This window comes from Amycolatopsis sp. FDAARGOS 1241 (assembly GCF_016889705.1).
GTDB lineage: Bacteria > Actinomycetota > Actinomycetes > Mycobacteriales > Pseudonocardiaceae > Amycolatopsis.
Genome location: NZ_CP069526.1, coordinates 5,993,450 through 6,107,678 on the forward strand (window position 1 = coordinate 5,993,450; position 114,229 = coordinate 6,107,678).

General features: G+C 71.5%; 107 protein-coding genes, 3 pseudogenes and 1 riboswitch (2 of these 111 cut by a window edge). Of the genes and pseudogenes, 48 read left to right on the forward strand and 62 right to left on the reverse strand.

The genetic code is table 11. The annotated features are described in order from the left end of the window. The 3 genes from I6J71_RS29470 to I6J71_RS29480 all read left to right on the forward strand — a co-directional run. Positions 1-979, forward strand: partial view of an MmgE/PrpD family protein gene (locus tag I6J71_RS29470; RefSeq protein WP_204089848.1) — the 3' portion only. Its footprint begins 380 nt before the window's first position; only the last 979 of its 1,359 coding nucleotides appear in the window; the start codon falls outside the window, past its left edge; the stop codon is at positions 977-979. Positions 980-1,363: 384 nt separating this feature from the next. Continuing rightward, positions 1,364-2,005, forward strand: coding sequence for an MmgE/PrpD family protein (locus I6J71_RS29475; protein ID WP_204089849.1), 642 nt, complete (start codon positions 1,364-1,366; stop codon positions 2,003-2,005). Between the two features lies 1 nt (position 2,006). Continuing rightward, a complete protein-coding gene (locus I6J71_RS29480; protein WP_204089850.1) occupies positions 2,007-3,338 on the forward strand; it encodes an MFS transporter in 1,332 nt (443 codons plus the stop codon). Between the two features lie 394 nt (positions 3,339-3,732). Here the strand turns inward: I6J71_RS29480 and I6J71_RS29485 are convergent, their stop codons facing one another. Together I6J71_RS29485 and I6J71_RS29490 are read right to left on the reverse strand one after the other, a co-directional pair. After that, on the reverse strand, positions 3,733-4,827 hold the full coding sequence (locus I6J71_RS29485) for a CaiB/BaiF CoA-transferase family protein (RefSeq protein WP_204089851.1): 1,095 nt from the start codon (positions 4,825-4,827) through the stop codon (positions 3,733-3,735). A 51-nt stretch (positions 4,828-4,878) separates the two neighbouring features. Next, complete coding sequence (locus tag I6J71_RS29490; protein ID WP_204089852.1) at positions 4,879-5,286, reverse strand: MarR family winged helix-turn-helix transcriptional regulator; 408 nt, start codon at positions 5,284-5,286, stop codon at positions 4,879-4,881. 60 nt (positions 5,287-5,346) lie between these two features. On the opposite strand from I6J71_RS29490, the gene I6J71_RS29495 reads away from it, so the two are divergent. The 6 genes from I6J71_RS29495 (at position 5,347) to I6J71_RS29520 (ending at position 8,538) form a co-directional block, all read left to right on the forward strand. Continuing rightward, positions 5,347-5,961: a non-oxidative hydroxyarylic acid decarboxylases subunit B gene (locus tag I6J71_RS29495; RefSeq protein ID WP_204089853.1), complete on the forward strand. Its 615-nt coding sequence runs from the start codon at positions 5,347-5,349 to the stop codon at positions 5,959-5,961. Beyond that, entirely contained in the window at positions 5,931-7,352 is a 1,422-nt protein-coding gene (locus I6J71_RS29500) for a non-oxidative hydroxyarylic acid decarboxylases subunit C (protein ID WP_204089854.1), read from the forward strand. The genes I6J71_RS29495 and I6J71_RS29500 overlap by 31 nt, the downstream gene beginning before the upstream one ends. A 23-nt stretch (positions 7,353-7,375) precedes the next feature. After that, positions 7,376-7,606, forward strand: coding sequence for a non-oxidative hydroxyarylic acid decarboxylases subunit D (locus tag I6J71_RS29505; protein WP_204089855.1), 231 nt, complete (start codon positions 7,376-7,378; stop codon positions 7,604-7,606). Further along, the gene (locus I6J71_RS29510) at positions 7,603-7,872 is read left to right on the forward strand and encodes a hypothetical protein (RefSeq protein ID WP_204089856.1); all 270 of its coding nucleotides are present in this window, start codon (positions 7,603-7,605) and stop codon (positions 7,870-7,872) included. Before I6J71_RS29505 ends, I6J71_RS29510 begins: the two co-directional genes overlap by 4 nt. Before the next feature lie 48 nt (positions 7,873-7,920). After that, positions 7,921-8,220: a putative quinol monooxygenase gene (locus I6J71_RS29515; protein ID WP_204089857.1), complete on the forward strand. Its 300-nt coding sequence runs from the start codon at positions 7,921-7,923 to the stop codon at positions 8,218-8,220. Between the two features lie 117 nt (positions 8,221-8,337). Then, positions 8,338-8,538 carry an antitoxin gene (locus tag I6J71_RS29520; protein ID WP_204089858.1) on the forward strand — a complete coding sequence of 67 codons (201 nt, stop codon included), beginning with the start codon at positions 8,338-8,340 and terminating at the stop codon, positions 8,536-8,538. A 108-nt stretch (positions 8,539-8,646) separates the two neighbouring features. On the opposite strand, the gene I6J71_RS29525 is transcribed toward I6J71_RS29520, so the two are convergent. From I6J71_RS29525 to I6J71_RS29540, 4 genes are read right to left on the reverse strand one after another with little or no spacing between them, the layout of a single operon-like run. Beyond that, complete coding sequence (locus I6J71_RS29525; protein ID WP_204089859.1) at positions 8,647-9,261, reverse strand: isochorismatase family protein; 615 nt, start codon at positions 9,259-9,261, stop codon at positions 8,647-8,649. Further along, positions 9,258-11,135, reverse strand: a complete 1,878-nt coding sequence (locus I6J71_RS29530; protein WP_204089860.1) for a hydantoinase B/oxoprolinase family protein — start codon at positions 11,133-11,135, stop codon at positions 9,258-9,260. Before I6J71_RS29530 ends, I6J71_RS29525 begins: the two co-directional genes overlap by 4 nt. 3 nt (positions 11,136-11,138) lie before the next feature. Beyond that, positions 11,139-13,313, reverse strand: a complete 2,175-nt coding sequence (locus I6J71_RS29535) for a hydantoinase/oxoprolinase family protein (protein WP_239153982.1) — start codon at positions 13,311-13,313, stop codon at positions 11,139-11,141. Beyond that, positions 13,310-13,975, reverse strand: coding sequence for a GntR family transcriptional regulator (locus I6J71_RS29540; protein ID WP_204089861.1), 666 nt, complete (start codon positions 13,973-13,975; stop codon positions 13,310-13,312). The genes I6J71_RS29535 and I6J71_RS29540 overlap by 4 nt, the downstream gene beginning before the upstream one ends. A 103-nt stretch (positions 13,976-14,078) precedes the next feature. Between I6J71_RS29540 and I6J71_RS29545 the strand changes: the two genes are divergently transcribed. Next, positions 14,079-14,975, forward strand: coding sequence for an oxaloacetate decarboxylase (locus I6J71_RS29545; protein WP_239153983.1), 897 nt, complete (start codon positions 14,079-14,081; stop codon positions 14,973-14,975). Here I6J71_RS29545 and I6J71_RS29550 read toward each other — a convergent pair whose 3' ends face one another. The 5 genes from I6J71_RS29550 to I6J71_RS29570 form a co-directional block, all read right to left on the reverse strand. Then, on the reverse strand, positions 14,976-15,602 hold the full coding sequence (locus I6J71_RS29550) for a class I SAM-dependent methyltransferase (protein WP_204089863.1): 627 nt from the start codon (positions 15,600-15,602) through the stop codon (positions 14,976-14,978). Positions 15,603-15,939: 337 nt separating this feature from the next. Then, positions 15,940-16,614: a GntR family transcriptional regulator gene (locus tag I6J71_RS29555; protein WP_239153984.1), complete on the reverse strand. Its 675-nt coding sequence runs from the start codon at positions 16,612-16,614 to the stop codon at positions 15,940-15,942. Further along, positions 16,611-17,504 carry an ornithine cyclodeaminase family protein gene (locus tag I6J71_RS29560; protein ID WP_239153985.1) on the reverse strand — a complete coding sequence of 298 codons (894 nt, stop codon included), beginning with the start codon at positions 17,502-17,504 and terminating at the stop codon, positions 16,611-16,613. The genes I6J71_RS29555 and I6J71_RS29560 overlap by 4 nt, the downstream gene beginning before the upstream one ends. Continuing rightward, positions 17,501-18,502, reverse strand: coding sequence for a proline racemase family protein (locus I6J71_RS29565; protein ID WP_204089864.1), 1,002 nt, complete (start codon positions 18,500-18,502; stop codon positions 17,501-17,503). The genes I6J71_RS29560 and I6J71_RS29565 overlap by 4 nt, the downstream gene beginning before the upstream one ends. 3 nt (positions 18,503-18,505) lie before the next feature. Beyond that, positions 18,506-19,414 carry a dihydrodipicolinate synthase family protein gene (locus tag I6J71_RS29570; RefSeq protein WP_204089865.1) on the reverse strand — a complete coding sequence of 303 codons (909 nt, stop codon included), beginning with the start codon at positions 19,412-19,414 and terminating at the stop codon, positions 18,506-18,508. A 109-nt stretch (positions 19,415-19,523) separates the two neighbouring features. Between I6J71_RS29570 and I6J71_RS29575 the strand changes: the two genes are divergently transcribed. After that, a complete protein-coding gene (locus tag I6J71_RS29575) occupies positions 19,524-20,933 on the forward strand; it encodes an MFS transporter (protein ID WP_239153986.1) in 1,410 nt (469 codons plus the stop codon). A 16-nt stretch (positions 20,934-20,949) separates the two neighbouring features. Further along, positions 20,950-22,176: an amidohydrolase family protein gene (locus I6J71_RS29580; RefSeq protein ID WP_204089866.1), complete on the forward strand. Its 1,227-nt coding sequence runs from the start codon at positions 20,950-20,952 to the stop codon at positions 22,174-22,176. A 4-nt stretch (positions 22,177-22,180) separates the two neighbouring features. Here the strand turns inward: I6J71_RS29580 and I6J71_RS29585 are convergent, their stop codons facing one another. The 7 genes from I6J71_RS29585 to I6J71_RS29615 form a co-directional block, all read right to left on the reverse strand. Continuing rightward, entirely contained in the window at positions 22,181-23,029 is an 849-nt protein-coding gene (locus I6J71_RS29585) for an MsnO8 family LLM class oxidoreductase (RefSeq protein WP_204089867.1), read from the reverse strand. A gap of 181 nt (positions 23,030-23,210) precedes the next feature. Further along, positions 23,211-23,636: an aconitase X swivel domain-containing protein gene (locus tag I6J71_RS29590; RefSeq protein ID WP_204089868.1), complete on the reverse strand. Its 426-nt coding sequence runs from the start codon at positions 23,634-23,636 to the stop codon at positions 23,211-23,213. Then, positions 23,624-24,883: an aconitase X catalytic domain-containing protein gene (locus I6J71_RS29595; protein WP_239153987.1), complete on the reverse strand. Its 1,260-nt coding sequence runs from the start codon at positions 24,881-24,883 to the stop codon at positions 23,624-23,626. Before I6J71_RS29595 ends, I6J71_RS29590 begins: the two co-directional genes overlap by 13 nt. Then, positions 24,876-26,255, reverse strand: a complete 1,380-nt coding sequence (locus I6J71_RS29600) for an NAD(P)/FAD-dependent oxidoreductase (RefSeq protein WP_239153988.1) — start codon at positions 26,253-26,255, stop codon at positions 24,876-24,878. Before I6J71_RS29600 ends, I6J71_RS29595 begins: the two co-directional genes overlap by 8 nt. Then, positions 26,236-26,514 carry a (2Fe-2S)-binding protein gene (locus I6J71_RS29605; RefSeq protein ID WP_370541987.1) on the reverse strand — a complete coding sequence of 93 codons (279 nt, stop codon included), beginning with the start codon at positions 26,512-26,514 and terminating at the stop codon, positions 26,236-26,238. The genes I6J71_RS29600 and I6J71_RS29605 overlap by 20 nt, the downstream gene beginning before the upstream one ends. After that, positions 26,511-27,674, reverse strand: a complete 1,164-nt coding sequence (locus I6J71_RS29610; protein WP_204089870.1) for an FAD-binding oxidoreductase — start codon at positions 27,672-27,674, stop codon at positions 26,511-26,513. The genes I6J71_RS29605 and I6J71_RS29610 overlap by 4 nt, the downstream gene beginning before the upstream one ends. A gap of 146 nt (positions 27,675-27,820) precedes the next feature. Continuing rightward, positions 27,821-28,306, reverse strand: coding sequence for a hypothetical protein (locus I6J71_RS29615; RefSeq protein WP_204089871.1), 486 nt, complete (start codon positions 28,304-28,306; stop codon positions 27,821-27,823). Positions 28,307-28,580: 274 nt separating this feature from the next. Here I6J71_RS29615 and I6J71_RS29620 point away from each other — a divergent pair, with 274 nt between their 5' ends. The 4 genes from I6J71_RS29620 (at position 28,581) to I6J71_RS29635 (ending at position 36,477) form a co-directional block, all read left to right on the forward strand. Next, on the forward strand, positions 28,581-30,911 hold the full coding sequence (locus I6J71_RS29620) for a glycoside hydrolase family 2 protein (RefSeq protein WP_204089872.1): 2,331 nt from the start codon (positions 28,581-28,583) through the stop codon (positions 30,909-30,911). Between the two features lie 55 nt (positions 30,912-30,966). Further along, positions 30,967-31,611 carry a GntR family transcriptional regulator gene (locus tag I6J71_RS29625; RefSeq protein ID WP_204089873.1) on the forward strand — a complete coding sequence of 215 codons (645 nt, stop codon included), beginning with the start codon at positions 30,967-30,969 and terminating at the stop codon, positions 31,609-31,611. Beyond that, the gene (locus I6J71_RS29630; protein ID WP_204089874.1) at positions 31,608-32,828 is read left to right on the forward strand and encodes an MFS transporter; all 1,221 of its coding nucleotides are present in this window, start codon (positions 31,608-31,610) and stop codon (positions 32,826-32,828) included. The genes I6J71_RS29625 and I6J71_RS29630 overlap by 4 nt, the downstream gene beginning before the upstream one ends. Before the next feature lie 217 nt (positions 32,829-33,045). Continuing rightward, positions 33,046-36,477 carry a S8 family serine peptidase gene (locus I6J71_RS29635; RefSeq protein ID WP_204089875.1) on the forward strand — a complete coding sequence of 1,144 codons (3,432 nt, stop codon included), beginning with the start codon at positions 33,046-33,048 and terminating at the stop codon, positions 36,475-36,477. A gap of 397 nt (positions 36,478-36,874) precedes the next feature. Here the strand turns inward: I6J71_RS29635 and I6J71_RS29640 are convergent, their stop codons facing one another. The 3 genes from I6J71_RS29640 to I6J71_RS29650 form a co-directional block, all read right to left on the reverse strand. After that, positions 36,875-37,417 (reverse strand): DUF6069 family protein, encoded by a 543-nt coding sequence (locus I6J71_RS29640; protein ID WP_204089876.1) that lies wholly within the window; start codon positions 37,415-37,417, stop codon positions 36,875-36,877. A 43-nt stretch (positions 37,418-37,460) separates the two neighbouring features. Then, on the reverse strand, positions 37,461-38,051 hold the full coding sequence (locus I6J71_RS29645) for an HdeD family acid-resistance protein (protein ID WP_204089877.1): 591 nt from the start codon (positions 38,049-38,051) through the stop codon (positions 37,461-37,463). Positions 38,052-38,160: 109 nt separating this feature from the next. Further along, a complete protein-coding gene (locus tag I6J71_RS29650) occupies positions 38,161-39,282 on the reverse strand; it encodes a cytochrome P450 (RefSeq protein ID WP_204089878.1) in 1,122 nt (373 codons plus the stop codon). A 90-nt stretch (positions 39,283-39,372) separates the two neighbouring features. Here I6J71_RS29650 and I6J71_RS29655 point away from each other — a divergent pair, with 90 nt between their 5' ends. Continuing rightward, positions 39,373-40,422, forward strand: coding sequence for a TetR/AcrR family transcriptional regulator (locus tag I6J71_RS29655; RefSeq protein ID WP_204089879.1), 1,050 nt, complete (start codon positions 39,373-39,375; stop codon positions 40,420-40,422). A gap of 472 nt (positions 40,423-40,894) precedes the next feature. Here I6J71_RS29655 and I6J71_RS29660 read toward each other — a convergent pair whose 3' ends face one another. From I6J71_RS29660 to I6J71_RS29675, 4 genes are all read right to left on the reverse strand, one after another. Then, positions 40,895-41,365, reverse strand: coding sequence for a YbaB/EbfC family nucleoid-associated protein (locus I6J71_RS29660; protein WP_204089880.1), 471 nt, complete (start codon positions 41,363-41,365; stop codon positions 40,895-40,897). A 1-nt stretch (position 41,366) separates the two neighbouring features. Continuing rightward, positions 41,367-42,398 carry a hypothetical protein gene (locus I6J71_RS29665; RefSeq protein ID WP_204089881.1) on the reverse strand — a complete coding sequence of 344 codons (1,032 nt, stop codon included), beginning with the start codon at positions 42,396-42,398 and terminating at the stop codon, positions 41,367-41,369. Continuing rightward, positions 42,398-42,775 carry a hypothetical protein gene (locus I6J71_RS29670; protein WP_204089882.1) on the reverse strand — a complete coding sequence of 126 codons (378 nt, stop codon included), beginning with the start codon at positions 42,773-42,775 and terminating at the stop codon, positions 42,398-42,400. Before I6J71_RS29670 ends, I6J71_RS29665 begins: the two co-directional genes overlap by 1 nt. A gap of 104 nt (positions 42,776-42,879) precedes the next feature. Beyond that, positions 42,880-43,689 carry a DUF1295 domain-containing protein gene (locus I6J71_RS29675; protein ID WP_204089883.1) on the reverse strand — a complete coding sequence of 270 codons (810 nt, stop codon included), beginning with the start codon at positions 43,687-43,689 and terminating at the stop codon, positions 42,880-42,882. A gap of 63 nt (positions 43,690-43,752) precedes the next feature. On the opposite strand from I6J71_RS29675, the gene I6J71_RS29680 reads away from it, so the two are divergent. Next, positions 43,753-44,256, forward strand: a complete 504-nt coding sequence (locus I6J71_RS29680) for an emopamil-binding family protein (RefSeq protein ID WP_204089884.1) — start codon at positions 43,753-43,755, stop codon at positions 44,254-44,256. A 183-nt stretch (positions 44,257-44,439) separates the two neighbouring features. Here the strand turns inward: I6J71_RS29680 and I6J71_RS49055 are convergent. After that, a pseudogene (locus tag I6J71_RS49055) lies at positions 44,440-44,808 on the reverse strand (hypothetical protein); the annotation flags it as partial. A gap of 386 nt (positions 44,809-45,194) precedes the next feature. Continuing rightward, positions 45,195-45,734 (reverse strand): D-alanyl-D-alanine carboxypeptidase family protein, encoded by a 540-nt coding sequence (locus I6J71_RS29690; RefSeq protein ID WP_204089885.1) that lies wholly within the window; start codon positions 45,732-45,734, stop codon positions 45,195-45,197. A gap of 222 nt (positions 45,735-45,956) precedes the next feature. Between I6J71_RS29690 and I6J71_RS29695 the strand changes: the two genes are divergently transcribed. The 3 genes from I6J71_RS29695 to I6J71_RS29705 are packed head-to-tail and all read left to right on the forward strand — an operon-like array spanning position 45,957 to position 48,548. After that, the gene (locus tag I6J71_RS29695; RefSeq protein WP_204089886.1) at positions 45,957-46,652 is read left to right on the forward strand and encodes a response regulator transcription factor; all 696 of its coding nucleotides are present in this window, start codon (positions 45,957-45,959) and stop codon (positions 46,650-46,652) included. A 16-nt stretch (positions 46,653-46,668) separates the two neighbouring features. Next, on the forward strand, positions 46,669-48,081 hold the full coding sequence (locus I6J71_RS29700; RefSeq protein WP_204097291.1) for a HAMP domain-containing sensor histidine kinase: 1,413 nt from the start codon (positions 46,669-46,671) through the stop codon (positions 48,079-48,081). Continuing rightward, on the forward strand, positions 48,078-48,548 hold the full coding sequence (locus I6J71_RS29705) for a GerMN domain-containing protein (protein ID WP_204089887.1): 471 nt from the start codon (positions 48,078-48,080) through the stop codon (positions 48,546-48,548). Before I6J71_RS29700 ends, I6J71_RS29705 begins: the two co-directional genes overlap by 4 nt. 7 nt (positions 48,549-48,555) lie before the next feature. On the opposite strand, the gene I6J71_RS29710 is transcribed toward I6J71_RS29705, so the two are convergent. Beyond that, the gene (locus I6J71_RS29710) at positions 48,556-49,743 is read right to left on the reverse strand and encodes an MFS transporter (RefSeq protein WP_204089888.1); all 1,188 of its coding nucleotides are present in this window, start codon (positions 49,741-49,743) and stop codon (positions 48,556-48,558) included. 149 nt (positions 49,744-49,892) lie between these two features. Here I6J71_RS29710 and I6J71_RS29715 point away from each other — a divergent pair, with 149 nt between their 5' ends. Continuing rightward, positions 49,893-50,483 (forward strand): TetR/AcrR family transcriptional regulator, encoded by a 591-nt coding sequence (locus I6J71_RS29715; protein ID WP_204089889.1) that lies wholly within the window; start codon positions 49,893-49,895, stop codon positions 50,481-50,483. Here the strand turns inward: I6J71_RS29715 and I6J71_RS29720 are convergent. Both I6J71_RS29720 and I6J71_RS29725 read right to left on the reverse strand, forming a co-directional pair. Beyond that, positions 50,480-51,583, reverse strand: coding sequence for a Gfo/Idh/MocA family protein (locus tag I6J71_RS29720; protein WP_204089890.1), 1,104 nt, complete (start codon positions 51,581-51,583; stop codon positions 50,480-50,482). The two genes, I6J71_RS29715 and I6J71_RS29720, sit on opposite strands and share 4 nt — an antisense overlap. Further along, positions 51,580-52,314 (reverse strand): sugar phosphate isomerase/epimerase, encoded by a 735-nt coding sequence (locus I6J71_RS29725; protein ID WP_204089891.1) that lies wholly within the window; start codon positions 52,312-52,314, stop codon positions 51,580-51,582. The genes I6J71_RS29720 and I6J71_RS29725 overlap by 4 nt, the downstream gene beginning before the upstream one ends. 164 nt (positions 52,315-52,478) lie before the next feature. Between I6J71_RS29725 and I6J71_RS29730 the strand changes: the two genes are divergently transcribed. Continuing rightward, positions 52,479-52,700 carry a three-helix bundle dimerization domain-containing protein gene (locus I6J71_RS29730; RefSeq protein ID WP_204089892.1) on the forward strand — a complete coding sequence of 74 codons (222 nt, stop codon included), beginning with the start codon at positions 52,479-52,481 and terminating at the stop codon, positions 52,698-52,700. A 3-nt stretch (positions 52,701-52,703) separates the two neighbouring features. Here I6J71_RS29730 and I6J71_RS29735 read toward each other — a convergent pair. The 4 genes and pseudogenes from I6J71_RS29735 to I6J71_RS29750 form a co-directional block, all read right to left on the reverse strand. Next, positions 52,704-53,473, reverse strand: a pseudogene (locus I6J71_RS29735) (SDR family NAD(P)-dependent oxidoreductase). Between the two features lie 85 nt (positions 53,474-53,558). Then, entirely contained in the window at positions 53,559-54,263 is a 705-nt protein-coding gene (locus I6J71_RS29740; protein WP_204089893.1) for a histidine phosphatase family protein, read from the reverse strand. Beyond that, positions 54,260-54,946, reverse strand: coding sequence for a GNAT family N-acetyltransferase (locus I6J71_RS29745; RefSeq protein ID WP_239153990.1), 687 nt, complete (start codon positions 54,944-54,946; stop codon positions 54,260-54,262). Before I6J71_RS29745 ends, I6J71_RS29740 begins: the two co-directional genes overlap by 4 nt. A gap of 2 nt (positions 54,947-54,948) precedes the next feature. Then, positions 54,949-55,671 (reverse strand): FadR/GntR family transcriptional regulator, encoded by a 723-nt coding sequence (locus I6J71_RS29750; protein ID WP_204089894.1) that lies wholly within the window; start codon positions 55,669-55,671, stop codon positions 54,949-54,951. A gap of 204 nt (positions 55,672-55,875) precedes the next feature. Between I6J71_RS29750 and I6J71_RS29755 the strand changes: the two genes are divergently transcribed. The 7 genes from I6J71_RS29755 to I6J71_RS29785 are packed head-to-tail and all read left to right on the forward strand — an operon-like array spanning position 55,876 to position 66,216. Continuing rightward, the gene (locus I6J71_RS29755) at positions 55,876-57,489 is read left to right on the forward strand and encodes an ABC transporter substrate-binding protein (RefSeq protein WP_204089895.1); all 1,614 of its coding nucleotides are present in this window, start codon (positions 55,876-55,878) and stop codon (positions 57,487-57,489) included. 19 nt (positions 57,490-57,508) lie between these two features. Beyond that, the gene (locus tag I6J71_RS29760) at positions 57,509-58,468 is read left to right on the forward strand and encodes an ABC transporter permease (RefSeq protein ID WP_204089896.1); all 960 of its coding nucleotides are present in this window, start codon (positions 57,509-57,511) and stop codon (positions 58,466-58,468) included. Beyond that, positions 58,468-60,441, forward strand: coding sequence for a dipeptide/oligopeptide/nickel ABC transporter permease/ATP-binding protein (locus I6J71_RS29765; protein ID WP_204089897.1), 1,974 nt, complete (start codon positions 58,468-58,470; stop codon positions 60,439-60,441). The genes I6J71_RS29760 and I6J71_RS29765 overlap by 1 nt, the downstream gene beginning before the upstream one ends. Continuing rightward, entirely contained in the window at positions 60,438-61,403 is a 966-nt protein-coding gene (locus tag I6J71_RS29770; protein WP_204089898.1) for an ABC transporter ATP-binding protein, read from the forward strand. The genes I6J71_RS29765 and I6J71_RS29770 overlap by 4 nt, the downstream gene beginning before the upstream one ends. Then, complete coding sequence (locus tag I6J71_RS29775) at positions 61,400-62,329, forward strand: dihydrodipicolinate synthase family protein (protein ID WP_204089899.1); 930 nt, start codon at positions 61,400-61,402, stop codon at positions 62,327-62,329. Before I6J71_RS29770 ends, I6J71_RS29775 begins: the two co-directional genes overlap by 4 nt. Next, entirely contained in the window at positions 62,330-64,336 is a 2,007-nt protein-coding gene (locus I6J71_RS29780) for a beta-galactosidase (RefSeq protein WP_204089900.1), read from the forward strand. 20 nt (positions 64,337-64,356) lie between these two features. Further along, positions 64,357-66,216 carry a sialidase family protein gene (locus I6J71_RS29785; protein WP_204089901.1) on the forward strand — a complete coding sequence of 620 codons (1,860 nt, stop codon included), beginning with the start codon at positions 64,357-64,359 and terminating at the stop codon, positions 66,214-66,216. 34 nt (positions 66,217-66,250) lie between these two features. On the opposite strand, the gene I6J71_RS29790 is transcribed toward I6J71_RS29785, so the two are convergent. Both I6J71_RS29790 and I6J71_RS29795 read right to left on the reverse strand, forming a co-directional pair. Continuing rightward, on the reverse strand, positions 66,251-66,988 hold the full coding sequence (locus tag I6J71_RS29790; RefSeq protein WP_239153991.1) for a sulfite exporter TauE/SafE family protein: 738 nt from the start codon (positions 66,986-66,988) through the stop codon (positions 66,251-66,253). A 346-nt stretch (positions 66,989-67,334) separates the two neighbouring features. Further along, positions 67,335-68,069: a GntR family transcriptional regulator gene (locus I6J71_RS29795; RefSeq protein WP_204089903.1), complete on the reverse strand. Its 735-nt coding sequence runs from the start codon at positions 68,067-68,069 to the stop codon at positions 67,335-67,337. 195 nt (positions 68,070-68,264) lie between these two features. On the opposite strand from I6J71_RS29795, the gene I6J71_RS29800 reads away from it, so the two are divergent. Further along, entirely contained in the window at positions 68,265-69,086 is an 822-nt protein-coding gene (locus I6J71_RS29800) for an SAM-dependent methyltransferase (protein ID WP_239153992.1), read from the forward strand. A gap of 3 nt (positions 69,087-69,089) precedes the next feature. Here the strand turns inward: I6J71_RS29800 and I6J71_RS29805 are convergent, their stop codons facing one another. After that, the gene (locus I6J71_RS29805) at positions 69,090-69,875 is read right to left on the reverse strand and encodes an SGNH/GDSL hydrolase family protein (protein WP_239153993.1); all 786 of its coding nucleotides are present in this window, start codon (positions 69,873-69,875) and stop codon (positions 69,090-69,092) included. Positions 69,876-70,139: 264 nt separating this feature from the next. Here I6J71_RS29805 and I6J71_RS29810 point away from each other — a divergent pair. Continuing rightward, positions 70,140-70,947: pseudogene (locus I6J71_RS29810) on the forward strand (YsnF/AvaK domain-containing protein). Between the two features lie 139 nt (positions 70,948-71,086). Here the strand turns inward: I6J71_RS29810 and glgC are convergent. The 4 genes from glgC to I6J71_RS29830 all read right to left on the reverse strand — a co-directional run bounded on the left by glgC (position 71,087) and on the right by I6J71_RS29830 (position 75,005). Then, a complete protein-coding gene (glgC, locus tag I6J71_RS29815; protein WP_204089904.1) occupies positions 71,087-72,304 on the reverse strand; it encodes a glucose-1-phosphate adenylyltransferase in 1,218 nt (405 codons plus the stop codon). Beyond that, positions 72,301-73,458, reverse strand: coding sequence for a glycogen synthase (gene glgA / locus I6J71_RS29820; RefSeq protein ID WP_204089905.1), 1,158 nt, complete (start codon positions 73,456-73,458; stop codon positions 72,301-72,303). The genes glgC and glgA overlap by 4 nt, the downstream gene beginning before the upstream one ends. A gap of 70 nt (positions 73,459-73,528) precedes the next feature. Beyond that, positions 73,529-74,164, reverse strand: coding sequence for a hypothetical protein (locus I6J71_RS29825; RefSeq protein ID WP_204089906.1), 636 nt, complete (start codon positions 74,162-74,164; stop codon positions 73,529-73,531). Between the two features lie 61 nt (positions 74,165-74,225). Further along, entirely contained in the window at positions 74,226-75,005 is a 780-nt protein-coding gene (locus I6J71_RS29830) for a putative protein N(5)-glutamine methyltransferase (RefSeq protein ID WP_204089907.1), read from the reverse strand. A 106-nt stretch (positions 75,006-75,111) separates the two neighbouring features. Between I6J71_RS29830 and I6J71_RS29835 the strand changes: the two genes are divergently transcribed. From I6J71_RS29835 to I6J71_RS29850, 4 genes are all read left to right on the forward strand, one after another. Further along, positions 75,112-75,954: a sigma-70 family RNA polymerase sigma factor gene (locus tag I6J71_RS29835; protein ID WP_204089908.1), complete on the forward strand. Its 843-nt coding sequence runs from the start codon at positions 75,112-75,114 to the stop codon at positions 75,952-75,954. Between the two features lie 206 nt (positions 75,955-76,160). Beyond that, on the forward strand, positions 76,161-76,973 hold the full coding sequence (locus I6J71_RS29840) for a PaaX family transcriptional regulator C-terminal domain-containing protein (RefSeq protein WP_255570914.1): 813 nt from the start codon (positions 76,161-76,163) through the stop codon (positions 76,971-76,973). A 637-nt stretch (positions 76,974-77,610) separates the two neighbouring features. Continuing rightward, entirely contained in the window at positions 77,611-78,999 is a 1,389-nt protein-coding gene (locus I6J71_RS29845) for a carboxypeptidase regulatory-like domain-containing protein (RefSeq protein WP_239153994.1), read from the forward strand. Between the two features lie 230 nt (positions 79,000-79,229). After that, the gene (locus I6J71_RS29850) at positions 79,230-79,895 is read left to right on the forward strand and encodes a DUF4097 family beta strand repeat-containing protein (RefSeq protein WP_204089909.1); all 666 of its coding nucleotides are present in this window, start codon (positions 79,230-79,232) and stop codon (positions 79,893-79,895) included. 43 nt (positions 79,896-79,938) lie between these two features. Here I6J71_RS29850 and I6J71_RS29855 read toward each other — a convergent pair whose 3' ends face one another. From I6J71_RS29855 to I6J71_RS29880, 6 genes are all read right to left on the reverse strand, one after another. Continuing rightward, positions 79,939-80,406: a helix-turn-helix domain-containing protein gene (locus I6J71_RS29855; protein ID WP_204089910.1), complete on the reverse strand. Its 468-nt coding sequence runs from the start codon at positions 80,404-80,406 to the stop codon at positions 79,939-79,941. Further along, the gene (locus I6J71_RS29860; RefSeq protein WP_204089911.1) at positions 80,406-81,359 is read right to left on the reverse strand and encodes an LLM class F420-dependent oxidoreductase; all 954 of its coding nucleotides are present in this window, start codon (positions 81,357-81,359) and stop codon (positions 80,406-80,408) included. The genes I6J71_RS29855 and I6J71_RS29860 overlap by 1 nt, the downstream gene beginning before the upstream one ends. Positions 81,360-81,584: 225 nt before the next feature. Then, entirely contained in the window at positions 81,585-82,709 is a 1,125-nt protein-coding gene (locus I6J71_RS29865) for an acyl-CoA dehydrogenase family protein (protein WP_204089912.1), read from the reverse strand. Between the two features lie 91 nt (positions 82,710-82,800). Next, the gene (locus I6J71_RS29870) at positions 82,801-83,286 is read right to left on the reverse strand and encodes a universal stress protein (protein WP_204089913.1); all 486 of its coding nucleotides are present in this window, start codon (positions 83,284-83,286) and stop codon (positions 82,801-82,803) included. Positions 83,287-83,307: 21 nt separating this feature from the next. Next, positions 83,308-84,693 (reverse strand): MFS transporter, encoded by a 1,386-nt coding sequence (locus tag I6J71_RS29875; protein WP_204089914.1) that lies wholly within the window; start codon positions 84,691-84,693, stop codon positions 83,308-83,310. A gap of 1,173 nt (positions 84,694-85,866) precedes the next feature. Further along, the gene (locus I6J71_RS29880) at positions 85,867-86,658 is read right to left on the reverse strand and encodes an IclR family transcriptional regulator (protein ID WP_204089915.1); all 792 of its coding nucleotides are present in this window, start codon (positions 86,656-86,658) and stop codon (positions 85,867-85,869) included. Positions 86,659-86,782: 124 nt separating this feature from the next. On the opposite strand from I6J71_RS29880, the gene I6J71_RS29885 reads away from it, so the two are divergent. The 3 genes from I6J71_RS29885 to I6J71_RS29895 all read left to right on the forward strand — a co-directional run bounded on the left by I6J71_RS29885 (position 86,783) and on the right by I6J71_RS29895 (position 91,140). Further along, positions 86,783-87,988, forward strand: a complete 1,206-nt coding sequence (locus tag I6J71_RS29885; protein WP_204089916.1) for a CaiB/BaiF CoA-transferase family protein — start codon at positions 86,783-86,785, stop codon at positions 87,986-87,988. Between the two features lie 14 nt (positions 87,989-88,002). Continuing rightward, positions 88,003-88,917: a hydroxymethylglutaryl-CoA lyase gene (locus tag I6J71_RS29890; RefSeq protein WP_204089917.1), complete on the forward strand. Its 915-nt coding sequence runs from the start codon at positions 88,003-88,005 to the stop codon at positions 88,915-88,917. Positions 88,918-89,067: 150 nt separating this feature from the next. Beyond that, positions 89,068-91,140, forward strand: coding sequence for an AMP-binding protein (locus I6J71_RS29895; RefSeq protein WP_204089918.1), 2,073 nt, complete (start codon positions 89,068-89,070; stop codon positions 91,138-91,140). Position 91,141: 1 nt separating this feature from the next. Here I6J71_RS29895 and I6J71_RS29900 read toward each other — a convergent pair whose 3' ends face one another. The 3 genes from I6J71_RS29900 to I6J71_RS29910 form a co-directional block, all read right to left on the reverse strand. Next, positions 91,142-91,753: a TMEM175 family protein gene (locus I6J71_RS29900; protein WP_204089919.1), complete on the reverse strand. Its 612-nt coding sequence runs from the start codon at positions 91,751-91,753 to the stop codon at positions 91,142-91,144. 192 nt (positions 91,754-91,945) lie between these two features. Next, the gene (locus I6J71_RS29905; RefSeq protein ID WP_204089920.1) at positions 91,946-92,479 is read right to left on the reverse strand and encodes a helix-turn-helix transcriptional regulator; all 534 of its coding nucleotides are present in this window, start codon (positions 92,477-92,479) and stop codon (positions 91,946-91,948) included. Continuing rightward, the gene (locus I6J71_RS29910) at positions 92,476-92,766 is read right to left on the reverse strand and encodes a hypothetical protein (protein ID WP_204089921.1); all 291 of its coding nucleotides are present in this window, start codon (positions 92,764-92,766) and stop codon (positions 92,476-92,478) included. The genes I6J71_RS29905 and I6J71_RS29910 overlap by 4 nt, the downstream gene beginning before the upstream one ends. A gap of 114 nt (positions 92,767-92,880) precedes the next feature. On the opposite strand from I6J71_RS29910, the gene I6J71_RS29915 reads away from it, so the two are divergent. Together I6J71_RS29915 and I6J71_RS29920 are read left to right on the forward strand one after the other, a co-directional pair. After that, on the forward strand, positions 92,881-93,723 hold the full coding sequence (locus I6J71_RS29915; protein ID WP_204089922.1) for a helix-turn-helix transcriptional regulator: 843 nt from the start codon (positions 92,881-92,883) through the stop codon (positions 93,721-93,723). Further along, complete coding sequence (locus I6J71_RS29920; protein WP_204089923.1) at positions 93,720-93,911, forward strand: DUF397 domain-containing protein; 192 nt, start codon at positions 93,720-93,722, stop codon at positions 93,909-93,911. Before I6J71_RS29915 ends, I6J71_RS29920 begins: the two co-directional genes overlap by 4 nt. Positions 93,912-93,990: 79 nt before the next feature. Here I6J71_RS29920 and I6J71_RS29925 read toward each other — a convergent pair whose 3' ends face one another. After that, complete coding sequence (locus I6J71_RS29925; protein ID WP_204089924.1) at positions 93,991-94,887, reverse strand: LysR family transcriptional regulator ArgP; 897 nt, start codon at positions 94,885-94,887, stop codon at positions 93,991-93,993. 70 nt (positions 94,888-94,957) lie between these two features. On the opposite strand from I6J71_RS29925, the gene I6J71_RS29930 reads away from it, so the two are divergent. The 5 genes from I6J71_RS29930 (at position 94,958) to I6J71_RS29950 (ending at position 99,868) form a co-directional block, all read left to right on the forward strand. Further along, positions 94,958-95,569: a LysE/ArgO family amino acid transporter gene (locus I6J71_RS29930; RefSeq protein WP_204089925.1), complete on the forward strand. Its 612-nt coding sequence runs from the start codon at positions 94,958-94,960 to the stop codon at positions 95,567-95,569. 75 nt (positions 95,570-95,644) lie between these two features. Beyond that, a complete protein-coding gene (locus tag I6J71_RS29935) occupies positions 95,645-96,094 on the forward strand; it encodes a MarR family winged helix-turn-helix transcriptional regulator (RefSeq protein ID WP_204089926.1) in 450 nt (149 codons plus the stop codon). After that, the gene (locus tag I6J71_RS29940; protein ID WP_204089927.1) at positions 96,091-96,912 is read left to right on the forward strand and encodes an ABC transporter ATP-binding protein; all 822 of its coding nucleotides are present in this window, start codon (positions 96,091-96,093) and stop codon (positions 96,910-96,912) included. Before I6J71_RS29935 ends, I6J71_RS29940 begins: the two co-directional genes overlap by 4 nt. Next, on the forward strand, positions 96,872-97,693 hold the full coding sequence (locus I6J71_RS29945; protein WP_204089928.1) for an ABC transporter permease: 822 nt from the start codon (positions 96,872-96,874) through the stop codon (positions 97,691-97,693). Before I6J71_RS29940 ends, I6J71_RS29945 begins: the two co-directional genes overlap by 41 nt. A gap of 57 nt (positions 97,694-97,750) precedes the next feature. Continuing rightward, positions 97,751-99,868 carry a transglycosylase domain-containing protein gene (locus tag I6J71_RS29950; RefSeq protein ID WP_370541988.1) on the forward strand — a complete coding sequence of 706 codons (2,118 nt, stop codon included), beginning with the start codon at positions 97,751-97,753 and terminating at the stop codon, positions 99,866-99,868. A gap of 51 nt (positions 99,869-99,919) precedes the next feature. On the opposite strand, the gene I6J71_RS29955 is transcribed toward I6J71_RS29950, so the two are convergent. Together I6J71_RS29955 and I6J71_RS29960 are read right to left on the reverse strand one after the other, a co-directional pair. Then, positions 99,920-101,389: an aldehyde dehydrogenase gene (locus tag I6J71_RS29955; RefSeq protein WP_204089930.1), complete on the reverse strand. Its 1,470-nt coding sequence runs from the start codon at positions 101,387-101,389 to the stop codon at positions 99,920-99,922. Between the two features lie 64 nt (positions 101,390-101,453). After that, positions 101,454-102,470, reverse strand: coding sequence for an AraC family transcriptional regulator (locus I6J71_RS29960; RefSeq protein WP_204089931.1), 1,017 nt, complete (start codon positions 102,468-102,470; stop codon positions 101,454-101,456). A gap of 99 nt (positions 102,471-102,569) precedes the next feature. Between I6J71_RS29960 and I6J71_RS29965 the strand changes: the two genes are divergently transcribed. Next, complete coding sequence (locus I6J71_RS29965; RefSeq protein ID WP_204089932.1) at positions 102,570-104,234, forward strand: AMP-binding protein; 1,665 nt, start codon at positions 102,570-102,572, stop codon at positions 104,232-104,234. Here the strand turns inward: I6J71_RS29965 and I6J71_RS29970 are convergent. The 7 genes from I6J71_RS29970 to I6J71_RS51185 form a co-directional block, all read right to left on the reverse strand. Further along, positions 104,194-104,631, reverse strand: a complete 438-nt coding sequence (locus I6J71_RS29970) for an ATP-binding protein (RefSeq protein ID WP_239153995.1) — start codon at positions 104,629-104,631, stop codon at positions 104,194-104,196. The genes I6J71_RS29965 and I6J71_RS29970 overlap by 41 nt on opposite strands. A 2-nt stretch (positions 104,632-104,633) precedes the next feature. Next, the gene (locus tag I6J71_RS29975; protein WP_204089933.1) at positions 104,634-105,023 is read right to left on the reverse strand and encodes an STAS domain-containing protein; all 390 of its coding nucleotides are present in this window, start codon (positions 105,021-105,023) and stop codon (positions 104,634-104,636) included. A gap of 47 nt (positions 105,024-105,070) precedes the next feature. Further along, entirely contained in the window at positions 105,071-105,508 is a 438-nt protein-coding gene (locus I6J71_RS29980; RefSeq protein WP_204089934.1) for a response regulator, read from the reverse strand. Then, a complete protein-coding gene (locus I6J71_RS29985) occupies positions 105,505-107,082 on the reverse strand; it encodes an ATP-binding protein (RefSeq protein WP_204089935.1) in 1,578 nt (525 codons plus the stop codon). The genes I6J71_RS29980 and I6J71_RS29985 overlap by 4 nt, the downstream gene beginning before the upstream one ends. Next, on the reverse strand, positions 107,079-108,284 hold the full coding sequence (locus tag I6J71_RS29990; protein WP_239153996.1) for a PP2C family protein-serine/threonine phosphatase: 1,206 nt from the start codon (positions 108,282-108,284) through the stop codon (positions 107,079-107,081). The genes I6J71_RS29985 and I6J71_RS29990 overlap by 4 nt, the downstream gene beginning before the upstream one ends. Before the next feature lie 159 nt (positions 108,285-108,443). Further along, positions 108,444-109,283, reverse strand: coding sequence for a glutamate synthase-related protein (locus tag I6J71_RS29995; RefSeq protein ID WP_370541989.1), 840 nt, complete (start codon positions 109,281-109,283; stop codon positions 108,444-108,446). 54 nt (positions 109,284-109,337) lie between these two features. After that, positions 109,338-109,547, reverse strand: a complete 210-nt coding sequence (locus tag I6J71_RS51185) for a glutamate synthase-related protein (RefSeq protein ID WP_370541990.1) — start codon at positions 109,545-109,547, stop codon at positions 109,338-109,340. 23 nt (positions 109,548-109,570) lie between these two features. Between I6J71_RS51185 and I6J71_RS49065 the strand changes: the two genes are divergently transcribed. Further along, a complete protein-coding gene (locus I6J71_RS49065; RefSeq protein ID WP_239153997.1) occupies positions 109,571-109,786 on the forward strand; it encodes a hypothetical protein in 216 nt (71 codons plus the stop codon). A gap of 481 nt (positions 109,787-110,267) precedes the next feature. Here I6J71_RS49065 and metH read toward each other — a convergent pair whose 3' ends face one another. Together metH and I6J71_RS30005 are read right to left on the reverse strand one after the other, a co-directional pair. After that, positions 110,268-113,897: a methionine synthase gene (gene metH, locus I6J71_RS30000; RefSeq protein WP_204089936.1), complete on the reverse strand. Its 3,630-nt coding sequence runs from the start codon at positions 113,895-113,897 to the stop codon at positions 110,268-110,270. Positions 113,898-113,912: 15 nt separating this feature from the next. After that, positions 113,913-113,992: riboswitch (S-adenosyl-L-homocysteine riboswitch) on the reverse strand. A 60-nt stretch (positions 113,993-114,052) separates the two neighbouring features. Beyond that, positions 114,053-114,229, reverse strand: the end of a protein-coding gene (locus tag I6J71_RS30005; RefSeq protein WP_204089937.1) for a maleylpyruvate isomerase N-terminal domain-containing protein. It continues 408 nt past the right edge of the window; 177 of the gene's 585 nt are visible here — the last part of the coding sequence; its start codon lies beyond the right edge, outside the window — the gene reads right to left on this strand; its stop codon occupies positions 114,053-114,055.

Below are 114,229 nucleotides of genomic sequence, written 5' to 3' on the forward strand. Positions count from 1 at the left end.
CCGCCTGCTCTCGGCGTTCGCGCTCGGCTGCGAGGTGCAGCTGCGGATCGGCGTGGCGATCTCCCCGAGCCACTACGACCGCGGCTGGCACATCACCGGCACCTGCGGCGTGTTCGGCGCGGCCGTGGCCGCGGGTGTGCTCATGGGGTTCTCCGCGCCTGAGCTGGCCCACGCGCTGGCGTGCGCGTCGACGATGGTGCTCGGTCACCGCGAGGGGTTCGGCAGCGCGACCAAGCCGTTCCACGCCGGCAAGGCCGCCGCCAACGGCGTGCTCGCGGCCCGGCTGGCGGCCGAGGGGGTGCCGGGGTTCGCCGACCCGCTCGGCGACCACGGCGTGCTGCCCGTGTTCGCCGACGCCGTGGACGGCGACGCGTTCGTGCGGGACGGCCGCTGGGAGCTCGAGGACAACACGTTCAAGCCGTACCCGTGCGGGATCGTCGCGCACCCGGCGATCGACGCGGCGGTGGCGCTGGCGCCCCGCCTCACGGACCCGGGCGCGATCACCGGTGTCGAGGTGCGCTGCCACCCGCTCGTGCCGGAACTGATGGGCCGCCACCAGCCGAACGACGGGCTGCAGGCGAAGTTCAGCGCCCCCCACGCGGTGGCCGTCGGCCTGCTCGGCGGCCGCGCCGGCATCCCGGAATTCGGTGACGCCCGCGCCGTGGACCCCGACGTGATCCGGCTGCGCGACCTGATCAGCTTGCGCCCCGTGCCCGGCTGTGCGCGCGACGAGGCGACCGTGACGATCTCCCTCGCCGATGGCGGGCGGCTGCGCGAGCACGTCGCCCACGCGCGCGGCAGCCTGGCCCGCCCGCTCACCGACGACGAACTGGGCGCGAAGGTGCGCGACCTCGTCGTCCCCGTTCTCGGTCCCGGGGCGCCGCGGCGGCTGTCCGCCGCCGTGCGGGACCTGGCCGCGGCACCCGATCCCCGGGCGCTCCTCGCGGCGACCCGGCCGGCCGAGGGGGCCGACCGGTGACCGCGAACCGCGCGAGCTCGTCCCGCCGCGGCCACCCCATCATCTCCCCCGCTCGTCCCCGCGAAGATCGATCGAGCTGAAGGAGCCCGTGCCGTGAAGTCCACTACCGTTGCCCACGCGTTCGGAGCCGACTGGTGAGCCCGGCCCCTGTCCACCCCGCCACTGTCGAAGACCGGGCCCTGGCCGCGTTCGCGTGCGCCATCGGGGCCGAAGTCACACCGCCCGCCGGTATCGTCACCGGAGCCGCCGGTCCGGCGGGCCCGTCCTCGCCGGAGCGGCCGCGTCCAGCCCGTCCGGAAGCCGATTGGTGACCGCACCGGCTACCAGCCCGACCCGGCACCGCCCCGCCACCCCCCTCGGCGAGGCGGTGCCCCACCTCCCCGGATGATGACCACCGAAGACCTCGTCACCGCCGTTCTCACGCCGCCGTCCGGCGTCGCGCTGGACCACGCCGCCGGCGAGCTCGCCCGCTTCCACCGCGCCGTCGCACTGGGCCGGGCCAGCACGGCCGCGCTCGCCGTGCGGCGGCTGCCCGGTCACGACGGCGACCCGGCGCGAACCGCCTGGTGCGAAGGCACTGCCGCGGCGTGCGCGGCTGGCCAGCCGATGTGGGTGGCCGTCTGCGCGGCCGCCGCCGCACTGGGCGAAGGGGACCCGCGCGGCGCAGTCCGGGCCGTCGCGATCGGCTACGGAGTGGCCGCCCGCGTGGCGGCCGCCCTCGGGCCCCGGCACGCGCTGTCGGGCTGGTGCCAGGAGACGACGGCGGGCGCGATCGGCGCCGTCGCGGCGGCCGGGTGTGCCGCCGGGCTGACCGCCGCCCCGCTGCGCCACGCCGTCGGCATCTGCGCCACTCAGGCCGCCGGGTTGTCCGCCGCGGCCGAAACCCCGCTGGGCCCGCTGCAGGTCGGCAAGGCGGCGGGCAACGCCGTGGAAGCCGTGCTGCTGAGCCGCAACGGGTTCACCTCGGCCGAGCAGCCGCTCGAAGGAAGGCGCGGGCTCTACGCCCTGCTGTCCGAAGGGGACTGACGTGACGCTGCAGGCCAGGCTGGACCGCCTCCCGTGGTCGCGCTACCAGTGGCAGGTGGCGGGGACGCTCGCGTTCTGCTTCGCGTTCGAGCTGGCCGACATCAATTCCTTCGCCTACGCCGCCCCCGCCGTGCACCATGCGCTGCGCGTCGGCTTCCGCGCCGTCTCGGTCGTCACCGCCGCCGGGTTCCTCGGCATGTTCACCGGGGCCGCGCTCGGCGGACGGCTCGCCGAACGGTTCGGGCGCCGCCGGGGCCTGCGCGCTTCGGTGGTGTGGTTTTCGGTGTGCTCCCTGGCCAACGCGGCCGCGTTCGACGCGACCACACTCACCGCGGCGCGGTTCCTGACCGGGTGCGGCCTCGGCGCGATGACCGTCGTCGCCGTCACCTACCTCGCGGAGCTGGTACCCGCGAACCAGCGCGGCCGGCTGCAGGCGAGCACGCTCGCGGCCGGGCTGCCGGGCATCCCGGCCATGGCGTTCTCCGCGCGCGCGGTGATCGGCCTCGGTCCGCAGGGCTGGCGGCTGATCTTCGTGTTCGGCGCACTGGGCCTGGTGCCGCTGGTGATCACGAGGTGGCTGCCGGAATCACCGGCGTGGCTGCTGGCGCACGGGCGCGCGGCCGAAGCCGCCGACGCCGTCGCCGCGATCGAGGGCCGGGTCGGGCGTCCGCTGCCGCCCGTGGTCGTCGCGGCGCCGGTGCCGGTGCCGCCGCGGCTTCGCGCCCGGCTGCTGTTCTTCGGGCCGCTCGGACGGCGCACGGTGCTGCTGATGACCGTGTGGGTCCTGCTCACGATCAGCTACTACGGCTTCGCGTCGTTCGCGCCGGCCCTGTTGCACGACCACGGGTTCACCCTCACCCACAGCGTCGGCTACACGGCGCTGACGACGCTGGGCGCGGTGCCCGGTGCGCTGCTCGCGTGGCCCGTCGCGGACCGCTTCGGCATGCGCGGCCCGATCACGGTGCTCAGCCTGCTGTTCGCCGGCTCGGGTGTCGCGTATGGACTGACGTTCGCGCCCACCGCCATCGTCGTGTTCGGTTTTCTCGTGGCCGCGCTGAACCAGGCGCTCGTGGCACTCATGTACTCCTATACGCCCCGGCTGTTCCCCGTGGAGATCCGCGCGACCGCCACCGGGATCTGCTACGGCGCGGGGCGGCTGCTCAACGCGTTCGGCCCGCTCGTGGTCGGGCAGATCTACCTGACGCTCGGCTACACGCCCGTGTTCGTGTTCGTCGGCGCCTGCGGCGCGCTGATCGCGGTTTCGGTGCTCGCGCTCGCCCCGCGGCGCGCGGCGCTGGCCCCGGTGGCCGAACCCGCGCCGAGCCCGGCCTGAGATGCGCCTCTGGATCCTCAAGCCGGGAGGGCGTGCCGGATTTCGCGGGCGACGTGGCGTTCGAGGCATCGGATGATGTCGCGTCCGGTCAGTCCTTGTTTGGTTCGTTGTGGGGCCTAAGCCCGGGTCTGTGGGGTCGTAGCGCAGCCGGCACAGGACCATGCGGTAGAGGGCTGCGTTCGCCCGTCGGTCGGTGGTGGTGCGGCACCCACCCCAGCGGGCGGACAAGGCAGTGCCGGGGCGCCTCCGGCCAGGCTCCACTCAGATCACGCCGCTCAGCGAGTGACGTGCAGGCGGGGCCACCCGCACCGAGCGAGAGAGCTCAGCAAAGACACCAAGGTCGGTCAGACAACGGTTCGACTCGGGCGGATGACCCCGTACCCCATGGTCACCCTCAGACGCCCCAGTCCGCGATGACCGCGGCGGTGTCCGCGCCCGGTTTCGGCGGCGGCGACGGCAGATCCGGCACGGTGCGCGAGAACCGCGGGGCCGGCGCGGGCTGCACCACGCCGTCGAGCTCGACCAGGCCGGCCCGCGCCGCGATGTGCGGGTGCGCGGCGACTTCGTCCGGTTCGAGCACGGGCGTGACGCAGGCGTCGACGTCGGCGAACACCGCGGCCCACTCGTCGCGGGTGCGCGTGAGGAACTCCTTGGTGAACACCGTCCGAAGCGTCGGCCACCCCGCTTTGTCCATCTGCGGCGGCAAATCCGCTGGATCGAGGCCCAGCCCGGCGAGCAGCGCCGCGTAGAACTGCGGTTCCAGTGCGCCGACGGCGACGAACTTGCCGTCCGCGCACACGTAGGTGTCGTAACACGGCGCGCCGCCGTCGAGCAGGTTCACGCCGCGGTCGTCGGACCACTGGCCGAGTCCACGCAGCGACCACAGCATCTGCGCGAGCACACTCGTGCCGTCGACCATCGCGGCGTCGACGACCTGGCCCTGGCCGGTGCGTTCCCGTTCCCACAGCGCCGAAAGGATGCCGGTGAGCAGGAACATCGAGCCGCCGCCGAAGTCGCCGACGAGGTTGAGCGGCGGCACCGGCCGCTCGCGCGTGCGCCCGATCGCGTTCAGCACACCGACGAGGCCGATGTAGTTGATGTCGTGCCCGGCCCGCTGCGCCAGCGGACCGTCCTGGCCCCAGCCGGTCATGCGGCCGTAGACCAGCCGCGGGTTGCGCGCGTGGCAGTCGGCCGGGCCGACGCCGAGCCGTTCGGTGACGCCCGGTCGAAGACCCTCCACCAGCACGTCGGCCTTCCCGGCCAGCCGCAGCACGAGGTCGCGCCCCTCGGGCGATTTCAGGTCGGCCGCGACGGACCGGCGGCCGCGCAGCAGCGGGTCCGGCTTGCCACCGGACAGGTCCAGCGACCCCGACGGCCGCTCGACGCGCACGACGTCCGCACCCAGGTCGGCGAGCACCATGCACGCGTGGGGCCCGGGACCGATCCCAGCCAGCTCCACGACCTTCAGCCCGCTCAGCGGTCCCGCCACGTGCCCTCCTCGGCGTCTTCCGGTGCCCGATCCCCCGGACCCTACCGGGACTCAGACGGCCAGTTTGGTGAGCAGCGCCACGAGCTGCTCGCGTTCGCGGGCGTCGAGCGGCGCCAGCATCGATTCGTTCACGCCCTCGACCACGGGGACCGCCGCCGCCAGCAGCTCTTCCCCGGCCGGGGTGAGCCGCAGCTCGCGGCGCCGCCGGTCGGTGCCCACGGTCCGCTCGATCAGGCCGCGCTCTTCCAAGCGCAGCAACAAGTTCGCGAGAGTGGCCTTGTCGGTCGCGGCTCGCTGCCCCGCCGACGCCTGGTCCAGCCCGGGCGTCTCCGAGATCGCGATCAGCACGGCGTACTGCGGCTTCGTGAGCCCGGGCAGCTTCGCCTGCCAGCGGGCACCGTGCTCCTGCATCGCCCGCCGCATGGCGTGGAACACGGACTGGTCCATCCGGCTCGTCATGGTCCCGATGTTATTATGGAGACGAACGGTTCGTATACGAACTAGTCGAAGGAGGACATCGTGCGGCTGATCGTCGGCATGACGGGTGCGACCGGGGCGCCGTTCGGCGTCCGGCTGCTCGAGGTGCTGCGCGCGATGCCGGACGTGGAGACGCACCTGGTGCTGAGCCGCTGGGCCCGCACCACGATCCGGCTGGAGACCTCGCTGTCCGCGCACGAGGTCGGCAAGCTCGCCGACGTCGTGTACTCCCCCGACGACCAGGCTGCCGCGATCTCGTCCGGCTCGTGCCGGACCGACGGGATGGTGGTGATCCCCTGCAGCATGAAAACGCTCGCCGGGATCCGCACCGGCTACTCCGAAGGCCTGCTGGGCCGCGCCGCCGACGTGGTGCTCAAGGAGCGCCGCAAGCTGGTGCTGGTGCCGCGCGAGACGCCGCTTTCGGAGATCCACCTGGAGAACATGCTCGCGCTCACCCGCATGGGCGCGGTTCTCGTGCCGCCGATGCCCGCCTTCTACAACCACCCGGAAACGCTCGACGACGTGCTCGACCACGTCGTCGCCCGCGTGCTCGACCAGTTCGGCCTGTCCGCGCCCGCGGCCCGCCGCTGGACCGGGCTGACCGGGCCGAACACCCCGGAGGACCCATGCCCCACGACGACCTCAGGTCGTTCCTGACCACGCTCGAGGAACAGGGCCAGCTGCTGCGGGTGACCGAGCAGGTCGCGCCCGAGCCCGACCTCGCCGCGGCCGCCAACGCCGTGACGAAGCTCGGCGGCGCCGCGCCCGCGCTGTACTTCGACGACGTGGCCGGGTTCACCGACGCCCGCATCGCGCTCAACGTGCACGGTTCGTGGGCCAACCACGCGCTCGCGCTGGGACTGCCCGCCGACACGGGCGTGAAGGACCAGGTCGCGGAGTTCATCCGGCGCTGGGAGTCGTTCCCGGTCCCGGTCGAGCGGCGCGCCGATCCGCCCTGGGCGGAAAACGTGATCGAGGGCGCGGACGTCGACCTGTTCTCCGTGCTGCCCCTGTTCCGCCTCAACGACGGCGACGGCGGCTTCTACCTGGACAAAGCCGCCGTCGTCTCGCGCGATCCGGAGGACCCGGAGAACTCGGGCAAGCAGAACGTCGGCATCTACCGCTTGCAGGTGAAGGGCCGGGCCGAGTTGGGCATCCAGCCCGTGCCGGTGCACGACATCGCGCTGCAGCTGGCGAAGGCCGAGCGCGTCGGCGAGGACCTGCCCGTGGCCATCGCGCTGGGCAACGACCCGGTGATCCCGATCGTGGCCGCCACACCGCTGGCCTACGACCAGAATGAGTACGAGCTGGCGGGCGCCCTGCGCGGCGCCCCGTGTCCCGTCACCGCCGCGCCCCTGACCGGCCTCGACGTGCCGTGGGGCGCGGAAGCGGTGCTGGAAGGCGTGATCGTCGGCCGGCGGCGCGAGCTGGAGGGCCCCTTCGGCGAGTTCACCGGGCACTACTCCGGCGGCCGCAGCATGCCTGTCATCCGCATCGATCGGATTTCCTACCGCACGCGTCCGGTGTTCGAATCGCTCTACCTCGGCATGCCGTGGACCGAAATCGACTACCTCATGGCCGCGAACACGTGCGTGCCGATCCACCAGCAGCTCAAGGCCGACTTCCCCGAGGTGCAGGCCGTCAACGCCATGTACACCCACGGCTTGCTCGCCATCATCTCGACCGAACGCCGCTACGGCGGGTTCGCCAAGGCCGTCGGCATGCGCGCGATGACCACACCCCACGGCCTCGGGTACGTGAAGACAGTGATCCTCGTCGACGAGGACGTCGACCCGTTCGACCTGCCGCAGGTCATGTGGGCGATGTCCACGAAGGTCAACGCCGCAGGCGACGTGCTGATCCTGCCGAACCTGCCCGTGGTCGCCCTCGACCCGTCGGCCCAGCCCGCCGGCATCACGCACAAGATGATCATCGACGCCACCACACCCGTCGCACCCGACGACCGGGGCCACTTCAGCCAGCCGGTGCGCGACTTGCCGGAGACCGCGGCGTGGGTGGACAAACTGCGCGCACTGGCCGCCCGATGACCCGCCCGGAAGGAGCCCGTCCCGTGTCCTGCCCCCGCTGCGACCACCCCGAAGTCGCGACACTCGCCGACTCGCCCGTGCCCGGCGTGTGGCAGGTGCTGCAGTGCGCGCGCTGCCGTTACACCTGGCGCACCACGGAACCGAAGCGCCGCACCGACCGCGCCGCCTATCCCGACGCGTTCCGGCTCACCCCCGCGGACATCACCTCGGCCGACGAGGTTCCCGCCGTGCCCCCGCTAGAGTCGCGCGCATGAGCGACACACTGATGTGGGAAGTCCGCGCCGCCCCCGGCCGCCAGCAGGATCTGCTCGACTGGGTGGAGGCCACCGCGGTCCCCGCCCTCAAAGCCACGCCGGACCTGGCCGCCGCCGACGTGTACCTCGGCGGACAGGACCGGGTCGTCGTGATCGCGCGCTGGATCGCGACCACTCCGCCGCGCCTGCCCGACCCGCCGGAGGAGCTGCTGGCGCGTCCCGTCGCGCAGTGGCCGTTCCAGCACCACAGCCGGATCGCGCCCTGAGCCGATAGGTTGGGGTGGCCGGAACGACATTCCTCTTGGAGGGCACCGATGACAGTGGCGCAGATCGCCTACATCCGTCCGAAAGCGGGCAAAGAGGCGGAGGTGGAGCGGGTGCTGCGCGGGCTCGTCGATGCGGCGCGGCAGGAAGAGGGCACGTTGCTCTACCTGCTCAACCGCCGCGAGGACGAGTTCGTGTTCTACGAGATGTTCGCGGACGCGGACGCGCTGAAGGTCCACAGTGGCAACGACGCGCTGCGCGGATTGGTCGCGCGGGCCGACCAGCTGCTCGACGGCGGGATCAAGGTCGAGAAGGTGACGTACCTCGACGGAGCGGGCCGCTTCAGCTGAAACCTTCTCCCGCTCCCACTTCACCCGATGAGGGGACAATGAGGCTGGCCCGGTGAAGTGCTGGGTATCCCTCGCAATGTCCGGCTCGAAATTCGGCACGACGGAAGGGAGCGCGAGATGAGCATGTTCGACAAGGCCAAGGAAAAGCTGCAGGAGTTCGCGGGCCAGCACCCGGACCAGGTCGGCCAGGGCATCGACAAGGCCGCCGACGTCGCCGATGAAAAGACCGGCGGCAAGTACGGCGACCAGATCGACAAGGGCGCGGACAAGGTGAAGGACCACTTCAGCGGCGGCGACGAGCAGCAACCGCCGCAGTAGCCGGCCGCCCACCGAGGAGGCCTCCCGCCGGGAATCCCGAGCCGGCCGGGAGGCCTCCTCTCGTGGTGCTGAATTTTCACGGCGCCGGGCTTTTCACGGCCCCAGCGTTCAGGAAGCCAAGTGCGCCAGCGCTTCCTCGAGGTCGACCACGTCGGCGTACTTCGCGTCGAGGTCGACCAGGTTGTTCTCGTGCACGGCTTCCGTGCGGTCGGCGCAGGCCTGGCGGACGACCTTCGGCCGGATCCCGTGGTTGAGCGCGTCCATCGCCGACGCCCGCACGCAGCCGGAGGTCGACACTCCCGTCACCACGAGCGTGTCCACTCCGGACGTGACCAAAGTGGACGCCAGCGAGGTGCCGAAGAATGCCGACGCGTACTGCTTCGCCACCACGACCTCACCGGGTTCGGGCTTGAGCGGCCCGATCTCGCCCCAGCCGCCCTCGGCACCTTCCTCGAACGCCGCCAGCGCCGGCACCTTGCGCACAAACAGGCCGCCGTCGGCGAGCCCGCGTGTGAAGGCGACCGACGTCCAGACGACCGGGTGGCCGTGCGTGCGGGCGGCTTCGAGCAACCGGCGCGTGGCCTCGATCGCCGGCTGCGGCGAAGGCAGCTCGAACGGCCCGCCCGGTTCAGTGTAGGCGCGCACGAGGTCGATCACGAGCAGCGCGGGCCGCGCGCCCCAGCCGAGCCGGCCGGAGAACGCGGACCCGTGCGGCCCGCTCACGACGCCGACCAGACCGGCCGCTGCGGCGCGGGCAGGCCGGTTTCGGCCTCGCAGTTGGCCAGGAGCTCTTCGATCGGCGGGCCCATGTCGAACACCGGGAGCTCGGCCGGCCGCGACGCGCGCAGCTGGTCGCGCAGGGTTTGCGTGGCCCCTTCGTCCACAGTGCCGTCTTCGGCCACGACCACGCCGTAGCCGCGGGCACCGTCCACAGTGACCAGTCCGCGGGCCACTTCGAGACCCACCAGCGCCGGGTCGCGTTCGAGCGGATCGCCCCAGCCGCCGCCACCCCAGGTGACGAAGTGCAGCACGTCTCCCGGGTGCACCGGCACGTCGTGGCACTTGCTGGGCAGCACCTCCTTCATGCCCCCGGCGCGTTCGAGCCACTTCGTGCCGCGGGCGCCGGGCGCACCGCCGTTGACACCCCACGGGTAGGTGAGCCAGCGGTCGTCGTGGATGGCGATCGTGCCGGGTTCGGAAAAGACGTAGGTCACGTCCACACCATTGCCGCCGCGGTGCAGGCCGGCACCGCCGGTGTCGGCGACGGTCTCCCAGCGCTCGATGCGCAGCGGGTAGTAGGACTCCAGGTACTCGCACGGGATGTTGACGAAGCTCGGCCACAGCGAGTGCCCGTCAGGCCCGTCGCCGAGCGGCCGGCCGGGGATGCCGCCGAAGCCGATCGAGTACAGCTGGAACCACTCGCCCTTGCGCTCGCCCGAGGAGTAATAGCCCGAGTACATGAAGTGCGGGCTGGAGGAGAAGCCCGCGGCGTTGAGCAGCGCCGGGTTCGTCTGGCCCAGCAGCCCCCCGAACAGGTCGAACACGCGCCCGATGCCGTGGTTGCGGCCGTTGAGCGACGCCGGGTGCTTGGGCTTCCAGTACGAACCGTCCGGGATGGTCACGTCGACCAGCGGGTAGAACCCGTCGTTCCAGAGGATCTGCGGGTCGGCGACGGTGATCATGTAGATCCCGAAGAACATCCGGGTCAGGTTCTCGTTGATGTAGTAGTTCACCGGTCCCGCGGCCTGCGGCGAGCTGCCGGTGAAGTCCAGGTGCACCTTCTCGCCGTGGCGGGTGAGCGACAGTTTCAGCTCGTACGGCCCGAAGCCGACGCCGTCGTCGCAGATGTAGTCGGTGAAACTGATGGTCTTGCCGTCTTCGAACACCGTCTGCAGCAGGACCTTCATCGCGTCGTAGTTGCGCTGCAGCAGAGCGTCCAAAGCGGACAGGTACGTCGCCGTGCCGAACCGCGTGCACATCTCCACCACGCGCCGCGACGCCGTGCGGCACGCGGCAACGAGGCCGTTGAGGTCGGCGCGGTTCCAGTCGGGCATGCGCACCTGGTTGAGGATGATCCGCAGCGCGTCCTCGTTCAGCTCGCCCTTGCGGTAGAGCTTGAACGGCGGGACGACCACCCCCTCCTCGTAGATCGTGCGCGCGTCGGTGGGCATCGAGCACGGCGTTTTGCCGCCGACGTCGGACATGTGCCCGAACATCGACGCCCAGCCGACCAGCCGGCCCTCGTGGTAGATCGGCATGACGAGCAGCCAGTCGTTGGCGTGGCTGATCGCGGCGCCGCACGCGTACGGGTCCGACGTCATGAGCACGTCGCCCTCTTCGATGGTGTCGTCGAAGCCTTCGAGGAAGTCCGGGATGGACAGACCGAACTGGCCCACGACCATCTTTCCGCTCGGGTCGCCGATGAGGGGGAACTCGTCGTGCTGCTCGCGGATGCCGGGTGAGAGCGCGGTGCGGAACAGCACCTCGTCCATCTCGTAGCGGGCGTTGCGCAGGCCGTTCTCGATCAGGTCGAGGGTGACCGGGTCCACTTCGGACTTCTCGACGGCGCTGGTCGCGGTCTCGATGATGCGTGCCAAGGTTCAGCCCTCCAGTGGGGTGATCAGGAGACTGCCGGACGCGTGCACGGTGGCGGCGTGCTCGGGCAGCACGAGGGTCGTGGAGTCCATTTCGGTCACGATCGCGGGGCCGGCGACCACGTCGCCCGCCAGCAGTTTCGCGCGGTCGTAGACCTTCGCGTCGAGCTGCTTGCCGGACACGTGGATCGGGTGCGTGTCCACGAGCGCGGCTGCCGGGTCGCCGGTGCCCTCGGGCAGCGTCACCGGCGCCACCGACGGGCGCGGGCCGGTGACCGTGGCTCGCGCGTTGACCAGCTCGTGGTCCACGCCGAGCAGGAACGAGAACAGCCGGTCGTGCTCGCCGTCGAACTGCTTGGCGATCAGGCCCAGCGCAGTATCGGGCGTGCCGAGCGCGGCGGCGTCGACCTCGACCGGGATCTCGAAGCCCTGACCGTGGTAGCGCACGTCGACCTGGAAGCCGAGCGTCTGGTCGGCGCGGTCGAGACCCTGCTCGGCGAGCCGGCCGCCGGCTTCGTCACCCAGCTCGCGCAGGATCTGGGCCAGCTCCGTGCCGGTCAGGTCCGCGAAGCGGCGCAGGACGGTGCGGGCCGCGACGTCGCGCAGGCTCGTGGTCGCGTCGCCCAGCGCGCACAGCACCCCCGGCGACGGCGGCACGATCACCGGCCACGCGCCGGTGAGCTTGCCGAGGGCGTTGGCGTGCAAGGGGCCCGCGCCGCCGAACGCCACGAGCGCGAATTCGCGCGGGTCGAAACCTTGCTGCACCGAGACGAGCCGCAGGCCGCCGAGCATGTTCTCGTTGACGATGTCGATGATCCCCGCGGCGGCCGCCTCGACGCTCGGCAGGCCCATCGCGTCGGCCACCTTGCCGACCGCCGCGCGGGCGGCCTCGACGTCGAGCGTGATCTCGCCGCCGGCGAGCTGGGCCGGCAGGTAGCCGAGCACGACGTTGGCGTCGGTCACCGTGGGTTCGGTGCCGCCCTTGCCGTACGCGGCGGGCCCCGGGTCGGCACCGGCCGACTGCGGGCCCACGCGCAGCGCCCTCGTCAGCTCGGGCACGTGGCCGATCGAGCCGCCGCCGGCGCCGACCGTGCGAACGTCCACACTGGACGCCCGCACGGTGAGGTCACCCACCTGCGTCTCCCGGCCGATGCGCGGGCTGAGATCCTGCACCAGCGCGACGTCGGTGGACGTGCCACCCATGTCGAACGTGATCAGGTCGCGGTGGCCGCACTGTTCGGCGACCCACACCGCGCCCGTCACGCCGCCGGCCGGGCCGGACAGCAGCATCGTCACGGGCGCCGACGCCGCCGCGTCGGCCGCCGACAGGCCGCCGTCGCTGCGCAGGATCGCCAGCTCGCCCCGCACCCCGCCGGCCGACAGCTCGCTCGCCAGCGTCTCCACGTACTTCTTCACCTGCGGCTGCACGTAACCGTTGGCGACGGTGGTGACCGTGCGCTCGTACTCGCGCAGCTCGGGCAGCACTTCGGAGGAGAGCGACACGGGTACGCCGGGCAACACTTCGGCGGCGAGCGCGGCGACGCGGCGTTCGTGCGCCGGGTCGGCGAAGGAGTTGATCAGGGACACGGCGAGCGCCTGGATGTCGCGCCCGCGCAGCTTCTCCAGCTGGGCCCGCACGTCGGCCTCGTCGAGCTCGCGGAGCACGGCGCCGTCGCTGGCGATCCGCTCGTCGACCTCGACGGTGTTCTCCAGCGCGGCCAACGGTTCCGGCTTCGGCCAGATGATCCAGCCGGCGAGCCCGCCCGGCACGTAGGAGCGCGCGATCTGCAGGACCTGGCGGAACCCGCGCGTGGTGACGAGCCCCACGCGGGCGCCCTTGCCCTCGAGGATCGCGTTGGTGGCGACCGTGGTGCCGTGCAGCACCTGCGCCACCTCGCTCAGGGCGATCCCCGCATCGGCGCACACCTTCGAAATGCCGTTGCGGACCGCGACGGACTGGTCGGCGGGGGTCGACGGGGTCTTCGCCCGCCACGTGGTGCCGGTGGTCTCCTCGACCAGCAGCACGTCGGTGAAGGTGCCGCCGACGTCGACACCGAGCCGGTAATTTGGCCTCGGCTCCGCCGAGGCGTGCGAGATCGCCTGGGAGCCGATCTCGCGCTGTGGTTGCCGTTGGGAGGACGTGGTGGCCGCGGTGATGGTGTGGCTGAGGAGATGAGTCACGGGTTCTCCTGATCTTCAGCTGCGCGGACCATGACCGCGCGGGCGTTGCGGATGTGGGCGGTCATCACGGCCCGCGCCCACTCGGGGTCGCCGGCGCGCAGGGCGGCGACGATCTCGACGTGGTGCGCGAGGCTGCGCCGCAGGGATTGTTCGTCGTAGGTGTGGAAGTTGCGCAGCACGACCGGCGCGTGGACGGCGGTCGCGAGCGCCCCGGCGAGCGCCGGGTGCCGGGCGAGTTCCGCGAGCTTGGCGTGGAACTCGCGGTTGAGGGGCACCAGCGCGTCGAGGTCCTGCCCCGGCCCGGGGTGGCCGACCTCGACCATGCGCGTTGCGAGCTCGTCGAGCGCCGCGAGGTCCGCGGCGCCCGCGTTCGGGACGGCGAGCGCGGTGAGCTGGGGTTCCAGCAGCGTGCGCAGCTCGAAGATGCCGTCCAGCTCTTCGACGCTCCACTGGCACACGCGGGCACCGCGGTTGGGGACGAGCTCCACGAGCCCCTCGGCGGCGAGGCGGGTCAGCGCCTCGCGCACCGGGGTCCGGCTCACGCCCAGCCGCGCGGCCAACTCGACCTCGCCGAGCCGCGAACCGGCCGGGAACTCGCCCCGCAGGATCAGCTCGCGCAAGGCGTCCACCGCACGCGTGGTCGACGTCGCTGTTTGTGTCACCAGTCACTCCGTCTCGCAGATTGTGTGCAATCTAAGCGGGAGTCTTGTCCGGCGCAAGGCTTCGGGCGTAGTTTCGCTTCAGATGTATACAAGGAGGAGTTCCGTGGGAAATCTGCTCGGTGCCGCCGCAACCCCGCGCAAGCGGCTGCGGGAGCTGCTGACGGCCGGTGCGCCGCTGGTCGCGCCCGGGGCGTACGACGCGCTTTCGGCCCGCCTGGTGGAGCAGGCCGGTTTCGACGTCGTGTACATGACCGGCTTCGGGACCACCGCGTCGCTCATCGGGCGGCCGGACGTGGGCCTGCTGTCCGGCGCGGAGATGATCGACAACGCGACCCGGATCGTCTCGGCGGTCGACGTCCCCGTGATCGCCGACGCCGACACCGGCTACGGCAACGCGATCAACGTGGTGCGCACGGTGCGCGCCTACGAGCAGGCCGGCGTCGCGGCGATCCACCTGGAAGACCAGGTGATGCCGAAGAAGTGCGGCCACATGTCGGGCAAGGCGGTGATCTCGCGCGAGGAGATGGTCGGCAAGATCACCGCGGCCGCCGCCGCGCGCCGGGACCCGGACTTCGTGCTGATCGCCCGCACGGACGCCGCGGCCGTGCACGGCCTCGACGACGCCATCGGTCGCGCGAAGGCCTACGCGGACGCCGGCGCGGACGTGCTGTTCGTCGAGGCGCCGACGAGCGAGGAGAGCATCGAGCGCGTCGCCGCGGAGCTGCACGGCGTCGCGCCGCTCGTGTTCAACTGGGCCGAGGGCGGCCGGACGCCGCCGCTGCCGCTGGAGCGCATGGCGGAGCTGGGCTTCTCCCTCGTGCTCTACCCGATCGGCACCCTGCTGGCCGCGACGGCGGGCATCCGGTCACTGCTGGAGGTCGTGCGGCGCGACGGGACCCCGGCGGCCGCGCTGGTGGGTGTGCCGACGTTCGAGGAGTTCACGACGCTCATCGGCCTGCCCGAGGTGCAGGAGCTGGAGCAGCGCTTCTCCGGCGAGTGATCAGGGTTTGCGCGCGGTGATGAGGAGGTGTTCCTCCGGCTCTGCGCCGGGTTTGCCGGGCTCGAAGATCTCGGACCGCGTACCGGTCACCTCGAGCCCGGCGGCCCGGACCCGCTGTTCGAGGTCGTCGGGGGCGAAGCTCGTGAGCCGCACGGCGTGGCCGAGGAACTCGAGCGGCACGTCCTCGATGTCGGCGGGCACGGTGATGAGCGCGAACTGCCCGCCCGGTTTGAGCCAGCCCGCGATCTTGCCGAGCACGGTCTCGGTCTCGGCGCGGGTCATCTGCAGGAACGGGAAGAACGCGCAGATCGCGTCCCAGCTGTCCGGCGCCGACTCCCATTTCCGCACGTCCACGTGGAGGAATTCGGCCGCGGGCACCTGTTCGCGGGCGATGCGGACCATCTCGCCCGACACGTCGAGCCCTGTGACGTGGTGGCCGGCCGCCGTCAAGTCCTCGGCGACCGGGCGGCCGGTGCCGCTGCCGATGTCGAGCACGCGTGAGCCCGGCGGGAGCGTCGTGAGCAGGTCGCGCACTGCGGCATCCACCACGGGCGGCCGGCCGAACGCCGCTTCGTAGTCCGCGCCGATCGCGTCGAACAGTTCTTGCGCCGTTGCTTCCTCGCTCATTCCACACTCCCCTCGTCAGCTGTCGACGGTCCACTCTGGCACAGACCCGGCGTGAATTTCCGCCGGTTGACACGCTTTGCCCCCGGGCCGAGGCTGCTTCGGGGGATTCGGAGGAGGACCGGGGTCCCGTCCGGCGGCGTCGGCGAACTGCGCGCACAGGGGGCCGACGCCGCCGGGCACTGTGCCCGGGCCCGCTCGAGCGCACCGCCGGGACGTACCGGCGCGCGGGGGCCGCCGGCGCCACGCGGGATCGGTCCCGGGTTGCCGGTGCTACCCCACGATCGCTCGCCGCGGCCAAGGCCGGCTACCCGGCGGCGCCGTCCGGTGGCGGTACCGGCTACTCGGCCCAGATGCCGCGCACGTGGCGGATGTGGCGGCGCATCAGGTCTTCCGCGCCGTCCGCGTCGCGGGCCTCGATCAGGTCCAGCAGCACCGCGTGCTCGTGCGACGACGGCACCAGCTCGTCGCGCTCCGCCAGCCCGCGCAGGCCGTAGATGCGCGACCGCGAGCGCAGGGACCGCACCGTCTCCACGAGGTGCGGGTTGCCCGCCTGTTCCAGCAGCCGCAGGTGGAACTGCATGTCGGTGGCGACGTGAGCGATGAGGTCGCCGTCGGCCGCCGCGCGTTCGATGCCGGCGGCCAGCGGGCGCAGTTCGGCGATGACGGCCGGCTCGACGCCGGTCGACGCGAGGTGGCGGATGGTGGGCACCTCGATCAGGGCGCGCAGCTCACTCAGGTCGTCCAGGTCCTTTTCGGACGGTTCGGTGACGCGGAAACCCTTGTTGCGCACCGTGTCGATCAGGCCTTCCTTCACCAGGTCCAGCATCGCCTCGCGCACGGGAGTCGCGGACACGCCGAACTGGGTGGCGAGGCTGGGTGCCGAATAGACGACGCCGGGGCGCAGTTCACCGGAGATGACTGCCGCGCGCAGCGTCTGGGTGATCTGGTCGCGCAGGTTGCGCTGGACGCCGAAGGTGGGCAGCGTCAGCGTGAGGTGCTCCTCCGTCGTCAACGTGGTTCTCCCCGGGCGGCCTGGTAGGTGGTGGCGGCGACCACCAGATCCTCCCACGCCATTCCCACGCTCTTGAACAACCGGGGCCCCGACCGGGGCACCGACGCACTCCCGCGCACGACGTCGGCGAGCGGCAGCAGCGCGTCCGGCGCCAGCGCCCCGTCGGAAACAGCCAGGGCCACGTCACCGGCCTCCCGCAGCGCCGTCGCAACCGCCTCGACCACGACCGCGGAGCGGCCGGCCAACGCCGAATCGACCTCCCGGACGTGCGGCTCGTGCGAACCCACCGCCACCACCACCGCGCCGTCGGCGACCAGCGAGCCGTCGAACAGCGGCGACGACGCCGTCGTGCAGCACGCGACGAGGTCGGCCGATGCGACGTCGGCCGGCGTCCCGACGCGGCCACCGCACGCCGCGGCGAAGGACTCCGCCGAAGACCGGCCCACGACCACGACCTCCTCCACCGGCCGGACCGCCCGCAGTGCCTCGACGTGGCTCGCCGCCTGCGGACCGGTGCCGAACACCACGAGCCGCGACGCGTCCGCGGGCGCCAGGGCGTCCACCGCCACCGCCGACACCGCCGCCGTGCGGATCGACGTCAGGGCCACCCCGTCCAGCACGGCCAACGGCGTCAGCGTCGGGCCGTCGAGCAGCAGGTACTCACCCTGGATGCGCGGCCGCCCGCGCGCAGGGTTGTCCGGCGCCACCGTCGCGACCTTCACCCCCGCGTAGTCACCCCAGAACGCCGGCATCAGCAGGAACTGCCCGCTCGGCACGGGCACGACCGCGCGCGCCGGGTCCGCCGCCGGGTCGAGCCCGTCCGCCAGGGCCGACCGCAGCGCCGCGATCGCCGAAGTCATCGACGGCCGCGCGTCGAGCACCTCGATCACAGCTGGAACCCCGCGGGGAACGGGTCGTCCGGGTCGAGGAAGTACTGCGCCGTGCCGGTGAGCCACGCGCGGCCGGTGATCGTGGGCACCACGGCGGGGAGGGTTCCGACCGTGGTCTCCTCCACCAGCCGCCCGATGAAATGCGTGCCGATGAACGACTCGTTGCGGAAGTCCGTGTGCAGCGGTAGCTCGCCGCGCGCGTGCAGCTGGGCCATCCGCGCGCTGGTGCCGGTGCCGCACGGCGAGCGGTCGAACCAGCCCGGGTGGATGGCCATCGCGTGCCGTGAGTGGCGCGCGTCCGAACCCGGCGCGGCGAGGTACACGTGGTGGCAGCCCGAGATCTCGGGGTTCACCGGGTGCACCGGCCGGTCGTGGGTGTTGATGGCGTCCATGATGGACAGTCCCGCGTCGAGCAGCCGCTGCTTCTCGGCGCGGTCGAACGGCAGCCGCAGCTCCTCGAGCCCGAGGATCGCATAGAAGTTCCCCCCGAACGCCAGGTCGTAGCGCACCTGGCCGAAGCCCGGCACGTCGACCTTGCGGTCCAGCCCCAGGGAGAACGACGGCACGTTGCGGATCGTCACCGACCGCGCGGCCCCGTCCTGCACGGCGACATCGGCGACCACGAGCCCGGCCGGGGTGTCGAGCCGGATCGTGGTGACCGGCTCGACGACCTCGACCATGCCCGTCTCCACGAGCACCGTGGCCACGCCGATGGTGCCGTGCCCGCACATCGGCAGGCACCCGGAGACCTCGATGAACAGCACGCCCCAGTCGGCGTCCTCGCGCGTCGGCGGCTGCAGGATCGCGCCGCTCATCGCCGAATGCCCGCGCGGTTCGTACATCAGCAGCTGCCGGAGGTGGTCGAGGTGCTCGACGAAGTGCTGCCGGCGCTCGGACATCGTGGTCCCCGGCACGACGCCGACCCCACCCGTGATCACGCGGGTCGGCATGCCCTCGGTGTGGGAGTCGACGGCGTGGAACACCCGCTTGGCGCGCATGGTCTAGGTAAGCCCTTCCTCGAGCGCTCGTTCGGTCGCCTGGCGGACCGTCTTCTCCTGCTCGGGCGTGAGCGGCACCCGCGGCGGCCGGCACGGCCCACCGTAGCGGCCCGCGATGTCCATGCTCAGCTTGATGGCCTGCACGAACTCCGTGAGCGAGTCCCAGCGCAGCAGCGGGTGCAGCAGCCGGTACAGCGGCACGGCCTTCTCCAGGTCACCCGCCGACGCCGCGGCCCACAGCTCGCTCGTGGCCTTCGGGAACGCGTTGGGGTATCCCGCGACCCAGCCGGGCGCACCCGCGATCGCCAGCTCCAGCAGCACGTCGTCGGCGCCGCACAGCACATCGAGCTCCGGCGCCAGCTCCGCGATCCGGTACGGTCGCCGCACGTCGCCCGAGAACTCCTTCACCCCGACGATCAGGCCTTCGGCGTGCAGCTCGGCCAGCAGCTGGGGCACGAGGTCGACCTTGGTGTCGAGCGGGTTGTTGTAGGCGACGATCGGCACGCCGGCCTTCGCGACCTCGCGGTAGTGCGCGATCACCGCACGCTCGTCGGCTCGGTAGGAGTTGGGCGGCAGCAACATCACCGCCGGACAGCCGGCCTCGGCCGCGTCCTCGGCCCAGCGCCGGGCCTCGGCGGACCCGTAGGCCGCGACGCCCGGCATCACCGTGAAGCCCTCGGGCGCCGCCTCGACCGCCGTGCGGACCACGCGCGTGCGCTCCTCGGCGCTCAGCGTCTGGTACTCCCCCAGCGAACCGTTCGGGGTGACACCGCCGCAGCCGCTCTCGGCCAGCCAGGCGACATGCTCGGCGTATGCGGCGAAGTCGACGGCCAGCGAACCCGGCCCGGCTTCCCGCAACGGCAGTGCCGCCGCCACCAGCACGCCGTGCCACGGCTTTTCGCGCCCCGTCATGAGCCCTCCAGCAAGTCGGTGAAATCCGTCGGAAATTCATCGTGCCATGTGTCATGTGTCATGTGACATTGTACAGTGGCCTGACCTCGTTCCCCGCCGTGGAGGTCCCATGCCCGAGACAACCGGTGCGGCGCCCCAGCAGCTGACATCCCACGTGATGGCGGCCCGGCTCGAGCGCCTGCCCCTCTCCCGGTTCCACTACAAGCTGCTCTTCGCGGGCGGCCTCGGCTACACCTTCGACGCGATGGACGGAGCGATCGTCGCCTTCATCCTCCCGTCGGTCACGAAGGAATGGGGGCTCTCGAGCGGAGCCACCGGCATCCTGGGCAGCAGCCTGCTCATCGGGTTCCTCTTCGGCGCGCTGGGCGCCGGCATCCTCGGCGACAAGATCGGCCGCCGGAAGGTGATGGTCAGCGCACTCGTGCTGTACAGCGTCGCGAGCCTGGTCGCGGCCGCCGCGCCGAACTTCGCGGTGTTGTTCGTCGCCCGCGTCGTGGCGGGGATGGGCACCGGCGCCGAGAGCGCGATCATCGCGCCGTACCTCTCGGAGTTCGTGCCCTCTCGGGTGCGCGGGCGCTACGTCGGATCGCTGGCCGGGTTCTTCGCGTTCGGCTACGTGTTCGCGAGCCTGCTCGGCTACTTCGTGGTCAGCGACGTGCCGCACGGCTGGCGCTGGGTGCAGGTGCTCACGTCGGTGCCGATCCTGATGCTGCTGTGGTGGCGGCGCACGCTGCCGGAATCGCCGCGGTTCCTGCACGTCCACGGGCGCGTCGCCGAGGCGGAGCTCGTGGTGTCCGACATCGAGCGGCAGGTGCGCGAGCGCGTCGGGCCACTGCCGGCACCGCAGGTGTCCACACAGGACGAAGATGTCCAGGTGTCGTCGGGCACAGTGGCGTCGAACCTGCGCTCGCTCGTGTCGACGGGGTTGCGCAAGACCACGATCACGTCGTGGATCTACTGGTTCGTCGCCATCTTCACCTACTACGGCTTCTTCACCTGGATCCCGTCGCTGCTGGTGAAGCAGGGCTTCGACATCTCGAAGAGCTTCCTGTTCTCCATCGTCATCTACCTCGCGCAGATCCCCGGCTACTACTCGGCCGCGTTCGTGAGCGAACGCCTCGAACGCAAGTGGACGATCGTGATCTACCTGGCCGGCGGCGCGGTCGGCGCGCTGGGGCTGGCGTTCGCGAGCAGCAGCACGCAGATCCTCGTGTGGGGGATCGTGTTGTCGTTCTTCATGAACGGCAACGCGGCGCTCGAGTACTCCTACACCTCGGAGATCTACCCGACGATGATCCGCACCACCGGCCTGGGCGTCGCGTCGGCGATCGGACGGGTCGGCGGCATCATCGCACCGATCGTGATCGGGTTCTCCTACAGCACCGTCGGCTTCGGCGGCGTGTTCACGATGCTGCTGGTGCTGCTCCTGATCGGCGCCGCCGTGGTGGCGGTGTTCGGGCAGCGCACGACCGGGCGCTCGCTCGAAACGATCGGACAGGAGACGATCGGACGTGACTGAACCTGGAGGTGCACTGATGGCAGCCGATCTCACCGTCCGGCACGTGAGCGTCGTCGACCCGGCGACCGACGACGTCGCCGGTGCCCGCGCGATCCGCATCGCGGCCGGGCGGATCACAGCGGTGGAGCCCGATCCCGGCGGCCCCGTCGGTGCGGGCGAACTGGACGGCTCGGGCCTGTTCGCGCTGCCGGGGCTGATCGACTGCCACGTGCACGTGAACGCGGTGAGCGCCGCGCTGGGCACGGTCGCCGACGCATCGCCCGCATACGTGGCGGCACAGGCCTCGCACCTGCTGAAGGACATGCTGGGGCGCGGCTTCACGAGCGTGCGCGATGTCGGGGGCGCGGACTTCGGCATCGCGGCCGCCGTCGCCGAGGGCCTGTTCACGGGTCCGCGGATCTTCTTCGGCGGCAAGGCGCTGTCGCAAACCGGCGGGCACGGCGACCTGCGCCCTGCGGGCCGCGACGTGCACGACCAGCATTACGCGATCCCCGTGCTGGGCCGCGTGTGCGACGGCGTCGACGAGGTCCGCCGCGCCGCCCGCGACGAGATCCGCCGGGGCGCGTACCACCTGAAGATCATGCTGTCGGGCGGCTGCGCGAGCCCGACGGACCGGGTGGACTCGCTGCAGTTCTCCGATGAGGAGGTCACCGCGATCGTCGAGGAGGCCGCCGCCGCCAACCTCTACACGGCCGGCCACGCCTACACCGCGGACGCGGTCAACCGCGGTTTGCGTCTCGGCGTCCGCACCATCGAACACGGCAACCTCCTCGACGCGACGTCCATCGAGCTGTTCCTGGCCCACGACGCCTTCTACGTGCCGACACTCATCACGTACCAGGCCCTGCTGGAGCAGAGCCGTGAACTCGGGTTCACCGCGCAGCAGTACGAAAAGGTCGTGCGCGTGACGGAAAACGGCTACCAGGCCCTGCAGCTCGCGGACTCCGCGGGCGTGCGCATCGCCTACGGCAGCGACCTCCTCGGCGCCATGCAGGCGCGCCAGTCGGAGGAGTTCACGCTGCGCGCGAAGGTCCAGACGCCCGGTGCCGTGCTGCGGTCGGCCACCACGGTGGCGGCGGAACTGCTGCGGCAGGAAGGCAGGCTGGGCACCCTCGCGGCCGGGGCGACCGGCGACGTGGTGCTCGCCCGGGCGAATCCGCTGGAGAGCCTCGACGTGCTCGCGAACCCGTCGTCCGGCATCGCCGCCGTCGTGCAGGAAGGGGTGGTGCGCGTGCGGCGCTGAGCGCTCAGCCGGTCGCCGCGGCGAGGAGCTCGATCGACCGCGCGCGGGCGGCCGGGTCGTACACCGGCGTCATGACGAGCAGTTCGTCCGCGTCGGTGCGGTTCACCAGGTCCGCGAGCTGCACAGCGACGGCGGCCGGGGTTCCGGTCACCAGCGCCCACGGGTGCCGGAAGGCGGCGCGTTCGTCGTCCGTGAGCTCGCGCGCGGTGACCCCGGCCGCTGCCGGCAGCGGTCCGGTGTCGCCGTGGGCCTGCCGCGCCAGCGAGACGTACCAGGGCCAGGTGAAGAACTCGGCGCGGTCCGCGGTTTCGGCGCACACGGCCAGGCACGAGACCATCACCCGGGGCTCGGCGAGCCGGTCCGACGGCGTGAACGCCCGCCGGTAGAGCTCCTGCGCCGATTCCGTGTCGTCCGGGCGGAGGTGGTGGGCGAACGACAGCGGCAGACCCAGCCGGGCCGCCAGGCCCGCGCCGTCGGCCGACGAGGCCGGCACCCAGAGTTCGGCGTGGTTCGCGTGCCCGGCGGCGACGACCACGCCGTCCGGGCCGCGGCCGGCCGGCGACGTGTACCCGGCCAGCTCCGCCGCTTCTCGTTCGTACTCCTCGTGCTCGGGCATGGGCACGCCGCGGCGCAGGGCGCGGATCGCGGTTTCGTCGAGGGTGCCGGACCCGCGGCCGAAGCCGAGGTCGATGCGGCCCCGGAAGAGCGCGTCGAGCACCGCGGCCTGCTCGGCCAGCGCGAGCGGCGCGTGCAGCGGCAGCAGCATCCCGCCCGAGCCGACGCGGATCCGGTCCGTCGCCGCAGCGATCCGCGCCATCAGCACGCCCGGAGCGGCCGCGGCGGTCGACCCCACGCTGTGGGTGTTCGACGACCCAGAACCGCCGGTACCCCGCCCGGTCCGCGCGCCGGGCCAGCCCGACGGTGGCGGCGAGGGCTCCGGCCGGGGTGCGGCCTTCCTCGATCGGCGACAGGTCGAGGATCGACAGCGGCACGGTGAGCACGCGCGTCAGCTTAAGCCGCCCGCCGACCGATGATCAGCGGTTCGGCGCAACAACGGCCGAATCCGGGCCGGCCGACACCGACACCGGGCCCGAACCGGCCACGAGCCGCGCGTAGTCCCGCTCGTCGAGCACCACGATCGGCAGCCGCAGGTCGTACAGCTCGGCCGCGACCCACGCGCCGAGCATCAGGATCGCGTCCGGTTCGGTGAGCACGAGCGCCGCCGGCGCCGTGCCGGCCCGGATCTGCTCGGCCAGCACCGAAGACGACGAACTCGACCCCCGCGCCCGCGGCAGCGCGACCACGCGGCCGGTCAGCGTCGCGCCGCGCTGCGGGTGGTGCTCGTCGACGATCCGGCCGGTGAGGTCCGTCCCGCCCCAGAACGACAGGGGCGCGTCGAGCACGAGCAGGTCCCCCGTCGCCGAGCCGGGGAACACCGTGCGCCCGGTCAGCTCGCCCACAGCGCCTCGTCCCGCACGACCCGGCCGGCCCGTGCCGACGCGACGCACTCGGCCAGCGAGCCGAACACCACGGCCACGCCGACGTTGCCCGGCGCGTACCACGCCCATTTGCCGGAGTTCGTCATCGCCGTGCGCACGTCCTCCTCGACGATCGGCGTGAGGTAGGTGCAGGTGTCGACGACGATCCGTCCACCGGCCGCGCGCACGGTTTCCGCGTAACCGAGGCGTTCGGCCTCCACCAGCACGGCGCGGCTCGTGGTCACGTAGGCCGGCACGCGGAACGGCTCGCCCTTCCCGAGCAGCGCCGCCAGCCGTGCGAACTCCGTCAGCGAAAAGTGCGGTGTGCCCAAGCACAACGCGTCGATCGCGGCTCCCCGCGCCGTCGTCAGCTCGTCCCGCACCGCCCGCAGCTGAGCCGCTTCGGCCACGTGCACCGGAATCCCCGGCGCCGCAACGGCTTCCGGCGTGGGCGCCTCCGGCGTCACCCCGGCGACGTGGAACAACCCCACTCCCCCGCTTGAGGCCGCCGCCGCGCCGAACGCCTTCAGCTGGTCCTCGGTCACCTCCGACGCCACGCCGGTCACCACCGGCACCCCGCTCCCGGCCAGGCGGCCGGCGAGATGCCCGAGCACGCCCCACGCCGCGTCCTCGGCGAGCAACCGCGGCGACAACACCGCGCAGTCGAGCCGGACCGTCGCGCGCCGGTTCTCGTCGCGGTGCAGCCCCGCGTCCGGCACACGGCCGGTGATCGCCGCGGCGATGTCCAGGAAATCGCCGTAGCGGTCGGTGCGGGCGCCGAGCACGGAGTTGGCGAACACGATCGCGTTGGACTCCGCCCACGCCACGTGCGTACCGAACGCCGGGCGGTGCGTGAGCTGGTACGGCGCGCAGGTCCAGGTCGGCGTGCACCCCAGCGCGGTGTAGGCAGCCATCTGCCGGCGCGCTCCCGCGGCCGTCTCGGGGTCGGCGCGCACGAGGTCCGGGTGGCGCAGGTCGAGCGAGCCGACGTTGAGCGTGGTCGGCACGGCGACCCGCCCGGCCAGCTCCCCGAGCCGTTCGACGAAGTCCAGGCCCGCCTGTCCGTGGTAGAGGCAGCCGTCGACGTGGGCGCTCTGGACGGTCAGCAGCCGCGGCGCTTCCCGCACCCGCGCGAGCGCGACCACCATCCGCAGGCACAGCCGAGCCGCCTCACCGCGCGCACCGGCGAGCGCGGCTTCGTCCTCTTCGGACAGTTCGAGCTCAGCCACGGGCGAGGTCACCGAGCTTCACCGGCTGCGCGATCGGCCGCGCCGCGACGCCCGCGAGGTCGGTCGCCACCGGCTCCCGGCCGCACTCCGCCGCGACCAGGCACGCCGTCGCGTAGCCGCACACACGGCCCTGGCACAGGCCCATGCCCGGCCGCGCCAGCAGCTTCACGGTCCGCGCGTCGGTGGCCCCGAACTCCGTCACCGCGGCGCGCACCGTACCGGCGGACACCTCCTCACAGCGGCACACCTGGGTACCGGCGTCGAGCCACGTCTGCCAGCCCGGCCGGACGGGGTGCGCCGCGTGCATCGCCGAAGCGAAGGCGCGCAACGACTTCCGCTGCCGCAGCAGCCGTGCGACGGTGTCGCGGCCCGGCTCCGCGCCCACGGTCGTCAGCGCCGCGTGCAGGCCGGCGAGCTCACCCTCCACAACGGACAGCGCGGCCCCTCCGACGCCGCACACCTCGCCGGCCAGGTACACGCCGGTGGCGGACGCGCGCTGCCGGTCGTCGGCGACGGCCACCAGAGAACCATCCGCGCCGAGTGCCGTGTCGCAGCCCAGCTGCAGCGGGAGCTCCAGCTGGGGCGTGAACCCGTAGCCGACGGCGACGGTGTCGCACGCGATCTCGCGCGCGCTCCCCGGCACGATCCGCCAGCCGGGATCCAGCGACGCGGCGGTCACGCCCTCGACGCTGTCCGTGCCGTGGGCGGCGATGATCGCCGTGCGCGTGCGGTACGGAACGCGGTGGCGCACCAGCGTTTTCAGGTACCCGGCACCTTCGGCGAGCTTGCCCGCGTTGGCCAGCACGGCCAGCGGCGAACGCGCGAACCCGGCGGGTGAGCCGGCCTCGAACACCCCCACCACGTCGGCTCCCGCGGTGACCAGCCCGGCCGCGACCGGCAGCAGGAACGGCCCCGTCCCGCCGACCACGATCCGGCTGCCGGCCCGCACACCGTGGCCCTTGAGCAACGCCTGCGCCCCGCCGGCGGTGTAGACACCGGGCAACGTCCAGCCGGGGAACGGCAGCTGCCGGTCGTAGGCGCCGGTCGCGACGACCACCGCGCGGCAGGTGAACTCGCCGCGGTCGGTGTGCACGGTGAACCCGGCTTCGGTGCGTTCGACGTGCCAGATCGCGTGCCGCGTCCGCAAGTCCACTCTCGACAGTCCGGACCGCAGGCGCACCAGCGTCCGCCAGTCGTGGTGGCCCGCTCCGTCGTCGCCTTCGCGGTGGCGCCAGAACTGCCCGCCGACGCGCGCGCCGGCGTCCACGAGCGACACCCGCGCCCCGGCGCTCGCCGCGGCCACCGCGGCGGCCAGACCCGCGGGCCCGGCTCCCAGCACGGCCAGATCGCAGTCAGCAGGCGAGATCGCCACGGCCCGCTCCTTCCTGCGGTTCGATCACGTCACCCGGGCGCACCTCCGTGAGACACGCGCGCCGGCCCGGCTCACCGTTGACCACGACCAGGCAGTCGAAGCACACGCCGATGCCGCAGAAGATCCCGCGCGGCGCGCCCTCGCGGCGCGTCGTGCGCCACGAGCGGTGACCGGCGGCGATCAGCGCGGCACCGACGCTCTGGCCTGCCTCCGCGACGATCTCCATGCCGCGGAAGGAGAACCTCACCGGATCCGTCACGCGGCCTCCTCGAAGCGATCCGCCCGGAACGGCGCGAGCTCGAGGTCGGGCTTCACGCTCGTCGTCAGTTGCGCCACCAGGTGCCCGGTCGCGGCGGCGAGCCCGATCCCCGCGCCCTCGTGGCCGCACGCGTGCACCAGCCCCGGCAGCCGCGGGTCCTCGCCGATCACGGGCAGGTGGTCGGGGCAGTACGGGCGGAACCCGAGGTAGCTGCGCAGCAGCGCGACGTCGGCCAGGAACGGGAACACCCCGATCGCCTGCGCCGCCAGCTTGCGCACCACGGCGAGCGAGAACTGCCGGTCGAACCCGACGCGCTCGCGGCTCGCGCCGATCAGCACGGTGCCGGACTGCATGCCCTCCACGACCACGGACGTCTCCAGCCCGGCGTCACCGCTCGCCACGTTGGCGACATAGTCGGCGGTGTAGACCTTGTGCCGGATCACGCGCGGCAGCGGTTCGGTGACCAGCACGAACCCGCGCCGCGGCAGCACGGGGATCGGCGCGCCCGCGAGCGCCGAGAGCTCGCCGCCCCACGTGCCACCCGCGTTCACGAGCCAGCGCGCGGAGAAGTCGCCGCGGTTGGTGGCGACCCCGGCGAACGCCCCGTCGGCGCGGCGCCGGAACGCCCGCACCTGGGTGCCCGTGTGCACCTGCGCGCCGAGCCGGCCGGCCTGGCGCAGCAGCTCCGCGGCCGCGAGCATCGGCTGCACCTGCTTGTCCTGCGGGTAGTACGCGCCGGAGGAGACGTTCTTCGTCAGGTTCGGCTCGAGCTCGGCCACCTCGGCCGGCGTCAGGTCCACGGCCTCGACGCCCCGGGCGCGTTGCTCCGCGGCCAGCGCGGCCAAGCCTGTCGCGGCGTCCGCAGACTGCGCGACGACCACGCCGCCCTTGTGCTCCAGCTCCAGCGCGCCCGGCCCGAACCGCTCCCCCAGCTGCGCCCACAACTTCACCGAGAGCAGCGCCAGGTCGAGCTCCGCGCCGAGTTCCTTGTCCGACACGAGGATGTTGCCCTCGCCGCCGCTGGTCGTCCCACCGGCGACCCCGCCGCGCTCCAGCACGGTCACCCGCAGGCCGGCCGCGGCGCAGTAGTACGCGCACGCCGCTCCGACCACTCCGGCGCCCACGACGAGCACGTCGGGGGACCTTCCCGTCGCCACCATGGTCAGTAGTATGTCACATTGCACAAGGTCGGAACGTGCGGTTCCCCGCACGGAAGCGGGGCCGGCCCACCGGACCGGCCCCGCTTGGCGCACACCTCAGAAGGCGTCCGGTTTCAGGACGAAGTCCGCCGTCACCGTCTGGCCCTTCACCAGCTTGACGGTCCCTGCCAGCCGGTGTTCTGGCCCGGGAAGTCCTGCCCGCCGCGCTGGTCCACGCGCGTGAAGCAGCCGTTGGCGACGGTGCACGGCGGCAGCCCGAACTGCGCGCGGTAGACGCCCATTTCGGCTTCCGCGCCGGGGGTGTCGTAGGCGTCGACGATCGCGACCGTCATGCCGTCGCCACCGGTGGCCGTGGGGAGTTCGTACGCGCTCGCGAGGTCGGCCGGCCCGTAGCCCTGCGGCACGGCGGCGCGCGCGAAGCCGTGAGCGTCAGCGCGGAAGAGCGCGAAACACGTGACCTCACCGGGTTTCGGCGTCTCCGGGCACGCCCGGCGCCCGGTCGCCGGCGCGGGCGGCGCCGACGGTGCAGTGGCCTTGGTGGGCGCTGCCTGCGCCGCCGGCGCGATGGCGAACGCGACCATCGCCAGGAGGAACGTGAGGAGGATCCTGAAGGCAGCTCTGGGGAACGACATGCGCGTCCTTTCGCTGACGAACCGCGGTCGACTGCTCACCCGATGTCGCGGAATTCTGTCAGCGTCACCCGGGGGTCGATCACCCGTCGACGGACAGAAAACCGGACAAGATCAGGGTATTTGCCGATGTTCGGGAACATCGCACGGCGAAGGGAGCACTGGTTCAGACCATTGGGAGCAGCGCCCCGGCACCGCCTCGCGCCGGTGGACAAGAACGAGACAGGGCATGATCGCGGCGGGGGGCGAAGCCGGCCGGGGAGAGAGGACGCGAGGCATGCGGATGGGCCTGACGCGGTGGACGGTGCGCGCGACCGGCGACCTGGCCGTGGTGCCGGCCGAGCTCGTGGCGCGGCTGCGCTCCGGGGTGCCGGCCACGGTGCCGGGTTCGGTGCACACCGACCTGCTCGCCGCCGGCCTGATCCCCGACCCGTACCTCGACCGCAACGAGGACCTCGTGCAGTGGATCGGGCTCACCGACTGGCGCTACGAGACCACCTTCGACCGCCCGGACGCGCCGGGCACCGCGGCGCTCGCGTTCGACGGCCTCGACACGGTCGCGTCGGTGGAGCTCAACGGCCGGGTGCTCGGCGCGACGGAGAACATGCACCGCTCGTACCGCTTCCCCACGGGTGAGCTGCGCCCGACGGGCAACGAGCTGTCGGTGACCTTCGGCTCGGCCGTGCGCCACGCGCGGGAACGCGCGGCGGGCCACCCGCTGCCGCGCACGAACGACGGCGAACCCTCGAACTTCATCCGCAAGATGGCGTGCAACTTCGGCTGGGACTGGGGCCCGTCACTCGTCACCGCGGGGCTCTGGCGGCCGGCGCGGCTCGAGGTGACGACGGGCCGCCTGGCCTCGGTGCGGCCGGTGGTCACGGTCGAGGGCGCCGACGGGGTCGTCACCGTCCACACCGAGGTCGAGGGCGAGGGCCGCGTGCGGGTTCGCGTCGGGGACGTCGAGGCGGACGGTGACACCGCACGCGTGCCCGGCGTGCGGTTGTGGTGGCCGCACGCACTCGGCGAGCAGCCGCTGTACCCGCTGGAAGTCACGCTGGAAGCCGGCGACGGGACCGTGCTCGACCGCTGGACGCGCGAGATCGGCTTCCGCACGGTGGCGCTGGACACGACCGGTGGCGCGTTCACGCTGTCGGTCAACGGGACACCACTGTTCGTGCGCGGCGCCAACTGGATCCCCGACGACTGCTTCCCGCACCGCGTCGACGCCGAGCGGTACGCGCGCCGGATCGAGCAGGCCAGGGACGTGAACATCGACCTGCTGCGCGTGTGGGGCGGCGGGATCTTCGAAAGCGACGAGTTCTACGCCGAGTGCGACCGCAAAGGCGTGCTGGTGTGGCAGGACTTCCTGTTCGCCTGCATGCCCTACCCGGAGGACGTGCTCGCCGCCGAGGTCGAGGCCGAGGCGCGGGAGAACGTGACGCGCCTGGCACCGCACCCGTCGCTCGTGCTGTGGTGCGGCAACAACGAGAACTACCTCGGCTGGTTCCACCGGGGCTGGCAGGAGCGCCTCGCCGGGCAGCCGTGGGGCGCGGGGTTCTACGAGAAGCTGCTGCCCGCCGTCGTCGCCGAACTCGACCCGACGCGGCCGTACGTGCCCGGCAGCCCGTGGGCGCTCTCGCCCGAGCGCGACGCACTGGACCCCGACCACGGTTGCCAGCACGTGTGGGACGTGTGGAACGAGCGTGACTACCCCGGCTACCGCGACACCGTGCCGCGCTTCGTGTCCGAGTTCGGCTGGCAGGCGCCACCGGCGTTCGCGACACTGGCCGAGGCCGTGCACGACGAGCCGCTCGCTGCCGACTCCCCCGGCGTGCTGCACCACCAGAAAGCCTTCGACGGCAACGGAAAGCTCGCCCGCGGCCTCGCGCCGCACTTCGCGGCTCCGGAGACCTTCGACGATTGGCACTTCCTCAACCAAGTCAACCAGGCTCGGGCGATCCGGCTCGCCGTGGAGCACTACCGCTCGCACGCGCCGCGCTGCATGGGCGCGATCGTGTGGCAGCTCAACGACTACTGGCCCGTCACCTCGTGGGCGGCGGTCGACGGCGCCGGGCGGCCGAAGCCGCTGTGGTACACGCTGCGCGAGGTCTACGCCGACGAACTGCTGACGATCCAGCCGCGCCCGGAGGGCCTCACGGTGTTCGCCCTCGGCTTCTCGCCGGCCGCAATCGACGTGCGCCGGATGTCGGTGTCCGGCGAGGAACTGGCGTCGGCGTCCGTCGCTCCCGGCACCGTCCTGGGGCCCGAGTTCACCCCCGCCGACCCCGCCCGCGAGTTCCTGGTCGCCGACGCCGGTGACGAACGCGCCTTCTGGTTCTTCGCCGAGGACAAGGACATCGCCTATCCGGAAGCCGCCTTCACCCACACCGTCACCGGCTTCGACGGCGGTTACGAGGTCACCGTCGTCGCCGAGACGCTCCTGCGCGAGGTGTGCCTGTTCCCCGATCGCCTCGCCGCCGACGCGACGGTGGACCACTGCCTCGTCACGCTGCTGCCGGGCGAGTCGGCGACCTTCACCGTGGAGACCACCGCGCACTTGCAGCCGGCGGCTCTGACGACGGCGCCGGTGCTCCGCTGGGTCGGGTGAGCAGCAGGTCACAACCGCTTAGATACAAGCTTGGACGCATGTTAGCGTCCACGCCGTGACACCTGCGAAGCACACCGCGCCCGGCGCGGCCGACCGGGCGTACCGGCTCACGAAGGAGCTCGTGCTCACCGGTGAGCTGCCTGGCGGGCACCTGTTCAGCGAAGGCGAGATCGCGGAGCGGCTGGGCGTGAGCCGCACCCCCGTGCGCGAGGCGTTCCTGCGCCTGCAGGTCGAGGGGTTGCTCAACCTGATCCCGAAGCGCGGCGCCGTCGTGGTGCCCGTGCCGCCGGGTGAAGCCGAGGACGTGCTGGACGCGCGCGAAGCCGTGGAGGGCGCCGCGGTACGGCGGCTCGTGCGGCGACCCGACCTGATCCCCGACGCGCTCGAGCAGCTGCGCGCTGTCCTCGGCACCCAGCGCGGCCACGCCGAGGCCGGCGACCTGCACGGCTTCGCCGAGGCCGACGAGCTGTTCCACCGCACCATCGTCGCGGCGGGCGGCAACGCACTGTTGCTCGACTTCTACGCCACGCTCGCCGACCGGCAGCGGCGCATGAACGTGCACGCGTTGCGTCCCGTGCCGACACTGCTGCCGGTGGTGCTGCGCGAGCACGAGGATCTGCTGACCATCATCGAGCGCGCCGACGCCGACGCGTTCGGCCCGGCGCTGCGCGCGCACCTGGACCAGGTGCACCGCCGATGACCGCGACCGCGGAAACTGCCCCGCTGCCCGAAGCGATCACCACCCGTCCGAGGTGGTCCGGCGCCGCCGCCGCGGTGTTCGTGTGCGGGTGGGGCGGCAACCAGTTCACGCCGCTCCTGGTGATGTACAAGGAAGCCGGCTACTCCACCTTCACCGTCGACGCGCTGCTGGGCGCGTACGTGATCGGCCTCGTGCCGGGCCTGTTGCTCTCGGGTGGACTGTCCAATCGCTACGGTCGCCGGCCCGTGATGTTCGCGGGCACCGTGCTGTCGCTGCTCGCCAGCGTGCTCATCGCGCTCGGCGAAGCGGGCGTCGCGTGGATCGCCGCAGGCCGGTTCCTCACCGGGGCAGCCGTGGCGGTCGCGATGGCCGTGGGCTCCACGTGGATCAAGGAGCTTGCCGACGCCGACGCGAGCGGCGCCGCCGACCTCGGCACGCGGCGAGCGGCGCTGTGCCTCACGCTCGGCCTGGGCATCGGCCCGGGGGTGGCGGGGGTGCTCGCGCAGTGGGCGCCGTGGCCGATGGTGCTGCCGTTCGCCGTCCACATCGGACTGGCGCTGCTGGCGCTGCCGCTCGTCGCGCGCAGCCCCGAGACACTCGGCACCGGGAGCCGCGGACCCGCGTTGAGCAGGCTGCCGGCCACCACGCGGCACCCGCGGTTCCGCCGGATCATCCTGCCGATGGCGCCGTGGATCTTCGGCTCGTGCGGGGTCGCCTACGCGATCATGCCGCAGCTGGTGCAGGCCAAGCTCGGCTCGTGGTCACTCGCTTACTCCACGTTGCTGACCGTGTGCGCGATCGGCGCGGGCGTGGGCATCCAGCCGATCGCCAAACGGGTGGACCGGACCACGAGTGCCCGCGCGGTGCTGACCGGCATGGCCGTGCTGTGCGCTGGTCTGGTCCTCAGCGCGGTCGCCGCACACCTGGGGTCGCCGTGGCTCGCGCTGGCCACGGCCGTGGTGCTCGGCACCGCGTACGGCATCGTCGTGGTGTCCGGCTTGCTGGAGCTGCAACGGCTCGCCCGTCCGGCGGAAATCGCTCAGCTGACCGGCGTCTACTACGCGCTGGCCTACATCGGCTTCCTGTTGCCGTCGCTGTTGGCGGCGCTCAGCGGCGTCGCGAGCTACCCGATGCTCCTCGGCTGTCTGGCCGTTGTCGCGTTCGCCGGCACGCTCGTGGTCGCGCGCCACTCCCGCAGTCACCTTCCTGTGACCTGAGCCGTAATTCGCTTTCGCGCCAAATGGGACGACCATTCCGGGCATTCCGGAAATGTCGTCCCATTTGCCCGGACATCTTCACCACTATTGTCGCTTGTGGATCGTCGCGACGCACGAAATAGTTCTCCCACTTGGGAAATCGACCCAGCACGACCGGGTTCGATTTCGTCGGGGCCGGTAACTTTCGAACCCTTCGAGAAGGAAGTGGGAGCTGCACATGCGGCGTTCCTCGCGATCCGTTCGCGCGCTCGTCATAGCCGCGACAGGCGGTCTGGCACTGGCCGGGGTCACCCAGCTCGGCAGCCAGGCCGCCGTCGCCGCGCCTGTCGCTCAGGCGAGCAGCGCACCGCAATCGGTGATCGTGGTCCTCAAGGACCAGCTGCCCGGTGCGCCGGCCACCAAGGCCGCCTCCGGGAACCGGCGGGCCCAGGCGACCCAGCAGCAGGAGTCGGTCCTCGCCAAGCTCACGGGCACGGCGCCGGCCAAGGTCAAGCACTTCGCGCTCGGCAACGCGTTCTCGGCGACCGTGACGCCCGACCAGGCGGCGCAGTTGGCGGCCGACCCGGCCGTGGGGCAGGTGCTGCCGGACAGCAAGGTCACGCTGCCCGACACGAACCCGGCCAAGTCCGCGGAATCGAGCGCACCCCAGGCGGGCGGCGGCACAGCGCAGAACCAGGACCCCAACGCGATCTGCCCGAGTGACCCGGCGAAGCCGTTGCTGGAGCCCGAGGCGCTGACCTCGATCCACGCGTACAGCACCGACGGTTCGAAGGCCGCTTCGGACCTCGCCGACGGATCGGGCGTGAAGGTCGCGTTCCTCGCGGACAACATGGACCCGAACTACGCGGACTTCATCCGTCCCGACGGCTCCCACGTGTTCACCGACTTCCAGGACTTCTCCGGCGACGGCCCGAACACCACGGAGTCGGGCGCCGAGGCGTTCGGCGACGCGTCGTCCATCGCCGCACAGGGTGTGGTGGTGCACGACCTGTCGAAGTTCGTGAACGAGAAGCACCCGCTCCCCGCGGGCTGCAACATCGTCGTCAAGGGTGTGTCGCCGGGCGCGAGCCTGGTGGGGCTCAACGTCTTCGGCTCCACCGCCACGAACTCCGCGGTGCTGCAGGCGATCGACTACGCCGTGACCGTCGACCACGTCGACGTGATCAACGAGTCCCTGGGTCTGAACCAGTACCCGGACGCCAGCTCCCGCAACCTGTTCCAGGTGTTCAACGACGAAGCCGTCGCCGCGGGGGTCACTGTCACCGCCTCCAGCGGCGACGCGGGCATCACCTCGACCATCGGCAGCCCGGCCACCGACCCGCTGGTGATCTCCGCCGGCGCGACCACGGACAACCGGCTTTACGCGCAGACGACCTACGCCGCGTTCCCCTTCTCCAACGGGAAGTGGACCAGCGACAACATCTCCGCGCTGTCGTCGTCGGGCATCACCCAGGACGGGCGCACCATCGACCTGGTCGCCCCTGGTGAAGGCAACTGGGCCGACTGCGCGCCGGCCTACGCCGAATGCCGCGACTTCAAGACCGTGCCGCAGCCGACGGACCTCGAGTCCTTCGGTGGCACCAGTGAATCGGCTCCGCTGACCGCCGGTGTCGCCGCCCTGGTGATCCAGGCCTACCGCGGCACGCACCACGGCGCGTCGCCGACACCGGCGCAGGTGAAGCAGTTCATCACCGGCACCACGCGTGACCTCGGCCTGCCGGCCGACGAGCAGGGTTCCGGTCTGCTCGACGCGCGCGCAGCCGTCGAAGCGGCGCTCACCTCGCCCGGCACCAGCGGTGCCCCGGCGGGTGTGTCGTCGAACATCGCGCTGTCGGCCGACCAGCTCACGCTGGAGGGTGCACCGGGCAGCACGCAGAAGGCCACGGTGAACGTGACCAACGTCGGAAACAAGCCGCTGACCGTCACGGCGGGCACGCGGTCGTTCGCGCCGCAGGGGACGCAGACGCAAACCACCGCGTTCGACTCGAAGACGCTGCCGACGTTCCCGTACTACAACGGCACCGACTGGGCCTACAAGAAGGTCACGTTCAGCGTGCCGGCCGGGGCGCAGCGCCTGCTGGCCCGGATGGCGTGGCAGGGCAGCCCGAAGACGGTGAACGGCCAGTCGGTGACCCCGGTCGTGCGGCTGACGCTGCTGGCGCCGGACGGCACGTTCGTGGCCAACAGCCGCCCGCAGGGCGGCGCCGCGACCGCGAACTACGCGAACGTCGACGTCACGCGCCCGGCTGCGGGCACGTGGACCGCGGTGCTGTACTCGGCCGCCGGCGCGACCGGCTACACCGGCGACATCCAGCTGGCCACGTCCACGCAGCGAACGGTTCCGTACGGCCAGGTCTCCCCGGCCGTGCTGACACTGAAACCGGGCCAGACCAAGCCGGTGAAGGTCTCGCTGGCCACACCGGCTTCGGGTGGCGACGCGGATTACTCGATCACCTTCGGCAGCTCCGACGGCCACCAGACCACGGTGTCCGCCGTGCTGCGCTCGCTGATCCCCACCGACAACGGCAAGGGTTCCTTCAGCGGCACCATCACGGGCGGCAACGCGCGGGCGGTTTCGCCGGCGCAGACGTTCTCGTACGAGTTCGACGTCCCGAAGGGCAAGAAGGACCTCGACGTCGCGGTGAAGCTGCAGGACCCGGGCACCGTCCTCGACGGCGTGCTCGTGGACCCGAACGGTGAGCTGGCCGACGTGAACAGCAACGTGTTCCTGAACTCGCCGACCACGCTGCTGCAGGGCACGGGGCTGCAGCTGACGGACGCGAACCCGCTGCCGGGCCGTTGGCACCTCGTGCTCGTGGTGCAGAACCCGGTGACGGGCAAGCAGCTCGAGCAGCCGTTCACCGGCACGGTGGGCTTCGACCAGGTCGTGGTCAGCGCGCCCGCGCTGCCGAACTCGGCGGCGAAGAAGCTCGCCGCCGGGCAGGCCGTGCCGGTGCCGGTGACGGTCCGCAACACGGGCGTCGAGCCGATCGCGATCGGCGTGGACGCGCGGACGAACGCGCAGCAGACCCTGCAGCCGCAGCCCATCCAGGGCTCGACCGAGGTGAACCTGCCAGAGTTCAACGCCGACGCGCCGGTGTATTCGATCCCGCCCGACACCAGCAAGTTCACGGTCGCGACCTCGTCGAGCGTGCCGGCGCAGGTGGAGCTGCAGGGCTCGGCCGCGGGCATCGACGTGCTCGGTGACCTGCAGGCCGCGCAGGCCGGCAGCACCGTCTCCGTCGCGACGATCGGGGAGAAGCAGGGTTACGTCACGAAGGGCGTCTGGTTCGCCGACGTGCAGGAGATCGGCCCGTTCGGCGCCTCGGGCGCCCCGGCCGGCCACGCCTCCTACACGGCGTCGATGCGCACCGCGGGCTTCGACTCCGCGGTCACGTCGTCCACCGGCGACCCGTACGACCAGTCGGTGGACCCGAACGGCACGGGCGGCTCGCCGCTCATCGTCTCCCCGGGCCAGACGGTGACGGTCACCGTGACCATCACCCCGTCGGGCAAGGGCGGTGCCTCGGTGGCCGGCCACCTCAACCTGGTGACCGTCCCGACCCTCCCGACCGGCGTGACGGGCCTCCCGCAGGTCGGCACCGGCGAGGTGCTGGCGACTCTGCCGTACAGCTACAAGATCGGCTGAGTTTCGCCGCAGAAGTGATGCCGGGCCGTCAGTCCATTCCGGACTGACGGCCCGGTTCGCGCCGCTGCCTCAGTGGTCGCGGTGCGGAATTCGACGAGACGAACCGGCATACCGCACGACTCGCCCTCAGGCATGCCGTTTGCCGTACGTACCCGCGGGCAGTGAAGCCCGAGACTGATCCGGTTTCGTTGTACCCGCAGTACAGAACTCGCGTCGATCGCAAACGTCGTTGCGGCCCGTCGCCGCGCCGGCCACGGGCGCACCCATCGCCAGCAGGGCGATGGTTCTGCCGACCGCCGACGACACCTGGATCAGGCTTGTGGTACGCCGCGACCTCGAACCGTCGCGTCGAGTCCCGGCTCCGGCCGGACGCCGTCCTGCCTGGAAACTCGCTGCCTCAGCGGTCGTAGTACTGCGTCGGCGGCGGGGGTGGCTCGTGCCACTGCCGGGTGGGGGCGTTCGGGTCGGCGTGGCGCGAAGCGCGCTTGCGCCGGTGCAAGGTGCGCGCGTTGGCGGCCATGCTGTTGACCACGATGGCGATCACGAGGCCGATCACGAGGTTGATAGCGGCGGTCGCGATCTTGGCGCTCAGATCGACCGTCAGCGTGAGCGGGAGGACCACCGCGATGAGCGTCACGAGCACCATGATCCAGCCGAAGAACTGGCTGGGCGCCGGCGTCGCGACGCTGAGCAGGTGCATCAGGCCCGTGGCGGCGAGCGCGGCACCCGCCGCGATGAGCGCGTAGGTCGTGGTGCTGGCGGGGACCCACACGCCCTCGCCCTTCGGGGCGAGCACCGGCACGTCGAAGATGCCCCGGGCGATCAGCAGGCCGACGATCGCGACGAGTGCGGCGACCACGGCCGTGGCGACACCGCCCGCCCAGAGCCGGGCCGCGTCGATGCCCGGCCGGACGTCCTGGTCGTAAGGGTTCTGCGCCATCACGGATCCCTCCGGTTTGGAAGCTGTCCCCTCGATTGTCACGCTAAGCGGGCTGGTTCGCCTGCTCGCGTTTCCCCCACCGCCGCAACCGGAAAGCCAGCACGACGAGCATGATCCCGTACACCAGCGCGTAAATGCCGACGAGCAGGGCGATCCCGTACGCCCCCGCGATCGGGTGGAACAGCACCAGCACGCCCGCGATCACGGACACCACACCGGCGAAGACGAGGAACCCCTCGCCCGTGATCTGCTTGCGCAACCGGATCGCGGCGACGATCTCGGCGACGCCCGTGACCACCGCCCACGCGCCGACGACGATCGCCAGCACGAGGATCGTCACGCCCGGCCACACGAGCGCCACCACACCGGCGGCCAGCCCGAGCACACCGAACAACGCGTACGCGGCCCGGTGCATCCCATCGCCGGGCCGGAACGCTTGCATGAACGCGCCCACCGCGTCGACGAGCGCGTAGATGCCGAAGACGAACGCCAGCGCCAGCGCCGTGACCCCGGGCCAGAGCAGCGCGATGATGCCGAACACCACCGCGAACCCCCCGCGCGCGAGAACCCATCCCCACGTCTGCCGCGGATCCAGTACGGCACTGCCCAGAGGAGTGACTACGTATCCGGGCATGACGCCTCCCTGACGCGATGCTGACCAGGGAAAACGTTAGCAGCGCAGGAAGATCGAAGCACGGTCACTTCGTTCACCCGATCGATGAACGAAGCGTCCGAAGAGGACGTCAGAAGCTCACCGGCAGCGCCGCGAGCCGCCACGTGCCGGGGTCCGGTGCGCGCCGGACGTCTCCCAAGCGCAGCGAAGGGAACCTCCGCAGCAGCCCCCGCAACGCGACCTCCGATTCGACCCGGGCGAGCGCCGCGCCGAGGCAGAAGTGCGGCCCGTGCGCGAACCCGAGGTGCCCGCTCGCCGCGCGGCGGACATCGAGGCGCTCGGGGTCGGCGAACACGCGCGGGTCGCGGTTGGCCGCGGCGATGGCGGCCGACACGGGTTCGCCCGCGCGGATCGCGATGCCGTGCAGGTCGAGGTCCTCGGTGGCCTGCCGCGGGATCGTCAGCAGCTGCGGTCCGCACCAGCGCATCAGCTCGTCGATCGCGCCGGGCCACACCTCGGGTTCGGCGGTCAGCACGGCGAGCTCGTCCGGGTGCGTCAGCAGCGCTGCCACGGCGTTGGCGATGAAGTTCGCGGGCGTCTGCCCGGCGAGCACGAGCTGCCAGACCAGCGTGACGAGCTCCGCCTCCGCCAGCCCCTCGGTTCCGGCGAGCAGCTCCAGGAACTCGCTCGCGGGCGGGGAGGTCAGGCCGCGGGCGCCGTCGATGATGCCGGGCACGGCGGCGGAGAACCCCGCGCCCGAGCCGCCGACCACGTTCTGCCCGTACTCGTGCCAGCGTGGCCGGTCGGCCTCCGGCACGCCGACGAGCTCGCAGATCACCTCCATCGGCAACGGCTGTGCGAAGCCGGTGAGCAGGTCTTCCGGCTGGTTGTCGAGCAGGCGCTCGACGATGGGCTCGATCCGGGAGCGGAATTCCGCCGCGCGACGGGCCGTGAACGCGGGTGCGAGGAGCCGGCGCAGCCGCTGGTGTTCGGCGCCCTCCATCTCCTGCATGGTCCGCAGGTACGGGCGGCAGTGCGCGGGTACGTCGAGCCGCTGGTAGCTGCCGGGGCCGAGCGCGAACCGCGGGTCGGTGAGCAGCTCGCGGGCGTCGGCGTGCCGGGTCAGCACCCACAGCGGGCCGAAGCCGGGACCGACGAGCTTGGCGACGGGCCCTTGCTCGCGGGCGGCATTGTAGACCGCGAACGGGTCGCGGTGCACGGCGGGGTCGGTCAGGTCGATCTCGGGGACCATGGGGTCCTCCTCACTCGGATGTTCTTGTCAGATGGTCACATCATATGGGTGCGGGCGCTATCGTGACCGGCACCGAGCACGAGGAGGACGATGGCCCGGCTGAGCAGGGCGGAAGCGCAGGAGCGCAACCGGGCGAAGGTGCTCGGCGCCGCGCGCGACGAGTTCACCGAACGCGGCTTCCGCGACGCGAAGATCGACGTGATCGCCGAACGGGCCGAGCTGACGCGCGGCGCGGTCTACTCGAACTTCCCCGGCAAGCGCGCGCTGTACTTCGCCGTGCTGGCGGAGGAGGCCGAGCGCGTGGCGGCCGGGCCGGCCGGTGACCCGGGGCTCACCCCCGGTGAAGCGCTGGGCGCGCTGGCCCGCGCGTGGGTCGCGCGCCTACCGCTCGCCACCGACCCCGGGTCACGTCTCGGCGTGGACCTGGTGCCGGAGATCCTGGCCGACGAGCTCACCCACCGCCCGTACGCGCAACTGATGCGCTTCGAGGCGATCGTCCTCGGCCTCGCGCTCGAGCGGCTCGCCCCCGCGGCGGGCCGGCTCGTGCGCGTTGCCGAACTGGCGCTCACGACGTTGCACGGCGCGAGCCGGCTCGCGGCCGCCGCGCCGGGATTCGGCGAGCCGTTCAACGTGGTGCGCTCGTGCGAGTCGCTGCCCTCGCTCGGGCTGGCCGACACCTGGCCCGACGTACCGCCGATCGTGGCGCAGCCCCGGCCGGTGGACGAGCCGTGGGTGCCGCCGGCCGCGTTCGACTCGCTGCACGGCAGGCCGGCGCCCTTGACCGGCGACGGCGTGATCGCGGTCCTCGGCCTGCACCGGCTGTCGGCCGTGGAGGAAGCCGTGCGGGCCGCACCGCCGGACGCCACGGTGACCGTCGCCGTCGTCACGGGCTCGGCGCCCGAGCTGGCACCGCTGACGCACCTCGTGCTGGCCGAAGTGCGCGGCCACCTGCGCCAGTCGTTCCCCGCGCCGGCGTGGCCCCGCCTCCAGGTCGTCCGCGACGACGCCGGCGCCCTCGCGTCCGCCGCCGGCGTCTCCGCCGTGAGCGACGCGACGGAAACGGCGGTGCGCGTGAGAACCGGGCGCGTCGTCCTGCGCGCCGAGGGCTTCGGGGCGTGCCACGCCGCTGCGGCGGGCTGAGTTCGGGGCACTCTGCTGCCCGTTCGTACGCGTCTCTTCACGCAACGGCTGAAGGAGCGGACAGCGTGCTCACCCCATTCCTGGCCGGCGCCCTGCTGACCACAGCTCTGTCCGCGCCGGCCTTTGTCCCGACCGGGCGCCGTCGGCTGGTCCCTGGCGCCCTCGGGGCCGCCGCGGGCGGTTGGATCGACGTTGAAAACCATGCCGCGCAAGGCAACGGCCCCTCCGGCCCCGTCACGTACACCGCCACTTTCCCTTGCACCGACGGCCGCGTGGCAACGGCGACATTCACGGTCACCGGGCCCACCTCGCCGCCTTCTTCATCCGCCGCCCTGCGCCGCACCCACCGAAACCCGCACACCGGCGGCGCCCGCGCCCCAGGTGAAGGTCCTGCCGGCGGGTGAACCCCAGACGGGCGCGGGAAATCTGGCGACTTCGTTCGTGAAGCTGGTGTCCACTGAGGACAATTACCTCACCAGGCGGAGTCGGACCGTACGCCGCGGTCGTACCAGTCGTCGTCGGTGGGTGGGGTGGAGGGGGCGGGTGGGGGTGGGGCGTCGGAGGAGCGGTTGCGGACGTACGCGCCGTCCGGGGAGGGCAAGTCGTCGGCAGGCGGTGCATCGGCAGGCGGTGCATCGGCAGGCGCGGCGGTCACCGGCGAGAAGCCGGCCCGCCACCGCAGCCGGTCCATGACGTAGCCGGCCGTACCCAGCGGGGCGAGCAACGCCGCCGTTCGCTGGGCTGATTCGCGTTGCGCCGCCGCGTAGGTCGCCAGCACCGAGGCCGCCAGTTCGGCGGGCGAGAGGCCGGCCACGGCGTCCGAGAGGTGCAAGCGGGTCAGGACGCCGTCCGTGTTGACCGTCGCCGTGACCGTGCCGTCGGGGGAGGTGGCGTCCACCGACAGCGCGGTCAGGGCGGCGACCAGGGAATCGCGGTCGGTCACGTCAGTCGAGCCGGGACGGGGTCATCGGGCGCGACAGGCCGCCGTCCGGGGCGATGTCGACGTTCTCGCGGCGGGCGTTGTCCTCGGTGCGCTTCGAGGTGTGTGTGGTCTCGAACGCATCCGGGTCGAAGGTCGCGCCGGGGCTGACGTCAGGCGGGGTCGGGATTTCGGGCAGTGCGTCGGCCTTTTCGCGGATCTTCGCGACGAGGTCGCCGGTCGAGTCGTGCATGGCCGTGCGCAGCTTGTCGACGTTGTCGAAGAAGCTCTGGTAGATGTCGTTGGCGTTGTCACCCTCGATGCGAGCCGTGCCCTCGGCGACGACTTCGCTGAGGCCCGCGCCGGCACCGGCCACCGCGGCCTGCGTGCCCGCCGCCGCCAGCGTGATCTCCACGCCCGCCGCGGCCGGGGTCGCGACGGCGGCGAGCAAGCCGATCAGCGCGGCGCTGAAGGCGGTGGTCATCACCTTCGACAGCGAGATCTCCCCCTCTTTCGCCTTCGCCTCCTGGTACTTCTGCGCCGTGTCCTTGAACGTCGCTGCGAGGTTCGTCAGGTCACGGCGCGCGCCCCACACCGCGTCGCGCGCGGCGACGACGTCGCTCTCCAGCACGGAGATCTCCGTGGCCATCTGGTCGTAGGTCTCCGACAGCCGGTCGAGGTAAGTTTTCACGTCCTCGGCCGCGTCGCCGCGCCAGCTGGTCATCAGCTCCTTGGCCCGGCGCAGCTCGGTGATCGAGTGCCGGCCGAGGTTCTTCCAGACGAGCTCGTAGTCGTTGATCATCGCCTGCAGCCCGTCGCCCTGGTCGGTCAGATCGGCCGACGAGAAGTCGCGGAACACGTCCACGACCTCCTCCTGGCGCTGCCGGTAGATCTCGTCCGTGAGGGCGAACGAGAAGTACTCCGCGTAGCGCAGGTACTGCAGCCCGTCGAGCGCGTCGTTCGCGCCGTCGAGCAGATCGTCGCTCACGCCGGAGAGCAGCCCCGTCCGGTCGTCGTCGGGCGAAGAGGGCTGCAGCCCGAAGTACCCGTCCACCATCACGCACCCCAGCCGGGCACGCGGCGCAGGCCGGCCTGCGCGTTCTCGTCCGCCGCCTCGTAGATCTCGGCCACGCGCTGCAGCGCCACACTCGACTCGTGCGTCGAGTACGCCAGTTTCTCCAGCGCCTCCTGCACCTTCTGCCGGTGGTACTCATACGCCGCCGCGACCGAGCGCATCCCGAGCGTGCGGCCGAACGCCGTCGTCGGGCCGCCCCCGAACGGCGTCACCGCGCCGAGGATCGCGTCGACGCCCGCGGCTTCCGGCACGTCCTCCTTCTTCACCCCGCCGGCGGCCGCGCTCGCGGCGTCACCGGCGTCGGCGACGAACCCGCTCGCCTTGCGCAGGTCGTCGAGGTCGGTCTCGAAACCGATCACTGGCACATCCCCCAATCCACACCGATCCCCACCCCCAGTGGTGAAAGACATCGACGACGCAGACCCCGGTTTCGTTCAGCCGGACCCGCGTCAAGTGGTCCAGATCACTGTACCGCCACGCGCCGGGGAAGCCACGGGACCACCGGCGACGTGCGCTTCTGGTACTCCGCGTACTCGGGGTACCGGCCGCGCGTGATGCTCTCGGTGAAGATCGTCGAGCCGACGAACAGCAACGTCAACAACACCGCACCCGCGATCGTCCACGGGACACCGCCGAACGCGATCGCGCCGAACCCGAAGACCAGCCACCACTGCGCCTGCTCGAAGAAGAAGTTCGGGTGGCGCGAAAACCGGAACAGCCCCGTCTGCAGGAACCGCGGGTCCGGCACGCGGCCGGCGGCGCTTTCGCGCTTCTTCCACTGGTGGAAGGTCCACTGCTGCTGGTCCGCGACCGTCTCCCCCACCAGGCAAGCGAGGAAGAGCACCGCGACCACGACGTCGCCCGCGCCGAAGGCCGTGCGGTTCTCCAGCGCGGTCCACGCGGGCAGCGTGATCAGGAGCAGGATCGCGTTCTGGTAGATCGTGATGAAGAAGAAGTTGAAGACCTGGAACTGCCAGGGCGCCATCTTCCCGCGCAGCACCACCCAGCGGTAGTCCTCACCGCCGCGCGCGTAACCGCCCTTGCGGGCGAAGTTGAACGTCAGCCGCGCGCCCCAGAGCACCACGAGGACGAACAACACGTCGAGCCGCGCGTCGGCGAAGCCCGCGAAACCGGCGAAGATCCCGACGTACGCCACGGGCACCAGCGACCAGATCCGGTCCACCCACGAGTACTCCCGGGTGAGCACCGAAAGCACCCAGCACAGCGCGCAGACACCGGCGAAGACCCACAGGCAGACCTGGAACGCGTTCACGGGCCCACTCTAACCGGCCACACCGACAGAACCAGGCCTGATCCGTCCGCTTAGGATCGACGGATGACCACCCCGGCGAACCTGCCGCTGCGCCGACGCGGGATCGATGTCTTCTTCGCGATCGTGTTCGCCGCGTTCACCGTCACCTCGCTCATCAGCGACCTCCTGCCCACGGTCGGGGTGGACTTCTCGCGCCCGTCGAGCAACTTCTTCGTCAACTCCAACTACTGGTACGCCCACGACGCCGACGTGCTGTTCATGCACCCGCCGGACTGGATGCGGATCGTCACGGGGCTCTCGGCGTTCGTGTACATGCCCTTCTACGTCGTGCTCGTCGCGTGCTTGCTCGCGGGCAAGAACGGGATCCAGCTCTTCGCCGTGATCTACGCGACGATGATCGTCACGCTCACCGGCGTCGTCGTGTTCGGCGTGGAGTTCTTCGGCGACCCCGCGCTGCGCACGGACAACCCCGCGAAGTTCCTCGCGTTCAACCTCCCGTATGTGCTCGTGCCGCTGCTCCTGCTGATCCGCATGCGCAAGCCGCTGCCGTTCACGCGCCGGTTCTGACCAGCTCGCGCAGCTGGAACTTCTGGATCTACCCGCTCGCCGCGCGCGGCAGCCCGGCCAGCACCCGAGCCGCTCGGGCCAGTTCTGCTTGGCGACGCGCTTGCCCTCGAGGAATTCCCGCGTCGCCTCGAACGTCAGCTCCGCAGCGCCGTCGCGCAGCGTCACGCACGCGCAGGCGCGCTCCTGCAGCGGGTCCGGCGTCGCGACCACGGCGACGCCCGTCACGTCCGGGTGCTCGTACAGCACGTTCTCCACGTAGGCCACGGGAGTGTTCTCGCCGCCGCGGATGATCGCGTCCCTGGTGCGGCCACGGATGTTCAGGTACCCGTCGGCGTCGATCGTGGCCAGGTCGCCGGTGTCGAACCAGTCGCCGGCGAAGCTCGCGCGCGTCAGCTCCGGGCGATCGGCGTAGCCGGCGAACAGGAACGGGCCCGTCAGACCACGACCTCGAACCTGTCGCGCGGCAGGTGCTCGACCAGTGGCCCGTCGTCGCCTTCGATCCCGGCCCCGGGACACGCTGTGACGGCGCAGCAGGGTGGTGATCGCGGGCACCAGGCTCCACAACCCTCAGGCAGGCCATCTCCGCGAGAGCGACTCGCTCAGCTCGGCAGTTCTGGTCCAGGCTTGGGCCAGGATTCTTGCGTTGTGGGGGTGGTGGCAGCCGCGTTCGCGGGCCCGGTGGTAGGAGCCACGGGCACCGGGGTTGGCGCGCATGGTGTTGGGCCCACTCGATGAGCGCGGCTCGGAGCTGTTTGTTCGCGGCCGCGACGGTAGGTGACGTGATGGGCGCGCCAGATCGGCGGGCCCGCAGCGACGCCACCGCCGGGCGGAGATGATCCTCTGGCGCTGCCGGCACGACCACATCCCGGACAACTCCGAACAACTCCGACCGATCCGGCCCACTCGACAGCCTCCAGCAGAACGCCGCTTTGACGCGCTCAGGCCACGACGGCCGGCAGCGTGCCCGGGCACGGGAGGCGCAGCGGGACGGTGTCGGCGTGGTACTCGAAGTGCCACCACTCGTTGTCGTAGCGGCGGTGGAGGCGGTAGGCCGCGCCGTGGCGTTCGAGCCAGGCCGCGCCTTCGGTGGGCCGGACGTCGAGGGCGTAACCGGCGACGTGGCCGGACTCTTCGGGCGGGAGGACGCGCCGGCGCGCCTGTCCGACGGACCCCGTGCGGCGGACCTCCGCGGTGAACATCGCGTGCTGCTCGGCGGCGTCGCGGTGACCGGAGGTGAGACCGATGAGCTGGCCGTCGCGCCAGAAGGCTTCGGTCCGCGCCGCGGTGAAGGCTTCGCGAGCGGCGGGCGTGAGACCGGCGAGGTTCTCCGCCGGGTACCGCAGCGCCAGCGCCCACTGGCACGCGAGGTAATGGGCGCGGCGGGGCGAACACACGAACGCCACCGGCAGCAAGAGCACCGCGAGCAGGCGGGCGGCCGCCGCGTAGGCCGCGGCACGGGAGCGGAGCAGTTCGATCATGCCGACCACCGTCGCGGCCGGATGTCCGCCTCTCGCACACGCCGGGTCCCCGGACCCCGACAGTTGTGTAACAGCTCCGCACGGACGCCGGCTGTTACACAACCATGACGTCACGCGCACGGACCGGTGAGACGGCGCGCGGATCCTCGCCGGAGGTGTCCGCTGTGGACTGTCCGGGATCCGGACGGGCGGGCACGGGAGAGCGCTGCGATAGTGAGAACCATGCCCCGGGTGCTGTTGATCGAAGACGACCAGGCCGTGCGCGACGGCCTGCAGATCGCCCTGACCTACCAGGGCCACACCGTCGAAGCGGTGGAGAGCGGTGAAGAAGGACTCGCCCGGCTGAACTCGGCGGCCGCCGACGTCGTCGTGCTCGACCTGATGCTGCCCGGCATGGACGGGTTCGAGGTGTGCCGGCGCATCCGCGCCACCGGCGACCTGCCGATCATCATGCTCACCGCCCGCAACGACGACATCGACGTGGTCGCCGGCCTCGAAGCCGGCGCCGACGACTACGTGGTGAAACCCGCGCAGCCACGCGTGCTGGAGGCGCGGATCAAGGCAGTGCTGCGGCGCACCGGCGGCAAACCGCGGCAGGCCGGCTCGCCGAAACCGGGCCTCGAGCGCCACGGCGACCTCACCATCGACCGCGACGGCCTCGTGGTCGGCAAACGCGGCGTACCCGTCAGCCTCGCCCCCACGGAGCTGCGGCTGCTACTGGAGCTGTCCGCCTCTCCCGGCCGCGTGCTCAGCCGCCAGCAGCTGCTCGAATCGGTGTGGGACCAGGGTTACCTCGGCGATTCGCGGCTCGTCGACGCCTGCGTGCAGCGCCTGCGCGCGAAGATCGAGGACGACCCCGCGGCGCCGGTGTTCGTGCAGACCCTGCGCGGGTTCGGGTACCGCTTCGGGCCCCTGTGAAGGCGAGCCCGTGAAGCTGTGGCGGGCCTGGGGCCTGCGCACGCGCCTGCTGGCGGCGTTCGTGCTGCTGAGCGTGGTCACGACCATCGCCGTCGCCGGGATCGGCTACCGGTCGGCGCGCACCACGATCCTGCAGAAGGCGCAGGACAGCGCAGTGGTCGAGCTGGAGAACCGCATCCAGCAGGTCTACCCCCTGCGGGTCGGTGGTCTGACCAGCGGCGACCTGGGGACCCTCGCCGGTGAGATCTCGGGGCGCGCGGACTCCGCGGTCGTGATCAGCGGGAACGGCACGGGCGGCAACCCGGATGTGCAGACCTTGATCACGCCCGAGCTGAAGGAGATCGTCGACGGCGGCCGGGTGGGCTGGCAGCGCGTGGACGCCGGCGGGCAGACCGCGCTGCTGATCGGCACCCAGCTGCGGGTCACGACGACCGAGTCGCACCAGACCCGGCCGTCCGGGATCACGGTCTACGTGCTGCAGGGCCTCGCGGCCGAGTCCGCGAGCATCGCCGAGCTCGCGCGGAACGCGTGGCTGACCGGAGCCGGCGCGTTCGTGCTGGCCCTGCTGCTGGCACTCGCGGCCGCGCGCAGCGTGCTCGGCCCGGTGCGGGAGCTGCGCTCGGCCGCGCACCGGCTCGGCGAAGGTGATCTGGACACCCGGCTCACCGTCCGGGGCACCGACGAGCTGGCCGCCGTCGCGAAAACCTTCAACGCCACGGCGGAATCCCTGCAGAACCACGTGGCCGAACTGGAGCGGTTGGAGGCGGACGCGCGGCGGTTCGTCGCCGACGTGTCCCACGAGCTGCGCACTCCGCTGGCGGCCATGACCGCCGTGACCGACGTGCTCGAGTCCGAGGTCGCCGGCCTGCCCGAGATCGCCGGCCGGGCGGTGCGGCTGGTCAGCCAGGAGACGCACAACCTCACGCGGCTCGTCAACGACCTCATCGAGGTGACCCGGTTCGACTCCGGCTCGGCGTCGCTCGCGCTCGACGACGTGGACGTCGCCGACGCCCTCGTCGCCACGCTGCGCGCCCGTGGCTGGGCCGAGGAGATCCAGACCGAGCTGCCGGCGGGCATCCGCGCGCGCCTCGACCCCCGGCGGCTCGACGTGGTCGTCGCGAACCTCGTCGGCAACGCGCTGCGCCACGGCGCTACCCCGGTCCGCCTCGGCTTGAGCGCAGCCGAGGGCTGGGTCAAGATCGAAGTCACCGACGAGGGCCCGGGGCTGAACGAGGAGGTGCTCCCGCACGTGTTCGACCGCTTCTACAAGGCCGACACCGCCCGCACCCGCTCCGAAGGCAGCGGGCTCGGACTCGCGATCTCGTGGGAGAACGCCAAGCTGCACGGCGGCACGCTCACCGCCGCCAACCGCCCCGGCGGCGGCGCCGCGTTCACACTGCGCCTGCCCGTGGCGGGAGGTGCGGGGTGAGCCGGCAGGTGGCGGCGGCGATCTTGCTGGTGGCGCTCACGGCCACGGCCTGCGGCGTACGGCCCAGTGCCGCGATCTCCGGAGGCGACCCGCCGAGCGGGCCGGCGGAGCCGACGGTCGACCAGGCGCACGACACGATCTACCTCGTGGCCGACGGGTCGCTCCGGCTGGCGACGCGCGACGGCGCGAACCTCACCGGCGCGGCCGCGATCAACGCACTGGCGCAGGGCCCGAGCCCGGCCGAGCAGGCGGACGGGCTGACCACGGAGGTGCCGCGGTCCGTGGTGCCGGCCACCGTACTGGCGTCGGCAGGCGGGACCGTCGTTCAGCTGTCCAGCTCGGTGACCGCGCTGTCGGACCTGGCGGTGCGCCAGATCGTGTGCACACTGCGCAACCAGCGCCCGCCGGGGGCTCGGTTCATCCTCACCGGCGGCGGGGAGACCCGCGGTCCGGAAGCGTGCAACTGAGGCGGGTTCAGCCGACCTTCTCCGGCTCCCTGCTGCGCTTCCGGCCGATCACCGGTGCCGCCGCGACGGCGGCCACGCAGAGGGCGAACGGCACCGCGAAGGCGACGTTGAGCGGCATCCAGTGCGTGAGCCCGCCGATCAGCGCGGGCCCCGCCAGCAAGCCGACGTAGCCGAGCCCGACAACCCGTGCCATCAGGGCCCCGGACGCGCGCGTGTCGAGGTTGCCCGCCGCCGTGAACAGCTGCGGGACACCGCCGGAGAGGCCGAGGCCGAACAGCGCCCAGCCGGCGAGCGCCAGTGGCACCCACGGCACCAGCGCGGCCGTCCCGACACCGACCGCGGCCAGGGCCGAGCCGTAGCGCACCACCGCGACGGGACCGGCCAGCGCGGCGACGCGGTCGGTGACGAAGCGCCCGACCGTCATCGCGACGGCGAACGACCCGTACGCCAGCGCGGCGGTGCTCGCCGACGTGCCCAGCACGTCCTGCAGGTGCAGCGCGGCCCAGTCGTTCGCGACGCCCTCCGAGAGCATCAGCGCGAACGCCAGCGCACCGAGGAGCCAGACGACCCGCACCGGCGTCCGGCCTTTCCCGGCCGGGGCGGGGCCGGTATCGGCGGGTTCGGTCCGCCGGCTGTCGAGCAGCAGCCGCCCGGCGCCCAGCGAAGCGGCGACGCAGACCGCGCCCGTGGCGCTCAGCGTGACGGCCGTCGGCACGTTCGCGCCCAGCACGGCGGCCCCGACGGCCGCGGCGAGCGCACCGCCGATCGACCACATCGCGTGGAACGCCGCCATGATCGGGCGGGGGTACGCGCGTTCGACGACCACGGCCTGGGCGTTCATGGCGACGTCGAGGGAGCCGTTGCAGAAGCCGAACAGCACGAGGGAGAGCCCGAGGGTCCACCAGCTGGTCGCGAGCCCGGGCAGGAACAGCGCGAGCCCCAGCAGCACGCCGGCCGCGGGGACGACGCGGCGGTGGCCGAAGCGGTCGGCGAGCGGGCCGGACACCTGCATGCCGGCGAACGCCGCGCCGCCGAGCACGAGCAGCAGCGCGCCGAGCGTGGTGTGCGAGATGCCGGTGGCGCGCTCGACCACGGGGATGTGCACCACCCACATGCCGACCGCGAACCCGTTGAGCGCGAAGAAGCTCCACGTCGCGAACCGGGCAGCGCGAGGCAGCCGGGGAACCTCGGTCATTCGGGCGATTCCTCCCTCGATCGTCGGGCCATGGTTGCACAGCCACCACCGATTCGTGCAAATTCTTTGTTCGAATGATCACGCCGGACGATCGAAACTCGGCTGCGGCATGATGGGCGGGTGCACGCCGCCGAACCGATCGCCGTCCCGTGACCGGGGGCTACCTGAAGGGCCGGATCCGCCGCGAGGACATCATTTCCGCGGCCGCTGTGGTGTACGGCGAGGCGGGCTACCACGGTTCTTCGCTGCGGGAGATCGCCAAGCGCGCGGGCATCAGCCACGCCGGGTTGCTGTACTACTTCCCCACCAAGGAGGCGCTGCTCGCAGCCGTGCTGGAGCGGCGCTACGCCGAGGACTCCGAGCGCGAGCAGCTGACGGTGCCGCCCGGGCTGGCGGTGCTGCGGCACTTCGTCGCGCTGGCCGGGCACAACGTACGCCACCCCCGCATCGTCGACCTGTACTCGCGGCTGGCGGCCGAAGCCGTGGCCCCGGACCACCCGGCGCACGAATACTTCGACCGGCACTACCGGCAGGCCCGCGAAGGCGTGCTCGACTCGTTCCGCGTGCTCGCCGAGACGGGCGAGCTGCGCGAGGGCGTCGACCCCGACTTCGCGGCCCTGACCTTCATCGCGTTGATGGACGGCTTGCAGGTCCAGTGGCTCACCACCCCGGCCGACGTGGACCTCGTGGGATCGCTGCGGTTCTACCTGCAGAACCTGCTCACCGTCCCGCTGGGTTAAAGCGTGCGGGCGAACGGGTCCCAGCCCTCGGGCAACGCGGGCGGCACCTCGACCGTGGAGTTCACCTCCACCGTCCGGCCGCGCGTGAGCGATTCGTCGATGGCCAGCATCGCATCGAGCACGTGGTAGGCCAGCTCGCCCGACGCGCGTTCCGGCACACCGGTGCGGAGCGCCCGCGCGAGTTCCAGCACGCCGGTTCCCCGCGACGCCGGATGTCCTTGCGGCGTCAGCTCTTCCGGTCCGTCCGCGCCGAGCAGGTGCAGTTTCGTGGGGCCGTCGAAGCGGTTCGGATCGGGGAGCACCGCCGTGCCGAGCGTGCCGGTCACCTCGACGAAACCCGTGCGCACCAAGGCGGAGTCGAAGCTCAGCACCACCTGCGCGCTGCCGCCGCGGCTGAACTCGACGAGCGCGGTCACCGTGGTCGGCACCGTCACGGCGAACTCCGTGCCGGCCCGCGGCCCGGAGCCGATCACGCGCGTGTCGCGCGCGCGGCCGCCGGCGCCGGTGACCTTGCGGATCGGGCCGAACAGCTGCACGAGTTCCGTGAGGTAGTACGGGCCCATGTCCAGCAGCGGCCCGCCACCGCCGGCGAAGAGGAACTCCGGTGCCGGGTGCCAGCTCTCGGGCCCCGGCGTCTGGAACAGCGCGAGCCCCGTACGCGGATCACCGACGCGGCCGGCTTCGATCGCGCGCCGGGCCGTCTGCAGGCCGGCGCCGAGCACGGTGTCGGGCGCGCTCGCCACGCGCAGGCCCTTCTCCCGGGCGCGGTCGAGCAGCTTGCGGCCCGTCTGCCGGTCGAGCGCGAGCGGCTTCTCGGCCCACACGCTCTTGCCCGCTTCCAGCGCAGCCAGGCCGATCTCCACGTGGGCAGCCGGGATCGTGAGGTTCACGACCACCTCGATCTCCGGGTCCGCGAGCAGCTCCGAGACGGTCTGCCCGTGGGGCACCCCGTGTTTCGCCGCCTGTGCCTGCGCGCGCGGCACGTCGAGGTCCGCGACGGACAGCACGCGCACGTCGGGGAAGCTCGTGAGGTTCTCCAGGTAGGTGTCGCTGATGACGCCGGCGCCGATGAGCCCGACGCCGACAGGTCCACCCGTCACTTCGCGGCCTCGGTGAGGTAGGCGAAGCTGGCCGCGATGCCGTCGAAGATGTCGCCGTCGTAGCGGTCGAACTCGACCACGCGCAGCGCTTGCGGTGCGGCGGCGAGGACCTCGGGCAGCGGCACGCTGCCCTGACCCGCCGGAACCTGGCCGGACGCGTCGGTGGCGAGCGCGCCGTCCTTCACGTGGATGGCGTGCACGCGCTGGCCGAGCCGGCGCAGCAGCTCCGGCGCGTTCTCACCGCCCGCGGTGGCCCAGTAGGCGTCGACCTCGAGCGCGATCGCCGGGTCGAGCTGCTCGGCCAACACCTCGAGGGCGCTGCGGCCGTCGACGCGGGACTCCAGCTCCCACCAGTGGTTGTGGTAGCCGACGCGCACGTCGTGCTCCTGCGCGACCTTCGCCGCCGCGTTCAACGCCGTCGCGGTCGCCGCGATGTCGGCCGGGTCCTGCCACTGCTCGGGCTTCACCAGCGGGTCGATGACCACGGCGATGCCCAGCTGCTTCGCGGCGGCGAACACGGCGTGCTGGTCTTCACCGATCAGCTTCGCGTGCGCCGTCGGCGCCGTCAGCCCGAACGCCTGCAGCCCGGAGGACAGCGCCGCCACGTTCTCGACGACGCCGTATGGCTCGACCTGCGTGAACCCGATCGCGGCGAGCCGCCGCAGGGTGTCCGCCGGGTCGGCCGCGAACGCGTCGCGGACCGAGTACAGCTGCACGGAAAGCTTGCCCATTCCAGCTCCTTGGCTTCGCGGGTCGGCGGCGAAGCGCCGCGTCGCCAGAATTTCTACCAGGTGGTCAAAATTGACACCAGGTCTTTCCGGGTGTCGGCGCGGTTTGAGGAGCGCCGGGCGGGGGCAGAAACCAGTAGGGCCCGCGACCACGGAAAGGCACCGCGATGACCGAGCACCTCGGCATGAACGAGCTCATGGTGAAGGGCGAGGAAGAGAGCTTCTCCGCGCTGAAGTCCCGGCTCGTCGACGAGTACGGGAAGGCGCGGGAATCGGAGATCGCCAGCACGATCAGCGCGCAACGGCAGCACTTCGACGACGCCGGCGTGCGCAGCTTCCTGCCCGTGCTCGTCGAGCGCCAGGTGCGCGACCGGCTCGGCGAGCCCTGAGCGCTACGGGAGGATCGAGTCCACGTAGCCGCCGTCGACCCGCACCGCCCCGCCGGTGGTGGCCGACGCGAGCGGCGAACTGAGGTACACCACCAGGTTCGCGATCTCCTCGGGCTCGATCAGCCGCTGCAGCAGTGAGTGCGGGCGGTGGGTCTTCATGAACTCCCGCTGGGCCTCGCCCCACGGCAGGTCCTTGTCGACCAGCTGGTGGACGAAGTCCTCCACACCGCCGGTGTGCGTGGGACCGGCGTGCACGGAGTCGACCGTGACGCCGGTTCGCACCGCTGCCTTGGCGAAGCCGCGCGAGACGCCCAGCAGCGCGGTTTTCGACATGCCGTAGTGGATCATCTCGGCGGGGATCACGACCGCCGAGACGGTCGCGACGTCGAGGACGCGGCCCAGCCGCGCTCGATCATGGCGGGCATCGTCAGGCGCGTGAGGCGCACGGCCGCGAGCACGTTGACCTCGAAGTAGCGGCGCCACTCGCCGTCGCTGATCTCGAGCGGCTCGGCGGCGCCGAAGATGCCGAGGTTGTTGACCAGGATGCCCACCCGTCCGGCTGCGTCCACGACTTGGCGCGCGCCTTCGTCGGTGGTCACGTCGCCGCTGCCGGCCATGAACTCACCGCCGGGCACCAGGCCGGTGAGCTCCTCGAGCGCGTGGGCGACCCGGGCTTCGGTGCGCCCGTTGACGACCACCCAGGCGCCGGTCCGCGCGAGCCCCGCGGCGATCGCCGCGCCGATCCCCTGCGTCGATCCGGTGACGAGCGCCATCTTCCCGTCGAGGTCGAGCTTCGTAGGCTTCGCCTTCGTCGTTCGTGCGGCTGTCGATCTTGCGACCCATCATGCCGCCGATCGCTCAGCTCAGCAGCGCGCCGAGGTGGCCCGTCTCCTGGGCGAGGGTCATCCGGTAGCCGCCTTCGAGGCCGCGCTCCCAGGCGGTGACCGACGCGTTGGGCACGTCGGTGCGGGCGGCCGCGGTGAGGAGTTCCCGCTCGGGCACGGCTTCGAGGACGTACCGCAAAGCGAACACCGTCATCTCGTGGGCGAAGAAGAGCACCCGCTGACCCGGCGTCTCCGCGCTGAGCTCGGCGAGCAGCGATCGCAGCCGAAGCACGACGTCGGCCCACGACTCGCCGCCCGGCGGGCGGTAGTAGAACTTGCCAAGGCGCTCCTTGCGCTGCAGCTCGTCGGGCCAGCGTTCGGCGACCCCGCGGCTGGTGAGCAGGTCGAGGACGCCGAGCTCGCGATCGCGGACGCGTTCGTCCACGCGCAGGCCGCCGGGCACCTCGACGCCGCTGTCCTCCGCGACGCCGAGCGCGAGCCGGGCCGTGTCGAGTGCCCGCAGGTACGGCGAGGCCACGACGAGGTCGGGCGGATTGTCCGCGAGCCACTCCCCCACGGCGCGGGCCTGCCGCTCGCCGAGGTCGTTCAGCGGCACGTCGGCGTCGCGCTCGGCGATGTCGATGACCGCGTGTCCCGCGTCCTCGGCGACCTCGCGGGCGACGTTGCCGGTGCTCTGGCCGTGGCGCACGAGGCCGATCCAGTCCAGCCGCGTCGTCATCGCCGCTCACCGCCGGCGGTCAGGTCCTTGCGGTACACCACGAAGTCGCACGGCGTCGCCAGCAGCGGCGCGAGGTGCGGGTGGGTCGCCTCGACGGTCGCCGTGTGCTCGACCCGGAAGCCCAGCCGCGTGTACCAGGCGGCCAGGAACTGCTTCGACGGGTGCTCGAACTCCCGCGGCACGAGCAGCTCCAGCTGCAGCCGCCGGTAGCCCAGCGCGCGGCAGCGTTCCTCCGCGAACCGCACCAGCAGCCGCCCGATGCCCGCGCCGTGCAGCTCCGGCGCGGCGGCCAGCAGCCCGAACTCGCCCACGCCGTCGGCGACGTGCCGCACCCGCACGCACCCCACTACCCGGCCGCGCCGCCTGGCCACCGCGATCTCCCCGGCCGCGACCAGACCCGCCACCTCCTCCGGTGACGTCCGCTCGGCCTGGCCCAGCCACAGGCCCTTCTCCGCGGTCGCGTAGACCGCGTTCACCACCGCGCTGACCGCGCCGGCCAGCGCCTCGTCCGCCGCTGCCGACTGCGGCAGCAGCTCGATCTCCGGAGCGTCCAGCGCGCACCTCCAAGGTCCGGCCGCCCAGTGTACGAACGCCCTGGCCGCGCCGCCGGGGAAGCGCGTTCCACCTGGGCGCGCGTCGCCGAAGTCCGGGCCGCCTCCTGCGCAGGCCGCACGCGCACCCACAGCTAGAGCACCGCGGGATCGGCCTCCACCGGGCGCGCCTCGCCGAAGCCGCCGTACCGGCCCGCCTTCGCGCGCTTGCGCACCTCGTCGAAGTGGCGGTGCACGGCTTCGGCCGCGGCCTCGGCGTCGCGCGCCACCAGGGCGTCGACGATGGCCTGGTGGCGTTTGGCGGTGCCCGCGGCGGACGACACCGGGCCGCCGAGTTCGGCTTCCGCCGCGCGGTAGACGTCCCAGAACAGGCCGGTGAGCTCGCGGGCCAGGTCGAAGCCGGCTTCGGCGCAGATCAGGTCGTGGAACTCGCGGTCGGCGACCGCGGAGTCGGGGCCCTTGCGGCGCATGCGGGCGACGCAGGCCTCCAGGTCCGCGATCAGCCCGGGGCGGTGCTCCAGCGCGACGCGCCGGGTCAGCTCCGTCTCGATCATCTCGCGGACCTCCAGCAGGTCGCGCAGGCGGCCGGCGTCGCGCGTGCGCGTGCGGAACAGCAGCCACGTCTGCAGCGCTTCGGACCCGGCCGAGCCGACGAACGTGCCGTAGCCGTGCCGGATCTCGACGATGCCGAGGGCCTGCAGCGCCTTGATCGCCTCCCGGATCGAGTTCCGGCTGACGCCGATGTCGTCCATCAGGCTGAGCTCGGTGGGCATCGGCGCGCCGGGCGGCAGGTCGCGGTCGATGATCAGATCGATGATCTGCTTGGTGATCTCTTCGCTGCGTTGCGGGCGCGCCAAAGCTGTCTCCCGAATGGTTCTTCCGTCCACTGGCACGTCGCCATCGGAAGACATCCTACGTCATGCCCCGCCGGCCTCGGCCCGATGCCGAAAACGCCACGTCCCCTTGACCGGTAACCGGCGGGGTTCTAGGGTTCGCCCAGTCATAGGACGTCCCACGTCCCATGACCTCTGGTGGGTGAAACACACAGTCAGGAGACACCGATGTCCCGAACCGCCATGGGGACCGGCCCTTCGTTCGACCGGCGCACGCTGCTGCGCTACGCGGGCCTCGTGGGCGCCACCGCCGCCTTCTCGTCGACCATCGCCGCGTGCGGCGGCCCCGCGTCCACGAACAAGACCGGCAGCTCCACGGACTCCCTCACCGCTGTCATCGGCTACGGCAACAACCAGTCGTGGGACCCGCTGCAGACCGCTTCGGCGTTCTCCATGGCCGCCATCCTGCACAGCTACGAATCGCTGGTCGAAGGCGACCCCATCACCCGCGCGCCGTTCCCCGGGCTCGCGAAGGCCCTGCCGGCCGACGTGAGCGGCACCAGCATCGAGTTCGAGCTGCGCGACGGCGCCAAGTGGCACGACGGGCAGCCCGTGACGGCCGACGACGTGGTCTTCACCTACGCCCGCGCCCTGGACCCGAAGGAGAACGTGCTCATCCACAGCTTCTTCGCCCAGTGGTTGCAGGAGGTGAAGAAGGTCGACGACCGCAAGGTCGAGTTCGTGCTCACGTTCCCGTTCCCCTACGCGCTGCAGCGGATCCAGATCTGCAAGATCGTGCCGAAGCACGTGTTCGAGAACAACTGGCCACTCGCCGCCGGCGGCAAGGTCGTGGGCTCCGGCCCGTACAAGGTCACCGAGCAGGCGCCGCTGTCGCACACGTCGTTCGAGAAGTTCGCGGACTACAACGGCCCGCGCCCGGCGGCGTACCAGAAGATGCTGTGGAAGTCCATCGTGGACTCCGCGCCGCGCGTGGCCGCGATCTCCGGCGTGAAGCCCGACGCGCAGATCGTGGAGAACATTCCCGCCGCCAACGCCGACCAGCTGCGCAAGGCGGGCCGCACCGTCGAGTTCGCCGACGGCGGCAACAACCTGTACCTGATGTTCAACACCGCCCACGCGCCTTTCGGCGACAAGCGTGTGCGCCAGGCGCTGCACTACGCCATCGACAAGAAGAAGATGATCGAAATCGGCCTGCGCGGCACCGGCACGCCGGGCACGTCGTTCATCAACCCGAAGCTGCCGCAGTCGCAGCCGGCGTCGCAGAGCTTCACCTACGACCCGGCGAAGGCCAAGCAGCTGCTGGCCGAAGCCGGCGTCACGAACCTGAAGATCTCCCTGTCCACCACCAACACCTCGCTCGTACTCGACTGCGTGAAGGTGATCAAGGAGGGCTGGGACGCCATCGGCGTGCAGACCACTTTGGACTCCCAGGACACCAAAGCCCTGTTCTCCAAGCTGGACAACGGCAACGACTTCCAGGTCGTGTCCACCACGAACAACCCCATGCAGTTCGGCAACGACCCCGACCTGCTCATCCGCTACTACTACGACGCCGCGTCGCTGATGATGACGAAGTACGCGCGCTGGAACAACGCCGACACCCAGGCGCTGTTGTCGCTGCAGGACAAGGCCGCCGCCGAGCAGGACGAGGCCAAGCGCACCGCGTTGAACAAGCAGCTGCTGGACCTGATCTCGGAGCAGGCCGTGATCTACCCGATCGTGTTCACGCAGCTCGGCACCGCCTGGGACCCGAAGGCGATCACGGGCGTGCACGCCCAGGGCTACCCGGGCATCTACCTCAACCAGGCCAAGCCGGTCTGACGAGAGAGGACCACCGCCCGTGATCGTCGTCGTGCGGATGCTGGCCTCCCGCATCCTCGCCCTGATCCCCCTGCTGCTCGGCGTGATCCTGTTCGTGTTCATCGTCATGCAGTTCTCCCCCGTCGACCCGGCACTGGCCGCGTTCAACGGGGCGAACGCCACCGAGGCGCAGCTGCAGCAGTTCCGCGAGGCCAACGGACTGCTCGACCCGCTGCCCCTGCAGTACGTGCACTTCGTGTGGCACCTGGTGCAAGGTGACTTCGGCACGAGCGTGATCACCAAGGAGCCGGTCGGGCAGACCATCGCGACCGCGCTGCCGCTCACCGTGCAGCTCACGCTGCTCGGCCTGGTGCTCGCGCTCGTGCTGTCGATCGTGCTCGGCGTGACGTCGGCGCTGTTTCGCGGCCGTTGGCCCGACCACCTGATCCGGGTGGTCACGCTGGCGGGCGTCGCGGCGCCGGCGTTCTGGATCGCGCTGCTGCTCGTGCAGTGGCTCGCCGTGGGCAAGGGGCTGTTCCCCACGAGCGGCTACGTGAGCCCGGCCGACTCGGTCTCCGGCTGGCTCAACTCGCTGACGCTGCCGGCGATCTCCCTGTCGCTGCCGGTGGCCGCGCAGCTGACGCGGGTGATCCGCACGTCGATGGTGGAGGAGCTCGACAAGGACTACGTGCGCACCGCCCGCGGCGGTGGCCTGCCGCCCGTGGTCGTGGTGGGCCGCAACGTGCTGCGCAACGCGCTCGTCAACCCGCTCACCGTGCTCGGCCTGCGCGTCGGCTACCTGCTCGGCGGCGCCGTGGTGATCGAGACGATGTTCGCGCTGCCCGGCATGGGCCAGAACATGATCCAGGCCGTGCAGGACGGCGACACGGCGAAGGTCCAGGGGTTCGTGATCACGATCGCCGTGGGCTTCGTGCTCGTGAACCTCATCGTCGACGTGCTCTACCTCATCGCCAACCCCCGACTGCGGAGCCACTCCTGATGCGCCCCGTCCTGCACCCGAACCTCACGGCCCGGCTCGCGCGGCCGGGCGTGCGGTTCCGGCAACTCCCCCCGACGTCGTGGCTCGCCCTCGGCGTGCTCGTGGTGCTCGCGCTCGTCGCGATCTTCGGCACGCTGCTGGCCACCCACAACCCCGACGCGCTCAGCACCGACACCGGCGGCCCGAGCGCCGAGCACTGGTTCGGCACCGACCAGTCGGGCCGCGACATCTTCTCCCGCCTCGTGGCCGGCACGCGCTGGTCGCTCGCGATCGGTCTCGGCGCCACCGTGCTGGCGTTGCTCGCGGGCGTGGTGATCGGCTCGTTCGCCGCCACGTCCGGGCGCCGCACCGATGCGGTGGTCATGCGTGTGATGGACGTGATCATGGCGTTCCCCGGCATCGCGCTGGCCGCGGTGCTGGTGGCGGTGTTCGGGCGCGGCATCCTCGTGCTGATCCTCGCGATCGGGTTCCTCAACATGGCCCCGGTCGCCCGCGTGGTGCGCGCGAACGTGCTGGCGCAGTACGGCGAGGACTACGTGGCCGCCGAGCACGTGATCGGCGCGAAGCGGCTGTTCATCCTGGCCCGGCACGTCGCGGTCAACTGCGCGGCGCCGATCCTCGTGTACTGCACGGTGACGGTGGCCGACGCGATCGTGTTCGAGGCGTCGCTGTCGTTCATCGGCGCGGGCATCCAGCCGCCGAACCCGTCGTGGGGCTCGGTGCTCTCGGACGGCAAGGACCTCGTGCTCACCGGCGGCTGGTGGGCCACGCTGTTCCCCGGCCTGTTGATCCTGATCACGGTGCTGGCGCTCAACATCCTGTCCGAAGGCATCTCCGACGCGTGGGCCGCGCCGTCGGCTCGCACCGCGAAGGCGGGCGAGGTCGCCAGGAAGATCGAGGCGGAAAAGGCGTCGGAGAACACCGCGGCCGTGCTGCCGATCGAGGGGCTGCTCGAGGCCGGGGCACGGCTCGCCGCCAAAGCCCGCGACCTGCCGGACCGGCGGCCGGTACTCGAGGTGAAGGACCTCGCGATCAGTTTCCCCGACCGGCACAACGGCGCGCACGTGCTCGACGGCGTGTCGTTCACCGTGTGCTCGGGCGAGGTGCTGGGCCTGATCGGCGAATCGGGCTGCGGCAAGTCGCTCACCGCGCTGTCGGTCATGGGCCTGCAACCGGGCGCCGCGCGGCTGTCGGGCGAGATCCTGTTCGAGGGCGAGGACCTGCTCACCATGAAGGCGAGCACGCGCCGGCGCCACCTCGGCCACGACCTCTCGATGGTCTACCAGGACGCGCTCAGCTCCCTGAACCCGGCGATGACGATCCGTGCGCAGCTCAAGCAGTTCACCCGCCGCGGCGGCACGCGCACGCCGGAGGAGCTGCTGGAGCTGGTGAACCTCGACCCGGGCCGGACGCTGCGCTCCTACCCGCACGAGCTGTCCGGCGGGCAGCGCCAGCGCGTGCTCATCGCGATGGCGCTGTCGCGCAGCCCGAAGCTGATCGTGGCCGACGAGCCGACCACGGCGCTCGACGTGACCGTGCAGGCCCAGGTCATCAAGCTGCTGCTGCGGCTGCAGGAAGAGCTCGGCTTCGCACTGATCCTCGTGTCGCACGACCTCGCGCTGGTCTCGGACGTCGCCGACCGCGTGGTCGTGATGTACGGCGGGCAGGTGGCGGAGACGGGCACGACGGCCGAGGTCGTCGGCTCGCCGCGGCACCACTACACACGCGGCCTGCTGTCGGCCGTGCTGTCGCTGGAGGAGAACGAGGCCACTCTCACGCAGATCAAGGGGGTCGTGCCCGCACCGGCCGACTTCCCGCCGGGCTGCCGCTTCGCCGATCGCTGTCCGGCCGCGCGCGGCCACTGCTTCGAGGTGACGCCCGAGCCGGAGCCCACCGGAGCCGGGCACCTGGTCGCGTGCCACTACCCCGCCGAGCGCACGACCCCCGCCGTCGTGGAAGGAGCGCAGCTATGACCCTCGTCGAGGTCGACGGCGTGCACGTGGTGCACCGCGTCCGCGCGGCGAGCCTGTTCGGGCGCGACAGCGTCTATGCCCTCACCGACGCCAACCTGCAGATCGCCGCCGGCGAGACGGTGGGCGTGGTCGGTGAGTCCGGCTGCGGCAAGTCCACGCTCGCCAAGGTCCTCGTCGGGCTGCAGAAGCCCACGCGGGGCGCCGTGCGCTACGACGGCAAACCGCTCGCGGGACTGCGTCCGGCCGAGCTGGGCCGGCAGGTCGGGATGGTCTTCCAGGACCCGGCCACGGCGCTCAACCGCCGCCTGCCGGTCGCGAAGATCCTGCGCGATCCGCTCGACGTGCACCACGCCGGCACCGCCGCCGAACGCGCCGAGCGGGTCAAGGAACTCATGGGCCTCGTCGGCCTGCCGGGCAGCGTCGCCGACGCGCTGCCCGCGCAGCTTTCGGGCGGCCAGCGCCAGCGTGTCGCCATCGCGCGGGCGCTGGCCTTGCGGCCAAGGCTGCTCGTGGCCGACGAGCCGACGTCCGCGCTCGACGTGTCGGTGCGGGCGCAGATCCTCAACCTGCTCATCGACCTGCGCGAGCGGCTCGGGCTCGCCATGGTATTCGTGTCACACGACATCCGGACCGTGCGGCGCATGAGCGACCGGATCGTGACGATGTACCTCGGACGGATCGTCGAGGAAGCCGCCGCCGAAGACCTGCCGGGAGACGCCCGGCACCCCTACACGCGGGCGCTGTTCTCGGCGACGCCGAGCCTGCTGCACCCCGTCGAGCCGATCGTCCTCAGTGGACCCGTGCCGTCGGCGACCGCGCCGCCGAGCGGCTGCGCGTTCCACACCCGGTGCCCGAAGGCCACCGACGAGTGCGCGGTGGCCCTGCCGCCGCTCACCGAGTCCGCCGGGCACAGCTACCGCTGCATCCACCCAGAGATCACCACCGGAGTGAACGCCTCATGACCGCGCCGAAGTTCGCCGGCATCATCCCGCCGCTGTGCACGCCGTTCAACGACGACTTCACCGTGGACACCGAATCGCTGCGCCGCCACATCGAGTTCCAGCTCGGCGCCGGCGTGCACGGCATCTTCGTGCTCGGTTCCTCCAGCGAAGTCGCCTTCCTGCCCGACGCGCAGCGCCGCGTCACGATCGAGACGGCCGTGGACCAGGTCGCCGGCCGAGTGCCGGTGCTGGCCGGCTGTATCGACATGACGACCCTGCGCGTGGCCGAGCACGTGAAAGTCGCCGAGGTGGCGGGCGCCGACGCCATCGTGGTGACCGCGCCGTACTACACGCGCACGCACGTGGCCGAGATCGACCGCCACTTCCGGCTGCTGCACGAAAAAACGAACCTGCCGATCTTCGCCTACGACATCCCGGTGGCGGTGCACACGAAGCTCGACCGCGAGCTCGTGCTGAACCTCGCCGCCGACGGCGTGATCGCCGGGCTCAAGGACTCCAGCGGCGACGAAGCCGGCTTCCGTTACGTGCTCAAGGAGCGCCGGGACCGCGGGCTCGACACCTTCGCCGTGTTCACCGGCTCGGAGCTGCTCGTCGACTCCGCGCTCGCGCTCGGCGCCGACGGCGCCGTGCCGGGGCTGGGCAACGTCGACCCCGTCGGCTACGTGCTCATCCACGACCACATCCGCTCCGGCAACCCGCACGCCGCGCGCCGCGAACAGGACCGCCTGCTGTCGCTGTTCACCATCACCGACGTCGCACCGCCGAGCCGGATGGGCCGCGGTTCGGCCGCACTCGGAGCCTTCAAGGCGTCGATGAAGATGCGCGGGTTCATCGACAACGCCGTGATGGCACCGCCGCAGCTGCCGCTCAACGGCGACGAACTGCTGCGGATCGGGGAAAAGCTGACGGAAGCGGGGTTGCTCTAGATGGACCGCGTCTACTTCGGCGGCGACTACAACCCCGAGCACTGGTCGCCGGAGGTCTGGGACGACGACCTCAAGCTGATGGCGGAGGCCTCCGTCTCGATGGTCACGGTCGGGATCTTCTCGTGGGCACAGGTGGAACCGCGGCCCGGTGAGTACGACTTCGGCTGGTTCGACACCGTCATGGACAAGCTCGCGGCGGGCGGGGTCGACGCGTGCCTGGCCACGATGACCGCTTCACCGCCACCCTGGCTCTCGCACCGGCACCCCGAAATCCTGCCGGTGCGCGCGGACGGCACGCGCCTGTCGGCCGGCGCGCGCCAGCAGTTCTGCCCGTCGAGCCCGGTTTACCGCGAGCAGGCCGCGCGGCTCGTCGAACAGGTGGCCACGCGCTACGCCGGGCACCCGGCGCTGAAGATGTGGCACATCGGCAACGAGTTCGGCTGCCACATCCGCGCGTGTTACTGCGATGTGTCCGCCGCGCACTTCCGCGAGTGGCTGCGTGAGCGCTACCAGCGCATCGAAGCGCTCAACGCCGCGTGGAGCACCACGTTCTGGTCGCAGCGCTACGCCGACTGGGCCGAGATCGAGCCGCCGCGCGTGGCGCCGACGTTCCCGAACCCGGCGCAGCAGCTGGACTACCACCGGTTCTCCTCCGACGCGTCGCTCGGCTGTTACCTCACCGAACGCGAAGTCCTGGCGCGGATCACCCCGGACGTCCCCGTGACCACCAACTTCGTCGGCCTGGTGCAGAAAGCGCTCGACTGGCATTCCTGGACACCGCACGAGGACGTGGTGAGCCTCGACTCCTACCCCGATCCGTACGACCCCCGTGGCCACGTCGAAGCCGCCTTCGCGTACGACCTCGTGCGGTCCACGAAGGACGGCCAGCCGTGGCTGCTGCTCGAGCAGGCCCCGAGCGCCGTCAACTGGCGCACGCGCAACGGCCCCAAGCCGCCGGGGACGATGCGCCTCGGCAGCTGGCAGGCCGTGGCGCGCGGCGCCGACGCCGTGCTGTTCTTCCAGTGGCGCCAGACCGCGGGCGGCGCGGAGAAGTTCCACTCCGCGATGGTGCCGCACGGCGGGCGCGATTCGCGGACGTTCCGCGAGGTCGCCGGCCTCGGGCGCGAGCTCGCCGCCGTGCCTCGGCTGGCGGGGACGCGCGTGCGCGCCGACGTGGCGATCCTGCACGACTGGAACAGCTGGTGGGCACTGGAACTGGATTCGCACCCGTCCGACGACCTGCGTCAGCTCGACGCGCACCTCGCGCACTACGCGCCGCTGTTCGACGCGAGCGTGACGTGTGACGTCGTGCGCCCGACCCGGGAGCTGTCGGACTACCAGCTCGTGGTGGTGCCGAATCTGTACCTGATGGACGCCGGAGTCGCGGAGAACCTGCGTTCCTATGTGGCCGGTGGCGGCCACCTCGTCGTGTCGTTCTTCTCCGGCATCGTCGACGAGAACGACCGTGCGTACCTCGGCGGGTACCCGGCGCCGCTGCGCGACGTGCTGGGCCTGAAGATCGACGAGTTCTGGCCGCTGCCCGAGGGTGGTTCGATCGGCCTCGACCTGGCCGGCGTTGACGGCACCACTGCGACCGGCACGATCTGGTCGGAGTGGGTGGAGCCCGAGGGCGCGTCGGTCGTCGCGACGTTCGGCGCCGGCGAGCTCGCGGGTCGCCCGGCCGTCACGCGCAACTCCTTCGGCGACGGCGTCGCCTGGTACCTCGCCACCCGGCCCGACGCGGCGGCGATGCGCCGCCTCGTCGACCGGATCACCGCCGAAGCCGGGGTCTCCCCCGTGCTGCCCGGCCTGCCCGCCTGCGTCCAGGCCGTGGTCCGCCAAGGCTCCGGCGAGTCGTACCTGTTCCTGCTCAACCACGGCGAGGAAGCGGTCGCCGTGCCGCTGCCCTCACCCGCCGCAGACCTGCTCACCGACCCCGGCCGGCCGCGCGACGCCGTGCAGCTGGCGCCGCGCGGGGTGGCCGTCCTACTGGGGAGTTTCACTTAAGGCGAAGGGGAAGAACGGGAATGAGACCGATCATCCGCTGGGCACTGGCGTTCGTGGCGATGGTGTCCGGCGTGCTGGTCCCGGCCGGTGCCTCGGCGGCACCGGCTCCGGCCGGCCGGTTCGACCAGCAGGCGCTCTTCAACCCCCACCAGGAAACGGGCTACGCCTGCTTCCGCATCCCCGCCGTCGTCCGCAGCACGCACGGCACCCTGCTGGCCTTCGCCGAAGGCCGGCGCGACAACTGCGGCGACACCGGCGACATCGACCTCGTGCTCAAACGGTCCACCGACGGTGGGACCACGTGGTCCCCGCTGCAGGTCGTGAACCCCGGCGGCGGTGACACCCACGGCAACCCGGTGCCCATTGTGGACAGCCAAACCGGGCGCATCGTGCTGATCACCACGTACAACAAGGGCCGCGACGACGACAAGGCGTGTGACGTGCCCTGCCCGCGCACTCCGCACGCGCAGTACAGCGACGACGACGGCAGGACGTGGTCGGCGCCGGTCGACATCAGCGCGCAGGCGAAACTGCCCGAGTGGGATTCGTGGTACGCCTCGGGTCCCGTGCACGGCATCCAGCTCACGAAGGGCCGCCACGCGGGCCGGCTGGTGTTCGGGGTCAACGCGGAACGCAGTGACGGCACCAATTCCGTCGAGAACTACGCGGCGCTGATCTACAGCGACGACCACGGCCGCAGCTGGCACGTCGGCGCCGTCGACAGTTACCCGCACCCGGTCGGCGGCACGTACGCCCAGAAGCCGTCGGAGGTCAGCGTCGTCGAACTGCCGGACGGCACGATCTACGCCGGAGGCCGCGAGCAGGGCGGCACCGACGTCGGCAACCGCGACTACGCGCTGAGCCGCGACGGCGGTGAGACGTTCAGCAAGCGCTTCGCCACGATCCCCGACCTCGTGACGCCGATGGTGCAGGGCTCGCTGCTGCGGCTGCAGCGGCCGGGCGGTGACCGGATCCTGTTCGCGTCGCCGTCGGACACCGACCGCCGCCGCTGGATGATGACCCGCTCGTCCTACGACGACGGCCGCACCTGGGAGGACGCGGAGCAGGGCACACGGATCACGAACGATTGGTCGGGCTACTCGGACCTCGTGCAACTGAGCGGACCGCTGCAGCGCGACGCGGAGATCGGCCTGATGTACGAGGGTGGCGCGGTCGACGCGCGCGACGAGATCCGCTTCGCCCGCTTCGACGAGAACTACCTGGGGTGGCGGCGATCCGCGGGCCCGGCGACCCCGGACGTCGCGCAGCCGGGCGGGGTCGCCCACGTGCTCGGTGGCGCGTCCGTCACGCCGGGTGTGTCGGGCGGGGCGCTGACACTCGACGGCGTGGACGACTTCGTGCGCGTGCCGTATTCGCCGGCGCAGCTGCCGGGCTCGGATGACTTCACGTTCACGACGTGGTTCAGCTACGGCGCATCGAAGGACCCGCAAGCGCTGCTGTGGCTGGGCGGGATGAACTCCGCGCCGCAGGTGTGGCTGCGCGGGGAACCCGCGTCGCACCGGCTGATCGCCATGATGACCACGGCAGCGGGCAGCAAGTCGGTGACCACCACGCAGGCGTATGACGACCAGCAGTGGCACCGCCTGGCGCTGGAACGCACCGGCGGTCAGCTGAAGATCCGGGTCGACGGGGTGCTCGCCGCGTCGGGTCCGGACTCACCCGGATCGGTCAGCCAGACCGTCGCGTATCAGCTGCAGCTGGGTGAGCGCCTCGACGGAGCGAACCACTTCAAGGGATCCCTCGACGACGTCCGGTTCTACCGCCGCGCGCTGCAGGAACCCGAACTGACCGCGGTCGGCCAGGACCGGCCCGAGGGCCCGGGCCCGGTGGTGCAGCTGCCGTTCGACCGGGTGCACTGAACCCCTGCGTGGCTGAAGCCGGGGGCAGGCGGCTTCAGCCACGCAGGACCAGGTACGGCGCCACGGCCAGCAGCGCCACCACGAGCACGATCCGCAGCCTTTTCGTGGGCAGGGCCCGCGCGAGCTTCCAGCCCAGCACGACCCCGGCGAGCTCCGGCACGCCGACCACGGCGGCGAGGTGCCAGTCGATCGTGCCGTGCACCAGGTAGCCCAGTGAGCCGGCGCCCGCGATGACCACCGACTGGACCTGCGCCGCCGCCAGTGCTTCGAGCAGCTCCGCGCCGACGACCACCAGCAGCGGCACCGCCAGCATCGGGCCGCCGACGCCGACGAGCCCCGCTGCGACCGCCACCCCGAAGCCGAGCGCCAGGATCGTCGCTGCCGGCGGTTCGTCCCGCGCGACCGGTTTCCGCCACACCACCAGGGCCGCCACGACCACCGCGAACACCCCGAGCACGACACCGAACCAGCGCGCGGACACCAGCGAGTTCAGCACCACGCCGGCCGGGGTGCCGACGGCCGCCGCACCCGCGAGCAGGAGCGCGACCCGCCGGGTGTGCGCCTTCCGCAACTGTCCGGAGTGGACATAAGCGGCACTCCCGGCCACGCCTGTCGCCACGTGCGTGACGATCGCCGTCCCCGCGACCTGCGCCGGCCCGAGCGGCGTCAGCAGGAACAACGCGATGGTCGGCAACACCCCACCCGGGCCGATCGCCGTGATGCCGATGCCCCCGACCAGTCCGAAGAGGGCGAGCAGCAGGTCGGTGCTCACGCGACCTCCCACCCCCGCGGCGCCGAAGCCCGTGCCCCTGCCGACGTACCGCACCTCGCGAGCCGGCACGGCGCGGCTACGCGTCGGCCGCGCAACCGTCGGTGAAGTCGGCGAGGTGGCCGAGGCTGAGGAAAGCCGGGACCGCAAGGGAGACGACATGAGTCCGTCAGCACACCGGCCCTCGCAGCGGGATCGCACGAAAAACCGGCCGGCCGACACAGCCGGGCAGCTACTCGGCACCGGACGGGCAGCCCGCGCCCCGATCGGTAAGGCAACCCAAGGCGGAGACACCTGCAGCCACCACCCGGTGACGACCCGACACCGCGCCGCACACGCACGCCCACCATCACGCCGACCCGCGATGCAACGTCGCGCGGAGGGTGAGCCGGTCGGCGCGGACGTGCAGGGATTCGACGTCCACGGGGCGGCCGTCGTCGAGGTGGGTGAGGCGGTCGAGGGCGAACACGGCCGTGCCGGGTGGGATCTCCAGCAGTGCGGCGGTGTCCGGACCGGCTGAGACGGCGTGGACGACCACTTCGGCGCGGCCGAGCCGGCGCCCGCTCGTTTCCTCGATGAGCGCGAAGAGGTCGCGGCCGGCGAGATCGTGACCGAGCAGCGGTACGCCGATGTCGGCCGTGAGGTAGGTCGTGTCGAGCGACAGCGGGCGGCCGCCGAGGCGGCGCAGGCGTTCCAGGTGCACCACGGGTTCGCCCGGCGCCAGCGCGAGTCGCTCGGCGATCGCGGGCGGTGGCGCGAGGATGCGGGCCGCGCGGACCTCGTTCACGATTTCGCCATGGCCGTCGAGGGCTTCCGCGAGCCCGGCGAGGCGGTCGAGGCCGTGGCCGTACTTCGGCTGCACCACGAGGGTTCCGACACCCTGGCGCCGCTCGACCAGGCCCTCCGCGCGCAGCAGGGCGAGTGCTTCGCGCACTGCGTTGCGCGTCGCGCCGACCTGGGCGACGAGGGTGCGTTCGTCCGGCAGCGGCCCGCTGTCGAACGCGCCGGCGGTGATGCGCTGGCGCAGGACGTCGGCGATCTGGCGGGCGCGTTCGGCGCGCGGGCGGCGATCCGGTGGTTCCACGGGCGCGACGATACCGGTCCGCGCATTACGCCAGGGTTACGCCACCCGCGTTGACCAGCGCAAACGCCGTGACCAGGCAGGCTCGCCGGCCGACACTCGGCTTCCGCCACCGCGGCCGGATCGCAACCGCGGCGATCTTCCGAAAAATTTCTTTTTGTGCTATACTACCGAAAATCCCGGATACAGTTCCGGCCCGTGACCGCACCCAGTTTCACTGCCCTCACCGCAGCAGCCGCGCGCGCCGCGCACCTCATCGTCGATGCCGACCCGAAGATCTTCACCGACGACCTCGCCGCTCCCCTGCTCGGCGAGCGGGCCGGCGAACTTCTCGCGTACCACCGCAACCACGGCGACCAGCCCGTGCTGGCCGGCGCCCGCACCCAGGCGCTCGTGCGCAGCCGGTACACGGAGGCACAGCTCGGCGGCGTCACCCAGTACGTGGTGCTCGGCGCCGGCCTCGACACATACGCCTACCGCGCCCGCGGTTCGGCCGTCCGGGTGTTCGAAGTGGACCGTCCGGAAACGCAGGCGTGGAAACGCGGGCAGCTGGCGCTGAACGGGATCCCGGCAGCGGCATCGGTCGCCTACGTCCCGCTGGACCTCGAATCCGGAGACCTGGTCGCGGCCCTCACCGGGCAGGGCTTCGACGTCTCCCGGCCGGCGCTCGTGAGCTGGCTCGGTGTCACGATGTACCTCACACGAGCCGCGATCGCCCGGACGCTGGCGGTCCTCGGCGGTTTCGCGCCCGGCTCGCAGCTGGTCGCCGACTACCTCCTGCTCCCGCGGCTGCGCGACGAGGCCGGCGCGGCGTACGCCGACCTCGTCGCCCCGGTCGCCGCGCAGCGCGGCGAACCCTGGCTCAGCTGCTTCTCCCCCGAATCGCTGACGGACCTCTTGCGGGACAACGGCTTCGGCCCCGTCCGGCACGTCCGCCAGCACGACCACGACGTCTGGCCGCGCACCGACGCCCTGCGCCCGGCCGGGCTGTCGGTGCTGGCCCACGCCGCGGTCGCGTGACGATCACTGGCAGATGCTGCCCAGGCTCGCGGTCCAGCCCCACCACATGCCGTACTCGGCGAGGTTGCCGGCGTCGTTGAGGTGGATGTTGTCCGACGTCCACGGGCTCGGGTTCGGCAGGTTGGCCGACCCGGCCGGGGGGATGTACTGGCGCAGATCCACCAACGCCGTGCCCTTCGTGACAGCAGTCTGGTAGATGACGGACGCGTACTGGTCCCACGTGTACTTCTGGGTGTTGCCGCCGTATGGGTTGGGCGTCCACTTGAGCTGCGCGTAAATCGACATCAGGATGTCGACACCGGGCCGCGCGGTGCGGATGCCGTCGATGACGTTGTTCAGGTCGGTCTGGAACTTGGCCGGGTCGTTCTGGGCCCACAGGTCGTTGCCGCCGAGGTCGACGAGGACCAGGTCGGGCTGCTTGGCGGCCATGTCGGCGATCGCGCCGGTGGTGCCTGCCCAGCGGCCGCCGGGCAGGTAGTCGGCGGCGAGGGCGCCGTTGTGCGAGTAGTTCTCCACGTTCGTCCCCCACTGGGCGTGCACGTCGTTGGCCAGCTTGGTGGTCCAGCCGTACGTGGTGGGGAAGTAGGTGTCCGTGGTGGACCCGTAGCCGGTGGTCCCGTACCCGGTGTCGGCCGACGTGCCGACGATCGCGATGTTGTTCTTGGCCGTGCACCACGTGCTCTCCTGGCCGGCGTCCGAGGTGGACGCCGTGGACACCGTGGACACCGCGAGGCCGAGCCCCACGAGGGACAGCAACGCGGTGAGTCTGGTGATCGTGGCTCTGCGCATCGAGGGGGACCTTTCGGGGAGTGGGGAGGGTCTGCGCCTCAATCGCTCCACACCGGACAGTTGTTACCCCCTCGAGTGAGCTTCGCGGGGAAGCAGCGGGTTTTCGGGCACGCCGCGAGCCCGCGCGTTACCCCATCGGCGGTGGACAAACTTCCCCTTTCGGGCGTCCCCCACCAGAACACCGGAGAGTTGCCGTGACCAACAGCACGTCCGACGGTGGTGAAGAAGCTGGCGGGATCCCCGAGAAGGAAGGACGTGAGTGACATGGCCGGCACGATCCAGCCGCAACAGCTGATGGGACAGCGCCATGGTCGACCCGGACGGCAACAAGATCGGCAAGGTGGGCAACATCTACCTCGCCGACACCACCCGGCAGCCGGAGTGGATCACCGTGAAGACGGGCATGTTCGGCTCCAAGGAAAGCTTCGTGCCGCTGTCCGGCGCGAACGTCGACGATGACGGCATCCACGTGAACGTCGCCAAGGACCAGGTGTCCGAGGCGCCGCGCATCGAGTCCGACGGGCACCTGTCCTCGGCCGAGAGCGAGCGGCTGTACCGCCACTACGGCCTGCCGATGCCGCGGACGGCGCCGGACGCCGGACGCGGTGGGCAGGATCCCCGGGGGCCGGCGGGGTCCGGCCCGAAGCGCGGCACCCGGCGCCCGGCGGGCTCCGGCACTCACGCCCGGCCGGACAGGCAGGGCGAAGACATGATCCGCGCCGAGGAACGCCTGACCGTCGGCACCAAGCAGGTCGAGACGGGCCACGTGCGGCTGCGCAAGTACGTCGTGACCAAGGAGGAGCAGGTCACGGTACCCGTGAGCCACGAGGAGGTCCGCCTCGAACGCGAGCCGATCGCCGACGCGCGCGGCAGCGGCCGTGCGGAGGTCGGCGAGGCGGAGCAGGACGTGGTGCTGCACGCCGAGAAGCCCGTGGCGCGCAAGGAGACCGTGCCGGTCGAGCGGGCTCGCCTGGACACCGAAACGGTCACCGAGGAGCAGACGGTCACGGGCGAGGTCCGCAAGGAGCAGTTCGACGTGCAGGACGACGCGAAGAAGCGCGACCAGCGCTGACCATGGGAACACCTGCCTTCCGCTCCCGGTCAGTGGGCACCTCGACCGGGAGCGTGAGGCCGTTCGTGCAGTCCGGGATCTTCCCGGTGGGCGACGTCGCGCCCGGGGCGGAAACCCACGGAGCACGAGCCACTCGCGGCTAGATGGCGCACTCCCCCTTGCCCAGCACGACGATCCCGCCCGCGCTCACGTGGTAGTGGCCCCGGTCGCGGGCGAGGTCGACACCGATGTGGGCACCCGGGGGCACCACGACGTTCTTGTCGAGGATCGCGCGGCGCACGACGGCGCCGGGGCCGACGCGGACGCCGTCGAGCAGCACGGAACCCTGCACGACCGCGCCGTTCTCGACCACGACGTCGGGCGAGAGCACCGAGTCGACCACCTGGGCGCCGGAGATGATGCAGCCGTTGCTGATGATCGACTGGGTGGCGCTACCGCCTTCCACGAACTTCGCCGCGGCGCGCTGGCCGGGGTGCGCGAGGATCGGCCACTTGCGGTTGTAGAGGTTGAAGATCGGGTACGTCGAGATCAGGTCGGTGTGCGCTTCGTAGTAGCTGTCGATGGTCCCGACGTCGCGCCAGTAACCGTGGTCGCGCTCGCTCTCGCCGGGCACGACGTTGCCGCTGAAGTCGTACACGGCGGCGTCGCCCGTCTCGACGAGCGCGGGGATGATGTCGCGGCCCATGTCGTGTTTGGACGCGACGTTCTTCGAGTCGGCGTGCAGCGCGTCGAGCATCGTCTGCGTGGTGAACACGTAGTTGCCCATCGACACGTACGCCTCGTCGGGCGAATCGGGCAGGCCCGGCGGGTCCGCCGGTTTCTCCAGGAACGCGTCGATCTTCGTGCCGTCGCCGGTCTGGATCACGCCGAACGCACTGGCCTCGGCCCGCGGCACGCGGATCCCCGCGACCGTCACGCCCGCACCCGACGCGATGTGCGCGTCGATCATCTGGCGCGGGTCCATGCGGTAGATGTTGTCCGCGCCGAACACCGCGATGTACGCGGGCGACTCGTCGTACACGAGGTTGAGGCTCTGGTGGATCGCGTCGGCGCTGCCCTGGAACCAGCGCGGGCCCAGGCGCTGCTGCGCGGGCACCGGTGTCACGTACTCGCCGGTGAGCGACGAGAGCCGCCAGGTCGTGGAGATGTGGCGGTCGAGCGAGTGCGACTTGTACTGCGTGAGCACGCAGATGCGCCGGATCCCGCCGTGCACGAGGTTCGAGAGCACGAAGTCGACGAGGCGGTGCACGCCGCCGAAAGGCACCGCGGGTTTCGCGCGGTCGGTCGTGAGCGGCATCAGGCGTTTGCCCTCGCCACCGGCCAGCACGATCCCCAGCACGTCGGATCCGTCGATCACGAAACCCTCCCGCACGCCTCGTAGATCGCGACCGTCCTCGCGGCGATCGCCGACCAGCCGAACTCTCCCACGGCTCGCTCGCGCCCGGCCAGCCCCATCGCGGCAGCCCGCTCGCGATCGCCGACCAGTTCGTCGATCCGCCGCGCGAGCCCCGCTTCGAACGCGGCCGGGTCGTTCTCGTCGTAGTGCACGAGCAGGCCCGTCACGCCGTCGTCGACCACCTCGGGGATGCCGCCGACGTCGCTCGCGACCACCGCCGTGCCGCACGCCATCGCCTCGAGGTTCACGATGCCGAGCGGCTCGTACACCGACGGGCACACGAACACCGTCGCGTGGGTCAGCAGCTGCACGACCTCGGTGCGCGGCAGCATCTCGGGGATCCAGTGCACCCCTGTGCGTTTCTCCTGCAGCTGTCCGACGAGACCGCGGAACTCCGCGTCGAGTTCGGGGGTGTCGGCGCCGCCGGCGCACAGCACCAGCTGCACGTCGTCGGCGAGCGCAGAACCGGCGCGCACCAGGTGCGGCACGCCCTTCTGCCGCGTGATGCGCCCGACGAACAGCGCGTACGGCCGGTCCGGGTCGATGCCGTGCTTGGCCAGGACGTCGCGGCCCGGATCCGGGCGGTAGAGCGTGGTGTCGATGCCGTTGTGCACCACGTGCACGCGGGCGGGGTCGACGGCCGGGTACGCGGTGAGCACGTCCTCGCGCATACCCGCGCTCACGGCGATGATCGCGTCGGCCGCCTCGTAGGCGTCCTTCTCGATCCACGAAGAGACGCGGTAGCCGCCGCCGAGCTGCTCGGCCTTCCACGGGCGCAGGGGTTCGAGCGAGTGCGCGGTGATGACGTGCGGGATGCCGTGCGCCAGCTTCGCGAGGTGCCCGCCGAGGTTCGCGTACCACGTGTGGCTGTGGGCGAGGTCGTGGTTCTCGAGCGCGTTCGCCATCGACACGGCGATGTCCATGGTGGCGAAGGCGGTCTGGGCGTACCCGTGCGGATCGCGGTGCCCGTGGGCGCCGTCGTCGCGATCGGGTCCCCAGCAGTGCACGTCCAGGTCGACCAGCGACCGCAGTTCGCGGGCGAGGAACTCGACGTGCACCCCCGCTCCTCCGTAGACGTCCGGCGGGTACTCCCGGGTGAGCAGGCCGACCTTCATGCCCTGACCCTAATCGGCGCGGCCCGCCGAGTGCAGTACGAGAAGGGGACGAATCCGTGTCGTGATCGACTCACCCGGATGTCTTCCCGCTGACCGGTTCGCGCGCCGGCAGGCGAAGCCCGTGGTGTGCGAGTTCGCGCTGGGCGAGGTCGGCGAGCACCGCCGGATCGCGCTCGCGCCAGCCCGCCGTGACGACGGCGGCCGAAGCCCGGCGCGGCAGCGGCCGGGTGACCAGCGCCCGCAGTGCCAGCAGGTCCAGGCCGTCGGACCCCTGGCGGCGCAACCGGTCCGCTGCCGTCGCGCCGCGCGTGAACCGCCAGCGCAGCGGCAGCCACGACACGAGCAGGAACACCACCGGCACCGCGATCACGAGCACCGCGAGCCACCACGCCAGATCCTCGACGGCCGTGATCTGCCAGTGCCCCGCGTCGACGAGGTCACCGCCGGCGGCCGAGCCGGAGTGCAGCGCGTCGGCCAGCGGGTGGCCGATCAGCGGCACGCCGGCGGCCTTGTCGGCGGCCGAATCGAAGGTCGACCGCAGCCCGGAACCCGCGTCGACGAGCCCGTCGCCCGGCGCGCGCAGCCGTTCGACCTCGGTGTGCACGCGAACCGCGAGCCACCCCGCGAAGGCGAGCAGGCCGGCCGCGAACGCGTCGCTGAGCACCTGCGCGGTGCGGCGGACCGGCCGGTCGGCGTAGACCTTCATCGGGACGCTCTCCTCTCGCGGTTCCGGTCGGCTACCCGGCCGGCGGACGACCGAACCACTGTTACTCCTTGTGCAGCAACGCCTTCCGCCCGACGACCACCGTCGCACCCAGGTCGTCGGACTCCTCCACCGCCGCCTCGAGACCGGCGCACGATAGCGCCGCCACGGCCGAGTCCGCCTGTCCTTCGCTGGTCTCGAACAACACGCGGCCACCGGGTGCGAGCCACTCCGGCGACTGCGCGACGACGCGGCGCAGCACGTCGAGCCCGTCGGCCCCGCCGTCCAGCGCCTCGCGCGGCTCGTACTCGCGCGCCTCCGGCGGCAGCAACGCGACCTCGCCGGTGGGAACGTACGGCACGTTCGAGATCAGCACGGCCACCCGCCCGCGCAACCGCCGCGGCACCGGGTCGAACAGGTCGCCCTCGTAGACCTCACCCGGCACGTTCCGCCGCGCGCACCGCACCGCGACGGGATCGACGTCGGCCGCGTGCAGTTCGACGCCCGGCACCTCGGCCGCCACCGTCGCGCCCAGGGCACCCGATCCGCAACAGAGGTCCAGCACAACGTCACCGGCGCGCGCGAACCCGGCCGCCAGGGTCACGAGCAGCTCCGTCCGGTGCCGGGGGACGAACACCCCGGGTTCCACCACGAACCGCCGGCCCGCGAATTCCGCCCAGCCCACGACGTACTCGAGCGGCTCCCCCGCGACGCGGCGCGCCACCATCGCCTCGAGCTCGGCCTCGGACGCGGCGGCCTCGGTCAGCACCGCCGCTTCCTCTTCCGCGAACACGCATCCGGCCGCCCTCAACCGCGAGACAACCGACTCATCGCGCGCGACCACGCACCCTCCCCGCACCCCGATCCGGACCCGCAACACTAGCCGCGGTCACATCCCGCGGCCGGGGACCGTCAGAGAATCGAGGAACCACACCCCGGAGGGCACCACCGTGAACGACCTGGCCGAGCAGTTCGAAGCCCACCGCACCCACCTCCGGGCCGTCGCCTACCGGATGCTCGGCTCGCTCAGCGAGGCCGACGACGCCGTGCAGGAAACGTGGTTGCGGCTCAGCCGCTCCGGCACCACGGGGGTGGCCAACCTCGGCGGCTGGCTCACCACCGTCGTGAGCCGCGTCTGCCTCGACTTCCTGCGCTCGCGCCAGTCCCGCCGGGAAGACCCGACCGGCGACGACCTCCCGGAAGCCACCACCACGGTCGACCCCGAAACGGAAGCGGTGATGGCGGACTCGGTCGGCCTGGCGCTGCTCGTCGTCCTCGACACGCTCTCGCCCGCCGAGCGCCTGTCGTTCGTGCTGCACGACATCTTCGGCCTTTCGTTCGACGAGGTCGCGCCGATCGTCGACCGCAATCCCGCGGCCGCGCGGCAGCTGGCGAGCCGCGCCCGCCGCCGCGTCCGGGGCAACCCCGCCGGTTCGGAAGCCGACCTGGCCCGCAAGCGCGAAGTCGTCGACGCGTTCCTCGCGGCGTCGCGCGGCGGGGATTTCGCCGCGCTCGTCGCCCTGCTCGACCCCGACGCGGTCCTGCGCGCCGACGGGGAAATCCCGACGCTCGTGCGCGGCGCCCGCAACATCGCCACCGGCGCGAGCCGCTTCGCGCAGCGCGCCGCGTACTCGCGGCCGGCGCTGGTCGGCGGCCGCCCGGGCATCATCGCGGCGCCGCGGGGCCGGCTGCAGGTCGCGATGGCGTTCACGATCGAGGACGGCCGGATCACCGAGGTCGACCTCGTCACCGAGCCCGAGCGGCTCGCGGACCTGGTCATCGGCGTGCTCTGAGCGGTGGCTCATGGTGACGCCCCGCCGGGCTCCCCCTCGTGCTGACCTGGCCCGACACCAGCCGGAGGAGAGTCAGCGTTCTCCGGCGGGTGCGCGCTGCGTGACCGCCGACCAGGTAATCTGACTGGACGCTTGTCCCAGAGTCCGTGAGAGGCGGTGATGCGCGAGTGGCGGCCACCCGGCCCACCGTGACCCGGCGGCGCGAGCTGGCGCACACCAGCGCGCGGTCGCTCCTGATGACGGTGCTCGGCGAATACGTCCTACCGCGCCAGGAGCCGGTCTGGACGTCTGCCCTGGTCGATGCCCTCGGCTTGTTCAAGGTCGAGGAGAAGTCGGCCCGCCAGGCGCTCGCCCGGGCGTCGGGCGAAGGCTGGCTGAAGTCCGAACGTGCCGGCCGCCGCGTGCGCTGGTCGCTGACACCGCCGGGCCGCCGGCTGCTCACCGAGGGCGCCGAGCGCATCTACGGCTTCGGCCGGCAGGCGGGCGGCTGGGACCGCCGGTGGCTGGTGCTGCTCGTGTCGGTGCCGGAGTCGCAGCGCGACCTGCGCCACCGCATGCGCACGCGGCTGAGCTGGGCGGGCTTCGGCTCGCCGGCACCGGGCGTGTGGATCAGCCCGAACACGGCCGCGGAAGCCGAGGCCGCGCGGCTCGTCGGTGAGCTGACCGACGGCGGGCAGGCGATGTCGTTCGTCGCGAGCTACGCCGAGATCGGCGACGAGCAGCAGATGGTCGCCCGCGCCTGGGACCTGCGCGAGCTCGAACACCACTACGAACGGTTCATCGACGAGTTCACCGGCCTCGCTCCGCGCTCGGGCGAAGCCGTGCTGCTCGCACAGACGCGGCTGGTGCACGAATGGCGCCGCTTTCCGTTCCTCGACCCGGGCCTGCCGCAGGAGCTGCTGCCCGAACGCTGGAGCGGCACCCAGGCCGGCGCGCTGTTCCACGAACGCCACGCCGAGTGGCGCGAAGAAGCCCAGCGCCACTGGGACGCATTCATCGAGGGCGGCGAAGCCGGCTGAGCCTCAGTCCCGCGGGTCAGCTCGGCGAGTTCCGTGTCGGTGCCGGAACAATTGAGGAAGGCCGTCGCCCCGCCGGGTTGGCCGATCGGCCGGGCGGCGCGCCGGTGCTGAAGCGGCGGTCGTCCTCGACGAACGCGGCGTACCCGCCGGGCCCGTGCCGGTCCTGGCTGATGGCTTCGCCCGGACGCGCGGGTTCGCAGTTGCCGCAGTCGACGCACTCGAACGGATTGCGCTCACTCTCGTAGCTGCAGTCGACCGGGCACTGCTCCTCAGGCAAGAGCGGTCGGTGACGGCGATCCGGGGTCCGGCTATCACGTACGCCATGGTTGTTGTCTCCCAACGTGTTTTCGCCTCAGCCAAGAGCCGGGGCGGGCTCGTCGGTGGAGTGACCGGAACACCGGACGGGCCAGTGTGCGGCGTTGTTCACGGCCGTCGAGGCCTCGCCGAAGCCGACGGGATTCGCGGCGCGACAAGGCGTACAGGACGGCACTGCTCCGACCGGGCAAATCCCCTGGCCGGAATCTCACCGACCGCGCTACTTTCACGAGTGATCGCAGTCGAATCTGCGCAACCACGCCGGCCCGGCAAGCGTGCGTCGGGGGACGCCCACGGACGGCCCGTTTCCAGGGGGAAACTCTTGTCCCGCAGATCCTCGCGCGGGGTCTTCCGGCTGCTCGCCGGGCTGACCGCCGCGCTGATACTCGGTGCCCTCACCACGCCCGTCGCTTCCGCCGATCCGGCGAAGCTGGTGATCACCGCTTCGGTGGATGACCAGGTCCACCTCGTGGGAAAGCCGTTCCCGATCACGGTGGCCGTGCACAACGCCTCGCCTGACCCGCTGACCGGGATCACCCTCTACGGCGAGCGCGTCTCGGGCTCGTACCTGTCCCTCGACGGCTGGGGCGAATTCTCTTACCCCGGCGGGACGCTGGCTGCCGGCGAGACTCGGACGTTCGCTCTCACCGCAACGGTTTACAGCTGGCTGGACGGGCCGCCCGACGTCAACTTCACCAGCACCAGCATCCCGTCGTGGGACGTGCAGCCGGCTCAGCTGACGGTCCCGTTCTTGGATCCGACCACCACGACGGGCTCGCTCCACGGCGTGCTCTACGGCGACCGCAACGAGAACAACGCGGTCGACGCCGGCGAAGGGTTGGCCGGGGCGCCCGTGGAGATCCACGGGGACACCACCCTCGACACGGTGACCGGGGCCGACGGCAGCTTCGAGTTCGCCGATCTGCCCGCGCGGTACTACCAGCTGTTCACCCACGACCTGCCCGACGGCTGGGTCCTCCCCGACACCAACATCGGGTTCGACGTTTCCGGCGGCGACCAGAACGCCGAGGTGCGCGCCGTGCGACCGTTGTCAGACCAGCTGAAGGCCACGGTGTCTGCCGACCGCGACAGCTACGCGCCGGGCGACCAGGCGCGCGTGACGTTCACACTGACGAACACCGGGTCTCGGCCGCTGTCGGGCATCAGCGGGGCGTGTAACCGCCTCGGTGGCAGCCAGTACCAGCTCACCGGCTGGCAGTCGTGGACCGATCTCGTCTACCCGGCATCACTGACGTTCGCGCCCGGAGAAACGCGGACCTTCACCGAGATCGGCACGGTTCCGGCGGCCGCGGACCAGTACGGCGGCTTCGCCGTCGACTGCGATTTCGGGCCCGAGATGGGCAATCTCGAAGGCAACCCCGCCGTGAACCTGTGGGCGCGAGTGCCCGGCGAGCCGGGAGTCACCAGCGGGTGGATCTACCACGACGACAACAAGAACTACACCCTGGATCCCGGCGAGGCCATCGCGGACACCGCCGTGAGCTTGGTGGACATCATCTCCGGCCAGACCGCCGCGACCGGCACCACCGACGCCGACGGGCACGTGTCGTTCGGGTCCGTGCCGGCCGGGCGGTACGACCTGGAGGTCGCGGACGGCTGGGTGACGGCTGAGCAGGGCTCGTTCGAAGTCCAGGCCGGGACGTGCCAGAGCTGCGGCTGGGAGTGGTCGCGAACCTTCACCCGCAGCTGAGGCCGAACCGGGCCCGGGTCATCCTTCGCGGTGACCCGGGCCCGGTTCCGGCGTCAGGCTGCACACGGGCGGGCGCTTGCGGTGGCGCCGTGTCAGCGGCGCGTCAGCCCGGTGGCGGTCCCGTGTCAGGGCCGCGGGCGAAAGTGGTTTCAGTGATCAGCTCCTCGATCACACCAGCAGCCAGCACAGGCCCCCGGTCAACGGGGACGCCGAACTCACAGGAGACCACCATGCAGAAGTTCGACACCGCCGGCCCGATCTCCGCCGTCCTGGCCATCCCGGCCGGACGCGTCCGGCTCATCGCCGCCACTCGGACCGACACCACCGTTGAGGTCCTTCCCGCGGACGCTTCGAAGGGACGCGACGTGAAGGCGGCGGAGCAGACCACCGTCAGCTACGCCGACGGCGTCCTGCGGATCCACACCGCCGAGCCCAAGAACCAGCTCTTCGGCCCGTCCGGATCCGTCGAGGTCACCGTCCAGCTGCCCGTCGGCTCCCGGGTCGAAGGCAAGTCCGCCGGTGCCGAGCTCCGCGGTGTCGGGTGCCTGGGCGACGTCGCGTTCGAAGGCGCGTACCGCCGGATCGAAATCGAGGAGGCCGCGAGCGTCGACCTGACGGCGGTCGACGGCGACGTCGAGATCGGCCGGCTGGGCGGCCCGGCCCGGATCAGCACGGCCAGGGGCGACATCCGGATCGCCGCGGCCGTGCGCGGCACGGTCGTGCTCCACACGCAGTCCGGCGGCATCACGGTCGCCGCCGCGGCCGGCGTCTCGGCTGCCCTGGACGCCGGCACCGCGGCCGGCCGCATCAGCAACGCCCTCAAGAACGATGGCGCCACCGAGCTCGACATCCGCGCCACCACCTCCCGTGGCGACATCGTCGCCCGCAGCCTCTGAGGAGGCAGCGCCGGCGGGGGTTCGCCGCTCGAACCGGGGCGGGTCACCCTTCGCGGTAACCCGGGCCCGGTTCCGGTGTCACGTTCGCCGTCGTGATCTCCTCGGAGCAGTGGCGGCACACCAGCCGCGGGGCGACGGGCTCGCCGCACGGGTGGTGACGCAGCACCAACGGCGGTCCCTCGGGTGTGGCCAGGTGGTCGTCGCCCCACCGCATCAGGATCACCAGCGCGGGGAAGATGTCCTTGCCGGCCGCGGTGAGGCGGTACTCGTGGCGGTCCGGCTCGGTCGCGTACACCACGCGGTCGAGCACGCCGAGCTCCACCAGTTGCTTGAGCCGCGTGGACAAAGTGGGCCGCGGGATGCCGAGGTTGCGCGCGAACTGCGCGTACCGCCGGACGCCGAAGAACGACTCGCGCAGGATCAGCAGGGTCCAGCGCTCCCCCAGCACGTCCAGTGCCCGCCCGACGGACTCCGCCGTGAAGCGGTGGCGCAGCTGGTCTTCGCCGGCCATCACGGGGCCAGCTCGCGCAGCAGGGTGCGGCCGCCGCGGTCTTCCGCCGTGGCCGGGATGAGGCCGACGTGGTCGGCGCCCGCCGCGAAGTACTCCGCGATGCGGGAACGGATCCGCGCCGCCGAGCCGATCGCGCCGACGTCGCCCACCAGGGAAGGCGGAACCGCCAGCGAGGCGCGCGGAGTGCCGGATCGCGCCGCGGCCACGAGGTCACCGTAACCGAGTTCGGCGAACATCTCGCCGTAGCCGGGCGGGCTCAAGTACACCGTGACCTGCGCCGCGAGCTGCCGCTGCGTCGCCGCCCCGGGTTCGAGCGCGACCGGCACCCACACCGCGAGCCGCGGCGGGGTGCGGCCCGCTTCGGCGGCCTGGCCGTCGATCTCCTTGCGCACCCGGGAAACGTGCGCCGGCGGCACGAGGTTGAGCACGACCTCGTCGGCCACCTCCGCGGCCACGCGCGTCATCGCCGGCCCGAACGCGGCGACCGTGATCGGCAGCGGCACCGCCTCCCGAAGACGGAAACCCTTGCTGCGCACGTGCTTCCCGTGCACCGCCAGCCGCTGTCCATCGAGGACGGTCCGCACCGCCGCCACCGTCTCGCGCATGCGCGCGGCCGCGTGGTCCCACGGCCGGTCGTGCCAGCCGCTCACGATCGCCGGGCTCGAGCCACCCAGCGCGAGCCCCACGGGCCGCCGCGCCAGCGTCGCGACCGACGCCACGCCCAGCCCGAGCGCGACCGGCGTCCGCACCCCGATCGGCAACGGCCCGAGCCGCAACCCGATCCGCTCCGTCCGCAACCCGACCGCCGTGGCGAGCGAGAAGGCGTCGAACGTCGCCATCTCCCCGATCCACAGCTCACCGAACCCGTTGCGCTCGGCCTCCACCGCGATCTCGACCGCCTCACCCGCGGGCCGATCAAGCCAGAACGGCGTCACAACGCCCAACACGCTCACAGCTGCACCACCTCAGCCAGCAGACCCACCCCGCCGCAGCCACCCTCGGCCGCCAGGCCACCAACTGCACACGCCGACCAACCCAGCCACCACGGCGCCACAACACCCCAACCCCTCATCACCACACCACCCCACCGAACCCGTTGCGCTCGGCCTCCACCGCGATCTCGACCGCCTCACCCGCGGGCCGATCAAGCCAGAACGGCGTCACAACGCCCAACACGCTCACAGCTGCGCCGTCTCGGTCGGCAGGCCGAGGAGGAGCCGGCCGGTCAGCTCGTAGGTGGCGGGGTTGACCTGGAAGTGCGCGGTGGCGGTGTGCGCGTCGCGGAATCGGCGCTGCAGCGGTGAAGTCTCGTAGATTCCCGAGCCGCCACCGAGGTCGTACATGGCGCGCGCGACGTCGGCCGACGTGCGCACGGCGTGGGTGCACGCCAGTCGCAGCGCGAGGCGGGCGTCTTGCGGAACCGCCGAGGACGACGCGGCGGCCTCCCACGCGTCCTCGATCGCGCGGTAGTAGAACTCGCGCGCCGCGCGCAGCGAAGCTTCGGCCTCGGCGACCGCGCTCTGCGTGGCGGTGCGTTCGGCCAGCGACCGGCGGGACCCGCTGGGGTGCTTGGCCCCGGCCAGCTCCCCGAGCTCGGTGATCGCGCCGCGCGCGTTGCCCAGCGCGGCCGCGGAGATCGACGCCGCGAAGAACCCGAAGAGCGGGAAGCGGTGCAGCTGCCCGGCACCCGCCGGCGGACCGTCCACAACGGACAGCAGCCGGTGGTCGGGCACGAACACGTCGTCGGCGCTGGTGTCGTGGCTGCCGGTGCCGCGCAGGCCCGAGGTGTGCCAGGTGTCGTGGATCTCCAGCTCCGCGGTGGGGATCGCCGCGACGACGAGCTTCGCGTCCCGCACGCAGCCGAGGAAGAGCCAGTCCGCGTGCGTCACCCCGCTGCAGAACGACCACCGGCCGGAGACGCGCACCCCGCCGTCGACCGCGGTCGCCTTGCCGCGCGGCGCCCACACGCCGGCGGCCACCGAAGCGGGGTCGCCGAAGACCTCCTGGGCACCCTTCTCCGGCAGGTACGCGCCGAGCAGGCTGCTCGTGGCCGCGATCGAGACGCACCAGCCCGCCGAAGCGTCGGCCTCGGCCACCCGCTCGGCCGCGCGCAGCACGGCCGCCACCGTCGGCTCCGCGCCGCCGAGGCTCGCGGGCAGGCCGGCGCGGAACAGGCCCGACGTCTTGGCGGCCTCGACGACCTCGGGCGCCAGCGCCCGGCGCCGTTCCGTCTCCACGGCGTGGTCCGCGGCCACCGCAGCCAGCGGTGCCGCCTTGTCGAGCAGGTCGTCGCGAGTACCCACCGTTGCCCTCCGACCGGTTCAGGAAACTTACCGGTTCAGAATTTTTACCGACTCCGAGGCGAGTGTCAACAACACACCGTAAACAGGCAGGTCAGGGCACCACGACCACGGGCCAGATTGCGGCCCGCACCAGGCGGTTGCCCACCGAGCCGACGAGCCGGTGCCCGCCCTGCTCGGACGCGCCCACCACGACCAGGTCGGCGCTGACCTCGTCCGCGGCCTCACGCAGCTCCGGGTACGTCTCGCCGCGCCGGACCATGAACGTCACCGGCACGCCGAGCTCGTCGGCGCGCTCGTGCAGCTGGGAACGCAGCTGCTCGATCTCCTCTTCGAAGGTCTGTTGCTGCACCTCGACGACGGCCGCCGCCGCGAGCCCGGCCCACAGCGACGGCGCCGCGACGTACACGACCACGAGCCGCGCGCGCTGGCGGCGGGCCAAGCCCGCCGCATACGCGGCCGCGCGCAACCCCGTCGGCGATGTGTCCGTGCCGACCAGGATCACGCGCGGTCCGTCGGTTCCCCGCTCGTACGGACCGGGTTCCCACCGCGGGCCGTACTCTTCGACCAGATGTTCCACCCGGCCATCATGTCAGCCGGGTCAGTGCTCCCCGGCCACGCTTTCGACCGAGCGACCGGTGGTGCGCGGGCCGAGGACCGCGATGTCCAGCGCCACCAGCACGAGCGCCGCGGCGATCACCACGAACAGCACTGCCGCGCCCGAGGCGGCGAGCAGCGGCACGAGCACGAACGGCATCAGGCCGCTGGCCAGCCGCGAGATCGAGTAGGTGCCGCTGGAGGCCGTGGACCGCAGGCCCGTCGGGAAGATCTCCGCCTGGTAGATGTGGTAGGCGTTGGAGAACACGTTGCTGATGGCCGTGTAGATGAAGCCGAACGCGATGGCCAGCGCGATGGAGTTCGACAGCCCGAACGCGAGACCGAACACCGCCATCAGCAAAACCGAGCCGATCACGAGGAACTTGCGCTCCACGCGTTCCACGAGCGGCAGCGACAGCGCCGAGCCGACCGGGTAACCCAGGAACGTGAGCGCCGTGAACAGCAGCGACTGCGAAACCGGGTAGCCCTTCGCGGCGAGCACGAGCGGGACCATGGTGCCGAAGCCGTAGTAACCGATCGTCTGCAGGATGTGGAAGATCGTCATCATGATCGTGCGGCGGCGGTACGACGGGCCGAACAGGTCCTTGACCGGCGCGGCCTTGCGCACGGGCTTGCCGGTCGGCGCGTGCTCCTGCTTCAGCGGCGCGGCGGGCGCCTGGCCGGCTTCGGCCTCGAGCGCGCCGATGACAGTGTTCGCTTCCTGCGTGCGGCCCACGGAGTGCAGCCAGCGCGGCGATTCCGGCAGGCCGCGGCGCAGCAGGAACACCACGCCGGCGCCGAGCGCGCCGATGACGAACAGCCAGCGCCAGCCCGCGATGCCCAGGATCGGCTGCTCGGTGAGGCCCTTCGCGAGGAAACCGACGACCGGGACACCGCAGAACGCGAGCGTGTACGCCCACGCGATCATCTTGCCGCGCTTGCGGGCGGGCAGCAGGTCGGTGAGGTAGGTGTCCGCGAGCGGCGGCTCCGCGCCGAGGCCCACGCCGGCGAAGAAGCGGGTGACCAGCAGCATGATCGCGTTGCCGCTGAACGCGCCGAGCAGGGAGAAGAACGAGTACAGCCCCAGGTTCAGCAGGAACGCGCCCCGGCGGCCGAAGCGGTCGGCGAGCCGGCCGAGCAGCAGGGCCCCGAAGAACATGCCGAGGAACGTCGAGGCCAGCAGTGGCGGGAGCGCCGCCTTGCTGAGCTTGAACTCGCTGACCAGCACCGAGCTGATCGTGCCGGTGAGGAAGACCTCGTAGAACTCGAAGAACAACCCGAGTCCCACGGCGACCGTCGCGCGCCGGTGGGTGCGGGTGACCGGCAACCGGTCGAGCCGCGCGGCTACCGCGGCCGTCCCCGGCTCCGCCGTGTCGAGGGGGTTCGCCATCCGTCGTCTCCTTTGACTGTCCATGGCCGCACAGATCGAGCGAACGCTGGATCCACTATGTGATTCGTTCCCTCATCATGTGGCGGTAACCACGCGCCGTCAAGCGTCGCGACGGTCCGACAGGTGCACGATGTGAGCCACAGGGGCGGGTGACAAGCCGCCCACCAGCACGAAAGCTGCCCCGCCGAGGGTCGCGAAGGATCGACAAGAAATCTTCGACGCGTGCCAAGTGCGGCGAATTACGCACCGCTGGCCAATTTGGACAAAATCGACCGATCATTGGCTCGGGGCCGATGTGCGCTGACCAGCGCAAACAGGATAGGTGACCGCTACGGGGACGACGCGGCGGGCCCGGCTCGGCCGCCTTCGCACCGAGCACCGCCGAGCCCGATGCGTTCGGGGCGGCGCAGCGCGCGCCTCGAGCGGCGGCGACCAGGCCGGCTCTGCGGCCGGCTCTCAGGCCGCCGCCGACGGCGGCGGGCCATGCCGCAAACGGTGCCGCCACAGCCGCCACGGCCTGCACCCAGGTCGCTGGCCAGGGCAAATCCGGAACGAACGGAGCCGTGATTCCGACGCATCACAAGCCGTCCCGGCCCGATACCCGAACCGTTCAGCCGCCGCGACGCAATGCAGGGCCACGCGGCCACACAGCCAGCCCAGCCGGCACTCAGATCGGCACTCAGACCAGCAGGGCACCCGCGAACCACGCCGCCAACACTGGACGACCCGTCACCAGCACACTGACCAGTGCAAAGACAGCACGACCAAAGCCCTCAGCCCGACACATCACAAGCCATCCCGGCCCGATACCCGAACCGTTCAGCCGCCGCAACGGCCAACGCACGGCGATGCGGCCACAGAGGCAGCCCGCCGGTGCTCAGACCAGCACAGCGGTGGCGAACCGCAGCCCGAACGCCGCCGCAGACGCCGAGCCCGTCCACTATCAGCTCACTGACCAGCGCAAGAACAAAGCAAACGGAGCCGTCAACCAGCGACGTGACCAGCCACCGGCCCGGTACCCGAACCGCTCAGGCGCCGCAACGCAATCCACGGCATTGCCTCACCAAGCCAGCCCGGCCGGCATTCAGGCCAGCCCAGCGCCGGCGAACCACGGCGCCAACACTGACCGGTCACCAGCCCGCTGACCAGCGCAAAGCAGAACAACCGAAACCGTCAGCCCGACACGTCGCGAGCCATCCCGGCGCGATACCCGAACCGCTCAGACGCCGCGACGCCCGCCTCCACCACCAGCGGCGCCAGCTTCGGCACGTCGGACGGGGACATCCGCTGCGTGGGCGCCCCGATGCCGATCACGGCGCTCAGCTCGCCGTTGAGCCCGAACACCGGCGCGCTCAGCGACGCCGCGCCCAGGTCGCGTTCCTCGAAGGACGCGGCGTAGCCGTCGGAGCGGACTTGGGCGAGCTGCTGGTTCAGCTGGTCGATGTCGACGATCGTGTGCTGGGTGAAGCGGGCCAGGCCGTGGCCGATGGCGTCGCGCAGGGCGAGGCGGTCCCAGGCCAGGAAGACCTTGCCCGCGGAGCCGGCGTGCAGCGGCATGACCATGCCGACCACGAACAGCCGGATCACCGGGTGCCGGGATTCGGCCAGCGACACCACTGTCCGGAAAGCACCGTCGCGGACGTACAGACAGGCGGTTTCCCCTGTGTCGTCGCGGAGTTTGGTGAGCACGGGCCGCACGAGGCGGACCAGGTCGAGCCCGAAGGTCCCCGGCGCGGCCCACCGCACGAGCCCGAGGCCCACGCGGTACGTGTCGTCGTAGCGGTCGAGGAACCCTTCGCGCACGAGGTTGTGCACGAGCCGCTGGCAGGTGCTCGCGGGCAACCCGGTGGCGCGGGTGATCTGCTGCAGGGTCAGCTCCGGCTCCTCGATCGTGAACGACTCGAGGATCTGCTTGAACTTCCGCAGCACCAGCACCGGCGCGGTGCCGCCCCGCTCTTCCGCCATCGAAGCCCCGTTCTGTGACCCACCTGACTGTTCAGCCGAGTGTAGTCAGCCTCGATCGTCTTGACGGCGACACTCGCGCCCGTATTCTGATTAAACAACTCACGATGTGGTGAAGCGAGGACACATGAGTGATCGAGGCCCCCTGACCGGGGTGCGGGTGGTCGAACTGGGCAACTTCATCGCCGCGCCGACCGCCGGCAGACTGCTTGCCGACTTCGGTGCCGACGTCGTCAAGGTCGAACGCCCCGGAAGCGGCGACGAGCTGCGCCGCTGGCGCCTGCACGCGGGCGACACCTCCCTGCTCTTCCGCACGCTCGGCCGCAACAAGCGCTCGATCACGCTCGACCTGCGCTCGGCCGAAGGCCAGGACGTCGCGCGCAAGCTCATCGCCAAGGCCGACGTCGTGCTGGAGAACTTCCGCCCCGGCACGCTCGAGCGCTGGGGTCTCGGCCCGGACGAACTCAAGGAGCTCAACCCCGGCCTCGTGCTGGTGCGCGTCTCCGGCTACGGCCAGACCGGCCCGTACCGCGACCGCCCGGGCTTCGGCGGTGTCGCCGAGGCGGTCGGCGGCCTGCGCGCCCTCACCGGCTACCCCGACCGTCCGCCGACGCGCGTCGGCGTGAGCCTCGCCGACTCCGTCGCCGGGCTCTACGCGGTGATCGGCGCGCTCATGGGCCTGCTGCGCCGCGAACGCGAGCACGACGGCGGCGAGGTCGTCGACGTCGCGCTGTACGAGGCCGTCTACTCCCTGATGGAGTCGCTCGTGCCGGACTACGACGCGTTCGGCGCGACCCGCGAACCCGCCGGCTCCGCACTGCCCGGCATCGCGCCGTCCAACACCTACCGCTGCGGCGACGGCAAGTACATCGTGGTCAGCGGCAACGGCGACGCCATCTTCCGCCGCCTCGCCCACGCCATCGGCCGCCCCGACCTCGCCGAAGATCCGGCGCTGGCCGACAACGCCGGCCGCGTCGCCAACACCGCGCGGCTCGACCAGGTCATCGGCGACTGGGCCGCCGGGCTCTCGCAGGAAGCCGCCGAAGCCACGCTGCGCGCCGCCGACGTGCCCTGCGGCCCGATCCTCACCGCCGAGGACATCACCAAGGACCCGCACTTCGAAGCCCGCGGCATGCACCAGCGCCGCGCCGTGCGCATCGGCGACGACAACGTCGAGGTCACCTTCCCCGGCGTCGTCCCCGCGCTCGGCGAGCATCCCGGCAGCGTCCGGACGCTCGGCCCCGAGCTCGGCGAGCACACCGACGACGTGCTGGCCGAGCTTGGTTTCGACGACGACACCCGCGCGCGCCTGCGCGCCGACCACGTGATCTGACGACAGGAGAACCCATGACCGGCACCGACGAAGTCCTGATCACCGAAGTCGTCCTGCGCGATGGCCTGCAGGACGAGGCCCGCACCGTGCCCACGCCCGACAAGCTCCGCCTCGCCCGCGGCCTGGTCGACGCCGGGCTCCGCGCCCTGGAGGTCGGCTCGTTCGTCTCGAAGCGGCGCGTGCCGCAGATGGCCGACACCGACGAGCTCCTGCGCACCCTCGACCCGGCCACCAGCCCCGCCGCGCTGCACACGCTCGTGTTCACCGAGCGCGGTGCGCAGCAGGCGGTCGACGCCGGCGCCCGATCCGTCCGGCTCGTGGTCTCGGCGAGCGACGGCCACAGCGCCGCCAACGCCGGTGTCCCCACCGAAGGCGCGCTGGCGCGGCTCGAAAGCTGCGCCGAGATCCTGAGCAATGCAGGCGTGACGATCGAGGCGACCATCGCGACCGCGTTCGTGTGCCCGTTCGACGGCGACACCGACCCCGCGCGCACCGCCGCCACCGCGGTCCGGCTGGCGAAGCTCGGCGCGAGCGTGCTGCACCTCGCCGACACGATCGGCGCGGCGAACCCCAGCCTGCTGCGCCGCGGGATCGAAGCCGTGCGCGACGCACTGCCGGAGCTGCCGCTCGGCCTGCACCTGCACGACACCTACGGCTTCGCGGCCGCCAACGCGTGGGAAGGCCTGCGGCTCGGCATCCGCCGCTTCGACTCGTCGCTCGGCGGCATCGGCGGCTGCCCGTTCGCGCCCGGCGCGTCGGGCAACATCGCGACCGACGACCTCGTGCACCTGCTGCACCGCGAGGGCATCGCCACGGGGATCGACGTCGCGAAGCTCGCCGCGCTGCGCGACGAGGTCCGGGTCGCGGTCGGCCACCCGCTCGGTTCGGCGCTCGCCTCGGTTCCGGCCGTCCCCGCAACGCTGGCCTGAGAGTTTGCCGGTAATTTGCACACCGGCCGTATTCCTGGTCATTCTCCAGTTCCGGTGTTACGCCGTTTGCTGGTAGCGTGCCCCGCACCTGAACGCGTGTCCGGTACGTACCGGGGAGCGCAAACACGCGCGGAGGTGAGGCGGATCGCGATGCGAGACGATGTTGTCGAGGCGAGTTCCACCATCGGGCACCCGCCCGACGCGGTGTGGCAGATCATCGGCTCGCCCGAGCTGTACCCGAGATTCGTACCGGCGATCAGCTGGTGCGAGGTGACCGACGCCGCGGAACGCGGCCGGGGTCCGCGCTGCCTCATCCGGCTGGCCCCCGACCGCGACACGCTCGTCGAGGGCAGGATCCACGCGGTGGTGTACCGGCCCGGCGAGCACGTGGTCTGGTGCGGGCTGCCCGACGAGCGCAACTGGGTCTCGTTCGAGCTGCGCCCGCTCCCCCGCGGGGCCACGGAACTCGTGCTCCGCATGATGCTCCCGTCGTTCCCGGCCGAACGCGCCGACCTGCTGTCGCGCTCGTCCGTCAAGGGCATGCTGAGGGAACTGACGCAGCGGATCGACCTGCAGTTGTCCGGCGAAGCCGCCGAGCCGCCCGAGTACGACCGCGCGACCGCGCTGCGCACGGCCAACACGCTCGTGCGCGCGGGCGTGCTCAAGTCCGGCCGGCCCGACCGGGTCGTGAAGCAGCTCAACTCGTTGTCGCAGTGGGGCGCCACGATCGCCGGCGGCTACCTCGCGGCCACCGCGCGCGGGGCCGACGACGTGGCGGTGCACGACGAGCGCAACAGCCGCACGTTCCGCGACGTCGACGAGCGCAGCAACCAGCTCGCCCACTCGCTCGCGAAGCTGGGTGTCCAGCCCGGCCGGCGCGTGGCGCTGATGTGCCGCAACCACGCGGCGATGGTCGAGGCGTTCGTCGGCTGCAGCAAGCTCGGTGTCGACGTGGTGCTGCTCAACACCGGCCTCTCCCCCGCCGCCGTCGAGGACGTGCTCACCGAGCACCAGCCCGCGGCGGTGCTGGCCGACGACGAATTCGCCCAGACCATCGCCAACGTGCGGGGCGACTTCCCGCGCGTGAGCACGTGGGACGACGCTGAGCAGGGCTACCGGACCGTTGACGAGCTGATCCACGACGCCCCGGTCACGCGGCCGAAGCCGGTGAAGCGGCCCGGCCAGATCGTGGTCCTCACGTCCGGCACCACCGGCGCTCCGAAGGGCGCGCGCCGCCCGACGCCGAAGGGCCTGAGCACCGCCGCGACCATGCTCGCGCGGATCCCGTTGCGGGCGCGGGACAAGATTGCGGTCGCCGCGCCGCTGTTCCACAGCTGGGGCCTCGCGGCGCTGCAGATCGGCATGTCGGTGCGGGCGGAGCTGTCCCTGATCCGCCGGTTCGACGCCGAGGCGACGCTGCGCATGATCGCCGAGCACCGCTGCGACGCGCTGTTCGCCGTGCCGATCATGCTGCAGCGCATCCACGACCTGCCCGATCGCGTGCGCGCGCGCTACGACCTGTCTTCGCTGCGGATCGTGGCGAGCAGCGGCTCGGCGATGTCGGGCGCGTTCGTCACGTCCTTCATGGACACCTTCGGCGACATCCTCTACAACTTCTACGGCTCCACCGAGGTTTCGTGGGCGAGCATCGCCGACCCGGTCGACCTGCGCGCCGCGCCGACCACCGCCGGCCGCTGCCCGCCGGGCACGCGCATCGCGATCCTCGACGACGAGCGCAAGCTCGTGCCGCCCGGTGACGAGGGCCAGATCTTCGTCGGCAACGACATGCTCTTCGACGGCTACACCAACGGGTCCAGCGTGCCGCGGTCGAAAGACCTGATGGCCACCGGTGACGTCGGCTTCCAGGACGCGGCGGGCCGGCTGTTCGTCACCGGCCGGGCCGACGAGATGATCGTCTCCGGCGGCGAGAACGTGTTCCCGCGCCCGGTCGAGGAAGCGCTCGTCGCGCTGCCCGGGGTGTCCGAGGCCGCGGTCGTCGGCGTGCCGGACGCCGAGTTCGGCCAGCGGCTCGCGGCCTACGTCGTGCTGCGCCGCGGTGCGCGGATGCACGCGGAGGACGTGCGGCACTACATCCACCAGCGGCTCGCGCGCTTCGCCGTGCCGCGAGACGTCTACTTCGTGCCGGAGCTCCCGCGCAACGCGACGGGCAAGATCCTCAAGCGGATGCTCAACGACGACCTGTGGCCGCTGCCCCAGGCCTGAGTCAGCTTTCGCCCTTGCGGCGGGTCAGCCACGCGGCAACCCATCCCGCCGGGATGAGGAGCAACAGCGCGTAGTAGCCGAGCGCGGGTTTGAAGGCGGCCACCACGAAAGCGTTGAGCATCGCGAGCGTGGCCAGCAACGAGCCGGCGAGCCACCGGTCGGTGACCGAATCGGCGCTCATGGCCACGGTCCGGTCCCGGCGGACGATGAGCACCATCGCCGACTGGGCGGCGCTGCTCGCGAAGATGGTGCCGGTGTAGAACATCGCCGCGAAGCGGTTCGCCCCGAACGAGCCGGTGATCTCGGTGGGAAACGGTAGCACGGCGATGGTGAAGATCCACAAGAAGTTCACGTACACGAGCGGCGTGCTGTAAGCGCGGACCTCTTCGAAGATCCGGTGGTGGCCCCACCACATCCGCGCGATCACCACGAAGCTCAGCACGAAGCTGAAGATCGGGCCGAAGTTCTTTGTGATCGCCTCGACCGGTTCGGCGTGCTTCGCGACCAGCTCCGGCACGATGTCCGCCAGCGGCAGGACGAGCAACGTCAGCGCGATGGCGACCACGGCATCGGTGAAGAAAACGAGGCGTTCGACTGATTTCTTCCGCTCCACACCTCGATCCAACCATCCCGCCGGACTGCGCGGAAGCGGTCCCGGTGGTCCACTCAGGACGGACGGTCACCGGTGCGGCGCGGAACCCCCAGGATCGTGAACGCCTGGGGGTTCCGGCTCGACCGCCACCCGGCGATCGCCGAACCCGGCCGCCGCGCCGCCGCCGGGGTCCGCGGCGCGGCGACCGGGAGTTCAGGGCGCGAGGGGTTGCTCGCGTTCCAGCCGCAGCTGCAGCGTGTAGCCGAAGAAGCGCGCCAGCACCATGACGTTCGTGAACGCGGCGTCCGCGGCCGCCGGGTTGGTCTCCAGCCGCCACAGCGTGATCGGCCGCAGGCCGAGCGCCGCCGCGAACTCATCGCGGCTGTGGCCGGCTTCGCGGCGCAGCCGGTGCAGGTTCCGCTGCAGGCGCCACGCCTCCGTCATGCCGTGCGTGTCCGCGCAGACCTCACCGTGCGGCATGCGGTCACGCCACGGGTGCCGCTGCTCGCCCGGGTCGTCCTCGACGAGCAGCACCCGCACCCGGCATCCGAGCTGCCGCGCGTACGCGTCGAGGAGCGGCAACGTGCTCGTGGTCAACGCCCGTGACGTGTACGCGTGGATGGTCGGCGCCCCCACGCCGAGCACCCGGCCCATCTCCCGGAGGCCCCAGCCCTGCGCCAGCCGGATTTCGGCCAGCCTCTCCGTTGCGGCATGGAGCTGTTCGAGCACCGGCGGTCGCGAGCTCACCGCGCCGCCTGTGAGCTCCGGCTGCCCCGGAAGCACGGACGGCAATCCCGGCCGCGGTCCCGGTTCTCCCCCAGCTCCTGCGAAAGCTCACTGCGGAACGCCCACCGCGTGGGAATGACCGGCCCGCTCGCGGCGCACTCGGGGACCAGGACGTCGCGGTCCGGATCCTGCAGTTGGGCACGAAGGTACCGGTGGTTGCGCGTGTCCTTCGCCCAGAAGTGCACGGCGTACTGCTGCGCTTCTCCCACGTCTGCAGAGGCACCTGGCTCCGAAATCTTCGCCGCCATGCCGATCTTCCTCCCCCACGATCCGTGTCGTATCGCCTACAGTGAGACAACACCACATGATCTGCAAATTATGCAAGATCGCACGTGTATCACTCCCCGAAAGGATCAACCGGCATGCGTGACAAGCCCGGTCTGCGGCGGCGTCGACTGGTCGGCGCGCTTCGCCGACTTCGCGAAGAAGCCGGACTGAACCTCACCCAGGCCGCGCAGGCTGCCGGCTTCAGTGAGGCGAAGCTGTCTCGGGTGGAGGCCTTCAAGAGCTCGATCAACGGCGACGACACCTACGCCCTGGCGATGGCATTGGGCGCAGATGAGGCCACAGCGAACGCGCTCGTGGTGCTCGCGCGGAGCGCCAGGCAACGCCTGTGGTGGGATTCGTATCTGGGCGAAGGACTCGGCAGGTTCGGAGACTTCCTGGAGCTGGAAAGCGATGCGGTCGAGATCCGCCAGTACGTCATCGACTTGATTCCCGGCCGGCTGCAAACGCCGGAGTACACCCGCGCAGTGATGAAACACTTCTTTCCGGACGCCGAAGTCGAAGAGATCGAAGCGCGAGTGCAGCTGCGCCTCGATCGGCAGAGCCGGATCGCGGCTCCAGTGTGGTACATCGTCGATGAAGCGGCATTGATCCGGCCGGTAGGCGGTCCCGAGGTGATGGCGGACCAGCTCGACCGGCTCGCAAACGAGGCGAGCAAGCCGCGCAACACCTTGCAGATCCTTCCGACCGACGTGACCGGGCATTCTGCGATGGGCGCGACTTTCTCCCTCTTCCGCCTATCCGACGATTCGATCTATGCCACGCAAGACACCTTGACCGGCGGGATCTACTTCGAAGATCGCGCAGAAGTTGCGGTGTACGAAGCTGCGTGGAGTCGACTGCAGGCCACCGCTGTGGACTTCGAGCGCAGCGTTAAGCTCGTCCGGGAATCGAGAGATAGGCACCGGAGCGCATCATGAGCGAGGAGTTTGCGGGCAGGTGGCGCAAGGCCTCCGCCAGCAACGCCAGTAGTGATTGCGTCGAGGTCGCAGTGGCAGGCCATGGTGAAGCCTGGGGCATCCGGGACTCGAAGGACCCCCGCGCGGGGTACATCGAACTCGGCGGCGCTGGGTGGCAGGGTCTGCTCGAAGCGATCAAAGCGCAGTAGTCACCACAGGAAGCCCCCGGCGAATCGTGAACGCCGGGGGCTTCCTCGCGTCCGGGGCTGATCCGTCCACTCAGGACGATCATGTGCGCAACCTCTCGCCCGCCGCTTTCGTGACAGCCTCGGCGACCGTCGCGAGGGCGGGTGAGTCGAGTTTCCACTGCTGCCAGTAGAGCGGGACGTCGGCGGGCCGGTCGGGGGCGAGGTCCACGAGCGGGTCGCCGTGGAGCCGGAGTTCGGGCAGCTGCAGTTCCGGGACCATGCCCCAGCCGAGGCCTGCGGCGACCGCGTCGGCGAACGACTCCGAGGACGGGACGAAGTGGCGCACCCCGCCGATGACCGGCCGGCGGGTGACGCTGCGGACGAACCGGTCCTGGAGGTCGTCCTTGGGGTCGAACAGAACCACGGGCGCGTCGGGCAGGGCTTGGCGCAGGGGCCGGTCCGCGAGCCACCGCGAAACGAACGCCGGTGCCGCGACAGCGCGGTAGCGCATCCGGCCCAGACGCGTCGACGTGCAGCCCTGCACCGGGTGCGGCGCCGAGGTGACGGCGGCCATCACCAGGCCCTCGCGCAGGAGCGCGGCGGTGTGGTCCTGGTCGTCGCTGCGCAGGTCGAAGCAGATCGGCGGATCGGGCGGCACGGCAGCGAGCGCGGGCAGGAACCAGGTGGCCAGGGAGTCGGCGTTCACGGCGATCGGCAGGGTCGTCGGGCCGCTGTCCGCGAGCCCGAGTTCGGCGCGCGTGTCGGCTTCCAGCCGCGTGAGCTGGCGCGCGAACCGCACCAGCACCTGACCCGAATCGGTGAGCCGCACGGGTTTCGCCCGCTGGATCAGCACGCGGCCCATGCGCCGCTCCAGCGCCTTCACCCGCTGGCTCACCGCCGACGGAGTCACGTGCAGCACCGCCGCCGCGCGGTCGAACGACTGCTCGTCGACGACCGCGAGCAGCGTCCGCACCTGGTCGAGAGGAAGATCCGACATCACGAGCGCTAATGTTACGTAAGAATCTTTAGCTGGTCTGGTGTCGCGGGCGGACCTTACGGTCGAAGCCGTGGTTCCCGCACTCGCGGCCGGCTTCGGCACCGGCCTCTCGCTCATCGTCGCCATCGGCGCGCAGAACACGTTCGTCCTCCAGCAGGGCCTGCGCGGCGGCTCAGTCGTGCCGCTCATCGCGCTCTGCGCGCTGTCCGACGTCGTCCTCATCGCCGCGGGCGTGAGCGGCGTCGGCGTGGTCCTGCACCGCTGGCCCGCCGCCATCACCACCATCGGCGTCGCCGGCGGCCTGTTCCTGGTGACGTACGGCTTTCTCGCGGCCCGCCGCGCCTTTCGGCCCGGCGCGCTGACCGTCGGGGCCGTAGAACCGGTTTCGCCGGGCCGCACAGTGCTCACGGGACTCGCGTTGACCTGGCTCAACCCCCACGTCTATCTCGACACGGTCCTGCTGCTGGGCTCCGTCGCCGCCGGCCACGGCAGTTCCCGCTGGGTCTTCGGCGCGGGAGCGGCACTCGCGAGCGCGGTGTGGTTCTCCGCGCTGGGTCTCGGCGCCCGGAGGCTCGCTGGCCTCTTCGCGCGACCTGCTGCCTGGCGGGTGCTCGACGCCCTCATCGCGGCGACGATGACCACGCTCGGCGTTTCCCTGCTGGTCACACAGCTGCAGACCTAGGGACAACCGGCGTATTCACCACCAACGGGACATCCAGCGTTGCAATTAGCTCTGAATCAGAGCTACCTTGACGGCATGGCCCTTCCTCCCGATCTCGCCGAGCGGCTGATGTCCGCCGTCCTCGGGGTGCGGCGCGTGGTTCGGCGACGGGTGCGGGCGGAGGTGTCGGGTCCCCACCTGCCCGGCGCGCAGAGCGAGCTGCTGCGGGTCGTCGAGCGGCAGCCGGGGATCGGGGTCGCGGCGGCGGCGCGCGAGCTGAACCTGGCGGGCAACTCCGTGAGCACGCTGGTGAACGTGCTCGTCGAGGCCGGGATGCTGCGCCGCGAGGTCGATCCGGCCGACCGGCGCGCCGCGCGGCTGGAGGTCACCGACGCGGCGCACGAGCGGATGGCGAGCTGGCGCAAGGCGCGCACGGGCCTCGTGTCGGCCGCGCTGGAGAACCTGTCCGAAGCGGACACCGAGTCGATCGCGGCGGCACTGCCCGCGCTGGAAAAGCTGATGGACGTCCTGAAGGAGGAGGCGTGACCGACCTCGAAACCCAGCCGGCACCGGCGGTGCGGATCACGGACCTGACGCACTCGTTCGGCGACAAGAAGGCCGTCGCCGGTGTCGACCTGGAGATCGTGCCCGGCGAGATCTTCGGGCTGCTCGGCCCGAACGGTGCGGGCAAGACGACCACGATCCGCATGATCACCACGCTCCTGCCGATGGATTCGGGATCGATCACCGTGTTCGGGGTGGACGTCGCGAAACGGCGGATGGCCGTGCGGCGGCTGATCGGCTACGTGCCGCAGCAGCTGTCGGCCGACGGAGCGCTGACCGGGCGCGAGAACGTGGCGCTGTTCGCGCGCCTGTTCGACGTGCCACGCGCACGCCGCCCCGAGGAGGTGCGCCGCGCATTGGAGCTCGTGGGCCTGCTCGACGAAGCCGACCGGCCCGTGGGCGGCTACTCCGGCGGCATGATCCGCCGGCTGGAGCTGGCGCAGGCGCTGGTGAGCTCGCCACGGCTGCTGGTGCTCGACGAGCCGACGGTGGGCCTCGACCCGGTGGCCCGCTCGGCCGTGTGGGACCGCATCACCGAGATCCGCGTGCGCACCGGCATGACCGTGCTCGTGACGACGCACTACATGGACGAGGCCGAGCAGTACTGCGACCGCGTGGCGCTCATGCACAGCGGGCGCATCCGCGCGCTCGGCACGCCGGCCGAGCTCGAGGCCGAGCTGGGCCCGGACTCCACATTGGACGACGTGTTCCGGGCGATGACCGGTGACGCGCTGCAGAGTGAAACAGGAGGGATGCGCAATGTCCGCGCCACTCGCCGCACCGCCCGTCGTCTCGGCTGACCCGGGGCCGCTCGAACAGCTGCGGATCCTGCTCTCGCGCATCGGCGCGATGTGCCTGGTGGAGCTGCAGAAGCTGCGCCGCGACCAGTCGGAGCTCATCACGCGCGCGATCCAGCCCGCGCTGTGGCTGCTGATCTTCGGCGAGACGTTCACCCGGATCCACGCCATCCCCACCGGCTCGATCCCCTACCTCGACTACCTCGCGCCCGGGATCCTCGCGCAGTCGGCGCTGTTCATCGCGATCTTCTACGGCATCCAGATCATCTGGGAACGCGACGCGGGCGTGCTCGCCAAGCTGCTCGTGACGCCGACACCGCGCGCCGCGCTCGTGGCGGGCAAAGCGTTCGCGGCGGGTATTCGCGCGCTCGTGCAGGCGCTGATGGTGCTCGTGCTCTCGGCGATCCTCGGCGTCGGGCTCACCGCGAACCCGCTGCGGCTGCTGGGCATGGTCGTGGTCGTGATCCTCGGGTCCGCGTTCTTCTGCTGCTTCTCGATCGTGATCGCCGGCATCGTGCTTTCGCGCGAGCGGCTGATGGGCATCGGACAGGCCATCACGATGCCGCTGTTCTTCGGGTCCAACGCCCTCTACCCGGTGGCCCTGATGCCCGGCTGGCTGAAGGTGCTGAGCCACCTCAACCCGTTGAGCTACCAGGTGGACGCACTGCGCGGACTTTTGATCGGCACCCCGGCCAACCTCGCGCTGGACTTCGGCGTCCTTGTGGGTGCGACGGCGATCGCCATCGGCGTCGCTTCGGCACTGCTCGGAAGGTTGGCCCGATGAAACACTCGTCCTCGCACCCCACAGCTTTTACACGAGTCCCGTCGTAGGTTGGGAACCGTGGCAAAAGGCAAGGGGGTAGCCCCGTTCCTCGGGTTGTGCGTCCTGGCGGGCGTCCTGGTCGCGGGCGTGCTGGCGCCCGTCACGATCGGTGCGGGCGTTCTGTCCAATCAGGTCAGTGACTCCGTCGACGCGATCTCCGCGGACCTGGAGCACGCGGACCCGCCACTCGTGACGACCGTGACGGACCGCAATGGCGGCGCGATCGCGACTTTGTACTCGCAGTACCGCGTTCCGGTCACCGCGGCACAGATCTCCCCCGCGATGAAGGCCGCGATCGTCGACATCGAGGACCGCCGCTTCTACTCCGAAGGCGGCGTGGACCCGCAGGGCATGCTGCGCGCCGCGGTCAACGACAGCTCGGGCGGCAACCTGCAGGGCGCGTCGACGATCACGCAGCAGTACGTGAAGAACTACCTCATCAACGTCGTCGACCGGGGGGACAAGTCGGCACAGGAGAAGGACCGGGAAGATTCGCTGGCGCGCAAGCTGCGTGAGGCCAAGATGGCGGTGCAGCTGAGCCAGAGCGTGTCGAAGGACGACGTGCTCGCCGATTACCTGAACGTGGTCGAGTACACCGGCACCGTGTACGGCGTCGGCGCGGCGGCGCAAGCGTACTTCGAGACCAGCGCGGACAAATTGACCGTGCCGCAAGCCGCATTGCTCGCGGGCATGGTGAACAACCCGAGCGTCTACAACCCGTACACGCATCCGGACAACGCGCTCAAGCGGCGCAACGCCGTCATCGACGCCATGGTGTCGGCGAAGTCGATCCCCGCTTCCTACGGAGCCGAGGCGAAAGCGACCCCGCTCGGCGTGGTCGGCACGGCCCCGCAAGCGCCGTCGAGCACCTGCATGGGCGTGGCGCCGGACGCCGGGTTCTTCTGCCAGTACGCAGTGGACTACCTCGAGCAGGCGGGCTTGACCGCTGACCAGATCGACACCGGCGGCTACGTCGTGAAGACGACGATGGACCCACGCGTGAGCCAGGTCGTCAAGGACGCCGTGGACGCCAACGTCCCGACCACGCAGGACGGCGTGGCCAACACGTTCGCCGTCGTGCAGCCGGGCGCCGGCGGACACCAGGTGCTCGCCATGATCGCCAACCGCAACTACGGCACGGACGCGTCCCAGGGCGAGACGTCGACGAACATCGTCGCGAACGCGAGCAACAAGTTCGGCGCCGGTTCGTCGTTCAAGATCTTCACCACGGCCGCCGCGATGGTGGCGGGCAAGGCGGGGCTGAACACGCCGCTGCCCAACCCGTTCAGCGACTGCTTCATGCCGCCGAACGCGAACAAGTACACCCACTGCTACCCGGTGAGCAACGACGGCACGAGCTACCCGAACCCCATCTCGGTCGCCAACGGGCTGGCGACGTCGCCGAACGTCGCGTTCGTGGGGCTCGAATCGCAGGTCGGCATGCCGGCCGTGCTCGACATGGCCCGGAAGCTGGGGCTGCGCAACACCATGGCGACCAACGACGCGGGCAGCACGCCGATCACCGACCCGTCGGACGCGCGGTCGAAGAACCCGCAGTACGACGAGCCGCAATCGCAGTACTTCCAGAACCTGCTGTCGTTCACGCTCGGCAACAGCCCGGTGAGCCCGCTGGAGATGGCGAACGTGTCGGCGACGTTGATGAGCGGCGGCACGTGGTGCCCACCGAACCCGATCCTGTCGGTCACGGACCGCAACGGCCGGCCGGTGCCGGTGAAGCAGCAAGCGTGCGAGCAGGTCATCCCGACGGGCGTGGCGAACACGCTGGAGGCCGGGCTGTCGCAGGACACCACGATCGGCACCTCCGCCGCCGCGGCGCACGCCGCCGGCTGGACCCGCCCGGACATCGGCAAGACCGGCACCACGCAGGAGTCGGAGTCCGTCGCCTTCGTCGGCGGCGTCGACAACTACGCCGTCTCTTCGATGGTGTTCGCCGATGGCTCGCACCCCACCGAAATCTGTCCCGGCACACCCGTCCACCTCGGCAACTGCGGGCACGGCGCGTTCGGTGGCACGGTGGCGGCACCGCCGTACTTCCATGCGATGAGCACCCTGCTGGCCGGTGTCCCCGACACCCCCATCCCTCCGCCGGACCCGCAATACCTCGGCGGGCACTGAACACCCGCGGCGGGAGCCGGCCACCCGGCCGCCGCCCGCTGCGGGTAATGCTCAGCCGAACAGCGGCGGCGGCAGTTCCTCCGCCAGGACGATCGACTTCAGCTGCGTGTACATGTCCAGCGTTTCCTTGCAGTACTCACGCCCCAGGCCGCTGCCCTTGTAACCGCCGAAGGGTGAGCCGTCGACGAGGTTGAAGTACTGGTTGACCCAGACGGACCCGGCCTGGAGGCGGTCGGCCGTGCGCATCGCGTTCTTCAGGCCCGTGGTGTAGACGCCGGCGGCGAGGCCGTACTCGACGCCGTTCGCCTGGTCGATCATGGCGTCGAAGTCCTTCCAGCGGATCACCGACAGCACGGGGCCGAAGATCTCCTCCTGCGCGATGCGGCTGGAGTTCTCCGTTTCGAACACGGTGGGCTCGATGAACCAACCGTGCTCGCTGCCGGCGACGGAGGCGCGGCCGCCGCCGGTGACGAGCGACGAGTCGGCGCGGCCGGAGTCGATGTAGTCCAGCACGCGCTGCCCCTGCTTCTCCGACACTAGGCAGCCCAGGCGCGTGGCGGGGTCCAGCGGGGACCCCACGCGCACACCCTCGAAACTCGCGCGCAGCTTGCCCAGAAAGTCGTCGTACAGGTCGTCGTGCACGAACAGGCGGGTACCGGCGAGGCACGACTGGCCGTTGCAGTACGTGGCGGCGAATGTCGCGTTGTCGATCACGCGGTCGAGGTCCTCGATGTCCGGGAACACGATGTTCGGGCTCTTGCCGCCCAGCTCCAGCGACACCGGCACGAGCCGGTCGGCGCCGGCGTGGGCGACGAGGCGGCCTACCTCCGCGGAGCCGGTGAACGCGAGCTTGTCGACGTCCGGGTGCGCCGTCAGCGCCGCGCCCGCCTCCTCGCCGAAGCCCGGCACGACGTTCACCACACCGGGCGGGAAGAGCTCGGCCAGCTTCGCACACAGCTCCAATGTGGACAGTGACGCGTTCTCGTCCGGCTTGAGCACCACGGTGTTGCCCGCCGCGAGCGCCGGGGCGAGCTTGAACGCCGTCATGATGGCCGGCACGTTCCACGGGATGATCTGGCCGACCACGCCGATCGGCTCGCGCTTGGCGATCGCCCAACCACCGGTGACGGGGTGGTTCCAGCCGTCGTGCGTCACGGCCGCCGCGGCGAAGAAGCGGTACTGCCCCACGGCGATCCGGTGGTCCAGCGGGGTTTCGAAGATCGTGCGGCCGATGTCTTTCGTGTCGATGGTCGCGAGCCGCTCGGCGTTGGCCTCGATCCAGTCGGCGAGGCGGTGCAGCAGCAGCGCGCGCTCCCCGGGCCGCGTCGCCGACCACTTGGGGAATGCCGCGCGGGCGGCGGCGACCGCGGCGTCGACGTCGGCCTTGCCGCCCCGGGTGATCGTGGCGAGCTGCTCGCCGGTCGCGGCGTCCACCGCCGGGAACGTCTCGGTCGAAAGCGAGCGGAACTCACCGTTGATCAGGGGTTCGTAGTGGGAAGCGAGCGCCGGTTCGACGGTCACGGTGATCCTCCTCCGCGTGCGTGAGTTGCTTGCCCAGCGGAGTATTCGGGACCGTGACGGACAGTCAACGCAGCGTGCGCTCCGCGTCCCCCGGCGTGCGCGAACCGGCCGATCCGCCGCGCAACGTCTCGGCCGGGCTGCACCCGAACAGCCGCCGGTGCTCGACACTGAACCGCCCGGCGTTGCCGAATCCCCAGCGCGCCGCGACGGCCGCCACCGTCGTGTCCTCCGGCGACCGCTCCCGCAGCTCCGCGTGCGCGCGCCGCAGCCGCGTCTCCCTCAGGTACGCCACCGGCGACGGCCGCCCGGCCCGTGCGAACGCCGCCTGCAGGCCGCGCACGCTCAGCCGTGCCGCCGCGGCGATCTCCAGCAACCCGATGTCGTCACCGGCGTTCAGCTCGATGAACGCTTCCGCCCGCCGCACCGCCGCCGGCGACACCTGCCCGGCGGGCGCGGGGTCGTCGGCGCCGAACGTGCTGGGATAGGCCTCCAGCAGCGCCGTCGCCGCGAGCCGGAAGAGCTGCGCGGCCAACAGCGGGCTGCCGGCCATCCCGCCGGCCGCGCGCGATTCGTCGAGCAGGAGCCGCGTCGCGGTGTCCCACCGGCGCGCCGCGGCCGCCGACACCGGCGCGCCGAGCCCGAACCGCACCGGGCGCGGCTCGTCCCAGCCACGCAGCTCGGCGGCGACGCGTTCGAGCCCGTCGCGATCCAGCACGGTGTTGAGCACTTCGGCATCCTCGTACCAGCGCAGCTGGTAGGAGCCGTACGCGTCCATCACCAGCGCGCCGGAGCCCGCGCCGACCAGTCCGTCGGCTGCCGACCGCACCGCGAAACGGCCCTTGAGCGGGCGCGTGACGAGCACGAAGTCGTCGAACGGCACCGGGTCCACGCGCACCTCGGCCCCGCCGTAGACGAGGTCGAACAAGCGCACCTTGGCGAACCCGCGCGAGCTCTGCCGGCAGACGAACCCGCGCGAGCCGCCGACGAGGTCGAGCCGGTGCGGGCAGTAGACATCGCTGAGCCGGGAGCGCGCCTCGTCCGGGTCGTGCGTGTCGACCTCGGGTTTCACCGCAGCACCCATGGCCCGGCCCCCTTCGGCCGCTCTAGCGCCTTCCTGACGATCGTAAATTGTATTACAGTGGCGTTCTCCTGACGGCCGCCACGGGAAATGAGGTCAGCCGTGCAGCTCACGCCCAGTGCCCACGTGGATTCGTTCTGCCGGGACAACTTGCCTCCCTTCGACCAGTGGCCGGAGTTGCACTTCGACCTGCCCGAACTGCACTACCCCGAGCGGCTCAACGCCGCCACCCGGCTGCTCGACGGAGCCGTCGCGAAATGGGGACCCGACCGGCCCGCGGTGCTCTCGCCCACGACCAGCTGGACCTACGGCGAACTGCTCGCCCGTGCCAACCGGATCGCCGGCACGCTGAGGAGCCTGGGCGTCGTGCCCGGCAACCGCGTGCTGCTGCGCGGCCCGAACACCCCGTGGCTCGCCGCGTGCTGGCTCGGCGTGCTCAAAGCCGGTGCGGTCGCCGTGGCCACCATGCCGATGCTGCGCACCCACGAGCTCACGAAGATCGTCGACGCCTCCTGCCCCACCCTGGCACTGGCCGACCACCGCTACACCGAGGACCTGCTGCCGTTCGACCTGCCGCTGATCGCCTACGGCGGCGACGGCCCCGACGACCTCGCCGCGCGCAGCGCCCCGCAGCCCGCGACGTTCGACGACGTCGAGACCGCCGCCGACGACGTCGCGATCCTCGCGTTCACCTCGGGCACCACCGGCCGGCCGAAGGCCACCATGCACTTCCACCGCGACCTGCTCGCCATCGCGGACACGTTCTCGCGGCACGTCGTGAAACCCGAACCGGGCGACGTTTTCACCGGCACGCCGCCGCTCGCGTTCACCTTCGGGCTCGGCGGGCTGCTCGTGTTCCCGCTGCACGCCGGCGCCGCCACGCTGCTCATCGAACGCGCGACCCCGCTCGAGCTCGCCGATCTCGCGGCGGAGCACCACGTCACCGTGCTGTTCACCGCGCCCACCGCGTACCGCGCGATCCTCGCGTCCGACCGCCGCCCGCTGCTCGCCGGTCTGCGCCGCGCGGTCTCGGCGGGCGAGGCGCTGCCCGCGAGCGTCGCCACCGACTTCCACGAGGCGACGGGCCGCCGGCTCATCGACGGCATCGGCAGCACCGAGATGCTGCACGTGTTCATCTCCGCCGCCGACGAGGACACGCGTCCGGGCTGCACCGGCCGCGCCGTGCCGGGCTACCGCGCGCGGATCGTCGACGACGAGGGCAGACCCGTGCCCGACGGCACCCCCGGACGCCTCGCCGTCCAGGGGCCGACGGGCTGCCGCTACCTCGCCGACGACCGCCAGACCGTGTTCGTCGAAGACGGCTGGAACCTCACTGGCGACACGTACGTGCGCGACGAAGACGGCTACTTCCACTACCGTGCCCGCAGCGACGACATGATCGTGTCGTCGGGGTACAACATCGCGGGTCCAGAGGTCGAGGAAGTGCTGATGGGCCACCCCGACGTGCTGGAGTGCGCGGTGGTCGCGGCCCCGGACGAGGCACGCGGCTCGATCGTGGCCGCGTACGTGGTGCTTCGCGAAGGTGCGGACGACGGGCCGGCGAAGGTCAAGGAGCTGCAGGACTACGCGAAATCCGTTGCGGCGCCGTACAAGTACCCGCGGCGCGTGGAGTTCGTGGCCGGGCTGCCCCGCAACCCCAGTGGTAAGGTCCAACGGTTCCTCCTGCGCCGCCGCGCGGCGGGGGAGACCGCCGAACCGCAGCCCGTCAGTGCGAGCGGACCGGGCTCAGGTTCCACCCGAGCGTGACCACGGTGCCGTCCGCGCCGCTCGTGATGTCGGCGTGGTCGGCGCTCGCCCGCAACAGGAGCAAACCGCGGCCCCGCAAGGAAACCGGGTTCGGGTCGTCCACCGGTGCGCGCCAGAGCCCGTGGTCGGTGATCACGACCTCCACGCGGCCCGGGCGCAGCACCGCTTCGAGGTCGACGAGGCCGGGCGTGGTGCCATACGCGTGATCGGCGACGTTCGCGAGCGCTTCGTAGCTCGCGAGCACGATGTCCTGCGCCAGGTCGTCTTCGACGCCCGCGGCGCGCACCCACGCAGTGAGCGCGTGGCGCAGCGTCCGCAGCGCACCCGGCTCGGCCACGACGCCAGGGCAGTTCAGCGGGGTGACCTCCCGCCCGGCGGCGTCCTCGGGCACGGCCACGGTCAGGCCCCCGTTCCCAGGGCGCCGCTGAGAGCCTCGTCGACAGTGGGGAACAGGCCGATCCACGCGTCGAGACCGGTGCTGGTGAGCGGGCGGGACGTCGCGTTCGACGTGGTGACCACGCGCAGGCGCTGCTCCCCCAGCCGCTGGTGCGCGGCGGCCAGCACCTGGAGCCCGGCGGAGCTGAGGAAGGTGACGCCGCGCAGGTCCACCACGAGGACGTCCGGGCTCTCGTCGACCGCACCGGACACGACCTCGTCCAGTTCCGGAGCCGTGACCAGGTCGATCTCGCCCGCCACGGTCACCACCGCGGCGGGCCCGCGCCACCGCACGGAGACCAGCAGATCGCCGCTGTCGCGAGGGCTCGGCACATCCGGCGGAGAAGACGTCACGAGATCCCATCGTGCAGGATCCGCGGCACGTCCGCCACTGCCGGCGCTCAGCGCGGCAGCTTCACGACGGTGACGAAGAAGTCGTCGATCTGGCGCACGACCTCCACGAACCGGTCGAAGTCCACCGGCTTGGTCACGTACGCGTTGGCGTGCAGGTCGTAGCTGCGCAGGATGTCCTCCTCGGCTTCCGACGTGGTGAGCACGACGACCGGGATGCTGCGCAGTTCGGGAGTCGCCTTGACCTCGGCGAGGACCTCGCGGCCGTCTTTGCGGGGCAGGTTGAGGTCGAGCAGGATCAGGCCCGGCCGCGGCGCGTTGGAGTACCGCTCCTCGCGGCGCAGGAACTGCAGCGCCTCGACGCCGTCGGCCACCACGTACAGGGCGTTGCGGATCTTGTGGTGCTCGAACGCTTCCTGCGTCATGAGCACGTCGCCCGGGTCGTCCTCGACGAGGAGGATGTCGATGGGGGCCATGGTGTCGGTCATGCGTCCTCGTTCCCGGTCGCGGTCAGGGTCTCGGTGTGCGCGGGGCCGGCGTCCGTGCCTGGCACCGGCAGGGTGAAGCGGAAGCGGCTGCCCTCGGCCACGTCGGTGTCGAGCCAGATCCGGCCGCCGTGGTACTCGACGATCTTGCGGCACATCGCCAGCCCGATCCCCGTGCCACCGTAGGCCGACTTGCTGTGCAGGCGCTGGAAGATCACGAAGATCCGCTCCGCGTACTGCTCTTCGATACCGATCCCGTTGTCGGACACGGAGAACAGCCACTCGTCGCCATCGCGCTCGGCGCTCACGCGCACCACGGGCGGCTGCTCGCCGTGGAACTTCAGGGCGTTGTTCACCAGGTTCTGCAGCACGGCGGTGAGCAGCGACGCCTCGCCGCGCACCTCGGGCAGCTCACCGCGCTCGACGCGGGCGCCGGTCTCCTCGATCACGGCTTCGAGGTTGCCGAGCGCTTCGTCGAGCAGCTTCCCGGTGTCCAGCACCGTCATCTCGCCGCCGCGGCGGCCGACGCGGGAGAACGACAGCAGGTCGTTGATGAGCGCCTGCATGCGCTTGGCACCGTCGACGGCGAACGCGATGTACTGTTCGCCGCGTTCGTCGAGCTGGCCCCGGTAGCGGCGTTCGAGCAGCTGGCAGAAGCTCGCGACCTTGCGCAGCGGCTCCTGCAGGTCGTGGGAGGCCACGTAGGCGAACTGCTCGAGGTCCGAATTGGACCGTTCGAGGGCCTGCGTGCGGGCGTCGAGCAGGGCGTGGGCGCGCTCCAGCTCGTTGACCTCCTCGACGATCCGCACGCGCATGGCGTCGACGTCGGCGCCGAGCTCCACGAGCTCACGCGGGCCGCTGCCGTGCACCGGCCGGTGGATGTCGCCGGTGTTCGACACCGCGCGGACCTCGGCGGCCAGGCGGGTGATCGGGTCCGTGATCGTGCGGCGCAGCCCGAAGAACAGCAGCACGAACAACACCACGACGAGCCCGGCGATCACGGCCAGGAGCACGGTCAGCTGCGTGGCCGCGCGGTTGAGGTCGCCGCGGCCGTCGTCGCGCGCCGCGGTCAGGTGCGCCGACAGCGTGTCGAGCGTGCCGCGGACGCGGTCGAACAGCGTCTTGCCGGCGTCGGCCGCACCGGTGCTGGGCCGCGACGCGCCGGGCGCGGTCGGCACGGCGACCGCGGTCTGCCAGGTGCCGGCCGCCCGCAGTACGGCACCGAGGTCGTCGCCGGCCCCGGTGCCCGGGGTGGCGCCGAGTCGGCGCAACTCGTTCACGGCCGCGTCCTGCTGCTCTCGGCCGGCCACGTAGGGCTGCAGGAAGTCGCGCTGGCCCGTGAGCAGGAACCCGCGGATGCCGGTCTCCTGGTTCAGCAACGCCTGCGACAGCGCGTTGGCCTGCAACAGCTGCGGATCGGTCTCGTCGAGCAGCCGCGTCCGCGCGTCGTTCAGGTTCCTCACGGCGATGCCACCAGCGATCAGCGCGGCGAGGAGCAGCACGACCTCGACGATCCCGAACACGGTCACCCACCGGCGGATCGGCCAGTGCGACTGCGCGTCGGCGTAGCGGCTCATCGGGCCGGCCCCGGCTCGGGCAGGTGCGTGAGCATCGTGAGCGCGACGTCGTCGTCGAGCGGGCCTGAGTTGAGGTCCTCGACCCGCGTGATGAGCCGGTCGAGCACCGCGGCGTGGTCGGCGCCGCGGCCGGCCTCGCGCAGCAGGTCCACCAGGAGCCGGCCCATCTCCTCGTGGCCGAGGCGCTCGGGACCGGGGCCGACACGGCCTTCGAAGATGCCGTCGGTGTAGAGCACGAGGGACCAGCCGGGCTCGAGCGCGACCTCCAGCGGGTCCCAGCGGGCGTCGGGGACCACGCCGAGTGGCACGCCCAGCTTGTCGCCGGGCAGCAGCCGGCCGGTGCCGTCGCCGGAGATCAGCAGGGGCGGCGGGTGCCCGGCGAGGCTCATCCGCAACGACCGGCGGCCGGGGGCCACGACGACCGTGCACAGCGTCGCGAACAGCGGGCGGATCCGCTCGTGGACGAGCACGCGTTCGACGGTCGCGAGCACCTCGGCCATCGGCATCCCGGCCAGCACGAGCGCACGCCACGCGATGCGCAGGGCGACGCCGAGCGCGGCTTCGTCGGGCCCGTGGCCGCAGACGTCGCCGATGACCAGGTGCACCGTGCCGTCGGTGAGCTCGACGGCGTCGTAGAAGTCGCCGCCCAGCAGCGATCCGTTGCGGCCCGGGCGGTACTTCGACGCGAGGTGCAGGCACGGGTCGGCCAGTAGCGGGGTCGGCAGCAGGCCGCGTTCGAGGCGCGAGTTCTCACTGGCCAGCAGCTGTTGCTGCAGCAGCTGCTGCTCCACCTGCTCGGCGCGCTTGCGCTCCCAGGCGTAGCGCAGCGCCTTGCCCAGCAGCGGCCCGTCGACCTGGTTCTTGCCGAGGTAGTCCTGAGCGCCGGCCGCGACGGCGGCGACGCCGGTGGTCTCGTCGTTCTGGCCGGTCAGCACCACCACGGCCGTGGCGGGCGCGTGCCGGCGCAGCCGGGTCAGGCCGGTGAGGCCCATCGCGTCGGGCAGCTGCAGGTCGAGCAGGACGCAATCGGCCGAAACCGGGCCGTCGAGCGCTTCGGTGAGCGTGCGCGCCCGGGCGAGCGTGGCCCGCACCCCGGCGTCGGCGAGCATCTCTTCGACCAGCAGCGCGTCGCCGTCGTCGTCTTCGATGAGGAGCACACGCAGTCGCGCGCCGGGCGCCACCGGGCCGTTTCCGGGGACCACCGGGGTGGTGTCCCGCTCCAGTGCGTTCGACAGAGCAACCAGCCTTTCGGGATACGCGCCGGCCCCGCCACGCGGTGCCGGGGCGGCACGAAGGAGAGCCCTGGTGCGGAGGAGATCCGCTCCCGGGCTCGAAGGCTGCCTTTTCAACCTCCGCACACCCTAGCCCGGCCTGCCCGTGGGACCTATGCCGGACATGCCGGAGTGCCGGCTACACGGTGAACCGGTCGGGGCCGGCGGCCTGCCAGTCGGCCGCCCACTCGGGCGGCGGCTCGGCGAGCAGCCGCCCGGGCTCGAGCCAGTCGTAGAGCTGTTCGGAGGAGCGGATCGTGTGCGGGTCGATCCGGCGGCGGGCATGTGCGGGCGGAGCTCGGCCGGGTCGGACACGCCCATCGCGGCCATGATCTGCAACGCACCGGCGACCGTCGAGCGCTGGTAGCGGTGCACGCGCTCGGACTTGTCGGCGACGTCGAGCGCGCGCCCGCGCCGCGGGTCCTGCGTCGCGACACCGACGGGGCACTTGTTGGTGTGGCAGCGCTGCGACTGGATGCAGCCGACGGCGAACATCATCGCGCGCGCCGCATTGGTGTAGTCCGCGCCCTGCGCGAGCCGCTTCACGAGGTCGGCGCCCGTGGCGACCTTTCCACTGGCGCCCAGGCGGATCCGGTCGCGCAGGCCCGTGCCGACGAGTGCGTTGTGGACGGTGATCAGCCCTTCGGTGAGCGGCGTGCCGAGGTGGTCGGCGAACTCCAGCGGCGCGGCACCGGTCCCGCCCTCGGACCCGTCCACGACGATGAAGTCGGGCGTGACGCCTTCGTCGACCATCGCCTTGCACGGCGCCAGCACCTGCCGCCGCGACCCGACGCACAGCTTGAAGCCGGCCGGTTTGCCGCCGGCCAGCTCCCGCATGCGTGCGATGAACTGCACGAGCTCGCGCGGCGTCTTGAAGACCCGGTGGTACGGCGGGGAAATCACCGTCTGTCCGATGGGGACTTCGCGCACGCGCGCGATCTCGGCGTTGACTTTCGATCCCGGCAGTGCTCCCCCGATGCCGGGTTAGGCGCCTTGGGAAAGCTTGAGCGACACGCACTTCACCGCGTCGTGGGCGGATTTCTCGGCGAACTCGCCGGGATCGAAGTCACCATCCTCGGTGCGACAGCCGAAGTACGCGGTGCCGAGCTCCCAGATGAGGTCACCGCCGCCGCGCAGGTGGTGCTCCGAGACGCCGCCCTCGCCCGTGTCGTGGGCGAACCCGCCGCGCCGCACCCCGGTTGAGCGCCAGGATCGCGTTGGCGGACAAGGAACCGAAGCTCATCGCCGATACGTTCAGCAGCGCCATGTCGTACGGCTTGGCGCAGTCCGGGCCACCGATCCGCACGCGCGGCGGCGTCTCGGGCTGCGGCACCGGCGCCATCGACGGCACCAGGTACTCGTGCCTGCTCTCGTACACGTCGCGCTCGGTCCCGAATGGCTCCTCCGCGTCCGTGCCCTTCGCGCGCTGGTAGACGATGCTGCGCACGTCGCGGTCGAACGGGCGGGCCGTCGAAGTTGCGCTCGACGAAGTACTGCTGCAACTCCGGACGGATCGCCTCCAGCAGGAAGCGCGCGTGGCCGAGCACCGGGTAGTTCCGCAGCACCGAATGGCGCCGCTGGCACACGCCGTACACCCCCGTGAGCGCGAGCCCCAGCAGCGCTGCCGCGAGGAACCACCATCACGGGCTCACGGCCACCGCCGGCACCGCAGCGGTGCCGCGAGGAACCACCACCACGAGCAGCACGACCGCGCCGAACCTGATCGTACTGAATCCACGCACGGAGGAGAAGGTAGCCGTCGCGGTGCTGCGGCGCAGGTCGGTGTGGCTGCGGTCGTGGCGAGCCGGCCCCGTTCGCGCGCTGTGTCCGGATTTCCCCGCACCACAACGGCGCCGGGCCGGCGCGGAATCGGTCCGCACCGGCCCGGCGCCGTCAGTCAGGGGAAACCCCTCGTCAGTAGGCCAGGTTCGGCCGCAGCCACCGCTCCACTTCTTCGAGGTCGAGACGCCGGCGGCGGGCGTAGTCCTCGACCTGGTCGCGGCCGAGGCGGCCGACGGTGAAGTAGCGCGACTGCGGGTGCGCGAAGATCAGGCCGCTGACGGCGGCGGCCGGGGTCATCGCGTAGGACTCCGTGAGGCCGATGCCGAGCTCACGGGCACCGAGCAGGTCGAAGAGGTCCTTCTTCTCGCTGTGGTCGGGGCTCGCGGGGTAGCCCAGCGCCGGGCGGATGCCGCGGAAGCGCTCCGCGTGCAGGTCCTCCAGCTTCGGCTGCGCGTCCGGCTCGAACCAGCGCCGGCGGGCCTCCAGGTGGAGGTGCTCGGCGAACGCTTCGGCCAGGCGGTCGGCCAGGGCCTTGACCATGATCGCGCGGTAGTCGTCGTGCTCGGCTTCGAAGCGGGCGGCCAAGTCTTCGGCGCCGTGGATCGCGACGGCAAAACCGCCGAGGTGGTCGCCGGCCGGGGCGAGGTAGTCGGCGAGGCAGCGGTTCGCGCGGCCTTCGGGCTTCTGCGTCTGCTGGCGAAGCATCGGGAAGCCGCGGCCGGCGTACTCGCCGTCGAGCAGGATGTCGTCGCCCTCGGAGTGCGCGGGCCAGTAGCCGTACACGCCACGGGCGGTGAACGAGCCGTCGGCGATGATCTGGTCCAGCAGCGTGTTCGCGTCGTCGAAGAGCTCACGCGCGACGGGCTGCTCGAGGATCGCCGGGTACTTGCCCTTGAGCTCCCAGGCCAGGAACAGGAACTGCCAGTCGACCATCTCGCGCAGCTCGGCGATCGACGGCTCGGCCACCCGCAGCCCGGTGAACTCCGGCACGGGCAGGTCGTCGAACGGCACCCGCTCGCGGTTGGCGCGGGCCTGCTCAAGCGTGAGCAACGGTGTGGCGTGGCGGTTCTCGTGCTGCTCGCGCAACCGCTGCTGCTCCGCGCGGTTGGCGGTGTCGAGCGCGTCGGAGCGGTCCGTGTCGAGCAGGTCGGACACGACCCCCACCACGCGCGACGCGTCGAGCACGTGCACGGTCGTGTGGTCGTACACCGGCGCGATCTTCACCGCGGTGTGCTGCTTCGACGTGGTGGCACCACCGATCAGCAGCGGCAGCTTCAGCCCGCGCCGCTGCATCTCCGTGGCCACGGAGACCATCTCGTCGAGCGACGGCGTGATCAGCCCGGACAACCCGACCACGTCGGCGCTCTCGGCCACGGCCGTGTCGAGGATCTGCGCGGCGGGGACCATCACACCGAGGTCGATCACCTCGTAGTTGTTGCAGCCCAGCACCACGCCGACGATGTTCTTGCCGATGTCGTGCACGTCGCCCTTCACCGTGGCGAGCACGACCTTGCCCTGGCCGCGCGAGGTGTCGATGCGGCCCTCGGCGCGCATCTTCTCCTTCTCCGCCTCCATGAACGGCTCGAGGTAGGCCACCGACCGCTTCATCACGCGGGCGCTCTTGACCACCTGGGGCAGGAACATCTTGCCGGAACCGAACAGGTCGCCGACGATCTTCATGCCGTCCATCAGCGGGCCCTCGATCACCTCGAGCGGCCGGTCGAACTGCAGGCGCGCCTCTTCGGTGTCGGCCTCGATGAAGTCGACGATGCCGTGCACCAGCGCGTGCGACAGCCGCGCCGCGACGGGGCCGTCGCGCCAGGACAGGTCCACCGTCCGCTTGGTCCCGCTGCCCTTGACCGTCTCGGCGAACTCGACGAGCCGGTCGGTGGCGTCTTCGCGGCGGTCGAAGAGCACGTCCTCGACCAGCTCCAGCAGGTCCTTCGGGATGTCCTCGTACACGGCCAGCTGCCCGGCGTTGACGATGCCCATGTCGAGCCCGGCGCGCACGGCGTGGAACAGGAACGCCGAGTGCATCGCCTCGCGCACCACGTCGTTGCCGCGGAAGGAGAACGACAGGTTCGAGATGCCACCGGAGGTGTGCGCGCCCGGGCAGCGCTCCTTGATCAGCGGCAGCGCTTCGATGAACGCCTTGGCGTACCCGTTGTGCTCGCTGATGCCGGTGGCGACGGCCAGCACGTTGGGGTCGAAGATGATGTCCTCGCCCGCGAATCCGGCCTCGCGCGTGAGCAGGTCGTAGGCGCGGGCGCAGATCTCCACCTTGCGTTCGGTGGTGTCGGCCTGGCCCTTCTCGTCGAAGGCCATCACGACCACGCCGGCGCCGTAATCGCGGATGCGGCGGGCCTGCTCGAGGAACGGGCCCTCGCCCTCCTTGAGGCTGATGGAGTTGACCACGCCCTTGCCCTGCACGCACCGCAGGCCGGCTTCGAGCACGGGCCAGCGCGAGCTGTCGATCATCACGGGGATGCGGGCGACCTCGGGCTCGGTGGCGATGAGGTTGAGGAACTTGGTCATCGCCTCCTCGGACTCGAGCAGGTCGGCGTCCATGTTCACGTCGAGCAGGTTGGCGCCGCCGCGCACCTGCTCGAGCGCGACGTCGACCGCCTCCTGGTACTTGTCGCCCTCGATGAGGCGGCGGAACTTCGCCGAGCCCGTGACGTTGGTGCGTTCGCCGATCATCACGAACCCGGTGTCCTCGCCGATCGAGAACGGCTCGAGCCCGCTGAAGCGGGTGCGGTGCGGCTGCTCGGGCACTGGGCGCGGTGCCAGGCCCCGTACGGCTTCGGCGATCTTCGCGATGTGCGCGGGTGTGGTGCCGCAGCAGCCACCGACGATGTTCACCATGCCCTCGCCCGCGAACTCGCCGAGCATGTGGCCGGTCTCGCCGGGCGTCTGGTCGTAGCCGCCGAACGCGTTGGGCAGCCCGGCGTTGGGGTGGCACGCGGTGTAGGTGCCGGCGATCTTCGCCAGCTCCTCCACGTGCGGGCGCATCTCGGCGGCACCCAGCGAGCAGTTCACGCCCACGACCAGCGGTTCGGCGTGCGCGATGGAGCTCCAGAACGCCTCGACGGTCTGGCCCGACAGCGTGCGGCCGGACAGGTCCACGATCGTCACCGAGATCCACAGCGGCAGGTGCGGCGCGACCTCGCGGGCCGCGGTGACCGCGGCCTTGGCGTTGAGCGTGTCGAAGATCGTCTCGATGAGCAGCAAGTCGACCCCGCCGTCGGCGAGAGCCTTGATCTGCTCGGCGTAGGCGGCCTTGACCTCGTCGAACGTCACGGCGCGAAACGCCGGGTCCTCCACGCGCGGCGAGAGCGACAGCGTGACGTTCAGCGGGCCGATCGAGCCGGCCACGAAGCGGCCGCCGAACTCGTCGGCGGCCTGGCGCGCCAGGGCGACGGCGCGCAGGTTCATCTCCCGCACGTGGTCTTGCAGGCCGTAGTCGGCCTGGCCGATGCTCGTGGCGGTGAACGTGTTCGTCGTCGTGATGTCGGCGCCCGCGGCCAGGTACTGGCGGTGCACGTCGAGGACCACGTCGGGCTTGGTGAGGTTCAGCAGGTCCGGGTCGCCGGTGACGTCCTTGGGGTGGCCTTCGAGCCATGGTGCGCGGTAGTCCTCGGGGGTCAGGCCGGCACTCTGCAGCATCGTGCCCCACGCGCCATCGAGCACGGCGATGCGCTGGTCGAGCAGGTCCCGCACGTCTTGAGTCCTGCGCTGCTGAGTCTTGCGCTGCTGGGTCATGCCACCTCCGTAGTCGTCACGGAGGCGCCCTTGCGGTTCGACGTCGGGCCGAGCGTGGCGGACCGCCGTGGTCCGTTGCAGCGCCTCTCGACCTCAGTGACCGAGACTACCGGACGTGGCCGGCACGGGTCAGCCGCGTTCACACTGCGGGACGTTCAGGCCCCCAGCGGTGCGCCCCGCCAGCGCCACTCCGTGCGGCGTGACCTGCCGGGCAGCGCGATCCGGCCGGTGCACCACCGCAGCGCGTCCCACGGATCGGACGCCCACTCCGTGCCGGGGAACAGCCGCGCGACCACCCGCGCGCACACTTCCCGCGGCGGATCGATGGTGGT

Coding starts and splice junctions, on each gene's coding strand:
- I6J71_RS29855 (WP_204089910.1), bottom strand. CDS start 80,406: ATGGCCGGCGAAGACCAGCTGCGCCACCGCTTCACGGCGGAGTCCGTC.
- I6J71_RS29770 (WP_204089898.1), top strand. CDS start 60,438: ATGACCCTCGTCGAGGTCGACGGCGTGCACGTGGTGCACCGCGTCCGC.
- I6J71_RS29620 (WP_204089872.1), top strand. CDS start 28,581: ATGCGGATGGGCCTGACGCGGTGGACGGTGCGCGCGACCGGCGACCTG.
- I6J71_RS29630 (WP_204089874.1), top strand. CDS start 31,608: ATGACCGCGACCGCGGAAACTGCCCCGCTGCCCGAAGCGATCACCACC.
- I6J71_RS29915 (WP_204089922.1), top strand. CDS start 92,881: ATGCGTGACAAGCCCGGTCTGCGGCGGCGTCGACTGGTCGGCGCGCTT.
- I6J71_RS29680 (WP_204089884.1), top strand. CDS start 43,753: ATGACCACCCCGGCGAACCTGCCGCTGCGCCGACGCGGGATCGATGTC.
- I6J71_RS29575 (WP_239153986.1), top strand. CDS start 19,524: ATGCCCGAGACAACCGGTGCGGCGCCCCAGCAGCTGACATCCCACGTG.
- I6J71_RS29890 (WP_204089917.1), top strand. CDS start 88,003: ATGACCGGCACCGACGAAGTCCTGATCACCGAAGTCGTCCTGCGCGAT.
- I6J71_RS29925 (WP_204089924.1), bottom strand. CDS start 94,887: ATGTCGGATCTTCCTCTCGACCAGGTGCGGACGCTGCTCGCGGTCGTC.
- I6J71_RS29615 (WP_204089871.1), bottom strand. CDS start 28,306: ATGTCGTTCCCCAGAGCTGCCTTCAGGATCCTCCTCACGTTCCTCCTG.
- I6J71_RS29910 (WP_204089921.1), bottom strand. CDS start 92,766: ATGGCGGCGAAGATTTCGGAGCCAGGTGCCTCTGCAGACGTGGGAGAA.
- I6J71_RS29785 (WP_204089901.1), top strand. CDS start 64,357: ATGAGACCGATCATCCGCTGGGCACTGGCGTTCGTGGCGATGGTGTCC.
- I6J71_RS29515 (WP_204089857.1), top strand. CDS start 7,921: ATGACAGTGGCGCAGATCGCCTACATCCGTCCGAAAGCGGGCAAAGAG.
- I6J71_RS29885 (WP_204089916.1), top strand. CDS start 86,783: ATGAGTGATCGAGGCCCCCTGACCGGGGTGCGGGTGGTCGAACTGGGC.
- I6J71_RS29610 (WP_204089870.1), bottom strand. CDS start 27,674: ATGGTGGCGACGGGAAGGTCCCCCGACGTGCTCGTCGTGGGCGCCGGA.
- I6J71_RS29710 (WP_204089888.1), bottom strand. CDS start 49,743: ATGACCGAGGTTCCCCGGCTGCCTCGCGCTGCCCGGTTCGCGACGTGG.
- I6J71_RS29825 (WP_204089906.1), bottom strand. CDS start 74,164: ATGAAGGTCTACGCCGACCGGCCGGTCCGCCGCACCGCGCAGGTGCTC.
- I6J71_RS29920 (WP_204089923.1), top strand. CDS start 93,720: ATGAGCGAGGAGTTTGCGGGCAGGTGGCGCAAGGCCTCCGCCAGCAAC.
- I6J71_RS29640 (WP_204089876.1), bottom strand. CDS start 37,417: ATGGCGCAGAACCCTTACGACCAGGACGTCCGGCCGGGCATCGACGCG.
- I6J71_RS29475 (WP_204089849.1), top strand. CDS start 1,364: ATGATGACCACCGAAGACCTCGTCACCGCCGTTCTCACGCCGCCGTCC.
- I6J71_RS29565 (WP_204089864.1), bottom strand. CDS start 18,502: ATGCGCGCCAAGCGGGTGTTCCACGCCGTCGACTCCCACACCGAGGGC.
- I6J71_RS29500 (WP_204089854.1), top strand. CDS start 5,931: ATGCCCCACGACGACCTCAGGTCGTTCCTGACCACGCTCGAGGAACAG.
- glgA (WP_204089905.1), bottom strand. CDS start 73,458: ATGAAGGTCGGCCTGCTCACCCGGGAGTACCCGCCGGACGTCTACGGA.
- I6J71_RS29655 (WP_204089879.1), top strand. CDS start 39,373: ATGGCCCGGCTGAGCAGGGCGGAAGCGCAGGAGCGCAACCGGGCGAAG.
- I6J71_RS29645 (WP_204089877.1), bottom strand. CDS start 38,051: ATGCCCGGATACGTAGTCACTCCTCTGGGCAGTGCCGTACTGGATCCG.
- I6J71_RS29775 (WP_204089899.1), top strand. CDS start 61,400: ATGACCGCGCCGAAGTTCGCCGGCATCATCCCGCCGCTGTGCACGCCG.
- I6J71_RS29490 (WP_204089852.1), bottom strand. CDS start 5,286: ATGACGAGCCGGATGGACCAGTCCGTGTTCCACGCCATGCGGCGGGCG.
- I6J71_RS29960 (WP_204089931.1), bottom strand. CDS start 102,470: ATGGGTGCTGCGGTGAAACCCGAGGTCGACACGCACGACCCGGACGAG.
- I6J71_RS29880 (WP_204089915.1), bottom strand. CDS start 86,658: ATGGCGGAAGAGCGGGGCGGCACCGCGCCGGTGCTGGTGCTGCGGAAG.
- I6J71_RS29945 (WP_204089928.1), top strand. CDS start 96,872: ATGTCCGCGCCACTCGCCGCACCGCCCGTCGTCTCGGCTGACCCGGGG.
- I6J71_RS29755 (WP_204089895.1), top strand. CDS start 55,876: ATGTCCCGAACCGCCATGGGGACCGGCCCTTCGTTCGACCGGCGCACG.
- I6J71_RS29665 (WP_204089881.1), bottom strand. CDS start 42,398: ATGGTGGACGGGTACTTCGGGCTGCAGCCCTCTTCGCCCGACGACGAC.
- I6J71_RS29570 (WP_204089865.1), bottom strand. CDS start 19,414: ATGACGGGGCGCGAAAAGCCGTGGCACGGCGTGCTGGTGGCGGCGGCA.
- I6J71_RS29510 (WP_204089856.1), top strand. CDS start 7,603: ATGAGCGACACACTGATGTGGGAAGTCCGCGCCGCCCCCGGCCGCCAG.
- I6J71_RS29895 (WP_204089918.1), top strand. CDS start 89,068: ATGCGAGACGATGTTGTCGAGGCGAGTTCCACCATCGGGCACCCGCCC.
- I6J71_RS29635 (WP_204089875.1), top strand. CDS start 33,046: ATGCGGCGTTCCTCGCGATCCGTTCGCGCGCTCGTCATAGCCGCGACA.
- I6J71_RS29725 (WP_204089891.1), bottom strand. CDS start 52,314: ATGGGCAAGCTTTCCGTGCAGCTGTACTCGGTCCGCGACGCGTTCGCG.
- I6J71_RS29520 (WP_204089858.1), top strand. CDS start 8,338: ATGAGCATGTTCGACAAGGCCAAGGAAAAGCTGCAGGAGTTCGCGGGC.
- I6J71_RS29985 (WP_204089935.1), bottom strand. CDS start 107,082: ATGAGCCGCTACGCCGACGCGCAGTCGCACTGGCCGATCCGCCGGTGG.
- I6J71_RS29805 (WP_239153993.1), bottom strand. CDS start 69,875: ATGCGCAGAGCCACGATCACCAGACTCACCGCGTTGCTGTCCCTCGTG.
- I6J71_RS29935 (WP_204089926.1), top strand. CDS start 95,645: ATGGCCCTTCCTCCCGATCTCGCCGAGCGGCTGATGTCCGCCGTCCTC.
- I6J71_RS29980 (WP_204089934.1), bottom strand. CDS start 105,508: ATGACCGACACCATGGCCCCCATCGACATCCTCCTCGTCGAGGACGAC.
- I6J71_RS29850 (WP_204089909.1), top strand. CDS start 79,230: ATGCAGAAGTTCGACACCGCCGGCCCGATCTCCGCCGTCCTGGCCATC.
- I6J71_RS29550 (WP_204089863.1), bottom strand. CDS start 15,602: ATGAGCGAGGAAGCAACGGCGCAAGAACTGTTCGACGCGATCGGCGCG.
- I6J71_RS29740 (WP_204089893.1), bottom strand. CDS start 54,263: ATGACGACGCGGCTGGACTGGATCGGCCTCGTGCGCCACGGCCAGAGC.
- I6J71_RS29780 (WP_204089900.1), top strand. CDS start 62,330: ATGGACCGCGTCTACTTCGGCGGCGACTACAACCCCGAGCACTGGTCG.
- I6J71_RS29875 (WP_204089914.1), bottom strand. CDS start 84,693: ATGGCGAACCCCCTCGACACGGCGGAGCCGGGGACGGCCGCGGTAGCC.
- I6J71_RS29695 (WP_204089886.1), top strand. CDS start 45,957: ATGCCCCGGGTGCTGTTGATCGAAGACGACCAGGCCGTGCGCGACGGC.
- I6J71_RS29690 (WP_204089885.1), bottom strand. CDS start 45,734: ATGATCGAACTGCTCCGCTCCCGTGCCGCGGCCTACGCGGCGGCCGCC.
- I6J71_RS29580 (WP_204089866.1), top strand. CDS start 20,950: ATGGCAGCCGATCTCACCGTCCGGCACGTGAGCGTCGTCGACCCGGCG.
- I6J71_RS29765 (WP_204089897.1), top strand. CDS start 58,468: ATGCGCCCCGTCCTGCACCCGAACCTCACGGCCCGGCTCGCGCGGCCG.
- metH (WP_204089936.1), bottom strand. CDS start 113,897: ATGACCCAGCAGCGCAAGACTCAGCAGCGCAGGACTCAAGACGTGCGG.
- I6J71_RS29650 (WP_204089878.1), bottom strand. CDS start 39,282: ATGGTCCCCGAGATCGACCTGACCGACCCCGCCGTGCACCGCGACCCG.
- I6J71_RS29730 (WP_204089892.1), top strand. CDS start 52,479: ATGACCGAGCACCTCGGCATGAACGAGCTCATGGTGAAGGGCGAGGAA.